The sequence below is a fragment of the Streptomyces griseoruber genome (assembly GCF_001514205.1).
GTDB classification, from domain to species: domain Bacteria; phylum Actinomycetota; class Actinomycetes; order Streptomycetales; family Streptomycetaceae; genus Streptomyces; species Streptomyces griseoruber.
Map to the genome: position 1 here is coordinate 57,873 of NZ_KQ948765.1, position 115,343 is coordinate 173,215.

The 115,343-nt window shown below is 72.7% G+C and carries 89 protein-coding genes and 2 pseudogenes (2 of these 91 cut by a window edge); 46 read left to right on the forward strand and 45 right to left on the reverse strand.

The window, feature by feature from the left end:
- Positions 1–704: the final stretch of an RICIN domain-containing protein gene (locus AQJ64_RS08620; protein WP_055635508.1), read on the forward strand. The gene continues 1,318 nt to the left of window position 1, outside the view; 704 of the gene's 2,022 nt are visible here — the last part of the coding sequence; its start codon lies off the left edge, out of view; the stop codon is at positions 702–704.
- 78 nt (positions 705–782) lie between these two features.
- Here the strand turns inward: AQJ64_RS08620 and AQJ64_RS08625 are convergent, their stop codons facing one another.
- Genes AQJ64_RS08625 through AQJ64_RS08650 form a run of 6 tightly spaced genes read right to left on the reverse strand, consistent with a single transcriptional unit; the run spans position 783 to position 6,852 of the window.
- A complete protein-coding gene (locus AQJ64_RS08625) occupies positions 783–1,670 on the reverse strand; it encodes a hypothetical protein (protein WP_157880998.1) in 888 nt (295 codons plus the stop codon).
- Positions 1,667–2,590 carry an STM4011 family radical SAM protein gene (locus AQJ64_RS08630; RefSeq protein WP_055635510.1) on the reverse strand — a complete coding sequence of 308 codons (924 nt, stop codon included), beginning with the start codon at positions 2,588–2,590 and terminating at the stop codon, positions 1,667–1,669. The genes AQJ64_RS08625 and AQJ64_RS08630 overlap by 4 nt, the downstream gene beginning before the upstream one ends.
- Positions 2,591–2,599: 9 nt before the next feature.
- Positions 2,600–3,931 carry an STM4012 family radical SAM protein gene (locus tag AQJ64_RS08635; RefSeq protein WP_055635511.1) on the reverse strand — a complete coding sequence of 444 codons (1,332 nt, stop codon included), beginning with the start codon at positions 3,929–3,931 and terminating at the stop codon, positions 2,600–2,602.
- Positions 3,928–4,743, reverse strand: coding sequence for an STM4013/SEN3800 family hydrolase (locus AQJ64_RS08640; protein ID WP_169809744.1), 816 nt, complete (start codon positions 4,741–4,743; stop codon positions 3,928–3,930). Before AQJ64_RS08640 ends, AQJ64_RS08635 begins: the two co-directional genes overlap by 4 nt.
- Positions 4,744–4,759: 16 nt before the next feature.
- Entirely contained in the window at positions 4,760–5,902 is a 1,143-nt protein-coding gene (locus AQJ64_RS08645) for an STM4014 family protein (protein WP_099054019.1), read from the reverse strand.
- Complete coding sequence (locus tag AQJ64_RS08650; protein WP_059202541.1) at positions 5,899–6,852, reverse strand: STM4015 family protein; 954 nt, start codon at positions 6,850–6,852, stop codon at positions 5,899–5,901. Before AQJ64_RS08650 ends, AQJ64_RS08645 begins: the two co-directional genes overlap by 4 nt.
- Before the next feature lie 183 nt (positions 6,853–7,035).
- On the opposite strand from AQJ64_RS08650, the gene AQJ64_RS08655 reads away from it, so the two are divergent.
- Together AQJ64_RS08655 and AQJ64_RS08660 are read left to right on the forward strand one after the other, a co-directional pair.
- Entirely contained in the window at positions 7,036–7,362 is a 327-nt protein-coding gene (locus AQJ64_RS08655; RefSeq protein ID WP_059202542.1) for a hypothetical protein, read from the forward strand.
- A 62-nt stretch (positions 7,363–7,424) separates the two neighbouring features.
- Positions 7,425–8,471 carry a DUF6745 domain-containing protein gene (locus AQJ64_RS08660; RefSeq protein ID WP_059202543.1) on the forward strand — a complete coding sequence of 349 codons (1,047 nt, stop codon included), beginning with the start codon at positions 7,425–7,427 and terminating at the stop codon, positions 8,469–8,471.
- 4 nt (positions 8,472–8,475) lie between these two features.
- Here the strand turns inward: AQJ64_RS08660 and AQJ64_RS08665 are convergent, their stop codons facing one another.
- Positions 8,476–9,210 carry an FAD binding domain-containing protein gene (locus tag AQJ64_RS08665; protein ID WP_055637447.1) on the reverse strand — a complete coding sequence of 245 codons (735 nt, stop codon included), beginning with the start codon at positions 9,208–9,210 and terminating at the stop codon, positions 8,476–8,478.
- A gap of 177 nt (positions 9,211–9,387) precedes the next feature.
- Between AQJ64_RS08665 and AQJ64_RS08670 the strand changes: the two genes are divergently transcribed.
- Both AQJ64_RS08670 and AQJ64_RS08675 read left to right on the forward strand, forming a co-directional pair.
- Complete coding sequence (locus AQJ64_RS08670) at positions 9,388–10,314, forward strand: GNAT family N-acetyltransferase (protein ID WP_055637446.1); 927 nt, start codon at positions 9,388–9,390, stop codon at positions 10,312–10,314.
- A gap of 129 nt (positions 10,315–10,443) precedes the next feature.
- A complete protein-coding gene (locus AQJ64_RS08675) occupies positions 10,444–12,321 on the forward strand; it encodes a peroxidase family protein (RefSeq protein WP_055637445.1) in 1,878 nt (625 codons plus the stop codon).
- On the opposite strand, the gene AQJ64_RS08680 is transcribed toward AQJ64_RS08675, so the two are convergent.
- On the reverse strand, positions 12,282–13,403 hold the full coding sequence (locus AQJ64_RS08680) for a M23 family metallopeptidase (protein ID WP_079061543.1): 1,122 nt from the start codon (positions 13,401–13,403) through the stop codon (positions 12,282–12,284). The genes AQJ64_RS08675 and AQJ64_RS08680 overlap by 40 nt on opposite strands.
- A gap of 206 nt (positions 13,404–13,609) precedes the next feature.
- Between AQJ64_RS08680 and AQJ64_RS08685 the strand changes: the two genes are divergently transcribed.
- A complete protein-coding gene (locus AQJ64_RS08685) occupies positions 13,610–14,581 on the forward strand; it encodes an STM4015 family protein (RefSeq protein ID WP_055637451.1) in 972 nt (323 codons plus the stop codon).
- Positions 14,582–14,601: 20 nt separating this feature from the next.
- On the opposite strand, the gene AQJ64_RS08690 is transcribed toward AQJ64_RS08685, so the two are convergent.
- The gene (locus AQJ64_RS08690) at positions 14,602–17,976 is read right to left on the reverse strand and encodes a pyruvate carboxylase (protein WP_055637443.1); all 3,375 of its coding nucleotides are present in this window, start codon (positions 17,974–17,976) and stop codon (positions 14,602–14,604) included.
- Positions 17,977–18,098: 122 nt separating this feature from the next.
- A pseudogene (locus AQJ64_RS08695) lies at positions 18,099–19,000 on the reverse strand (FAD-binding protein); the annotation flags it as partial.
- An 18-nt stretch (positions 19,001–19,018) separates the two neighbouring features.
- Between AQJ64_RS08695 and AQJ64_RS08700 the strand changes: the two are divergent.
- From AQJ64_RS08700 to AQJ64_RS08710, 3 genes are all read left to right on the forward strand, one after another.
- Entirely contained in the window at positions 19,019–19,534 is a 516-nt protein-coding gene (locus tag AQJ64_RS08700; RefSeq protein ID WP_240512883.1) for a helix-turn-helix domain-containing protein, read from the forward strand.
- A gap of 131 nt (positions 19,535–19,665) precedes the next feature.
- Positions 19,666–24,813 (forward strand): family 43 glycosylhydrolase, encoded by a 5,148-nt coding sequence (locus tag AQJ64_RS08705; RefSeq protein WP_055637442.1) that lies wholly within the window; start codon positions 19,666–19,668, stop codon positions 24,811–24,813.
- 72 nt (positions 24,814–24,885) lie between these two features.
- Complete coding sequence (locus AQJ64_RS08710; RefSeq protein WP_055637441.1) at positions 24,886–26,376, forward strand: hypothetical protein; 1,491 nt, start codon at positions 24,886–24,888, stop codon at positions 26,374–26,376.
- On the opposite strand, the gene AQJ64_RS08715 is transcribed toward AQJ64_RS08710, so the two are convergent.
- The 5 genes and pseudogenes from AQJ64_RS08715 to AQJ64_RS50635 form a co-directional block, all read right to left on the reverse strand.
- Positions 26,369–29,182: a DUF5682 family protein gene (locus tag AQJ64_RS08715; protein ID WP_055637440.1), complete on the reverse strand. Its 2,814-nt coding sequence runs from the start codon at positions 29,180–29,182 to the stop codon at positions 26,369–26,371. The genes AQJ64_RS08710 and AQJ64_RS08715 overlap by 8 nt on opposite strands.
- A complete protein-coding gene (locus AQJ64_RS08720; protein ID WP_055637439.1) occupies positions 29,179–30,300 on the reverse strand; it encodes an ATP-binding protein in 1,122 nt (373 codons plus the stop codon). The genes AQJ64_RS08715 and AQJ64_RS08720 overlap by 4 nt, the downstream gene beginning before the upstream one ends.
- A 28-nt stretch (positions 30,301–30,328) precedes the next feature.
- Positions 30,329–31,816, reverse strand: coding sequence for a VWA domain-containing protein (locus AQJ64_RS08725; protein WP_079061545.1), 1,488 nt, complete (start codon positions 31,814–31,816; stop codon positions 30,329–30,331).
- Positions 31,813–33,300, reverse strand: a complete 1,488-nt coding sequence (locus AQJ64_RS08730; RefSeq protein WP_420876574.1) for a hypothetical protein — start codon at positions 33,298–33,300, stop codon at positions 31,813–31,815. Before AQJ64_RS08730 ends, AQJ64_RS08725 begins: the two co-directional genes overlap by 4 nt.
- Positions 33,274–33,804 (reverse strand): annotated as a pseudogene (locus AQJ64_RS50635) (hypothetical protein); the annotation flags it as partial. The gene AQJ64_RS08730 and the pseudogene AQJ64_RS50635, both read right to left, overlap by 27 nt.
- 265 nt (positions 33,805–34,069) lie before the next feature.
- On the opposite strand from AQJ64_RS50635, the gene AQJ64_RS08735 reads away from it, so the two are divergent.
- The gene (locus tag AQJ64_RS08735; protein WP_055637438.1) at positions 34,070–36,325 is read left to right on the forward strand and encodes an ATP-binding protein; all 2,256 of its coding nucleotides are present in this window, start codon (positions 34,070–34,072) and stop codon (positions 36,323–36,325) included.
- 271 nt (positions 36,326–36,596) lie between these two features.
- A complete protein-coding gene (locus AQJ64_RS08740; RefSeq protein WP_055637437.1) occupies positions 36,597–37,553 on the forward strand; it encodes an AraC-like ligand-binding domain-containing protein in 957 nt (318 codons plus the stop codon).
- A gap of 44 nt (positions 37,554–37,597) precedes the next feature.
- Here the strand turns inward: AQJ64_RS08740 and AQJ64_RS08745 are convergent, their stop codons facing one another.
- From AQJ64_RS08745 to AQJ64_RS08760, 4 genes are read right to left on the reverse strand one after another with little or no spacing between them, the layout of a single operon-like run.
- Positions 37,598–37,972: a hypothetical protein gene (locus tag AQJ64_RS08745; RefSeq protein WP_059202544.1), complete on the reverse strand. Its 375-nt coding sequence runs from the start codon at positions 37,970–37,972 to the stop codon at positions 37,598–37,600.
- Between the two features lie 24 nt (positions 37,973–37,996).
- Entirely contained in the window at positions 37,997–38,605 is a 609-nt protein-coding gene (locus AQJ64_RS08750) for a flavin reductase family protein (RefSeq protein ID WP_055639129.1), read from the reverse strand.
- Between the two features lie 34 nt (positions 38,606–38,639).
- Positions 38,640–39,080 (reverse strand): Lrp/AsnC family transcriptional regulator, encoded by a 441-nt coding sequence (locus AQJ64_RS08755; protein ID WP_055639130.1) that lies wholly within the window; start codon positions 39,078–39,080, stop codon positions 38,640–38,642.
- 16 nt (positions 39,081–39,096) lie between these two features.
- Positions 39,097–40,446: a transaminase gene (locus tag AQJ64_RS08760; RefSeq protein ID WP_079061546.1), complete on the reverse strand. Its 1,350-nt coding sequence runs from the start codon at positions 40,444–40,446 to the stop codon at positions 39,097–39,099.
- Positions 40,447–40,882: 436 nt separating this feature from the next.
- Between AQJ64_RS08760 and AQJ64_RS50640 the strand changes: the two genes are divergently transcribed.
- Positions 40,883–43,267: a C40 family peptidase gene (locus AQJ64_RS50640; protein WP_059202545.1), complete on the forward strand. Its 2,385-nt coding sequence runs from the start codon at positions 40,883–40,885 to the stop codon at positions 43,265–43,267.
- 136 nt (positions 43,268–43,403) lie between these two features.
- Complete coding sequence (locus tag AQJ64_RS08770) at positions 43,404–44,582, forward strand: cytochrome P450 (protein ID WP_055635835.1); 1,179 nt, start codon at positions 43,404–43,406, stop codon at positions 44,580–44,582.
- A gap of 16 nt (positions 44,583–44,598) precedes the next feature.
- On the opposite strand, the gene AQJ64_RS49590 is transcribed toward AQJ64_RS08770, so the two are convergent.
- Positions 44,599–44,772 carry a hypothetical protein gene (locus AQJ64_RS49590; protein ID WP_167738991.1) on the reverse strand — a complete coding sequence of 58 codons (174 nt, stop codon included), beginning with the start codon at positions 44,770–44,772 and terminating at the stop codon, positions 44,599–44,601.
- A gap of 244 nt (positions 44,773–45,016) precedes the next feature.
- On the opposite strand from AQJ64_RS49590, the gene AQJ64_RS08775 reads away from it, so the two are divergent.
- Entirely contained in the window at positions 45,017–45,652 is a 636-nt protein-coding gene (locus AQJ64_RS08775; RefSeq protein WP_055635836.1) for a class I SAM-dependent methyltransferase, read from the forward strand.
- Positions 45,653–45,680: 28 nt separating this feature from the next.
- Here AQJ64_RS08775 and AQJ64_RS08780 read toward each other — a convergent pair whose 3' ends face one another.
- The 6 genes from AQJ64_RS08780 to AQJ64_RS08805 all read right to left on the reverse strand — a co-directional run bounded on the left by AQJ64_RS08780 (position 45,681) and on the right by AQJ64_RS08805 (position 54,258).
- Positions 45,681–46,253, reverse strand: coding sequence for a phosphatase PAP2 family protein (locus tag AQJ64_RS08780; RefSeq protein ID WP_055635837.1), 573 nt, complete (start codon positions 46,251–46,253; stop codon positions 45,681–45,683).
- Positions 46,246–47,592 carry a diacylglycerol/lipid kinase family protein gene (locus AQJ64_RS08785; protein WP_055635838.1) on the reverse strand — a complete coding sequence of 449 codons (1,347 nt, stop codon included), beginning with the start codon at positions 47,590–47,592 and terminating at the stop codon, positions 46,246–46,248. Before AQJ64_RS08785 ends, AQJ64_RS08780 begins: the two co-directional genes overlap by 8 nt.
- 84 nt (positions 47,593–47,676) lie before the next feature.
- Entirely contained in the window at positions 47,677–49,377 is a 1,701-nt protein-coding gene (locus AQJ64_RS08790) for a hypothetical protein (RefSeq protein WP_055635839.1), read from the reverse strand.
- A gap of 143 nt (positions 49,378–49,520) precedes the next feature.
- Complete coding sequence (locus AQJ64_RS08795; protein WP_059202610.1) at positions 49,521–51,608, reverse strand: DUF1996 domain-containing protein; 2,088 nt, start codon at positions 51,606–51,608, stop codon at positions 49,521–49,523.
- 198 nt (positions 51,609–51,806) lie between these two features.
- Entirely contained in the window at positions 51,807–52,556 is a 750-nt protein-coding gene (locus tag AQJ64_RS08800) for a hypothetical protein (protein ID WP_240513020.1), read from the reverse strand.
- 274 nt (positions 52,557–52,830) lie between these two features.
- On the reverse strand, positions 52,831–54,258 hold the full coding sequence (locus AQJ64_RS08805; protein ID WP_059202546.1) for an alkaline phosphatase family protein: 1,428 nt from the start codon (positions 54,256–54,258) through the stop codon (positions 52,831–52,833).
- A gap of 210 nt (positions 54,259–54,468) precedes the next feature.
- Between AQJ64_RS08805 and AQJ64_RS08810 the strand changes: the two genes are divergently transcribed.
- The 5 genes from AQJ64_RS08810 (at position 54,469) to AQJ64_RS08830 (ending at position 63,140) form a co-directional block, all read left to right on the forward strand.
- Positions 54,469–55,125: a lipoprotein gene (locus AQJ64_RS08810; protein WP_059202547.1), complete on the forward strand. Its 657-nt coding sequence runs from the start codon at positions 54,469–54,471 to the stop codon at positions 55,123–55,125.
- Between the two features lie 213 nt (positions 55,126–55,338).
- Positions 55,339–57,861, forward strand: coding sequence for a SpoIIE family protein phosphatase (locus AQJ64_RS08815; protein ID WP_059202548.1), 2,523 nt, complete (start codon positions 55,339–55,341; stop codon positions 57,859–57,861).
- A 51-nt stretch (positions 57,862–57,912) separates the two neighbouring features.
- Entirely contained in the window at positions 57,913–60,609 is a 2,697-nt protein-coding gene (locus AQJ64_RS08820; protein WP_240512901.1) for a SpoIIE family protein phosphatase, read from the forward strand.
- Positions 60,610–60,742: 133 nt separating this feature from the next.
- A complete protein-coding gene (locus AQJ64_RS08825; protein WP_055637748.1) occupies positions 60,743–62,107 on the forward strand; it encodes an FAD-dependent oxidoreductase in 1,365 nt (454 codons plus the stop codon).
- Positions 62,108–62,174: 67 nt separating this feature from the next.
- A complete protein-coding gene (locus AQJ64_RS08830; protein WP_055637747.1) occupies positions 62,175–63,140 on the forward strand; it encodes a DUF1152 domain-containing protein in 966 nt (321 codons plus the stop codon).
- A 4-nt stretch (positions 63,141–63,144) separates the two neighbouring features.
- Here AQJ64_RS08830 and AQJ64_RS08835 read toward each other — a convergent pair whose 3' ends face one another.
- The gene (locus AQJ64_RS08835; protein ID WP_055637746.1) at positions 63,145–64,884 is read right to left on the reverse strand and encodes a serine/threonine-protein kinase; all 1,740 of its coding nucleotides are present in this window, start codon (positions 64,882–64,884) and stop codon (positions 63,145–63,147) included.
- Between the two features lie 179 nt (positions 64,885–65,063).
- Between AQJ64_RS08835 and AQJ64_RS08840 the strand changes: the two genes are divergently transcribed.
- Complete coding sequence (locus AQJ64_RS08840; RefSeq protein WP_063808076.1) at positions 65,064–65,666, forward strand: hypothetical protein; 603 nt, start codon at positions 65,064–65,066, stop codon at positions 65,664–65,666.
- A 76-nt stretch (positions 65,667–65,742) separates the two neighbouring features.
- Here the strand turns inward: AQJ64_RS08840 and AQJ64_RS08845 are convergent, their stop codons facing one another.
- Together AQJ64_RS08845 and AQJ64_RS08850 are read right to left on the reverse strand one after the other, a co-directional pair.
- The gene (locus AQJ64_RS08845; RefSeq protein WP_059202549.1) at positions 65,743–66,225 is read right to left on the reverse strand and encodes a roadblock/LC7 domain-containing protein; all 483 of its coding nucleotides are present in this window, start codon (positions 66,223–66,225) and stop codon (positions 65,743–65,745) included.
- Positions 66,226–66,435: 210 nt separating this feature from the next.
- Positions 66,436–66,861, reverse strand: a complete 426-nt coding sequence (locus AQJ64_RS08850; protein ID WP_055632668.1) for an ATP-binding protein — start codon at positions 66,859–66,861, stop codon at positions 66,436–66,438.
- A 196-nt stretch (positions 66,862–67,057) separates the two neighbouring features.
- Here AQJ64_RS08850 and AQJ64_RS08855 point away from each other — a divergent pair, with 196 nt between their 5' ends.
- From AQJ64_RS08855 to AQJ64_RS08875, 5 genes are all read left to right on the forward strand, one after another.
- Positions 67,058–67,825 carry an IclR family transcriptional regulator gene (locus AQJ64_RS08855; RefSeq protein ID WP_055632667.1) on the forward strand — a complete coding sequence of 256 codons (768 nt, stop codon included), beginning with the start codon at positions 67,058–67,060 and terminating at the stop codon, positions 67,823–67,825.
- Between the two features lie 64 nt (positions 67,826–67,889).
- Positions 67,890–69,404, forward strand: a complete 1,515-nt coding sequence (glpK, locus tag AQJ64_RS08860; RefSeq protein WP_055632666.1) for a glycerol kinase GlpK — start codon at positions 67,890–67,892, stop codon at positions 69,402–69,404.
- 155 nt (positions 69,405–69,559) lie between these two features.
- Positions 69,560–70,789, forward strand: a complete 1,230-nt coding sequence (locus tag AQJ64_RS08865; RefSeq protein ID WP_055632670.1) for a PP2C family protein-serine/threonine phosphatase — start codon at positions 69,560–69,562, stop codon at positions 70,787–70,789.
- Between the two features lie 97 nt (positions 70,790–70,886).
- A complete protein-coding gene (locus tag AQJ64_RS08870; RefSeq protein ID WP_055632665.1) occupies positions 70,887–71,537 on the forward strand; it encodes a DUF4389 domain-containing protein in 651 nt (216 codons plus the stop codon).
- 124 nt (positions 71,538–71,661) lie between these two features.
- Complete coding sequence (locus AQJ64_RS08875; protein ID WP_055632664.1) at positions 71,662–73,242, forward strand: alpha/beta hydrolase; 1,581 nt, start codon at positions 71,662–71,664, stop codon at positions 73,240–73,242.
- A 43-nt stretch (positions 73,243–73,285) separates the two neighbouring features.
- Here the strand turns inward: AQJ64_RS08875 and AQJ64_RS08880 are convergent, their stop codons facing one another.
- The 3 genes from AQJ64_RS08880 to AQJ64_RS08890 are packed head-to-tail and all read right to left on the reverse strand — an operon-like array spanning position 73,286 to position 76,450.
- Positions 73,286–74,119 carry a carbohydrate ABC transporter permease gene (locus AQJ64_RS08880; RefSeq protein WP_055632663.1) on the reverse strand — a complete coding sequence of 278 codons (834 nt, stop codon included), beginning with the start codon at positions 74,117–74,119 and terminating at the stop codon, positions 73,286–73,288.
- A complete protein-coding gene (locus AQJ64_RS08885) occupies positions 74,116–75,171 on the reverse strand; it encodes a carbohydrate ABC transporter permease (RefSeq protein ID WP_079061549.1) in 1,056 nt (351 codons plus the stop codon). Before AQJ64_RS08885 ends, AQJ64_RS08880 begins: the two co-directional genes overlap by 4 nt.
- Before the next feature lies 1 nt (position 75,172).
- Positions 75,173–76,450: an extracellular solute-binding protein gene (locus AQJ64_RS08890; RefSeq protein ID WP_055632661.1), complete on the reverse strand. Its 1,278-nt coding sequence runs from the start codon at positions 76,448–76,450 to the stop codon at positions 75,173–75,175.
- A gap of 320 nt (positions 76,451–76,770) precedes the next feature.
- Here AQJ64_RS08890 and AQJ64_RS08895 point away from each other — a divergent pair, with 320 nt between their 5' ends.
- The 6 genes from AQJ64_RS08895 to tgmB all read left to right on the forward strand — a co-directional run bounded on the left by AQJ64_RS08895 (position 76,771) and on the right by tgmB (position 82,264).
- Positions 76,771–77,562, forward strand: coding sequence for a DeoR/GlpR family DNA-binding transcription regulator (locus AQJ64_RS08895; RefSeq protein WP_450283190.1), 792 nt, complete (start codon positions 76,771–76,773; stop codon positions 77,560–77,562).
- 36 nt (positions 77,563–77,598) lie between these two features.
- Positions 77,599–78,957: a 6-phospho-beta-glucosidase gene (locus AQJ64_RS08900; RefSeq protein WP_055632660.1), complete on the forward strand. Its 1,359-nt coding sequence runs from the start codon at positions 77,599–77,601 to the stop codon at positions 78,955–78,957.
- A gap of 310 nt (positions 78,958–79,267) precedes the next feature.
- A complete protein-coding gene (locus AQJ64_RS08905) occupies positions 79,268–80,452 on the forward strand; it encodes a hypothetical protein (protein ID WP_055632659.1) in 1,185 nt (394 codons plus the stop codon).
- Between the two features lie 122 nt (positions 80,453–80,574).
- The gene (locus AQJ64_RS08910) at positions 80,575–80,865 is read left to right on the forward strand and encodes a DUF1232 domain-containing protein (protein ID WP_055632658.1); all 291 of its coding nucleotides are present in this window, start codon (positions 80,575–80,577) and stop codon (positions 80,863–80,865) included.
- A 204-nt stretch (positions 80,866–81,069) separates the two neighbouring features.
- A complete protein-coding gene (tgmA, locus tag AQJ64_RS08915; RefSeq protein WP_055632657.1) occupies positions 81,070–81,261 on the forward strand; it encodes a putative ATP-grasp-modified RiPP in 192 nt (63 codons plus the stop codon).
- Between the two features lie 16 nt (positions 81,262–81,277).
- The gene (gene tgmB, locus AQJ64_RS08920; RefSeq protein ID WP_055632656.1) at positions 81,278–82,264 is read left to right on the forward strand and encodes an ATP-grasp ribosomal peptide maturase; all 987 of its coding nucleotides are present in this window, start codon (positions 81,278–81,280) and stop codon (positions 82,262–82,264) included.
- 49 nt (positions 82,265–82,313) lie between these two features.
- On the opposite strand, the gene AQJ64_RS08925 is transcribed toward tgmB, so the two are convergent.
- Positions 82,314–82,544, reverse strand: coding sequence for a DUF5133 domain-containing protein (locus tag AQJ64_RS08925; protein ID WP_055632655.1), 231 nt, complete (start codon positions 82,542–82,544; stop codon positions 82,314–82,316).
- A gap of 295 nt (positions 82,545–82,839) precedes the next feature.
- On the opposite strand from AQJ64_RS08925, the gene AQJ64_RS08930 reads away from it, so the two are divergent.
- Together AQJ64_RS08930 and AQJ64_RS08935 are read left to right on the forward strand one after the other, a co-directional pair.
- A complete protein-coding gene (locus tag AQJ64_RS08930; RefSeq protein WP_240512523.1) occupies positions 82,840–84,198 on the forward strand; it encodes a type III PLP-dependent enzyme domain-containing protein in 1,359 nt (452 codons plus the stop codon).
- An 84-nt stretch (positions 84,199–84,282) separates the two neighbouring features.
- Complete coding sequence (locus AQJ64_RS08935; protein ID WP_055632653.1) at positions 84,283–85,182, forward strand: Gfo/Idh/MocA family protein; 900 nt, start codon at positions 84,283–84,285, stop codon at positions 85,180–85,182.
- On the opposite strand, the gene AQJ64_RS08940 is transcribed toward AQJ64_RS08935, so the two are convergent.
- Positions 85,183–86,070 (reverse strand): GNAT family N-acetyltransferase, encoded by an 888-nt coding sequence (locus AQJ64_RS08940; protein ID WP_055632652.1) that lies wholly within the window; start codon positions 86,068–86,070, stop codon positions 85,183–85,185.
- Between the two features lie 231 nt (positions 86,071–86,301).
- Here AQJ64_RS08940 and AQJ64_RS08945 point away from each other — a divergent pair, with 231 nt between their 5' ends.
- Positions 86,302–87,390 carry a PP2C family protein-serine/threonine phosphatase gene (locus tag AQJ64_RS08945; protein WP_079061550.1) on the forward strand — a complete coding sequence of 363 codons (1,089 nt, stop codon included), beginning with the start codon at positions 86,302–86,304 and terminating at the stop codon, positions 87,388–87,390.
- Here the strand turns inward: AQJ64_RS08945 and AQJ64_RS08950 are convergent.
- Positions 87,350–89,590 carry an MMPL family transporter gene (locus AQJ64_RS08950; protein WP_055632650.1) on the reverse strand — a complete coding sequence of 747 codons (2,241 nt, stop codon included), beginning with the start codon at positions 89,588–89,590 and terminating at the stop codon, positions 87,350–87,352. The two genes, AQJ64_RS08945 and AQJ64_RS08950, sit on opposite strands and share 41 nt — an antisense overlap.
- A gap of 131 nt (positions 89,591–89,721) precedes the next feature.
- On the opposite strand from AQJ64_RS08950, the gene AQJ64_RS08955 reads away from it, so the two are divergent.
- From AQJ64_RS08955 to AQJ64_RS08970, 4 genes are all read left to right on the forward strand, one after another.
- Entirely contained in the window at positions 89,722–89,928 is a 207-nt protein-coding gene (locus AQJ64_RS08955) for a hypothetical protein (protein ID WP_055632649.1), read from the forward strand.
- Between the two features lie 68 nt (positions 89,929–89,996).
- Entirely contained in the window at positions 89,997–91,400 is a 1,404-nt protein-coding gene (sthA, locus tag AQJ64_RS08960) for a Si-specific NAD(P)(+) transhydrogenase (protein WP_055632648.1), read from the forward strand.
- A gap of 228 nt (positions 91,401–91,628) precedes the next feature.
- Complete coding sequence (locus AQJ64_RS08965) at positions 91,629–93,104, forward strand: APC family permease (RefSeq protein ID WP_055632647.1); 1,476 nt, start codon at positions 91,629–91,631, stop codon at positions 93,102–93,104.
- Between the two features lie 14 nt (positions 93,105–93,118).
- Positions 93,119–94,078, forward strand: coding sequence for a hypothetical protein (locus AQJ64_RS08970; protein ID WP_055632646.1), 960 nt, complete (start codon positions 93,119–93,121; stop codon positions 94,076–94,078).
- A 73-nt stretch (positions 94,079–94,151) separates the two neighbouring features.
- Here AQJ64_RS08970 and prcB read toward each other — a convergent pair whose 3' ends face one another.
- The 4 genes from prcB to AQJ64_RS08990 form a co-directional block, all read right to left on the reverse strand.
- The gene (prcB, locus tag AQJ64_RS08975; RefSeq protein WP_059202550.1) at positions 94,152–95,009 is read right to left on the reverse strand and encodes a proteasome subunit beta; all 858 of its coding nucleotides are present in this window, start codon (positions 95,007–95,009) and stop codon (positions 94,152–94,154) included.
- A gap of 79 nt (positions 95,010–95,088) precedes the next feature.
- Positions 95,089–97,431 carry a glycoside hydrolase family 65 protein gene (locus tag AQJ64_RS08980; RefSeq protein ID WP_055638241.1) on the reverse strand — a complete coding sequence of 781 codons (2,343 nt, stop codon included), beginning with the start codon at positions 97,429–97,431 and terminating at the stop codon, positions 95,089–95,091.
- A complete protein-coding gene (locus AQJ64_RS08985) occupies positions 97,428–98,189 on the reverse strand; it encodes an HAD family hydrolase (protein ID WP_055638242.1) in 762 nt (253 codons plus the stop codon). Before AQJ64_RS08985 ends, AQJ64_RS08980 begins: the two co-directional genes overlap by 4 nt.
- Positions 98,190–98,227: 38 nt before the next feature.
- Positions 98,228–98,623 carry a YybH family protein gene (locus AQJ64_RS08990; RefSeq protein ID WP_055638243.1) on the reverse strand — a complete coding sequence of 132 codons (396 nt, stop codon included), beginning with the start codon at positions 98,621–98,623 and terminating at the stop codon, positions 98,228–98,230.
- Positions 98,624–98,723: 100 nt separating this feature from the next.
- Here AQJ64_RS08990 and AQJ64_RS08995 point away from each other — a divergent pair, with 100 nt between their 5' ends.
- Both AQJ64_RS08995 and AQJ64_RS09000 read left to right on the forward strand, forming a co-directional pair.
- Positions 98,724–99,380, forward strand: a complete 657-nt coding sequence (locus AQJ64_RS08995; RefSeq protein WP_055638244.1) for a nucleoside/nucleotide kinase family protein — start codon at positions 98,724–98,726, stop codon at positions 99,378–99,380.
- A 10-nt stretch (positions 99,381–99,390) separates the two neighbouring features.
- The gene (locus AQJ64_RS09000; protein ID WP_159060279.1) at positions 99,391–99,657 is read left to right on the forward strand and encodes a hypothetical protein; all 267 of its coding nucleotides are present in this window, start codon (positions 99,391–99,393) and stop codon (positions 99,655–99,657) included.
- 61 nt (positions 99,658–99,718) lie between these two features.
- On the opposite strand, the gene AQJ64_RS09005 is transcribed toward AQJ64_RS09000, so the two are convergent.
- The 6 genes from AQJ64_RS09005 to AQJ64_RS09030 form a co-directional block, all read right to left on the reverse strand.
- A complete protein-coding gene (locus AQJ64_RS09005) occupies positions 99,719–101,569 on the reverse strand; it encodes a hypothetical protein (protein WP_059202552.1) in 1,851 nt (616 codons plus the stop codon).
- Positions 101,570–101,617: 48 nt separating this feature from the next.
- Positions 101,618–103,333 carry a hypothetical protein gene (locus AQJ64_RS09010; RefSeq protein WP_055632093.1) on the reverse strand — a complete coding sequence of 572 codons (1,716 nt, stop codon included), beginning with the start codon at positions 103,331–103,333 and terminating at the stop codon, positions 101,618–101,620.
- A gap of 2 nt (positions 103,334–103,335) precedes the next feature.
- Positions 103,336–104,238: a carbohydrate ABC transporter permease gene (locus tag AQJ64_RS09015; protein ID WP_055632092.1), complete on the reverse strand. Its 903-nt coding sequence runs from the start codon at positions 104,236–104,238 to the stop codon at positions 103,336–103,338.
- A complete protein-coding gene (locus AQJ64_RS09020) occupies positions 104,235–105,146 on the reverse strand; it encodes a carbohydrate ABC transporter permease (protein ID WP_055632091.1) in 912 nt (303 codons plus the stop codon). Before AQJ64_RS09020 ends, AQJ64_RS09015 begins: the two co-directional genes overlap by 4 nt.
- Before the next feature lie 117 nt (positions 105,147–105,263).
- A complete protein-coding gene (locus tag AQJ64_RS09025; protein WP_055632090.1) occupies positions 105,264–106,592 on the reverse strand; it encodes an extracellular solute-binding protein in 1,329 nt (442 codons plus the stop codon).
- 277 nt (positions 106,593–106,869) lie between these two features.
- Complete coding sequence (locus tag AQJ64_RS09030; protein ID WP_240512488.1) at positions 106,870–108,003, reverse strand: ROK family protein; 1,134 nt, start codon at positions 108,001–108,003, stop codon at positions 106,870–106,872.
- A 396-nt stretch (positions 108,004–108,399) separates the two neighbouring features.
- Between AQJ64_RS09030 and AQJ64_RS09035 the strand changes: the two genes are divergently transcribed.
- From AQJ64_RS09035 to AQJ64_RS09060, 6 genes are all read left to right on the forward strand, one after another.
- Positions 108,400–109,233 (forward strand): BadF/BadG/BcrA/BcrD ATPase family protein, encoded by an 834-nt coding sequence (locus AQJ64_RS09035; protein ID WP_397799631.1) that lies wholly within the window; start codon positions 108,400–108,402, stop codon positions 109,231–109,233.
- A 228-nt stretch (positions 109,234–109,461) separates the two neighbouring features.
- On the forward strand, positions 109,462–111,378 hold the full coding sequence (locus tag AQJ64_RS09040; protein WP_055632087.1) for a phosphatase PAP2 family protein: 1,917 nt from the start codon (positions 109,462–109,464) through the stop codon (positions 111,376–111,378).
- Positions 111,379–111,468: 90 nt separating this feature from the next.
- On the forward strand, positions 111,469–113,145 hold the full coding sequence (locus AQJ64_RS09045; RefSeq protein WP_055632096.1) for a phospholipid carrier-dependent glycosyltransferase: 1,677 nt from the start codon (positions 111,469–111,471) through the stop codon (positions 113,143–113,145).
- 98 nt (positions 113,146–113,243) lie between these two features.
- Complete coding sequence (locus AQJ64_RS09050; protein ID WP_055632086.1) at positions 113,244–114,167, forward strand: MurR/RpiR family transcriptional regulator; 924 nt, start codon at positions 113,244–113,246, stop codon at positions 114,165–114,167.
- A gap of 293 nt (positions 114,168–114,460) precedes the next feature.
- Positions 114,461–114,844 carry a hypothetical protein gene (locus tag AQJ64_RS09055; protein WP_206189621.1) on the forward strand — a complete coding sequence of 128 codons (384 nt, stop codon included), beginning with the start codon at positions 114,461–114,463 and terminating at the stop codon, positions 114,842–114,844.
- A 127-nt stretch (positions 114,845–114,971) separates the two neighbouring features.
- Positions 114,972–115,343, forward strand: the 5' end (the start) of a protein-coding gene (locus AQJ64_RS09060) for a SpoIIE family protein phosphatase (protein ID WP_055632085.1). The gene runs 1,992 nt beyond the window's last position; 372 of the gene's 2,364 nt are visible here — the first part of the coding sequence; the start codon lies at positions 114,972–114,974; its stop codon lies beyond the right edge, outside the window.

Consider the following 115,343-nt stretch of genomic DNA (forward strand, 5'->3'; position numbering starts at 1 on the left):
GCGCCGCGGCCGTGACGAAGGACGGCAAGGGCGCCTCGCTCGTGCACGTCAACAGCACCACCGCGGCCCGTACGGTCACCATCGACCTGTCGAAGTTCCGCACCATCAAGGGCAACGCGACCGTCACCCCGGTCGTGACCAGCGCCGACGGCAAGCTCCAGGAGCAGGCGCCGGTGAAGGTCGTGGACGGCAGGGCCACCTACACCGTGCCCGCCCAGTCCGTGACCTCCTTCTCGGTCAAGGGCGTCTCGGGTGTCGCGAAGAACGCGGGGCTCTTCAGCAAGGGCCACTCCTACACGCTGACCGGTGTGCAGAGCGGCAAGGCGGTCACCGTCGGGGCCAACGGCACCAACCTGGTCATCGGTTCGGCCAACGGCACGGTCGCGCAGGAATGGCAGCTCGACGCGCGCCACGGCAAGAAGGGCAACCGCCAGCGGTACGTGTTCGCCAACCCGGCCGAGGGCAAGCGGCTCGCCGTGCGCAACAACGTGCCGGTCGTCGAGCCGGACACCGGCGAGCGGGACCCGGCCACGGAGTGGATCATGTCGACCACGGGTGACGGCACATGGACCCTGGTCAATGTCGCCACCGGGCGACTCCTCGAGGTCGGCGGCCAGGCCACCAACGAGGGGGCGGCGGTCACCACGTGGACTGCCAACTCGGGCTCCAACCAGAGGTGGAGGGTCACGGACGTGACGCCGTAACCCGCCCCGCCCGGGCCACCGCCCGCCGCGCGCCCCTTCGCGTCGGCGGGCGGCACGCTTCCGCGGTCGCCCGGGCTCTCACGGGCGTCCTCCGTACCTGATCAGCTCCAGCCGCCTCTGGGCGTGCCGTGCGACGAGGTACTCGTCGAAGCCCGCCCACCTCCACAGCCGACGCAGTGGCCACGGCCGGTCCTCGAGCCTCAGGTCGGGATGGTCGTAGGCGTGCCGGACCGCCGCCTTGAGCAGCCGGTGTTTCGCTCCGCCCAGGAACCGGCTCCAGTCGGCTCTGTCGAAGTGCCGGTCCCACGCCGCGCTGGGCCGGAAACGGTCGTAGTACATCTCATGGCTCCAGCTCAGCAGGACGTCGGCCCGCGGTGCCCAGTCCAGTGGCGTCGGCGGCGTGCGCAGCGAGCGCCACCACTCGGCGAGCAGGCCGTCCCGGAGCAGTTCGTGGAGCAACATGTCGCCCGGACGGGGAGAGGTCGTTGCCGCCCCGTCACTGTGGGGGCCGGTCGGGGAGTCCTGCAGCAGCCGCGTCAGCCATGTGGCGTAGCGGTCGTCCGGGGCGTCCGGAACCTGCGGCGCGGCAGGATCACGGGCCGCCAGGATGAGCCGCGCCTGCTCGGTGAGCGCCTCGTTCACACAGTTCGCGAACCAGCGGAAGAGGCGCAGGGCACGCCCCGTCTTCCCCAGCGTGATGTGCACGGTGCGCAGCCAACCCGCGTCGTCCCGGTGCAGCACGAGGGTGTGCACCTCGGGCGGCATGTTGTCCCGGTCCTTGGGTCGTCGCGGGATGTCGAGGATCAGCAGCTCCTCCAGCGGCATCCGCGTGGTGCGCCCCCAGGGGATGGGCCAGGCACGCAGCGTATGGGTGACGGCGTGTCCGTCGAACTCCAGTCGCGACCACCGGGTGCTCGCGCTCAGCGGCCGGGCGGCCGGTGTCCCTGGATCTCGCGGAGTCGTCATGCCGGAAGTATGACCGGCGGCAAGGGCCCCGCGGAATGTGCCCGGCCGACCCGGCCGACCCGCCCGGACGTCCCCGGGGCGGCCGCCGGAATGCGTTCCAGGACGCCGCCCGCGAACACGTCGTACAGCGGCAGGGTCTCCAGGTGGACGTAGCCGATGTGGCAGTCGCAGACGGCGAGGGGGCAGGCGCGGGGGCGCAGGGCGGTGCGGTAGGTGCCGTCGTAGAGGTTGCCGAGTTCGGCGGGGACGAAGTGGCAGCGGCGGACCGTGCCCTCGCCGTCGACCGAGATCACCGACTCACCGGTGCGGCAGGGCAGTCCGGCGCTGGTGTGCGGATGGCGGCTGTACGGGAACAGCGGGTCGAGGGCGGTCCAGTCCTCGGCCTCGGGGTCGGTGTAGGTGTGGCCCTCGGCCGCGTTGATCCACAGATAGACGTGCTCGGGCAGGTCGGCGCGCAGCCGGCGGGCCGCTTCGAGGTGGCCGGGCAGGCCGACGACACCGACGCTGAAGCGGATGCCCCGGTCGGCGAGGTCGTGGCACTTGGTGAGGAAGCGGTCGTAGGGGGTCTGGCCCGGGTGGTACGTGCACCACAGGGCCAGCGTCCGGGGGTCGGCGTCGGCGAGCCAGTCGGTCCGGCAGCTGAGGTTGGTCTGGATGGCGACCCGGCGGATGTGCGGCAGATGGGACAGCTCGGTCAGGGTGCGCCGGTACCAGGAGCGGACCAGGCCCTCTCCCCACGGGGTGAACAGGAGGGAGAGCCGGTCGTCGGTCCGGGCGGTGGCCCAGGCCGCGAACCGTTCCAGCGCGGCGCGGTCGGCGCGCAGTTGGGCGGTGGAGTCGCGGCGCTTGGCGAACGGGCAGTAGGGGCAGTCGTAGTCGCAGGAGGCGAGCGGGCCCCGGTACAGGAGGGTCAGGTCCATGGCGGCCCGTCACTTCCTCTCGTAGGCGGCCATGGCGGCGCGCACGGCCGGGGAGAACAGCTCGGGGCCGATGGCGTCGGAGTGGGCGAGGCCCTCGGCGGTGAGCCGCACGAGCCGGGCGTCCTCCGTCAGCCAGCCCCGGTCGGCGAACCCGGCGAGTTCCGGGCCGAAGTCCTCGGCGGGGGTGCCGCCGAAGCGGGCGCGGTAGTCCGCGACCCCGAGTCCCTCGGCCTGGAGGAGGGACTGCAGCAGGTGCCGGCGGCGGGACTCGTCGGGGGTCATGGGGTGGCCGACCTCGGCGTGTGTGAAGTCGGTGGCGGTGACGTAGTCGTCGATGATGCCGCGGATCTCGTGCATACCGACCGCGTAGTCGAAGGAGTAGTGCAGTCCGGCGGTGTAGGAGCGGGCTCCGCAGCCCAGGCCGATCATGCCGTCGGTCTGGCAGGCGTAGTCGTCGGCGCCCTGGGGCGGGGCGTCGGCGCGGCGGAACATCCGCATGGACTGCTGGGTGTAGCCGTGCGCGAGGAGGTGGTCGCGGCCGGTCCGGTACAGGGTCAGACGCTGCTCGTCCCAGGCCGGGTCGGGGCCGGTCGCGGCGCGCCGGTCGAGGCCGGTGAGGGGGCGGACGTAGAGCGGGTAGAGGTAGAGCTCCTCGGGCTGCCAGGCGAGGGCGGCGTCCAGGGAGTGCAGCCAGCTCCGCTCGGTCTGGCCGTCGATGCCGTAGATGAGGTCGATGTTGAGGACCGGGATGCGCGCGTCGCGGATGCGGGCGAGGGCGCTCTCGACGTCGGCGCGGCGCTGCGGGCGCACGGCGGCCCGGGCCTCGGTCTCGACGAAGCTCTGGACGCCCAGGCTGAGCCGGGTGGCGCCGCGCTCGGCCAGGACGGCGAGCCGGTCGGCGGTGGCGGTGGCCGGCGATGCCTCGACGGACAGCGGGACCGCGCGCAGGTCGGCGCCCATCCGGTGCTCGGCGATGTCGCAGAGCCGCTCCAGCTCGGCGGCGGTGAGGAAGGTGGGGGTGCCGCCGCCGAAGGCGGCCGTGGCGAAGCGGACGACGTCGGTGTCACCGAGGGCCTCGCGCACGGCCGTGGCCTGGCGGTCCAGGGCGTCGAGATAGGCGCCGGTGAGGCCGTCGGGGGCGCCGATGCGGGTGAAGAGGTTGCAGAAGCCGCAGCGGACCTCGCAGAACGGTATGTGCAGGTAGAGGGAGAGGGCGTCCTTGGGCTCGGCCGCCCAGAGGCTCCTCAGCGTCGGCCGGTCCGTGAGCTTCCGGTAGGCCGTCTTGTGGGGGTAGGCGTAGACGTAGTGCTGGTAGGGGGTTGCCGCGGTCGCGGTGGTCATCGGGCGGCCTCCGCCGGGTCCAGGAAGAAGTGGGCGTACGGCACGGTCCACACGGACGCGTGGCCGAGGCGGTGGCCGGTGTAGCCGTCGTCGCCGTAGGCGGTGCCGTGGTCGGAGCAGACGATCGCGAAGCAGGGGCGTCGGCTGCTCGCGGCGGTGAGGAGCCGGCCGATGTGCCGGTCGACGTACTCCAGGGCGGCGGCGTGGGTCTCGCGGGTGTCGCCGGCCTCGCGGGTCGCACCGGGCAGATGGAACCAGTTCGGCTGGTGCAGGGCGGAGACGTTGACGAAGAGGAACAGCCTCTGGTCGGACGGGAGTTCGCCGATGACCCGTTCCACGCAGGCGATCTGGTTCTCGAAGGAGTGCGGTGAGGTGACGCCGAACTCCGGTGCCCAGTGGGACTCGTGGAAGAGTCCGGGCAGCACCGAGCCGAGCGGGCCCTGTTTGTTGAAGAAGCCCACGCCTCCGACGCACACGGTGTGGTAGCCGGCCTTCGCCAGGCCGGAGACCAGGTCCGGGGTGTCGTAGACGAAGGTGCCGTCGGCGGTGGTCTCGCTGCCCGCGAAGCCCGCCGCGAACAGACGCGGGTGCGGGCCGGGGGCGGCCGGGGTCGGCAGGAAGCCCGCGAAGATCGCCTGGTGGGAGGCGTAGGTGAAGCTGCCCGGGGCGTGCCGCTCCTCCCAGCGTCCGCCGGGGAGATGCCGGGCGAGGTGCGGGATGCGGCCCGCCGCCGCCAGCTCCACGGCCACGTCGTACCGCAGGGTGTCGAGGGTGACCAGGAGGATGTCGTGACGGCCGACGACGTCCTTCATGTCGGGCATGTCGGTTTCAGGCATGGGGTGTTCCTCTGTCGTGCCGGTCGTGCCGGTCGTGCCGGTCGTGCAGTACGGCGGCCACCTGGGCGCCGTAGGTGTCCAGTCCCTCGGCGCCGCTGCCGGGCAGGCCGGTCAGCCGGGGCAGCAGGTCACCGAAGGCGTTGACCTCGCCGACGGCGGCCCTGCGCCAGCCGACGGCCGGGAGCAGGTCGACGCCGACGCACAGGGTGCGCGGGAAGCAGGCCGCGGCCCGCTCGCACACCCCGAGGACGTCGGCCCAGCGGGTGCCCGCCGCCTCGAAGGACCGGCGGACGGCCTCGAGGTCGCCGCGGCTGCCGCCGAGGTGGAGGTTGGTCATGGGTGAGCGGCTGGTGCGGACCACCGCGTGGGTGGCCCGGCCGGCCACGACGACGACCCGCAGATCGGCGGCGCGGCCCTCCTGGGAGGCCTTGGGCAGCCAGCGTTCGAGGTGCAGGCCGTCCGGGGCGAGGGCGTCGACGACGGCCGCGATGTCACGCTCGCTCTCGTAGCGGCGCACCTTGAGGGAGTTGTGCAGACGGCCGTCCACGGCCAGCTCCACCGAGGTGGTGGCCCTGATCCGGCCTCCGCCGCCCGCCTCGACGGCGAGGACGCCGGACGCGGACGACCCGTGCGCGGGTTTCACGAACAGCCGGTGCATCCGGTGCTCGCGCATCAGCGCCCGTACGTCGTCCCAGCCGCGCACCTCGGCCGCGCCCGGGCCGGAGGTCGGCGAGGGGGGTACGGGGACCCCGGCGGCGTCGAGGACGGCGTGGCAGCGGCGTTTGTCGAACAGCACGGCGAGGTCGTCCGGGTCGTCGAGGCGGTGGCCGCCGCGCAGAGTGCGCACCGCGGCGGTGAAGCGGGCGTACCAGCGGGCCGAGCCCTCGACCCGGGTGGGGTCCCCGGCGCCCCGCAGGAGCCGGTCGACCTCGGTGTTCTCCCCGGGTGAGTCGACGCGGACGGTCTCGTCGGCGGCGAAGTCGGCTCCACCGTCGCGCAGGACGTCCGTCCAGGGGACGATCCGCGGGGCGGGCAGGCCGGCCGCCAGCACCGCGTCGCCGAAGAGGGCGACGCGGCGGTTCTCGGGGTTGCCGACCACCGCGAGGCGCGGCCGCGGCGGGAGGGGTGTGCTCACTCGCCCACGGCGACATAGCGCCAGACGGTGCCGTCGTCCTCGGTGTCCTCGTCGGCGTCGTCGCGGTCGAGGTCCAGCTCGACCCCCGTCAGGGTCTGGCGCAGGCGGTCCTGGAGCGGCTCGGTGAGGTAGTGGTGGTGCAGGTCGAGCTTCTTGAGGTGGGTGAGCGGCTGGCCGCCGAGCAGTGCGGCGGCGCCCTCGTCGGTCAGGATGCCCATGGAGAGGTCCAGCACCTCCAGACGGGCGACGACCGGCGCGGAGGCGACGGCCGCGGCGACGGCGTCCTGCATCTCGCTGTTGCGCAGGGCCAGATGACGCAGGTGCGGCAGCCGGGCGCCGGACAGGATGGGCTCCAGGTCGGTGATCTCGCTGTCGCCGCCGTAGTCGGGGGTGCCGAGCCACAGGTCGAGGTGGTCCAGGGCGGGCAGGTCGCTGCCGCCGACCCCGCGCACCACCTCGGCGCCCAGGCCGCCCGTCTCGATGACGAGCTTGCGCAGCGCGCCGTGGCTCACCGCGGGGAACTCCAGTCCGGAGCCGCCGCGCACACCCAGTTCCTCCAGCGCGGGGTAGGCCGTGAGCAGCGGGGTGACGTCGGTCTGGTTGATCCAGGAGATCTCGCACTCCTCGGACTCCATGTCGCCCACGAACAGGGCGCGCAGCGCGGGGAAGCGGTCCCGGGCGCCGACCAGGGCGTCGACGACGACGGTGGGGTCGGTGTCGTACGCCTCCTGCCAGGGTCCGACGATCAGGGCCCGTACGCGGGTGGTGTCGACGGCGGCGCAGAAGCGGGCGAAGGCGGCCGTCCACGCCTCGTCGGAGTCGTGGACGTCGCTGGTGATCCGCCAGGCGAAGCCGTCGGCGTCGGGCAGGTCGTCGGTGCGGGCGTCGGGGCCCGGGAAGGAGTAGACGGGCAGCCCGTACAGCGAGACGAGGTGGGTGGCGTAGGACATACGACTGCTCCTGTGCGGAAAACGTGTGCGATCCCTGATGCCCGCAGTTGTACCAACAGGCACTGACAACGGCCGTCGGTGGGGGCGGGGTTGCGGGGCGGGTTCGGGGCGTTGTCAGTGGCGGCCCGTACGGTCGTGGTCATGAGGCCGGTGCGAGGTGCACCAGGCGGTGAGGGGAGAGCCATGTACCGGCAGGGAGACGTGCTGATCGTGCCCGTGGACACGGAGGCGGTGCCGCCGCATGTCGCACAGGCGCCGCGCGAGACGCGGGACGGGCGGGGTCGGCTGGTGCTGGCGCTGGGCGAGGTCACCGGGCATGCCCACGCCGTGGTGGGGCCGGGTGACCTGGTGCGCGAGCCGGGGCCGTTCGGGCCGCTGCTGCTGCATCTGCCGCAGGGCGGCCGGGTGGTGCACGAGGAGCACGCGGTGATCGCCCTGCCGAAGGGCTGGTACCGGGTGATCCGGCAGCGGGAGTACGTGCCGGGGTCCGTGCGGATCGTCGCGGACTGAACAGGGCTGGACAGGGCGGGACAGGGCTGAGCCGGGCTGGACAGGGAGTGGGGGAAAGACCGATGACGACGACGGGTGTGCAGGTGACGGCAGTGGCCTCCGACGAGAATCTCGCCGCCTGGCGGGCGTGCGCCACGGCGACCGGTCCCGCCGACCGGGCGGCGGCCGAGGCCGGTGTGCGCCGGGCCTACCGGCAGGCCGGGCTGGCCGAGCCGGAGCGGGTGGTGTGGGCGGGCTCGCCGCGCGAGGCGGTGACGCTGATCCGGGCGATGACGGACACGGGCCCGAGCGTGCGCGAGACCGTGCGCAGTGCCCCCTGGGCGCAGGAGCGGCAGCTGCTGCACGCGGAGTTGGGCACGGCGGGCTGGCCTGCGCACTGGGCGGCCACCGGTGGCCGGCTGTGGGACTCCACCCAGGCCCTGGTGGACCGGATCCGGACCGGGCTCCTGGAGGAACTGGCGGGCGGGGACACGGGCAAGGAGGCCGCGCGGATACGGCTGGTCCTGCTGGACGCGGTGCTGGGGCAGCACGACGCGCCGTGGCTCGCCGCGTTCGCCACCGACGGCGGTCCGCTCGACGGGCTGGCCACGGTGTCCCGCAACGCGGGCTGGTGGTGGCCGTTCGCGCGGGTGGCGGTGGTGTCGGAGCGGCCGGTGGCCCTGCACCGCGACGAGGCGGGCCGGCTCGACCACGGCGACGGCCCGGCGCTCGCCTACCCCGACGGCTTCGCCCTGTACGCCTGGCGGGGCATGCCGGTGCCGGCCGATTTCCTGGCGGAGCTGCCCTCGCTCACCCCGGAGCGGATCCGCGCCGAGGAGAACGCCGAACTGCGCCGGGTGATGCTGGAGTACTACGGCTACGACCGTTATCTGGCGGACTCCGGTGCCCGCCCCGTCCACCGGGACGGGACGGGCATCCTGTGGCGGATCGACCTCGCGGACGACGAGCCCGTGGTGATGGTGGAGGTCGTCAACTCCACGCCGGAGCCGGACGGCACCCGGCGCACCTACTGGCTGCGGGTCCCGCCGTCGACCCGGACGGCACGGGAGGGGGTCGCCTGGACGTTCGGACTGGCGGCGGACGGGTATCGGCCGCTGCTGGAGACGTGAGGCCTCAGACCTCGCCCGTGCGGACCAGCACGTCCGTGACCTGTGCGCGGAGGTGTTCCCTGGCCGCGGCGGGCAGCGCGGCGAGGTCGGTCCGCTCCAGGGCGTGCAGCACCTGGTCGGCGTCCCTGTCGAAGGGGGTGCTCTCGCTGAGCACCTCGTAGCCCTCGCGTACGGCCACCCGCAGCTGTCGCGGACCGTTGCCGTCGCTGTCGCCGTCCGCGTGCACCGCGGCGGCCACGACGAGCGGGGGCGGGCCGCCCGCGTCGCCCTCCACCTTGCGGTAGCCGCTGACCAGCGGGGTGCGCCAGCGCAGGCCGAGCAGCAGCGGACGCTTGGCCACCAGCTCGCCGAGATCGGTGTCGTACACGTTGCCGGGTTCCAGGACCGTGGCGCGGGCGTCCAGGACCAGGGCCGCGGGGAGCAGACAGCGCAGGGTGCTGCCGACGATGTTGCCGCCGACGGTGGCGGTCCGGCGCACCGCGCCGGTGCCGATGCCGGAGGCCGCCCGGTGCAGCACCTCGGGCACGGTGGCGTCGACGCGGTGCAGCAGCACGGCCCCGCCGAGTTCCTCGGAACCGACGACGTTCGCCTCCGGCACATGACGCAGGGACACCGCCTTTTCCGGGAAGCCGTCCCGTTGCCAGGCGGCCCACACCAGTGTGGCCCCGCCGATCGGTATCGCCCCCTCGGCCAGACAGCGCTGGGCGTCGGATATGGAGGAGGGAAGACGCAACTGCACGACAACCGACCTGCCTTCCCGGGTAGTTCGAGGGGAGACACGTGTCACTCCCCCGTGTGATCAACGGCAGAACGGATTCTGCCCAGGCACACGGGGGCGCATACAGGGCTCATGGCGGCACTCGGTGCCAGGGCAAAATGCGTTGCGGCCGGTCCCGCCGCTGCCGACCCTTGCCCCATGTCCTATGTCCTGCGCCCCGCCACTCTCGCCGACGCGCCCGCCGTGACCGAACTGCTCAACGCCGTCGACCTGATCGAGATCGGCCGGCCCGAGACGGATCTGCACACCGTCGAGGCCGATCTGAAGCATCCCGAGACCGATCTGGAGCGGGACTCCTGGCTCGCCTTCGCCGGCGACCGGCTGGTGGCCTACGGGCTGCTGTGGGACGAGTCGGGCGGCGAGCGCGTCGACATCGACCACTACGTCCTGCCCGACCGGCAGGACGCGGGACGGCTCGTCCTCGAGGCGATGGAGGCGCGGGCGCTGGAGCGGGCCCGGGAGAACGGCGCCGGGCGCGCCGTGGTGCATCTGCACCTCAACATCGCGCCCACGCTGGACACCTCGCTGCTGACGGAACGCGGCTGGTCCGTCGTACGGCGCTATCACGTGCTGCGCCGGGCGGTGGACCCGGCCGGGGACCGGGCGCCGGCGCTGCCCGCCGGGGTGCGGCTGCGCCCGTGCGCCACCGAGGCGGACCGCGGGCGGGTGCACGAGCTGTACCAGGCCACGTTCGCGGAGCACTTCGACTTCCAGCCGCGCGGCTACGAGCAGTGGCTGCACGACGTGGACGCCGAGGGGCTCGACTGGTCGCTGGTGTGGATCGTCGGCACGGACGAGCTCGGGGACGCCGGGTTCCTGCTGGCCCGCGACGACCGTGAGGCGATGGGCTGGATCCGCAGCCTCGGTGTGCTGCGCGAGGCCCGGGGACGCGGGCTCGCCGGGCTGCTGCTGCGGCACGCCTTCGCGGCCTTCGCCGCCCGGGGCCGGGACACCGTGGGGCTCGGCGTGGACACCTCCAACGCCACGGGCGCCCCGGAGCTGTACGCCCGCAACGGGATGGGCGTGCACTACGCGGTCGACACCTGGGAGGCCGTCCTGCGCTGAACCGGCAGCAGGCCGTGGAGGATTCAACTTGCCTGCGGGCGCGCTCCCGAGGTGCAGGCGGCCGACGGCCTTCATAGCATGGAAGGCGGGTGTTCACAGGGGGGTCCTCCTTCCCCGTGGGGTACCGCGATGAGCAGGCAACGACGCGCCGCACGGCGTTCCCCGGCCGGATACCGCAGCTCGCTGCCCTGGCGGATCGTCACCGGCGGCGCCCAGTTCCTCGACCGGCGGATCGGCTGGGACAGGCTGCCCGTGCCGCCGGGCCTGGCGACGCTGCTCGGACTGCGCGTCGGGCTGCGGCGCAGGAACCTCCACGACACCGGCCGGCTCCCCTCGGTCGGTCCGCCCGATCCGGCGCCCCCGTCCGAGCGGCACCGCGTCGACCGGACCGCGGACGGCAGCCACAACGACCTCGGCGACCCGCGGATGGGCATGGCGGGCACCCGCTTCGGCCGGAACATCCCGCTGGACCGGATCGCCCCGGCCACGCCCGAGGACGTCCTGTCGCGGCCGAGTCCGCGCGAGGTCAGCCGCATGCTGCTCACCCGCGAGGCGATGACCCCGGCGGAGTCGGTCAACTCCCTGGTCGCCGCCTGGCTCCAGTTCATGATCCGGGACTGGTTCAGCCACGGTACGAGCCCCACCGACCGGCCCTGGGAGGTGCCGCTCCTGGACGACGACCCGTGGCCGGAGCGCCCGATGCGGATCATGCGGACGCCGGACGACCCGACCCGCGACCCCGCGGCACCCGCCGGGACGCCCGACACCCGGATCAACGTCTCCTCCCACTGGTGGGACGCCTCGCAGATCTACGGCTCGAACGAGACGGAGCAGCGTCTGATGCGCACCGGCGAGCGGGGCCGGGTGCGTCTGTGGGACGACGAGCGGTCCCCGTTCCCCTCGGACCCCTCGCGCGATCCCTCCCGGGTGCCGGGCTTCTGGCTGGGGCTCGCGATGATGCAGAACCTGTTCGCCCGGGAGCACAACGCGATCTGCGACCACCTCCACGGCGCGTACCCCTCGTGGGGCGACGAGGAGCTGTTCCAGCGGGCCCGGCTGGTCAACGCGGCACTGCTGGCCAAGATCCACACCGTGGAGTGGACACCGGCCGTGATCAGCCACCCGACCACCGTGACGGCCATGCACGCCAACTGGTGGGGTCTCGCGGGCGAGCGGGTCCACCGGCTGTTCGGCCGGATCAGCGGCAGCGAGGTCGTGAGCGGCATCCCCGGCGGCCGGACCGACCACTACGGCGTGCCGTACTCCCTCACCGAGGAGTTCGTCGCGGTCTACCGGATGCATCCGCTGATCCGGGACGAGTGGCCGCTGCGCTCCGCCGCCGACGACGGGACGCTGCGCCACTGCACCCTGCGGGACATCTCGGGACCGGGGGCCCTGAAGGTCCTGGAGACCACGGACATGGCGGATCTGCTCTACAGCTTCGGCACCCTGCACCCCGGGCTGGTCACCCTGCACAACTTCCCGCGGTTCCTCCAGGAGTTCGAGCGCCCCGACGGCCGTCTTCAGGACCTCGCCGCCACCGACATCCTGCGCTCCCGCGAGCTGGGCGTCCCACGCTACAACGAGTTCCGGCGGCTGCTGCGCCTGAAGCCGCCCGGGAGCTTCGCCGAACTGACGGACGACCCGGAGTGGGCGCGGCAGATCGAGCTGCTCTACGACGGCGACCTCGAGAAGGTCGACCTGATGGTCGGGCTGTACGCGGAGCGCCGCCCGGCCGGATTCGCCTTCAGCGACACGGCGTTCCGCATCTTCGTCCTGATGGCCTCGCGCCGGCTGAACAGCGACCGCTTCTTCACCGAGTACTACACGCCCGAGGTGTACTCCCGGGCCGGTCTGGCCTGGATCGACGACAACAGCATGATCACGGTGCTGCTGCGCCACCACCCGGAGCTGCGCACCGCGCTGGCGGGCCTGACGAACGCCTTCGTGCCGTGGCGCACCGCCGGTCAGCCGCTGGACGACAGCCAGGGCTGCGGGTCGGTGTAGTAGCCGTCGTAGATCACCTCGAAGTGCAGATGGGGGCCGGTGGAGAGGCCGGTGGAGCCGACCCGTCCGACCGGCGTGCCGGTCTGCACTCCCTGGCCCACGGTGACGTCGATCCGGGAGAGATGGCTGTACGTCGTCTGCAGCCGCTTGCCCTCGATGGTGCCGTGGTCGACGACGACCCGGTTGCCGTAGGCCTTGGTCAGGGCCGCGAAGACGACCGTGCCCGCGCGGGCCGCGGAGACCTGGGCGCCCTGGGGTGCGCCGAAGTCCACGCCGGTGTGGAGCTTGGTGACGCCGGTGAGGGGGTGTTTGCGGGAGCCGTAGGGGGAGGTGATGGTGAGGGTGGTGACGGGCGGGGCGAGGATGGCGTCGGCCTGGGCGCCCGCCGCGCCGCCGCTCGGGTCCTCCCGGTCGAACTCGGCGTACTTCGCGAACAGGGCCTTGACCTCGGTGAGGTAGGTCGTCGCGTCGGCGGGGACGCGTCCCGCCTTCTCCACGGCGTCCGTGCCGACGGCGTAGGCGGCGAGGGTGAGGTCGACCAGGTCCCCGTTGACGGTTCCGTCGGTTCTCAGGTCGGTGACCTTTCGGGCGAGGGAGCAGTCCTGGCGGCCGAGCGCCATGATCGCGTCGGCCGGATCGCCGGGCGAGGACGTGCCGTTGCCGTCGTCGTCCTTGCCCCAGGTCCGCCACTGGGCGTCGGTGAAGGCCGCGATGCCCTGCCCGCCGGAGGCACCGGCCGTGGCGTTGTCCCAGCCGGTGAGCTGGTCGATCTGGGCGGCGAGGACGGACGGTGTGACGACGGAGCAGGCGTCGGCGGCCTTGCGCAGCCAGGGGCCGTAGGTGTCGTTGACGCCGGCCACCGCGTCCTGCTGGGTGCCGCCTCCCGGTGTCCAGTCGTCGGGGAGTCCGCCGGTCAGGGCCAGGACTCCGGCGACGGCGGAGAGGGTGAGCAGGCCCGGCAGGACGAGGAAGACGACGGGGCCGGGACCGCGCCGGCGGGGTGAGGGGGGCGGCGGGGTCTGCGTCGGTGCTCCGGACCCGGTGTCCCGTACGGGGGTGTCGACGGCGTGCTCTTCGCTCACGCGGAGGGCTCCGCGGGGAGTGTGCAGTTGTTCACGGGCGGACGGTAGCCCGCGGCCGGGCCGGTGTCAGCGGACGCGAGGGCAGAACCGCTGCCCGCAGGGGCAGAACCGGTCGGCGGTGTCCTGCCGGGGGCCTTGGTAGAAAGAGCCGCCACAGGCCCGGACCTCGGATGCCGGCCGTCGTCCGCGTGCGGAAGGATCCCGTCGTGTCCCTCGCCCACATCTCCCGTCTGCACGGCCTGCCCGTGCACGTCTTCCCGCAGCCCGGCGCCGGGGACCGGCCGTTGCCGGAGGCCGGGGCGGTCGCCTGGAAGCTGGTGAGCGGTCTGCGGACCGACGAGGAGGACTTCGACGAGTACTGGCAGCGTTTCCTGGACACCGTGGACCCGGCGGGGGTGCGCGCGCTGGTCCTCGGCGGGGGCGCCTACGGCGGTGACCTGGACGGCTGCGAACCCGGGGAGACGGCGGAGCTGCTCGCCCAGGCCGCCGACCGGCTGACCGGTCTTCAGGCCCTCTATCTCGCCGACCTCATGTTCGAGGAGGCGGAGCTGTCCTGGATCGTCCAGGGGGACGTCAGCCCGGTCCTTCAGGCCTATCCCGGGCTGCGGGAGCTGGCGGTGCGCGGTTCGACCGACGGCTACGGCGGCGGTCCGGGCCTGGAGTTCAAGCCGATCAGCCATGACGGGCTGCGCGTCCTGCGCTTCGAGAACGGCGGGCTGCCCGCGCAGGTGCTGCACGGGCTCTCCGCCTCGGAGCTGCCGGCCCTGGAGCACCTGGACATCTGGCTGGGCGCCGAGTGGTACGGCCGTACCGCGACCGTCGAGGACCTGGCGCCGGTCCTCGACGGCTCCGGGCTGCCCGCGCTGCGCCGGCTGGGCCTGCAGAACGCCGACATCCAGGACGAGGTGGCCGCCGCCGTCGCCTCGGCGCCGGTGGTGGCCCGGCTGACCGCCCTGCACCTGGGCCGCGGCACCCTCACGGACGCCGGGGCCGAGGCGCTGCTGACCGGTCAGCCGTTGACCCATCTGGAGGAGCTGGACCTGCACCACCACTACCTGTCGGACGAGATGGCCGAGCGGGTGCGGCAGGCCCTGGAGCCGCACGGGGTGACGGTCGACGTGTCCGGCAGGCCTGAGCTGGAGGAGGGGGAGGAGCGGTACGTGGCCGCCGCCGAGTGACCCCACCGGCGGCCGTCCGCTCAGTCGACCACGACCAGCAGGTCGCCGCCCTCCACCTGCTGGATGCGGTTGATGGCGAGCCTGCTCACGCGGCCGCCCTTGGGCGCGGTGATCGTCGCCTCCATCTTCATCGCCTCGATGGTGGCGACGGTGGCACCGGCCGCGACCTCGTCGCCCTCGGTGACGGCGAGGGTCACCACACCGGCGAAGGGGGCGGCGACATGGCCGGGGTTGGCGCGGTCGGCCTTCTCGGTCACCGGGATGTCGGAGGCCGCCGCCCGGTCGCGGACCTGGATGGGCCGCAGCTGGCCGTTGAGGCTGGACATCACCGTGCGCAGTCCGCGTTCGTCGGCCTCTCCGACGGCCTGGAGCTCGATCAGCAGCCGCACGCCGGGCTCCAGGTCGACGGAGTACTCCTTGCCCGGGCGCAGACCGTAGAAGAAGTCCTTGCTGTCGAGGACGCTGGTGTCGCCGAACGCCTGGCGGTGGGCCTCGAACTCGCGGGTCGGGGCGGGGAACAGCAGCCGGTTGAGGGTGGCGCGGCGGGACTTCTCCAGGCCGTCGCGGTCCTCCGCGGTGAGGTCGTTGACCGGCTTGGCGTCGGCGCGTCCCTCAAGGGCCTTGCTGCGGAACGGCTCGGGCCAGCCGCCGGGCGGGGTGCCCAGCTCACCGCGCAGGAAGCCGATGACGGAGTCGGGGATGTCGTAGCGGTTGGGGGCCGCCTCGAAGTCCTGCGGGGACACCCCGGCGCCGACCAGGTGCAGGGCGAGATCGCCGACCACCTTGGAGGAGGGGGTCACCTTGACCAGGTGGCCGAGGATGCGGTCGGCGGCGGCGTACATCGCCTCGATGTCCTCGAAGCGGTCGCCGAGGCCGAGCGCGACGGCCTGGGTGCGCAGGTTGGAGAGCTGGCCGCCGGGGATCTCGTGGTGGTAGACGCGCCCGGTCGGGGAGGCGAGGCCCGCCTCGAACGGGGCGTAGATGCGGCGGACGCTCTCCCAGTACGGCTCCAGGTCGCCGACCGCCTGGAGGTCGAGGCCGGTGGGGCGCTCGGAGTGGTCGGTCGCGGCGACGATCGCCGACAGCGAGGGCTGGGAGGTCGTACCGGCCATGGAGGCCACCGCGCCGTCCACCGCGTCCGCGCCCGCCTGGATCGCGGCGAGGTAGGTGGCGAGCTGGCCGCCGGCGGTGTCGTGGGTGTGCAGGTGGACCGGCAGGTCGAACTCGCGGCGCAGGGCGGAGACCAGCTTGGCGGCGGCGGGGGCGCGCAGCAGGCCCGCCATGTCCTTGACGGCCAGGACGTGGGCGCCGGCCTGGACGATCTGCTCGGCGAGCCGCAGGTAGTAGTCCAGCGTGTACAGGCGCTCGTTCGGGTCGGACAGGTCGGAGGTGTAGCAGAGGGCGACCTCGGCGACCGCCGTGCCCGTCTCGCGTACGGCGTCGATGGCGGGGCGCATCTGGCCGACGTCGTTGAGGGCGTCGAAGATGCGGAAGATGTCGATGCCGGTGGCGGCGGCCTCCTGCACGAAGGCGTCCGTGACCTCGGTGGGGTACGGCGTGTAGCCGACCGTGTTGCGGCCGCGCAGCAGCATCTGGAGGCAGATGTTGGGGACGGCCTCGCGCAGGGCGGCCAGCCGCTCCCAGGGGTCCTCGGCGAGGAAGCGCAGGGCGACGTCGTAGGTGGCGCCGCCCCAGCACTCCAGGGAGAGCAGGTCGGGCAGGGTGCGGGCGACCAGCGGGGCGGAGGCGAGGAGGTCCTTGGTGCGCACCCGGGTGGCGAGCAGGGACTGGTGGGCGTCGCGGAAGGTGGTGTCGGTGACGCCGATGGTCGGGGACTCGCGCAGCCAGCGGGCGAAGCCCTCGGGGCCGAGGTGGACCAGCCGCTGCCGGGAACCGGCCGGCGGCTCGCCGGCGGGCAGCGGGGGCAGCTTGGTGGTCGGCTCGATCAGCTCGGGGCGCTCGCCGTGCGGCTTGTTGACGGTGATGTCGGCGAGGTAGGTGAGCAGCTTGGTGCCGCGGTCGGCGGAGGAGCGGGCGGTCAGCAGGTGCGGGCGCTGCTCGATGAAGGAGGTGGTGACCCGGCCGGCCTGGAAGTCGGCATCGTCGAGGACGGCCTGGAGGAACGGGATGTTGGTGGCCACGCCGCGGATGCGGAACTCGGCGACGGCGCGCCGGGCGCGCCGGATGGCGGCCTCGAGGTCCCGGCCCCGGCAGGTGAGCTTGACCAGCATCGAGTCGAAGTGGGCGCTGATCTCCGTACCGGCGTGGGTGGTTCCGCCGTCGAGGCGGATGCCGGAGCCGCCCGGGGAGCGGTAGGCGCTGATCCGGCCGGTGTCGGGGCGGAAGCCGTTGGCGGGGTCCTCGGTGGTGATACGGCACTGGAGGGCCGCGCCGCGCAGGGTGACCGTCTCCTGGGAGAGGCCGAGGTCGGCGAGGGTCTCGCCGGAGGCGATGCGCAGCTGCGCCTGGACGAGGTCGACGTCGGTGACCTCCTCGGTGACCGTGTGCTCGACCTGGATGCGCGGGTTCATCTCGATGAAGACGTGGTTGCCGTCGCGGTCGAGGAGGAACTCGACCGTGCCCGCGTTGCGGTAGCCGATCTGGCGGGCGAAGCGGACGGCGTCGGCGCAGATCCGCTCGCGCAGCTCGGGGTCGAGGTTGGGCGCGGGGGCCAGCTCGATGACCTTCTGGTGGCGGCGCTGGACGGAGCAGTCGCGCTCGAAGAGGTGCATGACGTTGCCCTCGCCGTCGGCGAGGATCTGTACCTCGATGTGGCGGGGGTCGACGACGGCCTTCTCCAGGAAGACGGTCGGGTCGCCGAAGGCGGACGCGGCCTCGCGGGAGGCGGCCTCGATGGACTCGCGCAGCACGGCCGGGTTCTCGACCCGGCGCATGCCGCGGCCGCCGCCGCCCGCGACGGCCTTCACGAACACGGGGAAGCCGATCTCCTCGGCGGCGCGGACGAGTTCGTCGATGTCGTTGGAGGGGGCGGAGGAGCCGAGGACGGGGACGCCCGCTTCCCGGGCCGCCGCGACCGCGCTCGCCTTGTTGCCGGTCAGTTCGAGCGTGCGGGCGTCGGGGCCCACGAAGGTGATGCCGGCCTCTTCGCACGCACGCGCGAGTTCGGGGTTCTCGGAGAGGAACCCGTAGCCCGGGTAGACGGCGTCGGCGCCCGCCCGGCGGGCGGCGGCGACGATCTCCTCCACGGAGAGGTAGGCGCGCACCGGGTGCCCGGGTTCGCCGATCTCGTAGGCTTCGTCGGCCTTCAGCCGGTGCAGTGAGTTGCGGTCCTCGTGCGGGAAGACGGCGACCGTGCGTGCGCCCAGCTCAAAGCCGGCGCGGAACGCACGGATCGCGATCTCACCACGGTTGGCGACCAGCACCTTGCGGAACATCCTGGACCCCTTCAGCCTGACGGTGACGGGACCCATGGTGGCGGTGAGTGACTTTTTTGACCATGTGAGCCGGGCCACTCACCGGCAGGTCTCGCCCAATGAGACGTGTTCCGCAGGGCGAATCAGGTCGCGGTGGCCGCCGCGGCCGCCCGGCCCGCCTGACGTCCGGAGAAGAGACAGCCACCGAGGAAGGTGCCCTCCAGGGAGCGGTAGCCGTGCACCCCGCCGCCGTCGAAGCCGGCGACCTCGCCGGCCGCGTACAGCCCGGGCACGGGGTTGCCGGCGGCGTCCAGGACCCGGCCGGAGAGGTCGGTCTGGAGGCCGCCGAGGGTCTTGCGGGTGAGGACGTTGAGGCGGACGGCGATCAGCGGTCCGGCGCTGGAGTCGAGGATCCGGTGGATGGACGCCGTAGGGCTGAGGCTGTCGCCGGTGTGGTTCAGGGCGTTGCGGATGCCCATGACCTGGACGTCCTTGGTGTACGCGTTGTCGATCGCATGCCGGCGACGAGGTCGGTGAGGGTGGTGGCGACGACGAAGTCCTCGCCCTTGTTCTTGAACTTCTCGATCGGCTCCGGGGTCTGCCAGATGCGGGTGAGGAGCTGCCAGATGTTCTTGTTGGTGAGGTCCGGGTCCTGTTCGGAGCCGGAGAGCGTGGTCCGCAGGGTGTGCAGGGTGTCGTAGCCCGGGATGTCGGGCGTGTCGAAGCGCCTGCCGGTCGCGTCGAACCACATCGAGGAGGGTCCGGGCAGGATGCGGATGCCGTGGCCGGGCCAGATCGGGACGTAGTTCCTGAGGCCCTCGGTGTAGTGCCGCATACGGTCGGGGTCGACGATCCGGCCGCCCGCCTTCTCGGTGATGGCGAGCATCCGGCCGTCGACGTGCGCGGGGACGCCGGTGACCATGGACGTCGGCGGGGTGCCCATCCGGGCGGGCCAGCTCTGGCGGACCAGGTCGTGGTCGGCGCCGATGCCTCCGGAGGTGACGACGACCTGGGCGCGCAGTTCGAAGTCGCCGACGACCGCACGCTGCGGTCGGCGCATGTGGTGACCGTGCCGCTCGACGGCCGCCCGGCGGGCCTCGGCCCGCTTCCGCCGGAGGACGGGGAGCTCGCGCCGGAGGCGCTCGTGGTGGTCGCGCCCGCCGCCGCCCTGCCGGAACTACCCCGCCTGTACCCGCTGTTGGTGCGCGCCCTGGACCTCGGCCGGCACCAGGGACTGCACGGCCTCTACGACGTCACGGGCTTCGCCGGCCGGATCGCGCTGACCGAACAGCCTCACCTGGGTGCGCTGTTGAGCCGCAGGCTGCTCGCAGACCTGGATCCCGCGGACGCCTTCCACCGCCGACTCGCGCTCACCGCACTGGCGTTCCTGGACAACGGCCGTCGGCTCGACCAGACGGCGGCGGCCTTGTTCACCCATCCCCACACCGTCCGCTACCGCCTCGGCCGGCTCCGCCAGATCACTTCCGCCTCCCTCACCGACGGCGACGGCGGCCCGCTCGCCGCCCTGCACTGGTGGTGGGCGCTCACCGCGTGGCTGGAGTCGCCAACACAGCACTGAACAGGGGAGCTTGAAATGCGCGGCCTTTCTGTTCGACCTGCCGGACATTGTTCGAGAAGTCTTGACGCGGCCATGTACACCGTTTGACACTCTCGCAACATCACGTCACACGGCTGAAACGGCGGTCTCCTATGACGCAGAGAAAACGCTTCCGCTTCCGTGCGAGACGCGGGGCGGGCCAACTGGGCGCTGTGACCGCCGTTTCGCTGCTCATGGGACTCACCGCGGCGGCCTCACCCGCCCAGGCCGCGGGCGACGTCACCGACGGACTCGCCCTCTGGTACAAGCTCGACGGGGCCTCCGGCACGACCGTGCCCGACGCCTCCGGCCACGGCCTCGACGGCACCCTCAACGGCACCGCCGACTGGACCGGCCAGGGTCTCGGCTTCAACGGCTCGGACACCTACGTCAAGGTGCCGAACGACGTACTGAAGGGGCTGACGTCGATCAGCGTCGCCTTCGACGTGAAGCTCGACGCCGCGCAGACCACGCCGTACTTCCTCTACGGCTTCGGCAACTCCAGCGGCAGCAACGGCAACGGCTATCTCTTCGCCACCGGCAACTCCCTGCGCACCTCGATCGCCACCGGCAACTGGTCGACGGAACAGACCACCAAGCCCTCCGACTCCCGCAACCTGACCCGCTCGGTGTGGAAGAACGTCACCTACACCCAGACGGGCACCACCGGTGTCCTGTACGAGGACGGCGTCGAGGTCGCCCGCAACACCTCGGTGACCATCACCCCCGGCGCGATCGGCTCCGGCACGACCACCGCCAACTACCTCGGCAAGTCGGTCTACTCGGGCGACAAGCTGTTCAAGGGCAGCATGCGCGACTTCCGGGTGTACGACCGCGCCCTGGCCGCGTCCGAGGTCGAACAGCTCGCGCTGCCCGTCGCCACCCAGGGCGTCGAGGACGACAAGGCGGCCCTCGACCTGGGCGACACCGGCGCGGTGACCGCCGACCTGACGCTGCCGAAGACCGGTGCGGCCGGCGGCTCCACCATCACCTGGGCCAGCGACAACACCGACCTCGTCACGGACGCGGGCAAGGTGACCCGGCCCACCGCGGGTCGGCCCGACGGGCACGCCACCCTCACCGCGACCCTGAAGAAGGGCACGGTCACCGCGACAAGGACGTTCGACATCACGGTCCTCTCGGCGTTCGACGACCAGACCGCGACCGAGCAGGCCGCCGAGGCCCTGACCGTCCGCAACCTCGACGACGCACGCGGCAACCTCACCCTGCCGGCCTCCGGCACCTACGGCACGGACGTCACCTGGTCCTCCGCCGACCCGGACGTCGTCTCGGCCGACGGCGTGGTCCACCGCCCCGCGCACGGCGCCGGCGCCACCACGGTCGACCTCACCGCCACCGTCACCAAGGGCGACGCGAAGTCGACCCGGGTGTTCACCGCGAAGGTCCCCGAACTCCCCGCGAAGGAAGCCCTCAAGGGCTACATGTTCAGCTACTTCACCGGCGAGGGCACGGCGAACGGCGAACAGCTCTACGCCGCGCTCAGCAAGGGCAACGACCCGCTGCACTGGCGGGAGCTGAACGACGGCGAGCCCGTGCTGACCTCGACGCTCGGCGAGCGGGGCCTGCGCGACCCGTTCATCATCCGCTCCCCCGAGGGCGACAAGTTCTACCAGATCGCCACCGACCTCAGGATCTACGGCAACGGCGACTGGGACGCCGCCCAGCGCACCGGCAGCAAGTCCATCATGGTCTGGGAGTCCACCGACCTGGTGCACTGGACGAACCAGCGCCTGGTGCAGGTCTCCCCCGACAGCGCCGGCAACACCTGGGCGCCCGAGGCGTACTACGACAGCGACCTCGGCGAGTACGTGGTGTTCTGGGCGTCGAAGCTGTACGACAACGAGGCGCACTCCGGCGACACCTACAACCGGATGATGTACGCCACCACCCGCGACTTCTACACCTTCAGCGCGCCCAAGGTCTGGATCGACCGCGGCTACTCCGTCATCGACTCCACGGTCATCCAGCACGACGGCACCTACTTCCGGCTGTCGAAGGACGAGCGGAACAACACCTCCTCCACGCCCAACAGCAAGTTCATCTTCGAGGAGAAGAGCGACTCCCTGCTGAACCTCTCCTGGGACGCGGTCGCCGAGGGCATCGGCAAGGGCGCGATGAGCGCGGCCGAGGGCCCGCTGGTGTTCAAGTCGAACACCGAGGACAAGTGGTACGCCTTCCTCGACGAGTTCGGCGGGCGCGGCTACATCCCCTTCGAGACCACCGACCTCGCCGCCGGCAAGTGGACGCCGGTCGCCGACTACGACCTGCCCTCGCGGCCCCGCCACGGCACGGTCCTGCCGGTCACCCAGGCCGAGTACGACCGGCTGCTGACCGCCTACCAGCCGGACCAGCTCGTCACCGGTGTCGAGGACATCTCGGTGAAGACGCGGACCGGCGAGGCGCCGGTGCTGCCCGCGACGGTGATCGCCACCTACTCCGACGGGGTCGACAGGCCGGTGGCCGTCAGCTGGGACGACGTCCCGGAGTCGGCGTACGCGCAGCCCGGTGAGTTCACGGTGACGGGCAGCCTGCCCGACGGCGCCGCGATCCCCGTACAGGCGAAGGTGACGGTCTCGGCGGAAGGCGCCGACGTGCCCGCCGACCTGCTGCTGCACTACGGCTTCGACGAGACGTCCGGCAACATCGCCGTCGACTCCAGCGGCCACGGCTACCACGGCACCTACGTCCGTACGCCCGCCTTCGGCACCGGCGTGAGCGGTGGCTCGTTCAGCATGTCCGGCGCGAGCGACTCGCCGTATGTGAAGATCCCGAACGGTGTGCTGAAGAACGCCGACAGCGTGACCGTCTCCACGTACGCGAAGTGGAAGGGCGGCAGCAGCTGGCAGTGGCTGTTCGGGCTGGGTCCGGACAGCAACAAGTACCTCTTCGCAAGCCCCTCCAACGGCTCCTCCAAGCTGTACTCGGCCATCACCAAGGCGAGTTGGTCGGCGGAGTCGAAGCTGACGGCGGGCTCGCAGCTCACCGCGGGCGAGTGGCGGCACGTGACCGTCACCCTGGACGGCTCGACCGGCACGATGGTCCTCTACGTGGACGGCATCGAGGCGGCCCGGGCGACCGGCGTCACCATCAGGCCGTCCGAGCTGTACGACGCCGACAAGGACTACAGCGGCTACATCGGACGCTCCCTGTACGCGGCCGACCCGTACTTCGGCGGTGAGGTCGACGACTTCCGCATCTACGACCGTGCGCTGTCGGCGGCCGAGGTGATGGAGCTGAGCGGCAACACCACGGGCATCGCGCGTGCCACCCACCCGGCACTCAAGGTCGACGCCCTGATCGACAACGGCGACAGCCGCATCACGCTGCCCTTCAAGGAGGGCACCGACCTCACCGCGCTGGCACCGGAGTTCGGCCTCGCCCACGGCGCGGCCATCAGCCCCGCCTCCGGCAGCGTGCAGGACTTCACGAAGCCGGTGAAGTACGAGGTCACGGGCTCCGACGGCAAGAAGCGCACCTGGACGGTCTCGGCGCTGGAGATGAAGAGCCCGGTGCTGCCGGGGCTCAACGCCGACCCGAACATCGTCCGCTTCGGCGACACCTTCTACCTGTATCCGACGACCGACGGCTTCGACGGCTGGAGCGGTACCCAGTTCAAGGCGTACTCCTCGACCGACCTGGTGCACTGGACGGACCACGGCGTCATCCTCGACCTCGGTCCTGACGTGAGCTGGGCGGACAGCAGGGCCTGGGCGCCGACGATCGCCGAGAAGGACGGGAAGTACTACTTCTACTTCTGCGCCGACGCGAACATCGGCGTGGCGGTCTCCGACTCGCCCACGGGTCCCTTCAAGGACGCGCTCGGCGCACCGCTGCTGAAGGCGGGCCAGCTGAGCGGCCAGATGATCGACCCGGCCGTCTTCACCGACGACGACGGCCAGTCGTACCTCTACTGGGGCAACGGCCACGCGTACGTGGCGCCGCTGAACGCCGACATGACCTCGATCGACACCGCGCAGATCAAGGACATCACGCCGAGCGGCTACAACGAGGGCTCGTTCGTGGTGAAGCGCAAGGGCACCTACTACTTCATGTGGTCGGAGAACGACACCCGCGACGAGAACTACCGTGTCGCCTACGCCACCGGTCCCTCCCCCACCGGCCCCTGGACCAAGCGGGGCGTGATCCTGGAGAAGGACGCCTCGCAGGGCATCCTGGGCACCGGCCACCACTCGGTCGTCCAGGTCCCGGGCACGGACGACTGGTACATCGCCTACCACCGCTTCGCGATCCCCGGCGGTGACGGCACCCACCGTGAGACCACCATCGACAGGATGGAGTTCGACGCGGACGGTCTGATCGAGAAGGTCGTGCCCACGCTGACCGGCATCGACCCGGTCGCCGTCGTGCACGCCGGTCCGGACGTCACGGGCACGGAGGGCGACGCGATCGCCCTGAACGGCACGCACTCCGGCGCGGGGAGCCCGAAGTGGACGGCCGACCAGGGCGCGCCCTGCAAGATCGCGGATGCGGGGGCGGCCCGGACCACGGTGACCTGCGCCGACAACGGCACGTTCACCCTCACCCTGACCGGTGGGCGCAGCACCGACACGGCCGTCGTCACGGTGAAGAACGCGGCCCCGGCCGTCACCTCCGCCACCGGCCCGACGGGCCCGGTCCCGGCCGGCCGTCGCACCGCCGTCACGGCGACCTTCACCGACCCGGGCACCGCCGACAAGCACACCTGCGTCATCGACTGGAAGGACGGCACCAGGCCGTCCGCCGGTACCGTCACCGCGACCGGCTGCCGCGCCGAGCACACCTACACCTCGGCGGGCATCCGCCGACCGGTGGTCACGGTCACCGACGACGACGGCGCGTCGGCCGGCCGTACGCTCCCCGAGATCGTCGTGTACGACCGCTCGGCCGGTCCGGTGGTGGGCGCGGGCGCCGTCGGCACCCGGGGCTTCTTCACCGTCGCCGCCCGCTACCTCCCGCAGGCCGCCACCCCGCTCGGCCAGGTCACCTACGTCTCCGGCCCGGCCCGGGTGAAGTTCCGCTCCACCGGCCTGGACTGGCTCGTCGTCAGCGGCTCCAAGGCCGTCGTCGAGGGCTCCGGCACGGTGGGCGGCAAGAAGGGCTACGGCTTCCGGGTCACGGCCACCGACAACCCCGACACCTTCGCGATCAGGATCTGGAAGAAGTCCGACGGCACGGTCGTCCTCGACACGGGGGCGGGGGTGAAGCCCGGCACCGTGACGATCGGCACGCACCGCCACTAGCACCGGGTCAAGGTCATGGGCCCTCTGCGCACGCAGGGGGCCCATTCGTCGTCCTGGGGGAGGACCTCGTCCATGCCGACACCCGACGAGCTCTGGAAGAGCGCCGATCTCACGACCCGGCGGCTCGCCGGACTGGCCCTCAATCCGGCCACACCACCGGACATCCTGCTGCGCCTGCTCCTGGACGGCCCGCTCGCCGTCCGGACGGTGCTGTGCGGGGACCGCGCGCTGCCCGAGGTCGTCGCCGACGCCGTGATCACCCATCCGGACCACCTCACCCGCCGGTTCTTCGCCGGCAGCGTCCATGCCGACCCCGCTCAGCGGGCGCGGCTGGTGGACGATCCCGACTGGACCGTGCGCGCCTGGCTGGCCAACGGGCCCCTGCCGACCGGGCCGCACCGGCCGAGGCCGCTGCCCGACACGACCGTCGTCCGGATGATCAGCACCTACGACAACGAACAGCTGGGCGGCGGCATCTACCGGCAGTTCTCGAACGAACTGCGCCGGGCCATGCCCACACACCCCGACCCCAAGGTCCGCGCCTGGGGCGTCGGCATGTGGACCTGGCTGTCCGCCGAGCGCCGCGCCGCACTGCTGGCGGACCCGGACGACGAGGTGCGCGGGAGGGCGGAACGTCATCGGCAGGACGAGGATCCGGCCTGGGTGGAGAGCAATCTGCCGGACCGCCCGTGCCACGCGCGGACCTATGTCCTGGTGAACCTGCCGCTGACCAGGTCCGTCGTGGACAGCGTGCTCACCGCTCCGGCGGGTCCCCAGGAGCGCTCGATGATCGCGGGCAACGCCTCACTGCCTTCCGATGTGGTGGTCCTGCTGGCGTCCGATCCGGACCCGGAGGTGCGGGAGGAGATCGCCCGCCGGGACGACCTCGGGCCTGACGAGTTGCGGGCTCTCGCCGTCGATCCCGAGCCGAAGGTGCGGCTCGCCGTGTCCGTCCACCCGGCGTGGAGCGAGGAGGAGCGGGCCGGGATCAACTACGCGGTTCCCCTGGACCGCACGTTCGGCCCCCACTTCGAGCGCCTGTACCCCCGCGATCCCGAGGCCGTCCGGCGGGACGCCCTGTCCGGGCATCCGCTGCTGCGCCGACGCGCGGCGACGGAGCGAGGGCTGCCGCCGGACCTGGTGGCCCTGCTGGGCGCCGACGACGACCTGGGCGTACGCGTCCTGCTGGCCCAGAACCATCCCGACGCTCCGCCGGACCTGCTGCTGCGCAGCTTCCTTGAGTACACCGGCCTGGAACGTGAGCACCTCCTCACCCGGCCGGCCTTCCCGACCGACGGGCTGGCCGAGTACGCCGACCACGCGGACCCGGCGGTCCGGGCCCTGGCCGCCCGGGATCCTGAGACCCCGTCGGAGGTCGTGGACCGGCTGACCCGGGACCCCGATGCCGGGGTGCGGGCCGCGTTCGCCCGGCATCCTCGGCTTCCGCCGGCCCGGCTGGCCGAGCTGCTCGACGACGAGGAGCTGGTGCGGGACGCCGCCGCCAACCCGGCGCTGGGAGTGGACGCCGTCCGCCGGCTGGTGGCGGCAATGCCGGTCAGCTGACCGCCAGCAGGGCCTCCAGTGCCCGTACGGTTCCCGGGTGCCGCGTGAGCAGTTCCGCGCCGCCCGGTTCCGCCGTCTCCCAGGTGCCCTCGCAGCCCAGCAGTGCGGCCAGCGCGTCGCAGGTCACGGGGTGGGCCGCCAGGAGTGCCACGCCGTCGCCGGTGTGCGCGGACGGCAGGCCCAGGGGCGGTGCCTCCGGGAGCCGCCACGGCGGAACCCAGCTGTCCAGCTCCGCGAGGCGCGCCGGGAAGATCCGGCCGGCCTCGCGGACGATCAGCGGGGCGAGTTCGGTGCCGCCCGCGCGCAGGGTGGTGATGAGGGTCGGCAGCCAGGGCAGCAGGACCCGGTCGGGCAGCCGGGCGAAGGCGTTCGACACCGCCTCGACGACGAAGTCGGCCAGGGCCGGCACCGGTTCGAGAGCGTGCACGAAGCCGCTGAGGTAGCGCGGGTAGGCGGGGACCACCAGCGGGTTGGCGAGCAGGCCGTCGCAGCGCTCCCGCAGCGCCGCCCTGGGCAGGGTGCCCAGGTGGGTCTGGGCCGCCCACAGCAGGGCGGTGCGCGCGGGCTCGGCCGGGTGGGACTGGGCCAGGGCCAGTTCGAGCTGGGTGCGGTCGCAGCCGAGGGAGAGGGCGAGGCTCTCCATGCCGAACAGGAAGCCCAGCATGGCGGCGACCTGACGGACGGTCGCGTCCTCGTCGGTGAACGCGCTCGGCAGCAGGGTGCAGTAGTGCGCGTACCCGGTCTTGACGAAGGACTCGATCCAGGACGGCAGGACCGGTTCGGCGGTGCGGTAGTACGCCAGCAGCCGGCGCACACGGCCCAGTACCTCCGGGGCGCCGTCGACGCTGCGCTCGCCCGCGAGGACCTCCAGCGCGCGGGTGCCCAGCTCGTCGGCGAGCCGTCGGCTGCGCAGGTACACGATCGCGTCCTCGACCGTCGCGAGGACGGTCGCCGCCGTGGCCTGCGGTGCGTACGCGGTGCGGCGCAGCCGCTGCTCCAGGACCTGCTCGATGCTGACGCCCTCGTACCCGAGTTCGATGAGCGACCGCTGATGGGTGCCGAGGGCGAGGTCCCAGGACTCCTGGATGGGGCGCTCGCCGAGGCTGCGGTCGCCCATGATGGGGCGGGCGGCGCCCTCGGGCAGCAGTCGGCGCAGCATCCACAGCACGTCGGAGCAGTGCCCCAGTTCCGGCCGGGCGGCGATGTCCAGCAGGGCCCGCTGGACTCCGCGCTGCTGGAGCCTCAGGTTCAGCGGCGCGAGCCGGTCGTGGACGTCCCGGGCCAGCGGCGGCAGCGCGTCGTAGCCGACCTGGCCGACGCGGTCGCCGCCCATCATGATCTCGACGAGCCGGCCCACGTCCCGCCGCCCCGGCACCCGGTCCTTCTCGATGCAGGTGACGGCCGCGTCCTGGAAGTCGTACGGCGTCGGCTTGGCGCGGTCGCGCATTCCGGCCAGCAGGATCGACGTCTCGAAGACGGCGATGGCGTCGGCGGTGGAGGCGAGGTAGCCGTTGCGGCGGGCGGCGCGCACGATCTCCACCGACCAGCCGAGCAGTTCGGCCTCGTCGAGGGCGTCGAGGACGGGCGGCCGCCGCAGGAACCCGGTGAGCTTGTCGACGGGTGCGACCGGGGCGGCGGCGGGTGTCGGCGCGGGGAGGCTCTTCTTCGGCTTCGTGCCCGCCTGGCCCGCCAGCCGGTAGGGCTTCACCCGGGTGCGCCTGAGGTTCTTGGCCCATTCCGTCGCGGCGATGGAGACCGAGCCGGCGGCCAGCCCGAACTGGGCCTCGATCGCGGCGTGGCTGGACGGGATCAGCCCGTGCCGCCACGTGGTGCCGCTGGGCGCGCTGACGGTGAAGGTGTCGCTGCCGTGCACGCCGAACTCGTCGACACGGCTCGCGGCGTGGAAGGCTCCGCAGACGTAGAGGCAGTCGGCGGGGTCGGTGCCGGTGGCGGCGAGGTGTTCCCGCATCCGCGTCCACATGTACCGCTCGCGGTCCTCGTCGACGCGGACCCTGTGCGCCTCCCCCGGGGCGAGACGGCGGAAGAGGCTGCCGATGAGCAGCATCACCTGGCGGTAGGTGTCGTGATCGCTGTCGCCGAGGGGCAGTTCGACGTACTGGTGCCACCACTCGGACCAGTGGCGGACCCGGCCGTGGCGCAGGAGGTGTTCCTCCAGTTCGGCGAAGCGCGGGCGCAGATCACCGATCTCCACGCCGACCGCGTCGCCGTGCAGGGCGCTCTCCTCGCCGGCCGCCGGGGCGTCGGGGTCCGGGGCGGCCGCCGCCGTGTCCGCCGGGCTCGCCTCCACCGTCTCCGCGTCCTTCTCCCACTGGAACACATGGTCCGAGGAGCGGTCGACCAGGACCAGTTCGACGCCGGGCGTGTCCAGGGCGTAGGCGATGGCCTGGTACTCGGCGGAGGCCTCCGTGATCGGGGCGACGACCGACAGCGGGGACCAGTCGGCGGGGAAGCCCTCGACCTCCGACGCGAACGCCTGGACGGCCACCGGGAGGCGGCAGTTGCGCAGCTCGGTGAGGAGGGGGGCCATGTCCTCGCACAGCTCCAGGTAGACCACCTTCGGCTGCTTCTCGCGCAGTCGGCGGGCCATGGCGATCGCCGAGGCCGGTGAGTGGTGGCAGACCGGGAAGATCTCCAGCGGCTCACGCACCGCGCGCTCGACGTCGTCCACGATGCCCCGCAGGATGCCCTCCAGGGCACCGGGTCCGTCGGCGAAGGCCGTGGCGGCCTCGTGGAGCTGGCCGCGGAGCGCCTCGAAGGTGGCGCCGCTCCCGTCCGCGCCGCTCATGACAGGGTCGCGATCGCGTCGCGGCCGCCCTCGAGGAACTCCGGCCAGGAGCCGCCCTCTTCCTTGCTGCGCGGCTCGACGACACCGTGCAGGTACTTGTTGAGGATGGCGAGGTCCTCGGGCTCGCGGCGGGCGAGGGAGCCGACGAGCGAGGAGGCGAGGGTGCGGGCGGTCAGGGCGCGGTCGCCGAAGAAGTTGCTGTGCAGGATGGCGTCCTCCAGGACGCCGATCTGCTCGGCGGTGGACAGCGCGGACTCCAGCTTCTCGTCGTCGCTGCCGGCGGCGGCCGCGGAGGCGCGCAGGTCGGCGAAGCTCTGGAGCAGCACGTCCAGCAGGGTGGGCGGGACGTCGAGTTCGATCCGGTGGCGGCGCAGGAGTTCCTCGGTGCGGAAGCGGACGATCTCCGCCTCGCTCTTCTTGTTCGTCACGACCGGGATGCGGACGAAGTTGAAGCGGCGCTTGAGCGCGGAGGACAGGTCGTTCACGCCCCGGTCGCGGCTGTTGGCGGTGGCGATGATCGAGAAGCCGGGCTTGGCGAAGACGATGTTCTCCCCGCCGGCGCCGTCCAGTTCGGGGACGGAGATGTACTTCTCGGAGAGGATCGAGATCAGCGCGTCCTGGACGTCGCTGGTGGATCGGGTGAGTTCCTCGACGCGGCCGATGGTGCCGGTCTCCATCGCGGTCATGATCGGCGAGGGGATCATCGACTCGCGCGACTGGCCCTTGGCGATCACCATGGACACGTTCCACGAGTACTTGATGTGGTCCTCGGTGGTGCCGGCCGTGCCCTGGACGACCTGGGTGGAGTTGCGGCAGATGGCCGCCGACAGCAGTTCGGCGAGCCAGCTCTTGCCGGTGCCGGGGTCGCCGATGAGCAGCAGTCCTCGGTCGGAGGCGAGGGTCACGATGGAACGCTCGACGAAACTGCGGTCGCCGAACCACTTCTGGTCGATCTCCCGGTCGAGGCCGTCGGCGCGCTCGGAGCCCAGGATGAACACCCGGATCATCTTCGGCGACAGCCGCCAGGAGAACGGCTTGGGGTTGTCGTCGATCGACTCCAGCCAGTCCAGTTCCTCGGCGAACTTGATCTCGGCGGGGGCGCGCAACAGGTCGGTCATCACAGGGCCTTTCTCAGAGTGTGGGCTGTCAGGCGAGGAACGTCTTGAGTTCATCGACGAGCTTGCGGATGTGGCCGGAGATCACCGGTGTGCCCTGGTCCTTGAAGCGCTCCCGGAACCAGGGGTTGACGCTGCCGCGCCCGGAGCTGGTCACGGAGCCGACGGGGATGAACTTGACCCCGGAGCGGTGCAGGGCGGCCATGCTGTCGAACAGCGGCTGGTGGTGCCATTCGTAGAAGTCGGAGATCCACACCACGACGGTGTTGCGCGGCTCGGCGATCTTCGGCTGGGCCAGGGCCATCGCGACCGTGCCGTCGGTGCCGCCGCCGAGCTGGGTGCGCAGCAGGGTCTCGAAGGGGTCGTGCACCCAGGGGGTGAGGTCGACCGCCCGGGTGTCGTACGCGACGAGGTGGACGTCCACCCTCGGCAGTCCGGCGAAGATCGACGCCAGGATGGTGCAGTTGACCATCGAGTCGACCATCGAGCCCGACTGGTCGACGACCACGATGAGCCGCTGGGGTGTCGTCTTGCGGGCGGTGTGCCGGTAGTAGAGGCGGTCGACGTAGAGCCGCTCCTCCTCGGGGCTGTAGTTGGTGAGGTTCTTCCAGATGGTGCGGTCGAGGTCGAGGTTGCGGAAGACGCGCTTCGGCGGGATCGAGCGGTCGATCGCGCCGACGGTGGCCTTCTCGACCTGGGTGCGCAGGACGTCCGCGACCTCGTCGACGAAGCGGCGGATCAGCGACTTCGCGTTGGCGAGGGCCACACCCGAGAGGTTGTTCTTGTCGCGCAGCAGCTGCTCGATGAGGGACATGCTCGGGGTGAGACGGGCGGCGAGCGCGGGGTCGGCGAGCACCTCGCGCAGCCGCATACGGCGGACGAGGTCGCCCTCCAGGGCGCCCAGTTCGGGTCCGATCGCCGGGATGAGGTTGCCCAGGTCGGGGGTGGCGCGGTGGCCGCCGGTCCCGGTGGGGCTCACGCCCCGGCCCGCGCCGCGCCCGCCGCGCAGGTCGCCGGGTGAGCAGCCCAGGGCGCGCTCCAGCCAGCCGGCGTCGGACTGCCACCGGGAGAGCTGCCCGGCGCTGACGGCTCCGCTGCCGGTGGCGAACACGTTGAGCAGCACCTTGGACACCAGGGCCGCGCGGCGCACCTCCGCGGCACCGTCCCGCAGGTCGTCGTCGGTGTCGGCGTCGTCGGTCACCATCAGCCCGTCGAACGCGTCCGCCAGGTGGGGATGGCGCTGCACGATCGAGTCGACGGAGGCCTGCGGGTCCAGCAGGGCGGGCGGGAGGCCGATGTCCTCGACGACGGCGAGGCTCGCCGACTCCAGGGCGGCCTGCTCCTCGGGGTCGAAGAGCCGGGCGAGGAGCCGCCAGTACAGCACCTGCCGACGGTTGTCGTGCGGGGCGGGCTCGGGCACCGGGGCGGCCGTCGTGGTGGCCGCGGCCGGGGTGGCGCCCGGTTCGGATGCCGGGGTGGTCGTCGGGGCGGTCGTCGCCCCGGATGTCCGCTCGGTCATGTGCGCAGCAGCCTTCCCGCTCGCTCCCGCAGGACGGTCACGGCATCGGTGGCGGCCTTCTCCGCCTTGACGCCCGTCCTGTCGGTGGTGCCGCCGGCCCAGGCGCCCGCCTGGAGGGCGGCGGTCTTCCTGCGCACGGTGGTCTCGACGGCCAGCGGCTGGAGCCGGAAGGCGCCGTCGTCCCAGCGGAGCAGACCGATGCAGGCGCCGGAGGCCGCGACGGCCTCGGGGGTCAGCGGGCCCGCGACCGGGATGCGGTCGGAGTCGACCAGGAGGTCGTCGCCCGCGTGGGTGAGGACGAGGGTGTCGCCGTCCTGCCGGGTGGCGTAGCCCTCCAGGAACACCGGTTCGGCGAGGCGCGCGGGGTGGCGGTCGAGCGGCGCGGTGACCGCCGCGGTTGCTGTGGGCAGGGCGACGCGGGCGGTGGCGAAGGGGTCCGCCGGTTCGCCCGGGCGGGCCCGGGTGTCGTCCCACAGGAGGTCGCCCTCCGCGGTGAGGGGCATGGCGTCCAGGTGCATCGCCCGGCCTTCGCCGAGGGCCCCGAGCAGCGACAGATGCGGCCGCAGGAGCTGCCAGACGCCGGCCGCGACCACACTGTCCGGCTTGGGCACCGAGACACTCGCGCGGACCAGCCGGGACGGGGTGCCGTCGTCGGGTTCGAACACGGCGTGGACCTGCGCCTGGGCGGCGGTCGCGTGTTCGTGCAGGTCGATACCGAGCGGCAGCAGCCGGCCGGTGGCGGTGCCGGTCGTGGGCCGGTCGGCGGCGCCGGGCCGGGTGAGCAGCAGGGCGCGCGCCCAGAGGTCCCCCCAGCGGCGGGCCGGGATCCGCTCCAGGGCGGATCCGGGGCAGGAGGCGGCGAGTTCGGCGGCGAACCCGTCGAGCAGGGCGGCGAGCCGGCGCAGTTCGGGCCGGGGCAGCATCGCGGAGACGATCGGGGCGGCGCCGCCGACGAGTTCGTGGTCGATGCCCTGCCAGCCGGCGCGGGCGAGGTCCGCGAGCCAGGTCCGGGCGGCGGCCAGCAGGTTGGCCTGCTGCGGGTCGTCGGCCGCGGCGGGAGTGTCGTCGGTGCGGGTGCGGCCGGTGGAGGCGTCGGCGCGGGTGGTGAGCGCGTCGTGGACGGCGCCGAGGAGGGCCGAGCGGGCGGCGGCCAGGGCGAGGAGGTGGTCCTCGCCCGCGGTTCCCGCGGCGGCCTTCTCGGCGGCCTCGGCGACCCGGGCGGCCAGCGGGCTGCCGGCGACGGCGCGGGCGAGTTCCGCCAGACCGGCGCCCTGGTCGGACCGGGGCCGCAGCAGTCCGGCGACGAGACACCGGTCGAAGGCGTCGGCCGCGGCCAGGGCCTCCTCCAGCCCGTCCACCGGGGCACCGAGCACGCCGGTGGACTCCCCCGCATCCGCGCGCTCCCCCGCGCCGCCCGGGTCCGCGGCCCCCTCGGAGGCGGACGCGCCCGTGTTCTCCGCCCGTGTCGGGGCGAACCAGTGCATCTCCGGCAACGGGTCCGTGACCGGAGCCTGTTCGAGATAGGCGAGGTGGCGCAGGAACCGGCTGAAGACGGGGGCGGCGGCCGCCTTGCCGTCCGCCTGCTGCGGGTGGGTGCCGGTCATCGCGGCGGTCAGGGCGGCGGCGTCGGACTCGCCGCCCGTCGGATCGACGCGCAGATAGCGGGCGACGCGCGGGCCGCCGTACTGGAGGACCGCCTCGGCGACCAGGGCGCGGATGTGGTTGCAGAACGAGCCGCGCGCACCGCCGCAGGGCCGGTTGTTGTTGGTGCTGCACGCGAAGGCATAGGTCCCGGCCGCGATCGACGAGACGTAGACGCGCTCGATGTCCGAGCCGCTGGAGACGACCCCTTGCAGGCGTCCGTCGGCCAGTTCGACGAAGGGGACCTTCGCGAGCTTGCGCGGACGGGCGGGCGGCACCACCCGGGCCGTACTCGCCCTTTCCCAGTTCTCCCGGTCCGACAACGCACCATCTCCTTTGCGGCACACGGCTGCACACGCCGAAGCGGCGCAGCACGGGGGATTCGCCGCACCCGAGCGGCGCGACACCAATGACGTTATCGGCGACCACTGACAATGCGTCCGACCTGCGCAGACGATGCCCGGTGACGCGTGGGGAGGGCCTCGTCCGGAGCGCGGAGCGGACGCTGTCCGGATCCCGGTCGGGATCGCACCGCAAACGTCCCGCTCTCCTAGAATCCGGTGGATCACGGTCGGTGTCGCGGGCGGCCCGGCAGGGGCGGAAGGGGCGGGATTGAGCGGGGAGGGAGCGGCGTTCGGGCCGCTGCTGCGGGAGTTGAGGCTGGCCGCGTCGCAGACGATCGAGGGGCTGGCGGAGGCGTCGGGCGTCAGTGTGCGGGGCATCGGCGACCTGGAGCGGGGGCGCCGGGCGGCTCCGCAGCGGCGGACGGTCGCGGCGCTCGCGGACGGTCTGGGGCTGGACGAGGCGCTGCGGGAGCGGCTGCTCGCGGCCGCCCGGGCGGGGCGCGCGCCGGGATACAGCCCGGTGGGCGTACAGGCGTTCCCCCGCGGCATCGACGACTTCGTGGGCCGGGAGCCGCAGTTGACGCGGCTCGCCGAGCTGGCCGGGCGGCAGGACGTCGCACAGCCGGTGGTGGTGGCGGTGTCCGGGCCGCCGGGCGCGGGCAAGACGACGCTCGCCCTGCACGCCGCCCGCGCGCTCGCCGACCGGTTCCCCGACGGGCAGTTGGTGGTCGACCTGTGCGGCACCGACGACGAGCCGCCCGGCCCCGCGGAGCTGGTGCTCCGGGTGCTCAAGGCGCTCCAGGTGGCCGACCGGGAGCTCGCCCAGGCCGGTCCGCAGGGCCATCCGGCGCTGTACCGGCGGGTGCTGGCGGAGCGGCGCTGTCTGCTGGTGCTGGACGACGCGCGGGACGAGGCCCAGGTACGGCCGCTGCTGCCGGCCGCCGGCGCGGCCATGGTGGTCGTGACGAGCCGGCGCATGCTGACCGGGCTGGACAGTGTGCACCGGCTGCCGCTCGGGGAGCTGAGCCCGGCGGAGGCCGCCGCGTTCCTCACCGCCCTGGTCGGCGCCGAGCGGGCGGCGGCCGATCCGGACGCCGTCGCCGATGTCGCCGGCCGCTGCGGACATCTGCCGCTGGCCCTGCGGGTGGCGGGCAACTGGCTGGCCACCCGCACCGGCTGGACGGTACGCCGGCTCGCCGACCGGCTGGCCGCCGAGGACCGGCGCCTGGACGCCCTGTCCGCCGGGGACCTGCGCGTCGCCGCCGCCTTCGACCTGTCGTACCGTCAGCTCACCCCCGCGGCCGCCCGGTTGTTCCGGCGGCTCGCGCTGCTCCCTGGCCCGGACACGGGAGCGGCCGGGGCCGCCCGGCTGACGGGGCAGGCGCTGTTCGACGCCGAGGACACTCTGGAGGAGCTGGTCGAGACCGGGCTGCTCGGGGCGTACGGCGAGCGGTACCGGCTGCACGACCTGCTGCGGCTGTACGCGCGTACCCGGCTGGCGGCGGAGGAGAGCGCACCGGACGCCGTACGCGCGCGTGAGGCGCTGTACGACTGGCTGCTGGGGACCACGGTCGTGGCCGGGCGCTGGTTCGAGCCGGACCACGGTGCGCCGCCCGCCGACTTCGACGGGGCGGTCGATCTGTCGAGCGCGGAGCGGGCGCGGGCCTGGTTGCAGGCCGAGGGCGCGAACTGGCTGGCGGCCCTGCGCGCGGCGGCGGCCGGCGGGGCGCACCTGACCGTGGTGGAGGTGGCGGAGGCACTGCACTGGTTCTCCGACCAGTGGATCTTCTGGGGGCACTGGCCGGAGGTCTTCGGCACGGCCGCCCGCAGTGCGCGCGAGCTGGGCGATCCGGTGCTGGAGGCGACGCATCTCAACTACCACGCGTGGGCGCTGCTCACCTGCGAGGGACGTCCGCACGACAGCCTGGAGCGCTCCGTGGAGGCGCTCGGGGCCGCGCGGCGGGCCGGTGACGTACCGCAGGAGGCGTGGGCGCACGTCTATCAGGGGCTGGCGTTCCGGCGGCTGGAGGACCATGCCCCGGCCGCCGGGCACATGCACCGCGCGGTCACGCTGTTCGAGGCCGCGGGCGATCTGCACGGCAGCCTCCAGGCCCGGCACGGGCGCGCCCTGATCCTGATGGGCTCGGGACGGCCCGAGGAGGCCCTGGTGGTGTACGAGGAGACGCTGGCGTTCCTGGAGCGGGTCCAGGACCGGCTGGCGCCGCACATCGCCGAGTTCGGCCGGGGCGGCATGCACTCGGGCATGGGATCCAGCCTCGCCCTGCTGGAGCGCTGGACGGAGGCGGTCGAGCACCATCGTGCCGCCATGGCGATCTGGCGGGGCAACGGCAACACGGCCATGGAGAGCCGCCAGCTCGTCCACCTGGGCCACGCCCTGTCGTCCGCAGGGCGGCGGGACGAGGCCCGGGAGGCCTTCGCCCGCTGTGTCTCCCTCGGCCCGGACGCCGACCCGCAGCGCGTCACGGCGGCCCGCGACGCCCTCGCCCGCCTCGGCACACCCTAGGGCGGCACCGGCGGGCGAGGTCCCCGCGCCGTGGCACCATCCTCGCCGCCCCCGCTCCCCCGTGTCTTGTCCCGCAGCGCACCGGACTGTTCCGTGCGCGCACAGCCGCGGCGGGACGTTTCTGCCTGCTTCGTGCCTGGAGGCGGTCCCGGCCGGCTGCTTGGCTGGAGGCGGCGGGGGGACCGGGCCGCCGCCGCTGCGCGTTCTCCGGTGCCCCTTAGGCACAAACCCCGTACGGCACAAGCCTCGTACGGCAGAGAGGGAGAACCGGGTGAGCCTGGTGTGGACGACGGACGCGGTTCCCGAGGGGGAGCGGCTCACGTACTGGCGCGACGCGCTGAGCAGGGCGCTGGTGCCGATGACCGTCACCGCCCGCGGGGACGGGCCGTTCTCGGGCCGGATCTCCAGCGGACGGCTCGGCTGCCTGTGGATCTCCACCGTCGAGGCGGACCCGCAGCGCGCCAGCCGTACGCCCGCCCAGATCGCCCGCGCGGCCTCGGACTGCGTGGCCGTCGGGGTCCAGACGGCGGGCACGGCCACGCTCCTCCAGGACGGTCGGCACGCGCGCGTGGGCGAGGGCGACCTCGTCGTGTACGACACATCGCGCCCGTACGCCCTGGACTATCCGGGGCGGTTCTCGACGCGGGTGCTGCACATGCCCCGGCGGGCGGTCGGTCTGCCGGAGGAGGATCTGCGGCGGGTCACCGGCACCGCGCTCGCGGGCACGGAAGGGGCCGGTGCGCTGCTGGTGTCCTTCCTGACCGGACTCGCGGCGTCCCTTCCGACCTGCTCCCCGGCGGTCGCGACCAGGCTGGCGGCCAGTGTGGTGGACCTGTTCGGCACGCTGGTGGACGAGCGGACGACCGCCGACGCGCCCGCCCCCGCCGACCCGCACCACCCTCTCGTCCCCCGCATCCGGGACCACATCGACCGGCATCTCGCGGATCCCGGGCTGTCCCCGGCGAGCGTCGCGGCGGCGCACCACATCTCCGTGCGCTATCTGCACCGGCTGTTCGAGGAGGAGGGCGTCACCGTGGCCCGCCTGATCCGGCGGCTGCGGCTGGAGCGGTGCGCCCGGGATCTGACCCGGCGGGACCCGGCGGCGCCCACGGTGTCGGCGGTCGCCCAGCGCTGGGGTTTCGCCAACCCGGCCCACTTCAGCAGGGTGTTCCGGGCGGCCTACGGACGCTCCCCGCGCGACTGGGTGCGCCACGGCACGGTCGGCTGAGGTCGCGGGGCGGGGGTCGGCCGCCCGGGGGGGCCGCCGGGCGGTCATGTCGCCGGACGGTTCGCCCGCCAGGCGCAGAGCACCGCCACTCCGGCGAGTGTGACCGCGGCCGCGCCGAGCGCGCGGCCGCCGCCCGCACGGGTGCGCCAGGCGAGCACCGCGCCGGTCGACTGGGCGGACAGGACCGAGCCGGCGCTGAGCCAGGAGCCCACGGAGGCGAGGGACGCGGCGGAGCCGACGGACCCGACGGACAGGAAGCCGCCGACGGAGGCGACGGACAGGGAACTGCCCACGGAGCCGATGGAGAGGAACGAGTCGACCGAGCCGATCGACAGCGCCGAGTCCTTCGACCACAGCGAACGCCAGGAGCCGTCCGCGCCGGCCCGATTCGTCACCGCTCTCGTCACCGTTCTCGCCATGATCCGATCATAGGGCCGGAGGGGTCAGGAGGGCGGCCAGTCGCGGTAGGCGATGCGGGCGAGGTCGTGGACCTCGCCGAGGGTGCCCCATTCGTCGCGGCCCAGCCGGGACAGGGGCCTCAGCCGCCGTACGTCGGGGTGACCGTCCACGACGACGTCCTCGCGTACGGCGGCGTGCACGACCCGGCCGAGGACCAGGGTGGAGTTGCCGATGCCGAGGGTGGAGTGCAGCCGGCACTCCAGCGCCACGGGAGAGGCGGCCACCCGGGGCGGCTTCACCCGCAGCGAGGGCTCCCGTTCGATGCCGACGGCGTCGAACTCGCCCTCGTCGGCGGGGAAGTCGGTGCCGGTGGCGTTGATCTGCCCGAGGAGCGGCTCGGGCGCGAAGTTGACGACGAACTCGCCGGTGGCCTCGACGTTGCGCAGGGAGTCCTTGCGGCCGACGGAGGTGAACTGCACGATCGGCGGGTCGGTGCAGGCGACGGTGAAGAAGGAGTGCGGGGCGAGGTTCGCGGTCGTGCCGTCGGCGGCGAGGGTGGACACCCAGGCGATCGGACGGGGTACGACGACGGCCGTGAGCAGCCGGTAGAAGGCTCCCGCGCCCAGGGACTCGGGATCGAAGTCAACGCGCATACCGGCCACCCTACGGCGCCGTCGTCGTCCCAGGTCATCCCACGTCCCACAGGAACCGGTGGGTGTGGATGGCGAAGTAGGGGAAGGACTGGACGCCGCTGACGCCCTCGATGGGCCGCACGGTGTCGTTGACGAAGTCGAGCAGGTCCTTCGCGGTGGGGCTGACCACCTCGGCGAACAGGTCGAAGCCGCCCGAGGTGAGCACCGAGTACACCACCTCGGGGTGGGCGGCCAGCGCGTCGGCGACCGGGCGCGGATCGCCGTCGACGGTGATGCCGAGGAGCGCCATGGCCTGGCCGCCCATGGCCATCGGGTCGGTGACGCCGACGACCTGCACGGCACGGGAGTCCAGCAGCCGTTGCAGCCGCTGGCGGGCGGCGGAGGCGGACAGGCCGACCCGGGGGCCGAGGTCGGCGTACGCGATGCGTCCGTCGGTCTGGAGTTCGCGCAGGATGGCCCGGTCGATGTCGTCCATGTCCCTCTTCGTGGTCTCAGCCGGCCAGTTCGGCCAGGGCGGCGGCGAACAGCTCGGTGTGGGTGTCGACGTCCTGCTCGGTGGTGTCGGGGCACATCAGGGCCATGCTGTGGAACGGGGTGAGGAGGATGCCCCGGTTGGCGAGGTAGAGGTGCAGGTAGTCCTCCAGCTCGCTGTCGCCGGCCGCCGCGGCCTCGGTGCCGGTGCGGGGCGCGGGGTCGGTGAAGCGGTACTCGGTACGGGCGCCGAGACGGCTGACCGACCAGGGCAGGGCATGGGCGTCGATGCCGGCGCGGACGCCCGCCTCGAAGCGCTCGGACAGGGTGTGCATGCGGGTGAACGCCGCGTCGGTGAGGACGTGTTCGAGGGTGGCGCGGGTCGCGGCGACGGAGAGCGCGTTGCCCGCGAGGGTGCCTCCGACCCCGCCCATGTCGACGAGGTCCAGGTCGGCGCGGCCCAGCAGCCGGTCGGCGAGGTCCGCGGAGAGGCCGTAGGCGCCGGCGGGGATGCCGCCGGCGATGGCCTTGCCGATGGTCAGCACATCCGGTTCCAGGCCCCAGGCGGCGGTGCAGCCGCCCGGTCCGGCGGAGAAGGTGTGCGTCTCGTCGTTGATCAGCAGCGTGCCGTGCCGACGGGTCAGTTCGCGCACGCCCTCCAGATAGCCGGGCTCGGGCAGGACGATGCCGATGTTGGTGAGCGCGGGTTCCATCAGTACGGCGGCCACGTCGCCGTGGGCGAGTTCGCGCTCCAGGTGGTCCAGGTCGTTGAACTCGGCGACCCGGCTGGTGAGGGTGACGTCGCAGGGAGCGCCCACGTTTCCGGGGCGGGGGACGCCGTGGCCGTCGGGGCCGGTCACGATCAGGGACTCGTCGACGCTGCCGTGGTAGCAGTAGCTGTTGACCAGGATCTTCGGACGGCCGGTGACGGCCCGGGCGAGGCGGATCGCCCAGCGGTTGGCGTCGGTGGCGGTGAGCGCGAAGCTCCAGCGGGTGGGACCGAAGCGGCGGGTCAGCTCGGCGCCGACCCATTCGGCGTCCTCGGTGGGCAGCATCGCGGTCGCACCGCCGAGGGTGGCGAAGCGGCGCTGCACGGCGTCGGCGACGGCGGCCGGCGAGTGGCCCGCCATGGCGCCGGTGTCGCCGAGACAGAAGTCGATGTACTCGTGCCCGTCGACGTCCCGGACCCGGGCGCCCCGCGCGGACTCCAGGTACCGGGGGAAGGCGCCGGCCGTCTTGTTCATCCAGGTCATCGGCACCCGGCCGAAGAGATGATCGGCACGGGCGTAGGCCTCCCGGGAGCGGGGGTTGCGCCGCTCGGCGTCCGCGCTCTCGCGGGCCAGGAGATGACGGAGTCGGGCACGGTCCATGGCACATCCCTGGTCGAAACGGGCGACTGAATGTGATGAATCTACGGTCGTCAGCGCCACGACGGCAAGCACTGACGCTCGATTCGTTCGTGACGACAATCGAATCGAGCGTCGATCGGCGGATCCCGGGGGTGGCCATCGCGACGATCGTGCGCGATCATGAACGGTGCCGAACCGGTCATTGCGGGTCGGCGCGAAGAGGCGAGAGACGAAGGTCACGAATACGTATCGGACATTTAACACTTCAATCTTCACACCAGTCACACATGTTGGTTAGGTTTGCGCCCGGACCGCACGATCGACTCCGGCGAACGAACGCCGGGTCAGGCGGCCCAACAGCCCGACAGGGCATTGAGCTTGGGGCACCCCCTCCGTGGGGTCGCCCGGATCCGCGGGCCGGTAGGGCCCGGCGGAGCACGGAAGGAGTACGTCTTCCATGGCGACGGACGTCGGCGAGCCGAGCCGGGCGGAGATCCAGCAGGCGGTCAACGCGCTGTACGACCGGGCCGAGAGCGACACCGGGAAGTACAACGTGACGCGCGCCCAGGCCGGCGGCCGCCGGTCCGGTGTCTCCCTGGCGCGCGGCGGACGCGGGTCCGACCCGTCGACCGACGCCATGACCCGGAAGTGGTTCGACGTCGCGCGCGGCGGCATCGGTCCCACCGTGGCCGCCGTTCTCCCGGCCGACCGGATGCCGGCCCGTCCCATCGGCGGACCCGCCGGTCCCCGGGTGCCGAAGGAGCTGGAGGAGGCGTTCGAGAAGCGGGAGCCGCGAGCCCTGGAGTCGGGCCGACGGCTCGAACTCGAGGCACCCGCGCGGCAGGTCCCGGAGCTCCCGGCACGGGCCCTCGCCGCGCTGCCGCCCGCGCCCCAGCCGATGCCCGCGGCGCCCCGGCCCGCCCCCGCGGCCCTGGAACCCGCACCGCCGCAGCCGTCCCAGCAGTCGCCCGCAGCGACGATGGCGATGCCGATGGTGCCGCAGCAGATGGCACCTCAGTCGATGGCACCCCCGTCGATGACACCCCAGCAGATGGTGCCGCAGACGATGGCGATGCCGATGGTGCCGCAGACGATGGCCGGGCAGCAGCCGATGGCGCCACAGCCGATGGCGCCACAGCCCATGGCCCCGCAGCCCATGGCGACTCAGGCCACGCCCCCTCAGGCCATGGCGGCCCAGCCCATGGCGACTCAGCAGATGAGACCCCCGGCCACCCCCGTGGCGCGGCCCGGGGACACCGCGGCGCAACAGGCGTACCGCGCCGAGGCCACGGCCGCGTGGGCGGGCCAGAGCACGTCCTCGCAGCCCCTCCTGAGCTCCGACACAGGCCCGCAGCCGGTGGTGGGCGGCACGGACCAGATGCCCGAGGCCAAGATCATGACTCCGGGGGCCGGCAAGGCGGCGGCCAGGGGCGCGAGACCCGCGCCCGCCTTCCAGACGTCCGAATTCGGCGCGTCGAAGCCCGCGTTCAGCTTCCCGATGCCCGAAGTCGATCCCACGACCGGCACGTTCATCCTCCCGGACTTCGACGCTCCGGCCCCCGCGCCGGCGGCAGCACCCGCCCCGAGCGCCCCCGCGCCGCAGGCCGGGCCGGGTACCGGTTCGTTCGCCTTCCCGATGCCGGACGCGGGCAACGCCACACCGGCCCCGGGCACCCCGATGCCCCAACCGGGCCCTGGAACCGGCTCGTTCACCTTCCCCATGCCGGACGCCGCCCCGGCACCCGCACCGGCACAGAACGGCCCCGCGAGCGGTTCGTTCAGCTTCCCCATGCCCGGCGCCGCCACCGCCACACCTGCCCCCGGCACCCCGATGCCCACCGGCGGCATGCCGACCCCCGGGGCCGGTGCGGTCTTCCCGCCGTCCGAATTCGGTGTCGCGCAGCCGCCGTTCAGCTTCCCGTACCCCGAGGCCGCGCCCTCCGCCGGTGTCCCGATGGCCCCGGCCGGCCCCATGACCGGCTCGTTCGCCTTCCCCATGCCCGACGCGGGCATGGGCACTCCCCCGGCCGGTACCCCGATGCCGCAGGCAGGTCCCGGGACACCGCCGAACGGCACGCTCATGCCCGAAGCGGTCCCGGCCGCCCCCGTGCCCGCCCCGGGCTTCCCCGCTCCCGAACTCGTGGGTGCCGCCGCCATGACCGGTTTCCCGGCTCCTGCGGCCACCATGGCGGGCCCGATGCCGGGTATGACCGGAGCGATGCCCGGCATGACCGGAGCGATGCCCGGCATGGCCGCCGCGATGCCCGGCATGGCGGCCCCGGCTCCGGCCATGGCAGCCGCCCCCATGGCCGCGCCCATGCCCACTCCCATGGCACCGCCGGTGGGCGCGCTCGCCGAGCCCGCCTTCGCGGCCGCCGCACCCGCCCCGGCCGCGGCACCCATGGCCGCAGCCCCCATGCCCACCCCGGCGCCCGTGTCCGCCCCCGCCGGCCCCACCTTCGCCGGCACCGGCACCGCCTACCTCGGCAAGGCCGACAAGGCGCTCGCCTTCGCGCGGGCGCAGATCGGGCGGCCCTGCCTCCCGGGTGCGACGGGGCCGGAGTCGTACGACTGCTCCAGCCTCACCCAGGCCGCCTGGCGGGCTGCCGGAGTGACGCTGCCGCGGGTCGCGATCGACCAGGCGAAGGCCTTCACCCGGGTCGGTCTCGACGAACTGCGCCCCGGTGACCTCGTGTTCTTCCACGACGACCTCAGCCATGTCGGTCTGTGCACGGACGGCGGCATGATGATCCACGCCCCGGGCCCCGGCGCGGCCATCCGCGAGGAGCCGATCATGGCCGTCGGCGAGGGCACGGTCCGGGGCGCCGTACGGCCCGCGTGAGGTGACCGACCCCGCGTCCTCGCCGTCCCCCCGTCCGACTCCCCCGCCGGCAGAGCGCGCATGGCCGGAAGAAGGCCATCGCGCGGTCGGTCGCCGCCGTCACACTGGCATGGCCGTGTGAGGGGAGGGGGTCCCGGTGGGGGACGTACCGGAGAGCGTGCGGAAGGTGGACCGGGGGGCGGGGCCGCCCGGCTGTCCGGTGAGCCGTGCGGCGGACGGAAGCTGGGTCGTGCACGGGTACCCGGCCGCCCGTGAGGTGCTGCGCAGCACGGACACGGTCCAGGCCGGCCTTGGGATCGAGACGGTGGAGAAACTGCCCCGGCGCATCCGGCGGCCCGTGCTGTACCGGGACGGGCCGGAGCACCGGGAGCAGCGGCGGCAGACAGCGCGGTTCTTCACGCCCCGTCGGGTGGACGAGCACTACCGCGCGCTCATGACGAGGGTCGCCGTGGAGCAGGTGGCGGCGCTGCGGGCGGCCGGTACCGCGCAGTTGTCCGACCTGGGTTTCACCATGGCGATCGAGGTGGTGCGGGAGATCATCGGGCTCACGCACAGCCGCCCAGGGCTGAAGCGGCGGCTGGAGCGGTTCTTCCCCGAGGAGTTCGGGCGGCCGGGGCTGACCAGTGTGCGCGGTCTGTACTGGACCCTGCGGGGCAACGCGAACTGGCTGGCGATCCATCTCGCCGACGTCCGCCCGGCGATCCGCGCGCACCGGCGCCGGGAGCGGGACGACCTGATCTCGCATCTGCTGGCCGAGGGCTGCTCGGAGGCCGAGATCCTCGGCGAGTGCCTGACGTACGCGGCGGCCGGCATGGTCACCACACGGGAGTTCATCTCCGTGGCCGCCTGGCATCTGTTCGGCGACCCGGGGCTGCTGGAGCGCTACCGGGCGGCGGACGAGGCGGAGCGGCTGGCGCTGTTGCAGGAGATCCTGCGGCTGGAGCCCGTCGTCGGGCGGCTGGCCCGCCGGGCCACCGCGCCGCTGACGGTCGGCGGGACGCGGATGGCGGCCGGTGAGCTGATCACGGTGCACGTGGACGAGGCCAACGCCGATCCCGAGGTGGCGGGCGACGGCCCCTGTCTGCTGCGCCCCGGCCGGGCGATGGAGCAGGGCGCGGGCGCGGCCGGGCTCGCCTTCGGGGACGGCGCCCACCGCTGTCCGGGCGCCTCCGTCGCCGTACTGGAGGCGGACGTCCTGCTCAGCCGGCTGTTCGCGCTCGACGGGCTGCGGATGACCGGCGTACCGCGGGTGTCGTTCAAGGACGAGATCGGCGGCTACGAGATCAGGAATCTGGCGGTGACCGTCCCGGCGTGACCTGCGGGCGGCCGCGTCAGCGCATCACGGAGCCGGTGCGTCCCTGTGCCCTGCGGGCGTTGTTGTAGGCGCGCAGGAGGAGTTTGGAGACCGCGCAGGGCGACATGTCGACATGGCACTGCCGGCAGGTGCGGGTGTGCTCCTCGTAGGCGGCTCGGGCCTGGTGCAGGGCGTCCTCGGGAGAGGTCATGGGGGTCCTCCGAACGGGATGACGGGTGGTCGGGGGCGGGCCTACTGGTGAGTAGGTCCTCGTCGAAGGAGAGTGGATCATGTTACTGACGGTAGCTGAAAATGGGATTCCGGCCGTTTCGGGAGCGGTCCGCGCTCACCTGGCGTGAACTGGTCACCGCGATACGGCGCATTCGTCCGTCGGCCCCCGTCCGAAGTGCGAGGATGCCCGGGATCCGCTCACCACGAGGCAAAGGGGCCGGGACTTGGCAGGCGAGGACGACGAGCGGCACGCGGCGGCGGTGTTCGACGCGCTGGGGTCCGCATACGAGAAGGCGTTCGCACACTCGGAGGCGCACCGCAGGTCCCTGGAGTGGCTGCTCGGGCGGCTCGCGCCCGGCAGCACGGTCCTGGACGTCGGCAGCGGCACGGGCCGGCCCACGGCCGCGACCCTCGTGGCGGCGGGCCACGACGTCCTCGGCGTCGACGTCTCCCCGGTCATGGTCGGGCTCGCCGGACAGCGGGTGCCCGGGGCGAGCTTCCGGTGCGCCGACGTACGGGACCTCCCGCTGGAGGAGGGCTCGTTCCACGCGGTCTGCGTCTACTTCTCGCTGCTCCAGATGGACCGCGCGGAACAGTCCGGGCTGATCGGCCGTCTCGCGCGGGCGCTGCGGCCGGGAGGCAGTCTGGTGCTGGCCACCGTGCCGCTGGACGTGGAGGGCGTGGACACGGTGTTCATGGGCCGGCCGGTCCGGGTCACCAGCTTCGCCGGGGAGGCTCTCGTCGAGGTGGTCCGGGCGGCCGGACTGACCGTGCTGGCCGAGGAGGACACACTGTTCACCCCCGACCATCCGGACGCCGTGCCCGAACCCCACCTCTTCCTGTACTGCGGCCGGGACTAGTGTCGGGCCCCGTCGCCCCGGGGCCCGCTCAGCGTTCCGTGCGGGCGGCGAGGGACAGCACCAGGGCCGCCGAGCCCGTGCCGAGGAGCGCGCCGGCGATGACGTCCCCCGGGTAGTGCACGCCGGTGTGCACCCGGGAGTAGCCGACCGCGCAGGCGAGCACGCCCAGCGGGACGGCGGCGGCCGGGAGCGCCGGGCCGACGGCGGCGGCGAACGCGACGGCCGAGGCGGTGTGCCCGGACGGGAAGGACGCCGACGCCGGCATGGGCACATGACGGCCCGGGAACGGCGAGTCCTCGGCCCGGTGCGGCCGCCGCCGCCGTACGAGCCGCTTGCCGACCAGGTTCGCGGTCGCCGAGGCCACCCCGACGGCGGCCACGCCCAGGACGGCGGCGCGGCGCGAGCGGCCGCCGCACAGAGCCAGTCCGGCGGCGACCGCGAAGGACAGCTTGGAGTGGTCGGCGGCCGCGGACAGCCGGCGCAGCGCGGTGTCCAGGGTGGGGGTCCGGGTGATGGTGACCGTCTCGTAGAGCGCCTGGTCCAGGGTGGCGAGGTCGTGAACCAGGTCCGGGGTGGTGAGCTTCGGCAGGCGGTCAGACATCGTAGGCATCCTTGATCGTCCGGGGGTCGTGATGGCCGAGGGCGAGACGCACGATGCGCCGCCAGTCGACCGTCGGTGGCGCGTAGGCGGCGCCGGGGCGGTGCCGGGGCACCCGGACCCGGAGCAGACTCGGCCGTACGGTGCACACCACCGGGGTGGGCAGTTCGAGCGCCTCGCCGTCGACGGCCACCGAGATGCGGTCCCGGTCGGCGTCGACGACCACGCGGTGGGAGGTGAGCGTGGTCAGGCCGCTGGCCCGTTCGCCGAGCAGGGCGAGTTCGGCGGCGTGGGCGGCCCCCTCCACGCGGATCCCGATCACCCCGAGCAGGCCGCCGTCCAGCCGGGGTCTGCGGCCGCCGCCGAAAGGGTCGGCGCGGGCGTAGGGGTTGTTGCTGACCAGGAGGGCCTGCGGGGCGTGCAGCAGGGTGTCGTCCGCGCGGACGTCGAGGGTCGGTCCGGCGGCGCCCTGCAACAGGTCGGGCAGGTGCTCCAGGGCGGTGGCGGCCTTGGCGTCGCGGTACTCGGGGTTCTGCACGATCTCCGCGTACGCCCCGAAGGAGACGGTGTTGACGAAGGGCCGCCCGTCGACGTCCCCGAGGTCCACGCGGAGCTCGACACCGTGGGTGAGGGCGTCGAGGCTGAGCGCGGGGTCGGTGCGGTCCAGGCCAAGATCCATCGCGAAGTGGTTGCGGGTGCCGGCCGCGATGACCATGAAGGGCACGTCGTGTTCGGCGGCGACGGCCGCGACGAGCGCCTGGGTGCCGTCGCCGCCCGCGACACCGAGCAGGTCCGCGCCCTCGGCGACCGCCTTGCGGGCCTCCACGACCGGATCGGTCCAGCCCTCTCCGGTGCCGAGCAGCACCACCTCGGCGCCCAGCGCCTCGGCGCGCGCCACGAGGTCGTACTTCTCGACCTTCCCGCCGCCCGACCGCACGTTCATGATCAGGACGGGCCGGCGGGGCGGCGCGACACGACGGCCGTGGGTGCCCTTGGGGCGGCGCAGACTGCGCAGCGACTGACGGGCCGAGGCCAGGGCGGCTCCCCACAGGGCGAGGGCGCCGACCGCGACCACCCACAGTCCCGAGGTGGCGTACAGGACCAGCACGCCCACGGGCGCGATCACGGCGAGCACCCCGCCCAGGAACCGGGCACCGCCCCGGCGGGCCAGCACCCACCACACACCGGCCCCGGCGAGGGCGAGACCCGCGAGACCGGTGAGCAGGACGACCCAGCCCCCGGACCCCGCGCCGCCCGCCACGACCGCCGCGCAGCCGAGCACGAGGACCAGGGCGAGCCGGGCCCATCTGCGTGCGCGGGCGACGGCGTCCTTGCCCGTCATCCCCGCGGTCCACTTCGAAAGCGTCTCGTTCACCGTGCGCCCGCCATGCTCCGGGGTCCCCTCGGGTATCTGGACAGCAGTCGGTCAATTGTCCATGGCACAGCAACCCGGTGGGACCGCCGGGGCGTCGGAAGGCTCCAGGCGGCAGAAGCAGGACGCCCGGACGGGCACGTCGGCCAGCGCGGCCGCGAGCTTCAGCTGCTGGGCGACGATCCGGGCCTCGGCGTCCTTGCCCCGGCGGACCAGGCATTCGTGGAAACCGTGCAGGGACCAGACGTTGCCCGGGTGCTGGGAGGGCCGCGGCAGGGTGTCGTCGAGCCCGAGATCGGCGCGGTAGACGGCCTCCGCCTCCGCGACCCGGCCCTGTTCCAGGAGCAGGGCGCCGTAGGCGTGCCGGGTGGGCTGCATCCAGCCCCACGGCTCGTCGTACGGCAGGTCGTCGTCGAGGGCGATCGACCGTTCGAGGGCGGCGAAGGCGAGGTCGTGGCGGCCCTTGCGGTACTCCAGCTCGCCGTCCAGCATCGCGGCGGCGATCGCGAGGATGTCCGCGCAGGTGTTGTTGAACAGCATCCGGGTCTCCTGGACCCGCCCGGCGGCCGCCCGGAACAGGTCGCGTTCCGTCTCGGCCTCCGGCACCCGGCCGGTGGCGGCGAGGGCGACCCCGCGGGCGTAGTGCAGCAGCGCCGTGGTGAAGCTGTAGAGCGCGCCGTCGGCGGGGAACGGCAGGGCGAGGATGTCGTCCCAGCGGCCGAAGCGGATCAGGACGTGGAACCGCATGCCGAGGAAGGCCTCCAGCCAGTCGGCCATGGGCGGGCTCTCCACCCGCAGCAGTTCCTCCGGGATGGTGGCCTCCAGACGGTCCACGGTCTCCAGGGCCGTCCCGCACTGGCCGAGGAACATCGCGCCGTAGATCTTGAAGTGGAGGTTGTGGCACCGGTACAGCGTGTAGAAGTTCATCGGTCCGGAACGGGCGAGGACCTTCGCGTCGGCGGCGATCGCGGCGGTGTTGTCGGTGACGACCCGCCGGTAGTCGCCGCAGAGCACGTCCAGGTGCGAGGGCATGTGCTGGAGGTGCCCGGCGTCGGGCACCAGCCCGCGCAGCCGGTCGGCGACCCGGAGGGCGGCCTCGGGGGTGGGCGACATCTCCATGAGGTGGACGTAGAAGTGCAGCACGCCGGGGTGCACGGCCGCCGCCGGGTCGGCGAGCGCCCGGTCGAGCACCTCCTGGGCCTCCCGGGTGCGGGCGCCCTCGGCGGGGCGGCCGGTGCGCACGTCCCACAGCTGCCAGGGGGTCAGGTTCATCAGCGCGTCGGCGTAGAGGGCGGCGACGTCGAGATCACCGGGGGCCAGGTCGTGGACGGCGCGCATGGCGTCGGCGTACGGCTCGTTCCACACCGCGCAGTCCGGCGCGGGCCGGGTCTGCGGACAGCGGGCGCGCAGGGCTCCGATCAGCGCCCGCTCCACGGGGGTCGCCGCGGCGGCCTTCTCGTGGGCCAGCTCCACGGCGGCGTGGGTGCGGGCCACGGTCCGCTCGAGGTCCTGGTCGTCGAAGAACTCCCAGGGCTTGTTGTAGTTGGGGCCGAGGGCGTAGGCGATGCCCCAGTACGCCATCGCGCAGTCGGGGTCGGCACGGGCCGCCGTCTCGAAGCAGACCACGGCCTCCTCGTGGTGGAAGGCGTACGACCACACCAGCCCGCGGTCGAACCACAGCTGGGCCTCCGGGGAGGAGGTCGTCACGGGCCGGCCGTGGCTGCCGAGGTCGTAGCAGTACTCCACGGATTCCATGGTGCTCCCATCGTCGCGCGGCGGCTCGAGCGACGTATACCGCGCGGACCGGTGCCGGGGCGGTGGCTCGGGGGTGGGAGCACCCGTACGGGGTGAGGGGCCCGTCGGCGCTGCGACGGGCCCCTCTGCCGTGATCCGGTGTCTCAGGCGGTGCGGCGGACGTTCCGGTAGAGCACGACGAACCCGGCGATCACCAGGAGGCCGCCGGCGGCCGCGGGCCACAGGTTGCCGCCGGTCTCGGCGAGGCTGCCCGAGACGGCCTGGGGCTCGGTCACGTTGCCGGTGCCGGCCGGGGGCTGGGCACCGCTGTCGACGGGCGCCTGGGTGGCGCTGTCGGCCGGGGCCGGCGTACCGGTGTCGTCACCCGTGTCCGCCGGGGCCTGGGACCGGGGCGGGGCGGTCGCGGCGGTGCCGACCTCGCCGGCCGGCTTGCCGGCGGGGGCGGAGGTGGCCGCCTTGGGCGCGTCGGCGTCGGGCCTGGTGTCGTCACGGGTGTCCGTGCCGGCCGGGACGTCGCCGTTGCCGGAGTTCCCCTTCTGGGGCTCCGTGCCGGCGGGCTCGGTCGCCGGGGACTCGGAGGCCGGGGGCTCGGGGGCCTGGGACTGGGCCGGGGGCTGCTGCCCGTCGCCACCCGAGGTGTCGTCCGAGCCGCCGCCGTAGCCGCCGTTCGCCCCGCCGTCGGAACCGTCGCCGGAGCCGTCGCCCCCGCCGTTGCCGGAACCGTTGTCCGAGCCGTTGCCGGACCCGTTGTCCGCTCCGCCGTCCGAGCCGTTGCCACCGGACCCGTTACCGCCGGACCCGTCCTCGCCCGTCCCGGCGCCGCACCTGCGGCTCTCGTTGATGCAGTCGACCATCTGCTTCATCAGGCCCTCGTCGAAGACGTTGATGAAGTCGCCGTGGTCCGTCACCGGCTTGTGGAGCTGCTCGGGGAAGGAGTCCACGGCGAACAGCGGCGTCGTACGGCCGCCGTCGGCGAGGCTCGGCGCGTCCACGTCGTAGACGATGCGCTGCACGAGCTGCGGGATGGCCTTGAAGCCCGTCGGGCAGGTGCCGTCGGGGGCGGCGAAGGCCACGTGGGTGCGGTGGTTGGCGCTGTCGATGTTGCTGCCGTCCCAGCAGCTCTGGAAGCGGAAGGTGCGCACCACGTCGCTGCCGGACGGGCACAGCGGGTACTTGTCCTTCAGCTGGCGGTCCTCGAAGCCGGTGCAGCTCCAGGAGGCGTTGGCGTTGCCCGGGCCGTTGACGAAGGCCTTGGCGTCGCCGGTGATGATGCGCAGCAGCCGGGGCATCCCGGTGACCTTGGAGACCGGGTTGCCGACGAAGGTCAGTGTCACGTCCTTCGGGGTGACGATCTCGCCCGCGTTGCCCTCGATACCGCCGCCGGGGCTCTTGGCGTCCTGCTCCTCGGTGCCGTTCTGGAGTCGCAGGACCGGCCAGTAGTACGTGGACTTGTCGCCCTGGTCCACACAGCTCGTCTCGGCGTTCGCCAGGTCCTCGTCGGAGGCGAAGGCGGTGTTCGACTGGTTGCCGATGTAGTCGTGGAAGTGGTGGGCGCCGTTGCTGACGCCCGGGGCGACGATGACGTTGTCGGAGTTGAACAGGCCGTTCTCGTTCACTCCGCAGCTGGTGACGAAGGTGCCGCGGGAGGGGCCGGAGCGGGGGTCGGGGAGCTGCTGGGTGGCCGCGACGCGGGTGATGTCGGCGTAGTCCCCGGCGACGGGACCGTTGCCGGCCTGGCCGCCGTTGCCCTGCTGGCCGTTCTGACCGGGCTCCTGAGCCGAGCCCTGTCCCTGGCCTGCGTTCTGCCCCTGTGCCTGACCCTGCTGCTGTCCCTGCTCCTGCTGCCCCTGCTGCTTCTGCTCCTCGGTGATGCGCAGCGAGCAGGCGGCGAGCGAGTCCAGGCCGTCCGGGCGGTCGCCGTCGCGGTCGACGGCCTCCGCGATCCGGCCGATCGTCGCGCCGCGCTTCTCCTTCAGCGGGTTCATCACCGCGTTGTCGGCGAAGCCGGGGTCCTGCCGTACCGCCTGCGCCTGGTCCTGGAGTTGCTGGTAGGCGGCGGCTATCTGCTGGTCCAGGGCGGCGAGTTCGCGGTCGACCTCGGCCCGGGCGCCGTCGGGGACGGTGGTGAGGTCGTTGCCGACGTCGGGACAGTCGATGGTGACCGAGCCTCCGCCGGTCAGTTCCACCGTGTCGCCGTTGGAGGTGGCCGAGGCGTAGACGTTCACCGCCATCAGCCCGCCGCCGCCGAGGATCAGGGCGACCGCGGCGAAGGTCGCCCGGCGTCCGCCCGTCGGGCGTCTGCGTCTGTTCTGTACCAAGGAGTGCTCCTACGCGAATTCGTCGTCGGCGGCCTGGGCATGGCAATCCCCGGTCCCATACGCAGCCGAGCGCCGGATTGTTCAACCGGCGTGCGAATTCATAGCAAGATCTCAGGCGGAACGCCTCGGCGGGCCCTCCGGGACCGTGGCGGACAGCAGCGCCGGAGCCTTGAACAACCGCCTCAGGTGGGCTCGTTCGTGGTAGAGACCGAGTACGACTGCGGCGGCGACGGCTATCAGATGTTCGCGGCCGGCCAGGTTGGGCTTGGCGATCGACTCGATGACCATCGAGCCGCCGGTGAGGAAGAACACCACGGGGGCGCGGCGCACCACCGAGAGATAGGTGAACAGGCCGACGACGGCGGCGGAGGGGCCGGTGTCGAGCACCTGGCCCGCCTCGGGCGGCAGTCCGAGGCCCCACCAGCCGGGCCCCATGGCGATCATCAGCCGCACGGTGAGGGTGCCGGCCAGGGTGGCCGTGTAGGCGACGGCGAGGGTCCTGAGCCGGCCGAGGGCGAGTTCCGCCAGGGCGAAGGCGAGGAAGAGCTGGGTGATGCCGGCCCACACCGGCAGGTCGAGGGCGGGGACGTACAGGGAGACCGGGGTGCGCAGCAGGGCCAGCCACAGCGGGAGGTCGCCCTGGACGCCGCCGAGGATCCGCACGGCGGTGGCACCGGCCGGGTTCTGGGCGATGGCGTGGAAGAAGATCACGCCGCCGCAGGCCACGAAGGCGAGCAGCAGCGCTCCGGGGCCGCGCCGGCGGAGCTGGCGGAGGGGGTCGACGACGATGCCGTACAACTCGTCGCGCAGCGTGCGTCCGACGAACACGGCCGCCCGCAGCGGGAGGCTGCGGCGCGGCATCCTCCCGCCGTCCCCGGCACGGCCGGTGCGGCGTCCCTCCACCTCTGGACGCAGGATCACCAAGGGGTCCCCCAAGAAACTCGTCGCACGGACGTCCGTGTCCGGGCCGGTCGGAACAGCTCCCCCTGCGGTGCGCGGCGGGTCGGCGCACGTCACCGAAGGGGGACGCCACCGGCTGGTCGGCCGGTGTCGCTCCTGTGAAGACGCGATGAGGGCCTGCCAGGATCACTCGGACGCCGGTCGCGACTGCGCGCATCCGGACGATGACGGAACGTCACACGTGCGGTCGGCTCCCCGGCTCCTGCTGCGGGAGCGTCTGCGGCCCGCCCGGCGGGGTGGGCGCGGGCAGGGTGGCCACCGCCTCCTCCGCCCGTGCCAGTCGCTCCGCGGTGTCGTCGGGCAGGCGGGGTGCGAGGGGGCGGGCGGAGGAGAACCGGAAGGCGGAGGTGAGGTCGCCGAAGGCGGTCCGCCGCCAGGCGCTGATCTGGGGCTCCTCGACCCCCGTGACCCGCTCCAGGAACCGCAGCGAGGAGGTGTGGTCGAAGGGCTCCGAGGCCACCCAACCGCCCACGGTCCAGGGCGAGACGACGATCGCGGGGACCCGGAAGCCACCGCCGACCGGCAGGCCCCGGACGAACTCGCCGGGGGTGCCGGGGGGCGGGGTCGGCGGGGGGACGTGGTCGAACAGGCCGTCGTTCTCGTCGTAGGTGAGGAGGAAGGCCGTCTTGCGCCACACCTCGGGACGGGCGGCGATGGCCTCGATCTTCGAGGCGATGAAGTCGGCTCCTGCGGCCGGCAGATAGTCCGGGTGTTCCGACTGGTGGCTCGTCGGCATGATCCAGGACACGGTCGGCAGCCGGTCCGCCCGGGCGTCGTCCTCGAAGGTCCCCTCCGGCTGCGGCCGCACACCGCGCTCGTACAGCTCGGAGCCCGGGAGGGCGTCGCGGAACGCGGCGAACTGCTCCAGCATGTTGCAGGCGTAGTCGTCCTCCTGCTGGTACACCCTCCAGCTGATCCCGGCCGCCTGGAGGCGCTCGGCGTACGTCGTCCAGCGGTACGGCACCGGCGCGGTGTTGTCGGTCACCGGACCGCCGAGCGTGCCCCCGGGGTCGAGGGTGCCGGTCATCCACAGCAGGCGGTTGGGCCAGGTCGGGCCGAGGACCGAGCAGAAGTAGTGGTCGCAGAGGGTGAAGGTCTCGGCGAGCGCGAAGTGGAAGGGGATGTCCTCGCGGGTGTGGTAGCCCATGACGTAGGGGGCGTTGACGCCGTCGGCCCTGCGGTGGGCCGGCAGCCAGCGGTCCATCCGGCCGCCGTTCCAGGCGTCGTGCTGCACCGACCAGGCGTGGCTGGTGGAGGGGATGGACTGGGCGCTGGTGGTGCGGGTGTCGAGGTGGAAGGGCAGCAGATGGCCCTCGGGGTTCTCGGGGTCCGGCTGGTGGAAGACCGAGCGGCCGGTGTCGAGGACCAGGGCGTCCGGGTCGGCGAAGCCGCGCACCCCGGACAGGGTGCCGAAGTAGTGGTCGAACGAACGGTTCTCCTGCATCAGCAGGACCACGTGTTCGACGTCGGCGAGCGAACCGCGCCGGGGCGGTTCGGCCGCGACGGCCCTGCGCACGCTCGGCGGGAGCAGGGAGAGGGCCGCGGCGCCGCCCAGCGCGCCGGCGGCCGAGCCCAGGACTCTGCGGCGCGTCAGCTCGGTCATGGGTTCCCCTTCTCCTCCTCGTCGCGCGGTGTTCCCGATACGGCCATGGGTGCCCGGGCACGCCCTGGAGGTGACGGGATGTCACCCGCCCTCACCCGAAGGCCTGAACGGGCGTCGGATTCCGTCCGGACGGTCACGGCCGTATTCCGGTACGGGACGGCTGACCTCGCGCGTTACAGTGCACCGCCGACATCGGGAGGAGACCGCGCGGTGCGCCATGGGGTGGGGAACGGACGGCGGGGGCTGGCCCTGGCGGTCCTGCTGACGGGACTGGTCGGCGGTTGTTCGACGGGGGACGGGGAATCGGCGCGGGCCGGGGACGCGACGGCGGCTCGGGTCGAGGTCGCGCGGCGCGGGGCGAGCGTGGGTGCGGCCGGATCGGCCTGCGAGCTGCCGGTCACCTTCGACATCGCCGAGTCCTGGAAGCCGAAGGCGGTCGACGCCGAGGCCGGGCTGGCGGGCGTGAGCGAGGACCTGGCGGATCTGGCCGACGCGTTCCTGCGCCAGGGGCCCGTCACCATGGCCTGCGAGATCGACGCCAAGCCCGCCGGGAACATCGGCTTCCTGCGGGTGTGGACCGGCGAGCCGGGGGACGCCAGCGCCCGCGCCGTGCTGGAGGACTTCGTCGCCGCCGAGGAGGGGGCGTCCCGGGAGAAGTACCGCGGCTTCGAGGCCGACGACGTCACCGGCACCGAGGTCGAGTACGTCACGCCCGGCAGCGGGGAGCTCCGGACCTCCCACGCCCTCGCCGTCATCACCCCCGACGGCCCGGTCGTACTGCACCTCGGCGGCCTGGACGACGAGGAGCACGAGGAGATGCTCCCGGCGTACGAACTCGCGAAGACAACCCTGCGCACGACCCCCTGACCCCACCCACCGGGCCCACCTCGCCCGACCTCGCCCCACCTCGCCCGACACCCTGACGCCCTCCGGCCGACCGGCCCCGCACCATGCCCCGACACCGCCCGGCAGGCCCGCCTCACCGCCCGCCACGTGCCCGGGTCCGGATGCACATCAAGGGAGGTGTGGCGCATTCTTGCTGTGTGGCCCACGCGGCGGCGCACGGACGAGGTAGGGCCGATGACTGGGAGCGCCGGGGACGAGCGGAGGCCGTCCGGGCCGCCGCCCGCGCTGCTGACCGCGGCCGCGGTTGACGCGCTGCGGGCGGCGGACGGGCGTGCCGGGGGCGTGTACCTGCGCTCACGCACCCCCGGGATGATGCGGCTCGCGGTGCTCGCGGGGCTGCCCGGCCCGCTGTTCCGACCGTGGTGGCGGGTGCATGTGGACCGGCCGTTTCCGGTGGTGGACGTACAGCGGACGGGCGTACCGGTGGTGCTGGCGAACGCCACGGAGACGATGCGGCGCTATCCGCAGCTGGCGGCGGGGCTGCCGTTCCAGTTCGGGTCGCTGTACCTCCCGGTCGCGGCGCGGGGCCGGTCCTTCGGGGTGCTGATCGTGCTGCGGGCGGCGGCCGCCGACGCGGCGGAGGTGCTGGCCGAGCAGGAGCGGCTGGCGCGGGTGGCGGACGGTCTCGCGGCGGAGCTGGTGCGGCTGGAGGCCGAGGGCGCGCCGGTCACCTGGGACGAGGCACCGGTGTGCGTACGGCCGCCGGCGGCGGGGCCCGCGCCGGGGCGGGTCGGACGGTTCTCGTGGGACCCGGCGTCCGACACCGTCGACGCCGACGACCGGGCACGGGCGCTGTTCGGGCTGCCGCCGGGGGACGTCCCCGGCACGCTGGAGGAGCTGGCCCGGGCCGTCGACCCGGCCGATGCCCACCGCCTCCCCGACCTGCTGAAGGAGACGGCGCGGGGCAGCCCGCCGCCGCTGCCGCTGGAGGTGCGCACCACCGAGGGCGGCTTGCGGCTGCTGGAGCTGTGGGCGGCGGCCGGGGCGCCGGCCGGGTCCGTCACCGGAGTCCTCCTCGACCCGGGTGCCGGCGCCCTCGCCGACGGCGCGGCGGACCTCCTTCCGGAGGGCGTGTTCTGCGTCGACCGGCTGGGGCTGGTCGTGTACGCCAACGCCCGGGCCGCGCACTTCCTGGGGGTGGCCCGCGAAGAGCTGGCCGGCCGGCCGCTGTGGGAGGCCGTGCCCTGGCTGAACCAGCCGGCCGGCGAGGAGCATCTGCGGGGCGCCCTGCTGTCGCCGGAGCCGGTGCACTTCCATGTACGGCGACCCGCCGACGGCCCGCGCGTGTTCGAGGGCGACTGGCTGAGCATCTCCGCCTACCCCGGCCCCGACCTGCTGACCTGCACCGCCGTCCCGGCGAACCGTGTCCCGCCCGACGCGGCCGTCGAACCGGTGGACACCGCGGTCTCCGCGCCGGACCCGGCCGCGCAGACCGCCCCGTTCTACCGGCCGATCGTGCTGGCGATCGCGCTCACCGAGGCGGTGACCGCCCGCCAGGTGTCGGAGGTGGTCATGCAGGAGCTGCTCCCCGCGTTCGGCGGCCGCCGGCTCGCGATCTACCTGCTCCAGGAGCGGCATCTGTACCTGGCGTGGGAGAGCGGCTTCCCCGACGGCTTCCTCACGTCGTTCGAGGGGGTGGGCCTGGACGCCCGGCTGCCCGGTGTGGAGACGCTCACCACCGGCCGTCCACTGTTCTTCGACTCGATGCAGCAGATCTCGGCCGCCTACCCGGGCATCGAGCTGGACGCGACGTCGGGCGCCCGCGCCTTCCTCCCGCTGATCGCCTCGGGCCGCCCGGTCGGCTCCTGCATCCTCGGTTTCGACGGCCCGCGCAGCTTCAGCCAGGAGGAGCGCACCGTGCTGACCGCGCTCGCCGGGCTGATCGCCCACGCGATGGAGAAGGCCCAGCGCTACGACACGGAGGCGGCCCTCGCGCGCGGGCTCCAGCAGGCGCTGCTCCCCCGGCGGCTGTCGCAGCACGCGCGCGTGGAGACCGCGGGGCGCTATCTGCCGGGCACCGAGGGCATGGACGTGGGCGGCGACTGGTACGACGTGGTGGAGGCGGGCGAAGGGCTCGCACTGGTCATCGGGGACGTCCAGGGGCACGGGGTGCAGGCGGCGGCCACCATGGGGCAGCTGCGCAGCGCGGTGCGGGCGTTCGCGCTCGGCGACCATCCGCCGCAGGAGGTCATGTCCGGCACCAACCATCTCCTCATCGACCTCGACCCCGGCCAGTTCGCCAGCTGCTGCTACGTCCGGCTGGACCCGGCGACGGGCCGGGCGCGGGCGGCCCGGGCCGGCCATCTGCCGCCGCTGCTGCGCGGGCCCGACGGCCGTACGACGGTGGTGGACCTGCCGGGCGGGGTGGTGCTGGGGGTCGACCCGCGCGCCCGGTACCCGGTGGCGGAGCTGCGGCTGGAGCCGGGCGCGATCCTGGCGCTGTACACGGACGGGCTGGTGGAACGGCCCGGGCAGGACATCGACGAGGGCATCGCGGCCCTGCGCACGGCGCTCGCCGAGGCGGGCGACGGGACGGGCGACGGGGCCGCGGGTTCCCTGGGGGAGGTCGCCGACCGGCTGACCGCCTCGGCCCGGCGGGCGGTGGACCGGGCGGACGACATCGCGCTGCTGCTCGCCACCCTCCCGACCCGCCTCGGAGCTCGCGCGGAGGGGGAGCGTGACCGACCCGTTCCGTGACCCTGTGTGACGCCTCTCGCCTCATGGGGCCGGGCAGTGTAGGAATGGCACATGGCACGTGTCCTGGGGCGCCCGAGTGCCCGGCCCGCCCGTCGTCCCCGGGGCCCGGGAGTTCGGCGTGCGCCGGAGTCCGCGCTGGGCGGGCGCAGTCTCGCGGCGCAGGTGTTCGTGTTGCAGGTGGCGATCGTGCTGCTGCTGGTCGTGGCGGCCGTCGTGGCGCTGCTGCTGCAGGTCCGCCACGACACCACCCAGGAGGCCCGCAACCGCTCCCTCGCCGTCGCGCAGACCTTCGCCAACTCCCCGGGCATCGTCGAGGCCCTGCGCGGCCCGGATCCGACGGCGGTGCTCCAGCCGTCGGCCGAGGCCGCCCGCAAGGCCGCCGACATGGACTTCATCGTCGTGATGAACACCGACGGCATCCGCTACACCCATCCCAAACCGGACCGCATCGGCAAGAAGTTCGTCGGGAACATCCAGCCCGCGCTGGCGGGCGGCACCGTCGTCGAGGAGGTCGACGGCACCATCGGCCGGCTGGTCCAGGCCGTCGTCCCGGTGAAGGCTCCCGACGGGACGGTGGTGGGTCTGGTGTCGTCGGGCATCACCACCCGGCACGTCGGCGGCAACGCCGACCGTCAACTGCCCCTCGTCCTCGGCAGCGCCGCCGTGGCGCTCGCCCTGGCCACCGCGAGCACCGCGCTGGTCAGCCGCCGGCTGCTGCGGCAGACCCATGGTCTCGGGCCGCGCGAGATGACCCGGATGTACGAGCACCACGACGCGGTGCTGCACGCCGTACGCGAAGGGGTGATCATCGTCGGCGGGGACGGCGAGCTGCTGCTCGCCAACGACGAGGCGCACCGGCTGCTCGACCTGCCGCCGGACGCCGAGCGCCGCCAGGTCCTGGACCTGGGCCTGGACCCCGGTACCGCCGAGCTGCTGGCGTCGGGGCGGATGGTCACGGACGAGGTGCATCTGGTCGGCGGCAGGCTGCTGGCGATCAACCAGCGGCCCACCGACCTGGCGGGCGGCCCGGAGGGCAGCGTGGCCACGCTGCGTGACTCCACGGAGCTGCGCGCCCTGTCCGGCCGGGCGGAGGCGGCCCGGGAGCGCCTGGACCTGCTGTACGCGGCCGGGGTGGGCATCGGCACGAGCCTGGACGTCACCAGGACGGCGGAGGAGCTGACCGAGCTGGCGGTGCCCCGGTTCGCGGACTTCGTCACCGTCGACCTGTTCGACGCGGTGCTGGCCGGGGAGGAGCCGGAGGCGCGGGGCGCGCTGCGGCGCACGGCGATGAGCGGGGTCCGCAAGGGTTCGCCGCTGTACGCCGTGGGCGAGCGGATCCGGTTCGTGGACTCGGCGCCGCAGGCCCGTGCGCTGGAGACGGAACGGGCCGTGCTGGAGGCGCGGCTGGCGGAGGCGCCGGGCTGGCGGGCGCAGGATCTGGAGCGGACCGAGCAGATCATGGAGTTCGGCATCCACTCGCTGATCACGGTGCCGGTGCGGGCGGGCGCGCTGGTACTGGGCGTGGTGAGTTTCCTGCGGTCGGAGCGGCCCGAGCCGTTCGACCCGGAGGAGGTGGCGCTGGCGGAGGAGCTGGTGGCACGGGCGGCGGTCTCCATCGACAACGCGCGCCGCTTCACCCGTGAGCACGGCCTGGCGGTCACCCTCCAGCGCAGTCTGCTGCCCCGCACCCTGCCCGAGCAGAACGCGCTGGACATCGCCTACCGCTATCTGCCGGCGCAGGCCGGGGTGGGCGGCGACTGGTTCGACGTCCTGCCGCTGTCGGGGGCGCGGGTGGCACTGGTCGTCGGGGACGTGGTCGGGCACGGGCTGCACGCGGCGGCCACGATGGGGCGGCTGCGCACGGCCGTGCACAACTTCTCCGCGCTGGACCTGCCGCCCGAGGAACTGCTCGGGCTGCTGGACGAGCTGGTGACCCGGATCGACCAGGACGAGGCGGCGGACGGCGCCCACGGGCCGGTGTCCGGGGCGACCTGTCTGTACGCGATCTACGACCCGGTGTCCCGGCGGTGCATCATGGCGCGGGCCGGGCATCCGCCGCCGGCGCTGGTCCACCCCGACGGCCGGGTGGAGTACCCCGACGTACCGGCCGGGCTGCCGCTGGGCCTGGGCGGGCTGCCGTTCGAGACGGTCGAGCTGGAGCTGGCGGAGGGCAGCCGGCTGGTGCTGTACACGGACGGACTGGTGGAGGACCGGCAGCGGGACATCGACACCGGTCTGGAGCTGCTGCGCACGGCGCTGGAGCGGAGCGCCGACGGCACGCCGGAGGAGGCCTGCCGCAGTGTCCTGGACGAGCTGCTGCCGGCCCGCCCGAACGACGACATCGCGCTGATCGTGGCGCACACCCGGGCGCTCGGCGCCGACCGGGTGGCCGAGTGGGACGTACCGGTGGATCCGGCCGCGGTGGGCGAGGTGCGGTCGGCGGTCGTGCGGCAGCTGGCCGTGTGGGAGCTGGAGGAGCTGTCGTTCACGACGGAGCTGATCCTGAGCGAGCTGGTCACCAACGCGATCCGCTACGGCATCGCGCCGGTCCGGGTCCGGCTGCTGCGCGACCGCACACTGATCTGCGAGGTGTCCGACGCCAGCAGCACCTCGCCGCATCTGCGGTACGCGGCGATGACGGACGAGGGCGGCCGCGGACTGTTCCTGGTCGCCCAGCTCACCGACCGCTGGGGCACCCGGTACACCCCCACCGGCAAGGTCATCTGGGCGGAACAGCCGCTGCCGTGAGCGGGGTTGATGCGTCCACTGGCTCATAAATGACGTTTATGAGTCCATAGACCGGACCCGCGTACCGACTTAGGTATGCCTCAGTTTAGGCTTCCCCCGAGTCGATCTGTCACCGCTCGAAGGGAACCTGATCATGCCCCGCCCCCTGCGGGTAGCCATCGTCGGAGCCGGCCCCGCCGGGATCTACGCCGCCGACGCGCTGCTCAAGTCCGATGCGGCCGCCGACCCCGGTGTCTCCATCGACCTCTTCGAGCGGATGCCGGCCCCGTTCGGACTGATCCGCTACGGCGTGGCCCCGGACCACCCCCGGATCAAGGGCATCATCACCGCCCTGCACCAGGTCCTCGACAAGCCGCAGATCCGCCTGTTCGGCAACGTCGACTACCCGACCGACATCAGCATCGACGACCTGCGCGCCTTCTACGACGCGGTGATCTTCTCGACCGGCGCGACGGCCGACCGCGAGATGTCCATACCGGGCATCGAGCTCGACGGGTCCTACGGCGCCGCCGACTTCGTCTCCTGGTACGACGGTCACCCCGACGTGCCGCGCACCTGGCCCCTGGAGGCGGAGAAGGTCGCCGTGCTGGGCGTCGGCAATGTCGCCCTCGACGTCGCCCGCGTCCTCGCGAAGACGGCCGACGAGCTGCTGCCGACGGAGATCCCGCCGAACGTCCACGACGGCCTGAAGGCCAACAAGGCGCGGGAGATCCACGTCTTCGGCCGCCGCGGCCCGGCGCAGGCGAAGTTCTCCCCGATGGAGCTGCGGGAGCTGGACCACTCCCCGAACATCGAGGTCATCGTCGACCCCGAGGACATCGACTACGACGAGGGCTCGATCGCCACCCGGCGCGGCAACAAGCAGGCCGACATGGTCGCCAAGACGCTGGAGAACTGGGCGATCCGCGACACCGGCGACCGCCCGCACAAGCTGTTCCTGCACTTCTTCGAGTCGCCCTCGGAGATCCTCGGCGAGGACGGCAGGGTCGTCGGCCTGCGCACCGAGCGCACCGCCCTCGACGGCACCGGGAACGTCAGGGGCACCGGCGAGTTCAAGGACTGGGACGTCACCGCGATCTACCGTGCGGTCGGCTACCTCTCCGAGAAGCTGCCCAAGCTGCCCTGGGACATCGGCTCGGGCACGGTCCCCGACGAGGGCGGCCGGGTCATCGAGGAGAGCGGCGCGCACCTTCAGTCGGTGTACGTCACCGGCTGGATCCGGCGCGGCCCGGTCGGTCTGATCGGCCACACCAAGGGCGACGCCAACGAGACGGTGTCGAACCTGCTGGACGACCACGCGAACGGCCGTCTGCACGCCCCGTCCGCACCGGAGCCGGAGGCGGTGGACGCGTTCCTCGCCGAGCGCGCGGTCCGCTTCACCACCTGGGAGGGCTGGTACAAGCTGGACGCCGCCGAGAAGGCGCTGGGCGAGCCGCAGGGCCGTGAGCGCGTGAAGCTCGTCGAGCGCGAGGACATGCTGCGGGAGAGCGGCGCGTAGTCACCACCGTGGCAGGAACCCCGGGTATTCGGTGGGCCGCATGATCGCCGCCTGCTAACTTCCCGGGGTGTTCTCCCTCCACGAGCCTCCCCTGTTCACCCGTCTGCGTGATGCGCGGCGGGTGCTCGTCGCCGGTGCGGGCGGCGGTTTCGACGTGTACGCGGGCCTTCCGCTGGCGCTCGCGCTGCGGTCGGCCGGCAAGGACGTCCACCTGGCCAATCTGTCCTTCACCGAGCTGTACGGCCTGCCCGACGAGGTCTGGCTGGAGCCGGACGTGGCGGCGGTGCGTCCGGACACCCCGGCCCGCGGCGACTACTTCCCCGAACACGCCCTGGCCCGCTGGCTCGAGGGCCAGGGACTGCCCGCCACCGTGTACGCCTTCCCCCGCACCGGCGTCGCCCCGCTGCGGGACGCCTACCGGGCGCTCGTGGACCATCTGGGCGGGGTCGACGCCGTCGTCCTGGTGGACGGCGGCACGGACATCCTGATGCGCGGCGACGAGCACGGACTGGGTACGCCCGAGGAGGACATGGCCAGCCTGGCCGCCGTGCACGCCCTGGCCGAGGTCGAGCACCGGCTGGTGGCCTGCCTGGGCTTCGGCGTGGACGCCTATCACGGCGTCAACCACGCGCTCGTCCTGGAGAACCTGGCCGCACTGGACCGCGAGGGCGCCTACCTCGGCGCGTTCTCCCTGCCCCGGGACAGCCGTGAGGGGTCCCTGTACCTGGACGCGGTGGCGCACGCCCAGGCCTCGACGCCGGGGCACCCGAGCATCGTCAACGGCTCCGTCGCCGCCGCCGTACGCGGTGAGTTCGGCGACGTGCGCTTCACCGAGCGCACCCGGGGCAGCGAACTCTTCGTCAATCCGCTCATGTCCGTGTACTTCTGCGTCGACGCCGTGGGCCTCGCCCGCCGCAACCTCTATCTCGACCGTCTCCTGGACACCGTCCTGATGCGCCAGATCAGTACCCGCATAGCGGAGTTCCGCGAGGAACTCCCCGTCCTGCGGCAGCCCCGGGCGTTCCCCCACTGAGGCGTCAGCCGTCGTCGCGGGCGTGGGCCTCGATCACCTTGCCGTTCCGGTCGGCCTCCAGGTAGGCGCCGCCGTAGTCGTCGGCGAGGTAGACATTCATCGTCGGCGGGTCGTCGAAGATCGTGGACGCCGGGTTGATCACCAGATAGCGGCTGGTGGGGTCGCTGATGTTGAGGCTGCGCCCGGCCGTGGTGAGCAGGGTGGGCACCGCGTCCCAGTTGAAGGAATCCAGATCGACGGGGGTGTCGCCGCTGCGCACGGTGCCGCCGGGACCGTCCTTCACGGCCACGTCCCCGCCCCGGTACTCGTAGCGGTCGTAGAGCTTCGCGCTGCCCTCGACGGGCACCTCGGCGATGGCGTACTCCGGGTACACCACGAGGCTGGTGACCTTCGAACTGCCGGCGGCGGCCTTCAGCTTCTTCACCACCGTACGGACCCCGTCCTCCGTGAGCAGGTCGAGCTTGCCGCCGGACTGCGCGCCGGACGAGGAGCTCGACGTGCCGCCCTGCGAGGCGGAGGTGCTGGGCCCGGCCGCGGCCCCGGTGTCACCGCCGTCGTCCTGCAGTTGCGGGACCGCCCACACGAGGACACCGGTCAGAGCGGTGCCGATGACGGCCCTGGCGACGGTCGACGCGAAGATCCGGCCGGGCCCGCGGGGGGTGGGAGCGGCCGGGACCGTCACATCGCCGGCGGCGGGAGCCTGGGTGGGAAGGGAGGCCGGCGGCGCGATCGGATAGGAGGTCGGCGCGCCGGTGAAGGCGATGGCCGGGCCGCCGTGGGGCGCACCGGTGACAGCCGAGGGCGCCGGCCCGAAACCCGTGGCCGGGGCCTGCGCGGCGACGCCCATGGCCGGAGCCACCGGAGCGCCGAAGACACCCGGCGGCGCCACCGGCGTGTGCACCGCCTCCCCCGTCACCGCGGCGAGCAGCCGGTCGACCTCCTCGGCGTCCGGGCGGGCCTGCGGGTCGCGGACGAGGAGCGTGGTGAGGAGGCCGGTCAGCGGGCCCGCCTGCCGGGGTGGCGGCACATCCTCGGCGAGTACGGCGGCCAGGGTGGCGAGGGTGCTGGAGCGGCGCAGCGGATGGTGCCCCTCCACGGCGACGTAGAGCAGCATTCCCAGCGACCAGAGGTCGGCGGCCGGGCCGCCGTCCTTGCCGCTGACGCGCTCCGGCGCCATGAAGTCGGGCGAGCCTATGACGGAGCCGGTCGCGGTGAGGCTGGTGGCCTCGCGCAGGGCGGCGATGCCGAAGTCGGTGAGGACGGGCCGCCCGTCGGGGCGCAGCAGCACGTTGGCCGGTTTCACATCGCGGTGCTCGATGCCGACGGCGTGCGCGGCGCGCAGCGCGGACAGCACCTCGCGCCCCAGGCGCGCGGCCTCCACCGGGGTCAACACGCCCTGCTGGAGCCGGTCCTGGAGCGAGCCGCCGGTGACCAGCTCCATCACGATCCAGGGATACGTGTTCTCGCCGCCGTCGACGATGTGGTGGATGGTGACGACATTGGGGTGGTGGACACGGGCCAGGGCGCGGGCTTCCCGCAGGACGCGCTCGCGCAGGGTGCGGGCGCCCTCGGGGTCGTATTCGGCCAGCGCCGGATCCGGCGGCCGTACCTCTTTCACGGCCACGTCACGGTGCAGTGCCAGGTCGCGGGCGCGCCACACCCACCCCATGCCTCCGCCTCCGAGCCGGTGCAGCAGCTCGAATCGGCCATCGATGACGCGTCTGTCGGGTTCCCCGGTGTTCATGGGGGGAGCTTAGGGGTAGACGCGGACAGTGGTGTGTCCGCCAAGGGGGGCACAGCGCGAATGGTCCGCCCCGGCACGGGCATGCTGTGAACGAGGTCACTTCTTCCGGCGGGCCGCCGTGCCGGAACCACTCCGGACTCGTCGCCCTCCCCCCACGATCACCACGAAGGACATGTGCTTTGGCTCTTACGTACCCTGACGCCCCCTCGGCCCGCCGTCCCGGCCGCTGCTGGACGATCCGCGTGGTCGGGCACCGGGACCGCTCCGCGTCGGTCACCTGCTCGTCGGCGTGCGCGATGCCGCCGCGCTCCCGGGATCTCGCGGCGCTGCGCCGCTTCGCCGAGGCCCACGCGGCCGCGCACGCCAGAGCGGCGGCGGTGCATCACGACGCCGCCTGCTGGTGCCGGCGCCAGCGGTGCGCGCTGCACGAGGGCACCCGGGTCAACTGCGCGGGGACGGTCGTCCTCGTGCTGCGGCACGACCCGGCGGTCGGCCAGGTGTGGACGCTCACCGAAGTGTGCGCCGCCTGCGCCCCGTTGATGCCGCACGCGCGGGTGATCAGCCGCGCCGTTCCGCCGCCGCCCCCGCCCAGGGACGGGGAGCGCGAGGGCCACGCCCGTCCCCCCTCGCCCGCGCCCCCGACGGTGGCCCCGCCCCGCCTGGTCCCCGGCGGTTTCAGCGCCCCCGCGGGCCCCGGCCCCGGCCCCGGCCCCGAACGGGTGGGAACCCGCCGCCGCACCGCCACCCGACGCCGCGGCCGCGCGGAGGGTTCCACCGGCTGAACCGCCGCGGCGGCCGGAACATCCGCTGCGCCCGGTGCCCCCGCACGCCCCGGTACCGGTCTGACGCCCCCCGTGCTCAGGAGCCGTAGCGGGACTGTGGGGGGATGCGGAGGGGCAGGGAGCCCAGGGTGCGGGGCGGGAGGGCGGGGGGCGGCGGCCCGTCGGGGAGGCGGGGGCGTTCGGGGGTGGCGTCCGTCGCCATCAGTTCGGCGATACGGGTCCCGCTGCGCCGCCCTTCGAGATGGAGCCGGCCGACGTTGACCCGGTCGTCCGCGAGCAGCGTGAGCACGGCGGACGGGCCGGCCGCGTAGGTCGCGACGTACCCCCCGGCGCCCCGGACGAGCAGTTCGCGGAACTCCCCGCGCGTCGCGAGGTCGGCCATCCGGCGGCCGACGCCCAGCGCCGCCGCGGTGAGCGCCGCCAGCGCCTCCGCCTCGACGTCGGGCATGTCCCGGGCGAGGACGAGTCCGTCGGCGCTGGCCGCCAGCGCTCCTCTCAGCTGCGGCACGCACGTGCGCAGCCGGTGCAGTTCGTGCAGAACCTCGGCCTCGACGGCCATGACCGTGTCCTTTCGGCGCGTGGGCGGCAGGAGCGGTTCAAGTGCGGGGCGGGGAAGGGCCGTTGAGGCGACCCGGAGCGTGCGGGTGAGATCGAGGTTACGGAAAGTACCGGCCACTGGGGACCGCTTTGGCATTTTCCGCTGGAACATGCTGCCGTCGATCACGCGCGCCGAAGCGCGATCAGCCGAAGCGCGATCAAGAGCCCGCGTTCACGCGGCGACGAGATCCGCCCACCGGGTGACCCCACCGGAGTGGACCCGCTTGCCGTGTGCCGCCGCGAGGGCGTGCACGATCTGCTCGCCGCGGCCGTGCTCGTCGGGGTCGATGTCCGCACGGGTCTGGCCGGGCACGAGGGCGGGACCCGCGTCGGTGACCTCGACCCGCAGCGTGCCGGGTCCCTCGCCCCGGATCCAGGAGAGCCGCAGCTCCGCCGGGGGCAGGGCGTGCACGATCGCGTTGGTGAGCAGCTCCGACACCACGAGGAGCGAGTCGTCGACGATCTCCTCGGACACCTTCCAGTCGGCGAGGACCTCCCCCACGCGCCGGCGTACGGCTGCGACGGCCCCGGGGACGGGCGGCAGCGGGCACACGTGTTCCACGGTCTCCCGGGACAGTATGCCGAGCTGTACCGCCATCTTCTCTCCTCCGGTGAATGCTGTCGGCCGATACCGGGCACCGGCGCTCTTGCCGGACCTCAGTGCACGTTAGGGACCAAAGGGGAGGAGGGTCAACGAATCCCGGTCGGCATTGCCGAACGCCACGGACCGGCAGGGGATCGGCGGTCCCCACGCAGCGGGGGCGAAGCCCTCACCACGGTAATAGGCTCGGCTCATGACCGGCCCGGTCCAGTCGATCGAACGGGCGGCGGCGATCCTGCGTCTCCTCGCCGGCGGACCCCGTCGTCTCGGGCTCGGCGAGGTGGCGGCCTCGCTCGGGCTGGCGAAGGGCACCGCCCACGGCATCCTGCGCACCCTCCAGCACGTGGACTTCGTGGAGCAGGACCCCGCCACCGGAAAGTACCAGCTCGGGGCGGCCCTGCTGCACCTCGGCACCAGCTACCTCGACGTCAACGAACTGCGCTCGCGGTCCATCAACTGGGCCGACGCCCTCGCCGCCCGCAGCGGGGAGTCGGTCCGTCTGGGCACCCCCCTGGAGGGCAAGGTCCTGGTCGTCCACCATGTGTTCCGGCCGGACGACACCTTCCAGACCCTGGACGTGGGATCGCTGCTGCCGCTGCACGCCTCCTCCCTCGGCAAGGTCCTGCTCGCCTACGGCACCGCGCCCCTGGAGCCGGCCCTGGAACCGGGGCTGGAGGCCTACACCCGGCACACCCTGGTCGAGCGGAGCCGGCTGAGCCGGGCGCTCGCCGAGATCCGGGAGCGCGGCTGGGCCGACGAGGTCCAGGAGATGAGCATGGGAGAGGCCGGGATCGCCGCGCCGATCCGCGGGCACGGCGGCCTGGTGGTGGGCGCGATCGGGCTGTCCGGCCAGCTCGAGCGGGTCTGCGACAGCCAGGGTCACCCCCGGTCGAGCCTGATCAACCTGCTGCGCGAGGCCGCACGGGCGATCTCCAGGGATCTGGGCGCGAGCCGCTGGTGACCGCGGCCCGCGTCGAAGAGTCGGATCGAGAAGTCGGTCGAAGAGTCGGAAGGGAGACCCGATCATGGTCGCGCGCTATGTGATGTCCATCGACCAGGGCACCAACTCCACCCGATGCATCCTCTTCGACCACCACGGACGGCTCGCCTCGGTCGCCCAGCGTGAGCACCAGCAGCACTTTCCCCGGCCCGGCTGGGTCGAGCACGACGCCGTCGAGATCTGGCGCAACCTCCAGCGGATCGTTCCGGAGACGCTGTCCGGCGCCGGCGTCGGGGCCGAGGACATCGCCGCGATCGGCCTCGCCAACCAGCGGGAGACCACGGTGCTCTGGGACCGCGCCACGGGCGCCCCCCTGGGCCGGGCGATCGTCTGGCAGGACACCCGCACCGAACCTCTCGTCACGGCTCTCAGAAGCGATCCCGGGGACGAGTTCTTCCTGGCGCGGTGCGGTCTGCCTCCGTCCACCTACTTCTCCGCGCTACGGCTCGGCTGGCTGTTCGACCAGGTCGACGGGCTCCGGCGGCGCGCCGAGAACGGCGAGGTGCTGTGCGGCACGATGGAGAGCTGGCTGATCTGGAACATGACCGGCGGCCCGGACGGCGGACTGCACATCACCGACGCCACCAACGCCAGCCGCACCATGCTGATGAACATCCGCACACTGACCTGGGACGAGGAACTGCTGGCGTTCTTCGGGGTGCCGCGCCCCATGCTGCCCGAGATCCGGTCCTCCGCCGAGCACTACGGCACCGCCCGTTCGCTGCTGCCCGGCGTGCGGATCACGGCCGCCCTCGGCGACCAGCAGGCCGCCCTGTTCGGCCAGACCTGCTTCTCCCCGGGCGAGGCGAAATGCACGTACGGGACGGGCAGCTTCCTGCTGCTCAACACCGGCAGCGACCTCGTGCGGTCCCGGCACGGACTGCTCTCCACGGTCGCCTACAAGATCGGGGAACAGCCGCCGGTGTACGCCCTGGAGGGCTCCATCGCCGTCACCGGCTCGCTGGTGCAGTGGTTCCGCGACCGGCTGGGGCTGATCAGCAGCGCGCCGGAGATCGAGACGCTCGCCCGCACGGTCGAGGACAACGGCGGCTGCTACATCGTCCCCGCCTTCTCCGGACTGTTCGCGCCGCACTGGCGCAGTGACGCACGGGGGGTCATGGTCGGTCTGACCTCGTACATCACCAAGGGGCATCTGGCCCGGGCGGTGCTGGAGGCGACCGGCTGGCAGACCCGGGAGGTCGTGGACGCCATGAACGCCGACTCCTCGGTGCCCCTGAAGCAGCTCAAGGTGGACGGCGGCATGACGGCCGACAACCTGCTGATGCAGTTCGTCGCCGACGTCCTCGACGTGCCCGTGGTGCGGCCCATGGTCGCCGAGACGGTCTCCCTCGGCGCGGCCTACGCCGCCGGGCTCGCCGCCGGCTACTGGCCCGATCTGGAGGTCCTGCGCCGCAACTGGCACCGGGCGGCCCAGTGGATCCCGGACATGGACCCGGCGCGGCGCGAGGCGGAGTACGAGAACTGGAAGCGGGCCGTCGAACGGTCACTCGGATGGGTGAAGCCGCCGAGGCCCCCGTGACCGGAGCGTCCACCGTCCCCGTCACCGCAGCCCGTACGGACGGCTCCGCATCCCGGGACTCGACGTCGGGCTGACCGAGCCGTGTCCGCACTCCTCTCGTGACTCCTATCGTGGAACGGCACACCGACGCCCGGCGCGAACCAGACAGGCAGGACATGAGGAAACCGCAGATCGACTACACGGCGGTGTTCCGGGCCCTGCCCGGCATGGTGGCCCTGCTCACCCCCGATCTCGTCTACGCCGACGCCAACGACGACTTCGTACGGCTGGCCGGGCGCACCCGCGAGCAGTTGGTGGGCCGCTACATCTTCGACGTCTTCCCCGAGAACCCCAACGATCCGGCGGCGGCGGGCCGGCACGAGACCGAGACGTCGATGCTGCGCACGGTGGCCACCGGCGAGCGCGACACGATGGCGCTGCTGCGCTACGACATCGAGGACCCCGACCGGCCCGGCCACTGGCAGGAGCACTTCTGGAGCCCGGTCAACGCGCCCGTCCTCGGCCCCGACGGGCAGGTGGAGCTGATCGTGCACCGGGTGGAGGAGGTCACCGAGCTGATCCGGGCCTTCGGCGGGCCGGGCGACGACAGCCGGGCCCGGGTGCTGGAGGCCGAGCTGTACACCCGTGCGCGGGAGCTCCAGGAGGTCAACGAACGGCTGCGCCGGGCGCACGCCCATGAGCGCGAGGTCGCCCTGGCCCTCCAGGCGGCGATGCTGCCCGCGCCGGGGCCGACCGGGGAGCACGCGGCGGCGGTGCGCTACCGGCCGGCGATCGGCGCGCTGAACGTGTGCGGCGACTGGTACGACCTCGCCGATCTGCCGGGCGGGAACCTCGCGGTCGCGGTCGGTGACGTCGTCGGGCACGGCCTGGCGGCGGCCTGTGTCATGGGGCAGCTGCGCAGCGCGCTGAGCGCGGCCTGCCGGGTGGCGGACGGCCCGGCCCAAGCCCTGGAGGCCCTCGGTCTGTACGCCCGTTCGGTCGAGGGCGCCGAGTCCACCACCGTCGTGTCGACGTTCATCGACTGGGCCGAGCGGACCGTCACCTACAGCAGTGCGGGGCATCCTCCCCCGGCGCTGCTGCACCCCGACGGCACCGTCCGCTTCCTCGACGAGGCCACGGACCCGCCGCTCGCGGCCCGCCCCGAGCACCTGGCGCGCCCGCAGGCCCGTACGTCCTTCACGGAGGGCGCCACGCTCGTGCTGTACACCGACGGGCTGGTCGAGCGCCGTACGGAGGACATCTACACCGGTCTGGACCGGCTCGCCGACTCCCTGGTCCGGCACCGCAAGGACGACCCCGAGCAGCTCGCCGACGCCCTCCTGGCCGATCTGCTCCCCGCGACCGGCAACACCGACGACACCGCCCTGATCGTCATCCGCCTCTGACCGGGCCGCGGCCCTGCGGCGCGGGGCCATCGGGGGCACAGTGGAAGGAGGAACACGTGAAACAGATGGCACGCATGTGAATCAGGAGGCGGGAGAAATGTCGCATCCCCTGCCCGCGCCGGTCCGGGTGACGGCACGGCTCGACGCGCCCCTGTCGCGCTGGCTGTGGCTGGTGAAGTGGATCCTGGTCATCCCGCACGTCGTGGTGCTGTTCTTCCTCTGGATCGCCTTCACGGTGGTCGGGGTGATCGCCTTCTTCGCGATCCTGTTCACCGAGCGCTACCCGCGTGCGCTGTTCGACTTCAATCTGGGCGTGCTGCGCTGGAGCTGGCGGGTCACCTACTACGCGTACGGCGCCCTGGCCACCGACCGCTACCCGCCGTTCAGTCTGGGTGAGGAGCCCGACTACCCGGCCCGGCTGGACATCGTCTACCCCGAGCGGCTCTCCCGGGGTCTGGTCCTGGTGAAGTGGTGGCTGCTGGCCATCCCGCACTACATCGTCGTGGGCTTCTTCGTCGGCAGCTGGGGGTACGGCTGGTGGAACGGCGGCCTGGTGACCGTACTGGCGATCATCGCCGCCGTGATCCTGCTCTTCACGGAGAAGTACCCGCGGGACCTGTTCGACCTGATCACCGGCCTCAACCGCTGGGTCCTGCGGGTCGCCGCGTACGTGACCCTGATGACGGACGTCTATCCGCCGTTCCGCCTCGACATGGGCGGCCCGGACCCCGACCCCGAGCTGCCCTGACCGCTCGACGGCTTCGCCCTCGCGTCCGCCGGCCGTGCCCGGGGGATTCTGACGGCTGATCATGTTCCTTGCGATGCTGTGATCCGTTGGTGAACTTCTCCTTCACGTTCACGGAGGATCATTCGTGTCGTCGTCGTACCCGCCTTCCCCCGAGCGTCCGAAGCGGCGCGGAAGACTCGCCGTCGGGGCGCTGGCCACCGCGCTGTTCGCCCAGTTACTGGGAGGCACGTCCGTCGCCGCACCGGCGCCGGAGCCCCTGACCTGGCAGCCCTGCGAGTCGCCGTACGGCGTGGGCACCTTCGAGTGCGCCACCCTCACGGTCCCCGTCGACCGGGAGCGTCCGCAGGGCGCGACGGTCGATCTGGCCCTGGCCCGTCATCGCGCCACCGACCCCGAGCACCGGATCGGCCCGCTGCTGGTCAACCCCGGCGGCCCGGGCGGCTCCGGCCGGGAGTTCGCCTTCGCCGCACCCTTGTCCTTCTCACCCGACCTGCTGGAGCGCTTCGACATCGTGGGCTTCGACCCGCGTGGCATCGGCCTCAGTGACCCGGTGACCTGCGACGAGGAGCTGATCGCCGCCCAGGAGTCGCTGCTGTACCCGGACAGCGGCTCGTCCTTCGCCGCCCTGCGCCGGACGAACAGGGTGCTCGGCGACGACTGCCGCGCCCGCACCGGGTCCCTCGTCGACCACATGGACTCCACCAGCGTCGCCCGCGACATGGACGCGATCCGCGCGGGCCTCGGCGAGGAGCGGATCAGCTACTACGGCGTCTCCTACGGCACCGCCCTCGGCGAGCGGTACGCCGAGCTCTTCCCCGACCGGGTCCGCGCGATGACCCTCGACTCCGTCATCGACCACAGCCTGGACAGCTGGACCCTCCAGAAGACCAGGGCGACCGCGATGGAGGAGTCGTTCGGGCAGTTCGCCGACTGGTGCGCCCGCACCGCGTCCTGTGTGCTCCACGGCCGTGACGTCCGCGCCCTGTTCGACTCGCTGTACCGGCGGGCCGCGGCCGGTGAGCTGAGCTGGGGAGGCGATGTCCTCTTCACCGACGAGCACCTCCAGCGCCTGGCCCTCAACTTCCTGTACGGCACCGCCGACTGGTTCCGGTTCGCCGAGTTCCTCGCCGACCTGGACACCCCGGACCCCGCCGGGGCGCGCTCCTCCCTCCGGGTGCAGGGCGCACCGGCCGCGTACGGGTACTTCCCGGTGCTCTGCCAGGACTTCGACCTCGCCGTGCCCTCGTACGCCACGCTCGCCGGCTATCGGCGGCGGCTCGCCCGTGTCGCGCCGGTCACCCGGTTCAGCACGCTCGCCTGGACGGATCTGACCGGCTGCCAGGGCTGGCCGGCGAAGGTCGCCGACCCGCAGCACGAACTGCACATCGACGGCACCCCGCCGATCCTGGTCACCAACAGCCGTTACGACATCGCCACCCCGCACGTCTGGGGCGCCGGCGTCGCCCGCCAGATCGGCCGCGAGGCCGTGTTCCTCACCTACGACGGTGCCGGGCACGGCGACTACTGGAGCAGCCCCTGCGCGCGCGACGCCATCGACACCTACCTGACCACCCTGGTGCCCCCCGCCGACGGCACCCACTGCCCCGCCGTCTGGCCGACCGGCCCCTCGGCCCCGCGGCGGTCCCAGGGCGACGGCCCCGTCGACCCGCTGCCCGCCCTGCTGGGCACCGGGACACGCGGCTGAGCCGGGCGGCGTGCAGGCGACCTCAGGCCGGGGGCCGGCGCCGTCAGCGCAGGGCCCCCTTGGTGGCGTCGGCGATGAAGCCGCGGGCGAAGAAGGTGAACACCAGCACCAGCGGGATGACCGACAGCAGCACCCCGGACATCACCATGCTGTAGTCGGTGGAGTGACCGGCGTACAGCTGGGCGAGCGCCACCTGGAGGGTGAGCTTGTCCGGGTTGACCAGCATCACCAACGGCAGGATGTAGTCGTTCCAGGCGCCGATGAAGGTGTAGATGCCGAGGAACGCCAGCGCCGGGCGGACGCACGGCAGCACCACGTGCCAGTACTGGCGGAAGAACCCGGCGCCCTCGATCCGGGCGGCGTCGAGGAGTTCGTCGGGGACGCTGGTGGAGGTGTACTGCCGCATCCAGAAGATGCCGAAGGCGTTGGCGGCGGCGGGCACGACCAGCGCCTTCAGGGTGCCCAGCCAGCCCAGCTGCACCATGATCTCGTACTGCGGGATGATCGCCAGCTGGGTCGGCAGGATGTACATCGACAGCAGTACGCCGAAGAAGAACTTCTTGCCGGGGAACTCGTACTTGGCGAAGGCGAAGGCGGCCAGCGAGTCGAAGAACAGCACCAGCACGGTCGTGCAGACCGCGACGATCATGGTGTTGGCCAGTGACCCGAAGAAGTCCATCCTGGCGAACAGGTGCCGCAGATTGGTGAGCAGGTTGTCGCCGAACCACAGCTTCGGCGGGTAGCGGTAGATGTCCTGCGAGGTGTTCGTCGCCATGACGACGATCCAGTAGAACGGGAACACCGAGATGACGACGCCGGCCATCAGGATCACATGGACGCCGAGCCCCCGCAGGCGTGTGCGGTTCATGCCGTTCATGGCCGTCGCTCCTTACGCTGCACCAGGCGCCAGTTGACGAGCACGATGAGCAGGATCAGCAGGAAGAAGGCCCACACGATCGCGGCGCCGTAGCCGAAGTCGTTGTTGTCGAAGGCCTGGTGGTAGAAGTACAGAAGGGTGGTCAGGCCCGCCTGGCCCGGTCCGCCGGAGTTGGGGTTGGTGGCCGCGTCGCTGCCGAACAGCACCTGGGGTTCGGTGAAGCTCTGCAGACCCGTGACCGTGGAGATCACCACGGTGAACAGGATGATGGGCCGCAGCAGCGGGATGGTGATCGAGAAGAAGATCCGCACCGGGCCCGCACCGTCCATCCGGGCCGCCTCGTAGAGCTCCGAGGGGATGGCCTGGAGCCCGGCCAGATAGATGATCGCGTTGTAGCCGGTCCACTGCCAGGTCATCAGCGTCGCGATGACCAGCTTGATCGTCCATTCGTTGCTCATCCAGGGCACGGCCGACAGGTGCAGGCCCCTGAGGATGGCGTTGATCAGGCCGAAGTTGTTGCTGAAGACCGCGCCGAAGAAGATCGCGATGGCCACCAGCGAGGTGATGCTGGGGATGAACAGACAGACCCGGTAGAACGCGGTGAACCGCTTGGTGGAGTTCACCAGGACCGCGAGGACCAGTGCCATGAAGAGCATCGGCACGGTCGACAGCACCCAGATGACCAGGGTGTTGCGGATGGACATCCAGAACACCGGGTCGTCCCACAGGAAGCGGAACTGCTGGAAGCCGACGAACTGCATCTCCCCGATGCCGTCCCACTTCTGGAACGCCAGATACACGGTGTAGAGCACCGGGAAGAGCATGAAGACCGAGAACAGCAGGTAGTACGGCGAGATCGCGAGGTACTGCGGCCAGTGCCTGAGGACCCGCCGGCGCGGCCCGGGCCGGGGCCCGGCCGACACCGGCCGGATCCGGGGGGCGCGCCGCCCCGGACCGCGCGAGGGGTCCGGAGCGGCCTGCCCGAGGGGCCCGGTGCCGGGTCCGGAGGTCGGTCCGGTGGGTGCCGGACCGGCTACCGGGCTTGACGACATGTCACTTCACTCCCTGCCGCTGGGCGATCTGCTTGGCCTGGCTGACCGCGTCCTTCCAGGCCTGGTCCGGGTCCTTGCCCTTGGCCTCGATGCTGGTCAGTTCGGCGTAGTACGGCGCGGAGACCGCCGCGTCGGCCGGGGCCTCGTAGGCCGCGGGGATCTTCTCGGCCGCCGGGCCGAAGATCTCGATGGTCTTCTGGCCGCCGAAGAAGGCGTCCCCGCCGGTGAGCGCGGGCAGCTTGTAGGCGGCCGGCGCGGTCGGGAAGAGGGCGGCGTCGGTGAAGCCGCGGGCCTGGTTCTCGGGGCTGAGGATCCAGCTGATGATCTTGAAGGCCTCCTCGGGGTTGCCGCTGGTCGCCGGGATGGCGAGGAAGGACCCGCCGAGGTTGGAGGCTCCGCCGGGCAGGCTCGCCACCCGCCACTGGCCCTTGGTGCCGGGGGCGGCGTTGCTGATGTCGAGGGCGTGCCAGGCGGCGCCGAGCTCGGTGCCCAGGGTGCCGTTGCCGATGGCGGCGTTCCAGGTGTTGTCGTTGATCTTGGCGTCGATGCCGAGCGTGTAGGGCTTGACGGCGGTGGTCCAGGCGGTGCGGATGTGGTCCTGGTCGCCGATGAACGTGTTGTCCTCGTCGATGAAGCGCCGGGTGCCCTGGCCGACGATCATCGAGAACACCGAGCCGATGTTGTTGACGAGGTAGGTCTTGGGCACGGCCTTGTGCAGTTCGACGCCGACCTTGAAGTAGTCGTCCCAGGTGGACAGTTCGGCGGAGACCTTGACGGGGTCGGTGGGCAGGCCCGCCTTGGCGAAGAGGTCCTCGCGGTAGAACGTGGCGCAGGGGCCGATGTCGATGGGGAAGCCGATGAGCTTGCCGTCCTGGGTGGTGGCCTGCTTCAGCTTCCACGCCAGGTAGTCCGGGGTCAGCTTCTTCGCGCCGACCGTGTTCAGGTCGACGAACCGGTTGGCGTTGGGCAGGAAGGAGGCGATGTCCTCGCCCTTGATGCCGGTGATGTCGGGGGCGGTCTGCGCGGCCCGCAGACCGGTGAGCAGCTTGGTCTTGAAGTCGCCGCCGACCACCGAGGTCTTCAGGGTGATGTCGGAGAAGTGGGTCTTGGCGTCCGCCACGACCTTGTCGCTCAGTCCGCCGGCCCAGTACCAGAAGGTCAGGTTCTTGCTGTCCTTGCTGCCGCTCGACGCCGAGCCGCCGCCGCACGCGGCGGTGGCGCCGGCCGCGGCGGCCGTCAGTACGGCGGCCTGAAGGAATCGTCTGCGGGAAAGGTCCACGATCTTCTCCTAGATCTCGGCGGGTTCGGCGTGTCCGGCATGTCCGGCAGAACCTGTGTGTCGGGGGCCGCGGTGGGGCGCGGGGGGGGAGGCCGGGTGGCTGAAGGGCATCGGCGTGGGTGGAACCCTTCAGCCACCCGGGGTGTGCGACCTGGTCCTCTCAGACGGTGCCGACGCGTCCGGGACGGCGGAATGCACCGTTCATCCGCTTCGGCCGACCGGAGTGGGGTCCGGGCCTGGCTCCGAATTACGCAAGAGAGTGCACCCGGTGCGCGGGTTTGACAAGGGTCAAGCGAGTATCGAGACATTCATGCGCGACTTTGCTTGAGTTTGGCGAGTTCGCGAGTATGGTCTGCCGCATGCTCCCTGACCGAAGACATCAGCTGATCCTTCGTTCCCTGCGTGCGGACGGGCCGACCTCGGTGTCCGTCCTGGCCGAGAGGGTCGGGGCGAGCCAGGCCACGATCCGCCGCGACCTCGCACAACTGGAGGACGAGGGCCTGCTCAAACGGGTCTACGGCGGTGCCGCGCCCGTCGTGGGCGAGGACGACCCGTTCGCCGACGTCGCCGGTGTCCGGGTCGAGGCCAAGGACGCCCTGGCGGCCTGGTGCGCAAACCTCGTCAAGGACGGTGAGACCGTGCTGCTCGACATCGGCACCACGGCCCACCGGGTGGCCCGGCATCTGCACGGCCGGTCCCTCACCGTGATCACCAGCAACCTGGCCGTGTACGAGGAACTCCAGGACGACAAGGACGTCCAGCTGATCCTGCTCGGCGGGGTGGTCCGGCGCGACTACCGCTCCCTGGTCGGCTTCCTCACCGAGGACAACCTGCGGCAGGTCCACGCCGACCGGCTGTTCCTCGGGACCAGCGGGGTCCGCCCCGACGGCCAGGTGCTGGACACCACCGCGGTCGAGGTGCCGGTCAAGCGGGCGATGATCGCCGCCAGCGCCCAGGTGGTCCTGGTGGCCGACGCCGGCAAGTTCCCCGGCACCGGGATGGCCCGGGTGTGCGGGCCCGAGGACCTCGACGTGGTGGTGACCAACGCGCCGGGCGAGGAGAAGACCTGCGCACGGCTGCGCGAGGCGGGGGTCGAGGTGGTCGCGGTATGAGCAAGGTGACTCACGGATGAACGAGGTGGTCGGCGTATGAGACTCACGATCCTGGGCGGCGGGGGCTTCCGCGTCCCGCTGGTCTACCGGGCGCTGCTGGGCGACCGCGGCGCCGGACGCGTCACCGACGTGACCCTGTACGACCTGGACGCCTCCCGGCTGGCGATCATCCGCAAGGTCCTCGCCGACCAGGCGGCCGGGCACCCCGACCCGCCCACCGTGACCGTCACCACCGACCTCGACGAGGCGGTCACCGGGGCCGACTTCGTCTTCTCCGCCATCCGCGTCGGCGGGCTGGCCGGCCGGGCCGCGGACGAGCGCATCGCCCTGGAGGAGGGCGTCCTCGGCCAGGAGACCGTCGGCGCCGGCGGCATCTCCTTCGGGCTGCGCACGGTCCCCGTGGCCGTCGCGATCGCCCGCCGGGTCGCCGCGCTGGCGCCCGACGCCTGGGTCATCAACTTCACCAACCCCGCCGGGCTGGTCACCGAGGCGATGACCGCGCACCTCGGCGACCGGGTGATCGGGATCTGCGACTCCCCGGTGGGCCTCGGCCGCCGGGTCGCCGGGGCGCTCGGCGTCGAACCGGCCCGCGTGCGCCTCGACTACGTCGGGCTCAACCATCTGGGCTGGCTGCGCGGACTGTACGCCGAGGGCCGCGACCTGCTGCCGTCCCTGCTCGCCGACGACGGCGCCCTGACCTCGTTCGAGGAGGGCCGGCTCTTCGGCGCCGACCTGCTGCGCACCCTGGGCGCGCTGCCCAACGAGTACCTGCACTACTACTACTTCAGCCGCGAGTCGGTGCGCTCGGCGCGGGCCGCCGGGCAGACCCGGGGCGCCTTCCTCCACTCCCAGCAGCAGCGCTTCTACGACGCCCTGGCCCCGTCCCCGGAGCAGTCCGTGCCCCGCGCCGCCTGGAACGCCTGGGACGCCACCCGGCTGGAGCGCGAGACGACCTACATGGCCGAGAACCGCGAGGCCGTCGGCATGGGCGAACGCGACTCCTGCGACCTGGAGTCCGGCGGCTACGAACAGGTCGCCCTGGCCCTGATGCGCGCCATCGCGCTGGACGAGCGGGCGACCCTCATCCTCAACGTGCGCAACCGCGGGCGGATCCCCGTCCTCGACGACGACGCCGTCATCGAGGTCCCCTGCCACGTCGACGCCAACGGCGCCCACCCCATCGCCGGGGCCGCACTGCCCGACCACGGCACGGGACTGGTGTGCTCGGTCAAGGCCGTCGAACGCGCGGTGATCCACGCCGCGACGGCCGGCGAGCGCGACCACGCGGTGCGGGCGCTGACCATCCACCCGCTGATCGACTCCTACGCGGTCGCCAGGCGCCTGCTGGACGCCTACCAGCGGCACTTCCCGGAACTGGCCTATCTGGGCGGCTGAGCGAACGCGGCGGCCAGGGCTCGCCCCGACGCGGATGACGGGCGAGTCCTGGCCGCCGCGATCGATTCTCGGGGGCGTGGCACGGTGTGCCCACGGGTGTGCGGACGGCGACCATGGTGAACGGCGGCCACCCCGTGCGCCCGGCGCACACCCCGTACGCATGTGCGGGAACGAGGCGTGGCGGCGCGCCCGGTGGGGAAGGCGTATCCCGAAGCAGGCCGGGCCCCGGCCCCGCGTGATCAAGCACACCCCGCGGCGCGCGATACTGGGCTCGGCTCATCGCCCTCGTCCACCGCTCACGAACGGACTCATGCACATCTCCGCGACCGCCCCGCCCACCACCCCCTCCACGGTCTGGCTCGGCCGTGGCCGCCACACCGGTCCCACCGCACCGGAGGTACTGCGCACCCACCTCCAGGCACTCAAGGACGGCGAGAGGCTCCAGGACTTCCGGGAGCTGCCCGACAGCGAGACCGCCGAGGGCGAGTCGGCCTTCGAGGCCCGCTGGCAGGTACCCGACAACATCACCGTGCGGGCCCGGCTGAAACTGTCGGAGTGGTCGGGCCGGGGCCAGGAGTGGACGCTGGTCGCGGAGGCCGAACGGCCATGGGACCTGCGGTGGCCGTCGCCCGCGGAGCTGTTCTGGCCGTGGGAGACGGACACCGCGTGGGGTCAGGAGACCGTGACCGGCCAGCGGTTCCTCGACGTCAACCCACTGCCCGCCGACGACAAGGAGCTGCGCCGCATCCTGCGGGCCGCCCTGCGCGACACCTGGACCGTCGACGTCGTCGTCCACGAGGCGATGACGCCGGACGAGCGGGGCCGGCGTTCGCTGGTCTCCCTGCTGCCCCCGGGGCTGCACCACCGGGTGGTGGAGCACCGGGCGGCCCCGCACCAGCTGCGGACCGTGAACTGGGCCCTGAAGGACTTCGGGGTCGAGGTGCCGCGCGGCGGTGCGCTGGTGCTGCCCGGCAGCCCGGCTCCGGAGGGCTACGACGTCGGGTCCTTCTCGGTGCGCAGCGTGTTCCTGGACGGCTCGCATCCGACGGAGGTGCTGGACGCCGTACGCCGTTACGTCGCGCTGCCCGCGCCGCTGCCGGAGGGCGGCGACGCCGCGCTCACCCTGCTCAGGGAGAAGTGGCAGTTGCTCACCCTGGAGGAGGAACTCGCCCGGGAACGCGAGCTGGTGGCCATGTACAAGGAGGCCCTGGAGGCGATGACCGAGTCCCGGGACCTGTACCGGGAGGCGGCCGAGCAGGCCCACGAGGCGCTGGCCGCCTACCGTGAGGCGGCGGCCGAGGCGGGCGTCGAGCCACCGCGTCCGGCCCCGGCGAAGAAGGGCGGCTCGCCCTTCCAGCAGTGGGGCCGGACCCTGGAACGGCTCAAGGAGAGCACCATGGGCCTGCGCCCGGCGTCGGCGACGGTGCCGTCGCGGGACGACGCGGACAGGGAAGCCGGCGATTCCGACGGGACCGGGGAAGCCTCCGAGCGGTAGCCGGGCCCACCCGGCCGGTGTGCTGTGAGGTAATCCCGCCGGAAAAGGGGAATCCGGGAACCGAAATCGGGGAAATCGAAACAAGGGCGGCACACCGCGCGACGCACCCGGAGGGAGGTCCCGTGGACACGACCACCACGCTCCTCATCGTCGCCGCGGTACTCGCCGCGACCCTGCTCGCGTGCGCCGCCGCGGTGCTGGTGCGGCTGGTCCGCACCCGCCGGGACCTCAGACGCGCCGGCCTGCCCACCGGCCCGCGCTGGGTGTTCTGGGGCGCGGTCCTGTACTTCGTGCTACCGGCCGACCTGCTGCCCGACCCGGTCTACCTCGATGACATCGGTGTCCTGCTGCTCGCCCTGCGCTCCCTGCGCCGTTTCCCCGACTCGGCGGGCACCCCAACTGACCGTGTTTGAAGACGTTTTCACCCCCCGTTCGGCACATCTCCCCTGCTCCGCGCCCTGTTGGAACCCCGACTCGCCGATGATCACGGAGAGTAAGGAAACCAACCACCCGTTCGATTCGTATAAGTGACTGAAGGTCGCACCTAACGCAGCGGGCCCGAGTGACGTCGCACAGCGGCACCGCTTGATCGAGGCAGTACCGACGAGGGAGAGAACATGCAACCGTTCGCGCTCAACTACGCACGCCCTGCGGCGGAGTTGGAGTTCGCAACTCCGTACGCCTATGACCCCGGACTGCAGTTGAACGTACTCCTCGACGGCCGAGTCGCCGCTCGTGACCACGCCCTGCTCAGAGAACTGGGGACCACCACCTCCACCGCGGGTTCCAAGACCCACTTCGACGACTGAGCACGGGCCGCGCAAGATGACCGTGCTCATCCTGACCTGCGAAGAGGACGTCACGGCGGACATGGTGGTCGTGCACCTGAACGCCGCGGGCGTCCCGGTCGTCCGGCTCGACCCGGCCGATCTGACCAGCACCGTCGCCCTGTCGGGCGAGTTCGTCCACGGTGCGTTCCGGGGCCATCTGTCCTCGGCCGGCCGGCTGGTGAGCCTGGACGGACTGCGGTCCGTGTGGGTGCGCCGGCCGGGCGCCGCGGCGGCGCGGGCGGCCCAGCCGTCCGCGTGGCTCACGGAGGAGGCCTCGCAGGCCCTCTACGGCATGCTCCGGGGCACCGGTGTGCGCTGGATGAACCACCCGGACGCGTCCGTGCGCGCCCGGCACAAGCCGTGGCAGCTGCGGCTGGCGCAGCGCAGCGGGCTGCCCGTGCCCGCGACCCTCATCACGACCTTCCCGCAGGCCGCGCGGGATTTCGCGGAGCGCTACCCGGACCTGGTGGTCAAGCCGGTGTCCGGGGCGCATCCACAGGACCCGCCGCGTGCGGTGCCCACCACCCGGGTACCGCCCGGCGCCGACTTCGCGGCCGTGGCCTACGGCCCGACCCTGCTGCAACGCCGGATAGCCAAACGGGCGGACATACGGCTGACCGCGGTGGGCGAGCGGATCCTCGCCGCCCGCAAGGACACGGCCCCGGGCGCCGATCCGGACGTGGTGGACGTACGGTACGCGCCCTCCACCACTCCATGGCGCCCGGCCGACGTGCCGCCCCGGCTCGCGGACGCCGTACGGGCGTATCTGCGCGATGCGGAACTGGCCTACGGTGCCTTCGACTTCGCGGAGGACGCCGACGGCACCTGGTGGTTCCTGGAGTGCAACCAGTCGGGGCAGTTCGGCTTCGTGGAGGTGGACACCGGTCAGCCGATCGCGCGCACCATCGCGGAGTGGCTGGCCGGCCCGGCCCCGCGGCCGGGCCCCCGGTCCGCCGACCGCTGCGGTTCGGCGGCCTCCTGAACAGGCACCGCGCGGCGGCCCCACCAGGGCCCCGCCGCGCGGTCACGGCTCAGACGGCGAGCGACAACCCCTTGCCGGTCGCGGCCCGGGACTCCAGCAGGGCGTCCGCCGCGGCCACCGCCTCCCGGACGTCGGACGCGCCCATCAGCACACAGAGCGTGTAGGTCACGTCACGCAGTTCACGGGCCGTCTCCGGCCGCTCCTGTTCCGCCTGAGCGATCCTCAGCGTCGCGTACCGGGTCAGCAACGTCCTGGCGACCTTGGGGTCCGGAACGATCACGAGCGCCCCTCTCTACGGTTGTTGCGCTGCGTGTGCCCGGACCTGGGCGAATCATGCACACGAGGCACACATGTCACCCTCCGGGGGCACGATCGCGCCACGCGGTTCGTGCCGTACGTAACGCGGGTGTCCACGCTGAGTCACGCCGGTCCCGCGGCCCCACACGGAATCGGCGAGGACGACACCCGGATGGACGCCCCTCCCCGGCAGGCCGTTCCGCCCCGCCTCTGCCCACGGGCCCGCCGCGGGGGTGAACCTGGAGGTGTCCCGCCCCTGATGCGAAGGAGTCCTGGACGTGTCGTTCTCCACCGACAAGGTCGCGCGCGCCGTACGGCAGGCGGTCACCGACGGGCTGCTGGCGGAGGACCGGCCCGTGGCCGGCCTCCTCGACGTCGGGGGCGTACGCGAGAGCGTCGCCGCGCTGCACCAGGCGTTCGCGGGGGTGCCGGAGGTGCTGCACGCCTTCGCCGCCAAGGCCTGCCCGCTGGTGCCGGTGCTGCGGCTGCTCGCCGACGCCGGGATGGGCTGCGAGGTGGCGAGCCCCGGCGAACTGCGGCTGGCGCTGGACGCGGGCTTCGCCCCGGCGCGGATCGTGCTGGACTCCCCCGCCAAGACCCGCGGCGAGATCCGCGAGGCGCTGGACCTCGGTGTCGCGCTGAACGCCGACAACCTCGGCGAACTCGACCGGATCGACGCACTGCGCCCCGCGGACTGCTCCTCCGTGCTCGGACTGCGGGTCAATCCGCAGGTCGGCAGCGGTTCGATCGGTGCGATGAGCACCGCGACCGCCCATTCCAAGTTCGGAGTGGCCCTGCGCGACCCGGGGGCCCGTGAGCGGGTCGTCGAGGCGTTCGTACGACGCCCGTGGCTGACCCGGCTGCACGCGCACGTCGGCTCCCAGGGCTGCCCGCTGCCGCTGATCGCGCAGGGGCTCGCGGCGCTGCACGGGCTCGCCGAGGAGATCGACGCGCGCGCCGGCCGCCGTCAGATCACCAGCCTCGACCTGGGCGGCGGGCTGCCGGTGAACTTCGCCGACGACTCCGTGACACCGACCTACGCCGGGTACGTGGCCGCGCTCACCGCCGTGGAGCCCGCCCTGCTGGACGGCCGCTACCAGGTGGTGACCGAGTTCGGCCGCTCCCTGGTCGCCAAGCACGGCGTCACGGCCGCGCGCGTCGAGTACGTCAAGGAGGCGGGCGGCCGCCGGATCGCGCTCACCCACGCCGGCGCCCAGGTGGCGACCCGGACGGTGTTCATGCCGCAGTCCTGGCCGCTGCGGGTCACCGCGTACGGTCCCGACGGCACGCCCAAGCGGGGTCCGCTGGTGCCGTACGACATCGCCGGGCCGCTCTGCTTCGCCGGAGACGTCGTCGCGCACGCGCACCCGCTGCCCGAACTCGCCGAAGGCGATCTGGTCGCGCTGCACGACACCGGGGCGTACTACTTCTCGGCGCCCTGGGCGTACAACAGCCTGCCCCGGCCCGCCGTGTACGGCTGTCTCTTCGAGGACGACGGCCAGGACGGCGGACAGGACACCGGCGTCCTCTTCGCCACCGTCCGCCCCGCCCAGACGGCCCGGGAGATCTCCCTGGAGAACGGTTCGGACCGGGCCGACGCCCTGCTGACGGGGTTCGCCGCACCTTCGCGGCGCTGAACCGGGGGTGTCCCGGGCCGGACCGGTGTGCGAAGCTCGCCCGTGTTCGGCGTGGTTCCGCGACTGCGAGGGAGACTCAGCGGCATGCGCATCGGTCTGCTCGGTACCGGCCCGTGGGCCGGGATGGTGTACGGCCCCGTCCTCGCCTCCCACGAGGGCCTCGACTTCACCGGGGTGTGGGGCCGCCGCCCCGAGGCCGCCAAGGAACTGGCGGACCGTCACGGCACCCACGCCTACGACGACGTCGACGCGCTCCTCGCGGACGTGGACGCGGTCGCCGTGGCGCTCCCGCCGGACGTCCAGGCGGAGCTGGCGGTCCGGGCCGCCCGGGCGGGCCGGCACCTCCTGCTGGACAAGCCGGTCGCCACCACCGCGGCCGGGGCGCGGGCCGTGGCGGCGGCGGCCGAGGAGGCGGGGGTCGCCTCGGTGGTCTTCTTCACCACCCGGTACCTGACCGAGACCGCCGACTGGATATCCGCGCGGAAGGAGACCGGGGGCTGGTTCACCGGGCACGCCCGCTGGCTGGGGTCGGTGTTCGCCGAGGACGGCGACAGCCCGTTCGCCACGCCCTGGCGGCGGCAGAAGGGCGCCCTGTGGGACGTGGGCCCGCACGCCCTGTCGGTGCTGCTGCCGGTCCTCGGCGACGTCCGCCGGGTGAGCGCCGCAGTACCCGGCCCCCGGGACACCGTCCACCTGGTCCTGGAGCACACCGGCGGCGCCTCCAGCACCGTGACGCTCAGTCTGACCGCCCCGCCCGCGGCGTCGGGGTCGGCCCTCGAGCTGTACGGCGACGACGGGGTCGTACGCCTGCCCGAGCCCACCGGCAGCGCGGCCGACGCGCTGTCCCGGGCCGCCGGGGAACTCCTCGCCGCGGCCCGGGACGGGCGTGCGCACCCGTGTGACGCCGCCTTCGGGCTGCGGGTCACCGAGATCCTCGCCGACGCCGAGGCCCTGCTGGCCCGGAGCGCCGGCGAGCCGCGCTGATCAGCTCGGTGCGAAGTTCGCCCGCTCCCTCACGACGGGGTAGCCCGCCTTGGTGAAGTGGGCCGCCATGGGGAAGTTGCCCTGGTCGGTGGCCGCGGCGATGAACTCCGCCCCCCGCTCGACGAGGTAGTGGGTGCACTCGGCGAGCAGGTCGTAGGCGTAGCCGTGCCCCCGGTGCTCCGGCAGGACGCCGATGAAGCCGACGCAGGGCCCGGAGGGGTTGTGGGCCGGGATGTGGATCCCGGCCGGGTCGCCCTCGGGGGTGCGGGCGACCTGCCACCACTCGCGCGGGGACGGACACCAGCGGAAGAAGTCCAGCTCCTCCTGGGCGGCCTGGTCCACTCCGCCCTCGGCGATGGCCTTGCGGGCGTGGGCGTCGAGAGTGACGGAGTGGATGCGGCACAGCGCGTCGAAGAACACCGCGTCGTCGGGTTCGGGGGCGAAGGTGAGCCGGCCGGGGCGCTCGGGCAGCCCGCACCGCGGGGTCCAGCGGTAGACGAAGCGCTCCACGAGCAGGGTCTGGCCGGCCGCGCGGGCGGCGGCGTGGCGGGCCTCGGCGGCGGCCCGCAGGGCCGGGTCCTCGCGCCAGCCGGCGGGCAGGACCAGTTCCAGGCCGACCCGCCAGGGCGCGGTGCGCAGGAGTTCGGCGCCCGCCTCCTCCTCGCCGTCGGCGAAGTCGAACCACTCGACGGTGAGGGGCTCGGTGTCGTCGGGCCCGCCCCACCAGGCGGCGCGGGCGACGACCCGCCCGTCGCGCAGGGCGACCCGCTTCCAGTGCGGCCGGTAGGCGGCGTTGCGGAACGCCTCGGCGTTGCCCAGCGGGTCGGGCAGGGTGTCGAACAGATGGATGTCGCGCTCGTCGAGCGCGCGGATGACCAGATCGGTCAAGGGATTCCTCCGGGAGGCGAATGACGTGAGGCGCTCCCGGGCGTCGGACGAGGGTCAGACGCGGCACGCCGGGGTCACGGAACGGGAGCGCGGGATGCGTGAGGGCTTCATCGGCGCTCGCCTCCTTCCGTGGTGTCCGGGCGTGCGGTCACACCGTAGGAGATCGTCCGAGGGGGCGGCCACCCGTTTTTCCGGCGTGCGCCCGGCGGTACCGGGGTGGAGCGTGGTGGTGTGGCACGAGTGGACGGGGAGCGGCGGGGCTGGCTGCGGGGCGCGCCGCCGCCGCGCTGGGTGCGGGCGCTGCCGATCGCGCTGATCGCGGGGGTGTGCGTGGCCACCCTGGTGAGCCCGGACCCGCTGGACATCGGCTTCCTGCTGGGCGCGATCCCGCCGCTGGCGGTCCTGTCGTACGGCCCGGTGGCGACCGGCGTGCTGGGGGCGGTGGTGGTCGTGATGCTGAACGTGCCGGCGTTCCGGCTGGACGATCCGGGCCAGACGGACCTGCTGACGATCTGTTTCGTCGCCCTGCTGAGCGTGTTCGTGGCGTTCGTGCGCAGCCGCCGGGATGTGCAGTTGGACGTCGAGCGCACGATCGCCGAGGCGGCCCAGCAGGCGGTGGTGCCGCCGGTGCCGGAGCGGGTGGGCGGGGTGTCCTGCGCGGGCCTGTACCGGGCGGCCGAGCGCGGCACGCTGGTCGGCGGCGACTTCTTCGACGTACGGGACAGCGCGCACGGGGTGCGGGCGGTGCTGGGGGATGTGCAGGGGCACGGGCTGGCGGCGATCGCGACGGTGGCGTCCCTGATGGGGGCGTTCCGAGAGGCGGTGCTGGACCAGCCGTCCCTGGAGGCGGTGGCGGCCCGGCTGGACCGGCGGCTGGCGGTGGACTCGGCCCGGGTGCCGCACGCGGAGCTGTTCGCGACGGCGGTGCTGCTGGAGTTCACCCCGGGAGCGGACGCCGTACGGGTGGTGGTGTGCGGGCATCCGCCGCCGGTGCTGCTGCGCGACGGCGCGGCGACGGAGGTGGCCGTCACCCCGGGGGCGCCGCTGGGCCTGGACCTGCCGGACGCGCCCCGGCCGGGCGGGCTGCTGCTGCCGCTGTGCGCGGGTGACCGGATCTTCCTCGCCTCGGACGGGGTGTGGGAGGCGCGGGACACCGCCGACGTCTTCTATCCGCTGACGGAGCGGCTCCCCGCCCTCACCGCGGGGGCCGATCCGGCGACCACGGCCGTCCGGGTCTGGGCCGATGTCGTGCGGCACTCCCCCGAGGTCCGTGACGACGTCACGATGCTCGTCCTCGCGCCCTGGCGTCCGGACCGGTGAGGGTCTCCGCGTCGCCCTCGGCGTCGATGTGCGGCAGGATCCGGTCCAGCCGGCGCGGGGTCCACCAGGCCTTCTCGCCCAGCAGCGTCATCACGGCCGGCACCATGAGCAGCCGGACGACGGTGGCGTCGATCAGCACGCTGACGGCGAGGCCCAGGCCGAGCATCTTGACGACGATGTTGTCGCTGATGATGAACGCCGCGAACACGCTCACCATGATCAGGGCGGCGCAGGTGATGACCCGGGCGGTGATCTCCAGGGCGTGGGCGACGGAGTCCTTGGCGTCGCCGGTGCGCAGCCAGTTCTCGTGGACGCGGGAGAGCAGGAAGATCTCGTAGTCCATGCTGAGGCCGAAGATGATCGCGAACATCATCATCGGCACATAGCTCTCGATGGGCACGTCGCCGTTGACGCCCAGCGCGGGCCCGCCCCAGCCCCACTGGAAGACGGCGACGACCACGCCGTACGAGGCGGTGATGGACAGGACGTTGAGGACGGCGGCCTTGACCGCGACGAGGAGGCCGCGGAAGACGGCGAGGATGATCAGGAAGGCGAGGCCGACGACCACGCAGATGATCAGGGGGAGCCGGCTGGCGACGATGTCGCGGAAGTCGACCTGGGCGGCCGTGGTGCCGGTGACATAGCCCTTGGCGTCGTAGCCGGAGACCGCGTCGGGCAGGGTGGTGTCCTTGAGCCGGTTCACCAGGTCGGTGGTGGTGGCGTCCTGCGGGGCCTGTGTGGAGTAGACGGTCCCGATCAGCACGTCGCCGTCCTGGGTGGCCGTCAGCGGGGTGACGGTCGCCGCGTCGGGCACGGCGTTGAGGGTCTTCTGCGCCTGGGACTGGAGGTCGGAGCGTTTGTCGGAGGGGACGGACGTCTGGTCGATGACGACGGTGAGGGGCCCGTTGGAGCCGGGGCCGAAGGCGTCGGTCATCAGGTCGTAGGCCCGCCGGTCGGTGAAGGAGGTCGGGTCGGCCCCGTCGCCGATGTGGCCGAGCTGGATGGAGAAGACGGGGATGGCGAGGATCGCGATGACGGCGAGGCCGGAGCCGAGGTACCGCCAGGGTCGGCGTTCGACGCGCTTGGCGTAGCGGTGCCAGGTGCCGTGCGGGGTGGCGCCCGGTGCGGCGTCGGTCTCGGCGACGGGTGTGCGGACGTGCCAGCGGTCGATGGTGCGGCCGATGAGCCCGAGCAGGGCGGGGACGAAGGTGAGGGCACCCGCGACGGCGGAGATCACGGTGATGGCCGCGGCGAGGCCGAGTTTGCCGATGAAGGACACCCCGGACGCGTACAGGCCCATCAGCGCGATGATCACGGTGGTGCCGGAGACCAGGACGGCGCGGCCGCTGGTGGCGGTGGCGTGTCCGGCGGCCTCGGCGGGATCGGCGCCGTTCATCAGGTTCTGCCGGTGCCGGGTGATCAGGAACAGGGCGTAGTCGATGCCGACGCCGAGGCCGATCATGGTGGCGAGGGTCGGTGAGACGGTCGCGAAGGTGAAGGCGGCGGCCAGCAGGCCGAGGACGGCGAGTCCGCCGACCACGCCGATCAGTGCGGTGACGAGGGGCAGTCCGGCCGCGATGACACTGCCGAAGCCGATCAGCAGGACGACGACGGCGACCGCGAAGCCGATCGCCTCGCTGAGGTAGTCGTTGGCCTTGGGCCGGGCCAGTTCGCCGAGCGAGCCGCCGTACTCGACGTCGGCGCCGGCCGCCCGCAGCGGCTGGACGGCCTGGTCGACGCCGTCGAGGTAGGCGTCGCCGAGGGTGTTGGGCTGTTTGTCGAAGCGGACGGTGATGTAGCCGGTCTTGCCGTCGCTCGACACCGGGCCGACCTTGGTCGGGGTCTGCGAGAGGGGGTTCTGCGCCGAGAGGACATGGGGCAGCTTCTGCAGGTCGCCGACCGTGGTGGACATCTGCGAGCTCAGTGCGCTCAGGGGCTGGTCGTCGTGCATGACGATCTGGGCGCTGTATCCGCCGGCCTGCGGGTCGTGCTCCTGGAGGACGTCGAGGCCCTTCTGGGACTGGGTGTCCGAGAGCTGGAAGTTGTCCTCGTAGGTACCGCCGACGGCGCGGTCGACCAGCTGGAGGGTGACCAGGGCGACCAGCCAGGCGATGATGACGATCAGGAAGTGACGGGCGCACCAGGCGCCGAGCCTGCGCAGTACCCCGCGTCGCGGTGTCCCGGCGGTGGTGGGTGCCATGGGCCCATTACACGTCCGCTCGATCTTCTCGGCATCTCGGACGTCATGGGCATGAGGTGATCGGGATTGCAGGGTGCGCCGGGAGGATGAATGGTGTTAGTACATTCCTTCGGACGCGAGGAGCAGACACCATGCCGACCTCACAGCCGGGCGGCGCCCGGCCCGCCGCGGACCGCGTCACCCCGGACGAGCTGCTCCACACGCGCACGGGCAGCGAGGTGTCCCCGGAGGACATGGTCCTGGCCACGGGCCGGGACCTCACCCCGCGCACTCTCGAATGGGCCCGGCGCAAGCTCGCCGAGGAGGGCCCGGCCGCGATCGAGAAGCTGCTGCCCTAGGACGGACAAAACCCTAGATCCTTCTCCGCTCCTTCCCCGCGGCACCCCTCGCTGTCACACTGCGGAGGGTGCCCGACTTCGACATGCTCGTCCTCGGATCAGGTCCCGGCGGCCAGAAGGCCGCCATCGCCGCGGCCAAACTCGGCCGCCGCGTCGCCGTCGTCGACCGCCCCGACATGGTCGGCGGGGTCTCCCTCCACACCGGAACCATCCCCTCCAAGACCCTGCGCGAGGCGGTGCTGTACCTCACCGGTCTCACCCAGCGCGATCTGTACGGGCAGAGCTACCGGCTGAAGGAGGACATCACCGTCGCCGATCTCACCGCGCGCACCCAGCATGTGGTGGGCCGTGAGACCGACGTCATCCGCAGCCAGTTGTCCCGCAACCACGTCTCCCTGTTCTCCGGCACCGGTCGGTTCGTCGACGACCACACCGTCGCCCTGCGCGAGGCGGGCGGCCAGGAGCGGACGATCAGCGCCGAGCACATCGTCATCGCCACCGGGACCCGGCCGGCGCGGCCGGCGAGCGTGGAGTTCGACGGGCGTACCATCCTCGACTCCGACAACGTCCTGACGGTCGAGCGGGTGCCGCGGTCCATGGTGATCGTGGGCGCCGGTGTGATCGGCATGGAGTACGCCTCCATGTTCGCCGCGCTCGGCAGCAAGGTCACGGTGGTGGAGAAGCGGGCCGGGATGCTCGACATGTGCGACGTCGAGGTCATCGAGTCGCTCAAGTACCATCTGCGCGATCTCGCGGTCACCTTCCGGTTCGGGGAGACCGTCGCCGCCGTGGAGCGGCATCCTCGGGGCACGCTGACCGTGCTGGCGAGCGGCAAGAAGATACCGGCGGACGCGGTGATGTACTCGGCGGGCCGACAGGGCCTGACCGACGGACTCGACCTGGACAAGGCCGGACTGGCGGCCGACCCGCGCGGCCGGATCGAGGTCGACGAGCACTACCGCACGCGCGTGCCGCACATCTATGCCGTCGGGGACGTGATCGGCTTCCCGGCGCTGGCGGCGACCTCGATGGAGCAGGGCCGGGCGGCCGCGTACCACGCCTGCGGGGAGCCGGTGGCTCGGATGCACCACCTCCAGCCGATCGGGATCTACACCATCCCGGAGATCAGCTTCGTGGGGCGGACGGAGGACCAGCTCACCGAGGACAGCGTGCCGTTCGAGGTGGGGGTGGCCCGGTACCGGGAGCTGGCCCGCGGGCAGATCATCGGCGACGCGCACGGCATGCTGAAGCTGCTGGTCTCGCCCGAGGACCGCAAGCTCCTCGGGGTGCACTGCTTCGGGACCGGCGCCACGGAGCTGATCCACATCGGGCAGTCGGTGATGGGCTGCGGCGGCACGGTCGACTACCTCGTCGACGCCGTGTTCAACTACCCGACGCTGGCGGAGTCGTACAAGGTCGCCGCCCTGGACGCCACCAACCGGCTGCGCCAACTGGACCGGATCGGGGAGTGAACCGGCGCGGGGGGCGCGCGAGGGGGCGCACGTTACCCCCCAGTCAATCTTGAAAGCTCAAGAGGTGGGGCTATCATCACACGCACACTCGGTGTGACCGTCCCGCGACGCTTAGCGGAACGGTAACCGCCGTGGCTTTCCCCGTCGATGTTTCCCGTGGTCAACCCCTCGGTGCCCGGCGGCGCTCCACCCACACCCCCCATGTGCACGACGGAAAGCAGCACGAGCATGAGCAACAGCACCGGTAGAGGGCTGCAGGCGAACGTCCTCGGCACCTTCGACACGGTGGTGATGGCGGTCGCGGGCAGTGCCCCGGCGTACTCCATCGCCGCCACGACGGCGGTCCTCGTCGGCGCGGTGGGCCTGGCGAGCCCGGCGGCGCTGCTGTACTGCGCGATACCGATGCTGGGCATCGCGCTCGCGTTCAGCCGGCTCAGCCGCATCGACGTGAACGCGGGAGCCAGTTACTCCTGGGTGGGCCGGACCCTCCACCCGTTCCTGGGCTTCCTCAGCGGCTGGGCGCTGGTCGTCTCGGCGACGATCTTCATGGTGGCCGGCTCACTGCCGGCCGGCTCGATGACGCTGGCCCTCTTCGACAAGGGGCTCGCCGACAACACCGCGCTGTCGACGGTGGTGGGCGCGGCCTGGTTCGTGGTGATGCTGGCGGTGGTGCTGGGCGGGGCCCGGCTCACCGTGCGCGCCCAGCTGATCATGTCGGGTGTGGAACTGGCGATCCTCGCCCTGTTCGCGCTGCTCGCCTGCTTCCACACCCAGGACAACGCGCTGCCGTTCGACTGGTCCTGGCTCGGGTTCAGCCACTTCGACGGGGTCTCCGGCTTCGCCTCGGGCGCGCTGGTCGCGGCGTTCTACTACTGGGGCTGGGACGTCACCAGCAACCTCAGCGAGGAGACCCGCAACAGCCGCCGTACGACCGGACTCGCGGGCCTGATCGGCGTCGGCATCGTGTTCCTGCTCTTCGAGGTGTTCACCATCGCGGTGAACGTCGTCCTCAGCGCCCAGCAGATCGACGACAACGGCGCCAACGTGCTGGCCGCGCTCGGCGAGGAACTGATCCCCGGCTGGGGCGGCAAGCTGCTGATCGTCGCGGTGATGCTGTCGACGATCGCCACCCTGGAGACCACGCTCATCCAGGTCACGCGCTCGCTGTTCGCGATGGGCCGCGACCGTACGATGCCCTCCGCGCTGGGCCGGGTGCACCGCACCTGGAACACGCCGTGGATCGCGATCGCGGTGGTCGGCGGGGTGGCGCTGGTCATGTTCGTGGCCTCCAACGCGCTGGGCTCGGTCGGTGACATCCTCGCCGACGCGATCTCGGCGATCGGTCTGCAGATCGCGATCTACTACGGCCTCGCCGGGCTCGCGGCGGTCGTGGCCTACCGCAAGACCCTGCTGCGGTCCCCGTCGGACTTCCTGCTCGGCGGGCTGTGGCCGCTGTTCGGCGCGGTGTTCATGTTCTGGATCTTCGCGGAGTCGCTCGGCGAACTGGAGCCCGCGGCGATCACCATCGGCATCGGCGGGCTCGCCGTGGGCGTGGTGCCGATGCTCTGGTACTGGCGCAAGGGCAGCGACTACTACCGCCCGGCCCGTCTGGACGCCTCACGGACCGTCGAGGCCGACTACGCGCCCGACGGCCACGCGGCGGCGCACTCCACCGCCTACGAGGGCCTCCCCACCGACTTCTGAGGGGAACCCGAGCGATGGCGCGTGACCGCTTCACTCCCGAGTTCGACCCCGACTGCGGGGACGTGTCCCTCTCCTCCGCACGCCACGACATCGTCATCGGCCGCTGGCAGGGCCTGCGGGAACTCCTGCGCACGACCGGCCCGGACTGGCTCTCCCGGGGGCACCGGGTGCGGCTGCTGGCGCAGGCCTGCGCGGGCAGTTCGACCGTGGAGACCTGGCTGGCCGCCGAACCGCAGAGCGCGGACGCGCTCGTGCTGCGGGCGGCCACCGAGACCGCCAGGACGTTCAACCTGGCCATCTCCGCGGGCCGGGGCGTGGCGATCGACCAGCAGCGGATCGACGCGGCGGTGCTGGCGTGCCTGTCGGCGGCCGAGGCGTACCCGGCCGACCCCACGCCCTGGGTCTCGCTGATCTCGGTGGCGCGGCTCTACCCCTCCGGGGTGCGCCGGCAGGAACTCGCCCGCTGGTGGGACGAGTTGCACCGGCGTGACCCGTACAGCATGGAGGGCCACCTCCAGGTGCTGCACTACTACTCCGCCCGCTGGCACGGCTCGCACGGCCTGATGTACGACTTCGCGCGCGACGCGGCGGGGGTGGCCCCGCCGGGGTGCCCGCTGCCGGTCCTGGTGCAGTACGCCCGGGTCGAGGAGTACCGGTACGCCGTCGACACCGCCCAGGGCCGGCCCGCCCGGGTGGGGCTCGCCCAGCACTGGAACAACGACGGGGCGGTGAGCGACGTACGGCGCACCTGGGAGCGGTGGATCACCGGGCGGCCGGACTCGGTCGTGGCGCCCGGCGAGCTGCGGGACTTCCATTACCTGGCGCATGCGGCCTGTTGGGCGGACGCGGCCGAGGTCGCGGTCCCGTTGCTCCGGTTGCTCGGTCGGCGCGCGACGCGTACGCCGTGGTCCTACACCGGGGATCCCGCTCAGCAGCTGGTGCGGTGGCGGAAGGAGTGGGTGGTGCGGGCTTGACGGACGCGTCGTCGGGTGCGGGTTGGGTGCGGCCGGTCGCGCGGTTCCCCGCGCCCTGAAGGGGCACTCCCCGTCACGGTGTTGCATTCGGGCCGTCGGGCCTCACGCTGCGGTGGTCCACCATTTCTCGGGTCAGGTCCTCCGTCTCCTCCTCGGGGAGGCGTTCGAAGCCTTCCTCCGTGATGACGGAGACGATCGGAAAGATGCGGCGGCTGATGTCGGGGCCGCCGGTGGCGGAGTCGTCGTCGGCCGCGTCGTAGAGGGCCTGGAGTGCGGTGAGGGCCGCCTCCCGGCGGGGCATGTCCGGGCGGAACAGCTTCTTCAGGGCGCCCCGGGCGTACGGGGAGCCGGAGCCCTCGGCGTGGAAGGGGGCCTTCTCGTAGAGGCCGCCGGCCACGTCGAAGCTGAAGATACGGCCCCTGGCGCCCTCGGGCGCCGAGAAGTCGTAGCCCGCGAGGAGCGGGACGACGGCCAGGCCCTGCATGGCCTGGTCCAGGTTCTGCCGGATCATGGTGGCGAGCCGGCGCGCCTTGGCACCCAGGGTCATCGGGATGCCCTCGACCTTCTCGAAGTGGGTCAGCTCGACCTGGTACAGCTTCACCAGGTCCAGGGCGAGACCGACCGTGCCCGCGAACGCGACGGCGGTGTGGTCGTCCGCCGGGTGCACCTTCTCCAGGTCGCGCTGGGCGATGAGGTTGCCCATCGTGGCGCGGCGGTCACCCGCGATCAGGACTCCGTCGCGGTAGGACAGGGCGAGGACCGTGGTGCCGTGCGGGAAGGCGTCGGGGGCGGCGCGGACGCCGTCGGGGAACGGCGGGCGGGTGGGGAGCAGTCCGGGGCGGTGCGCCGCGAGGAACTCGGTGAAGGACGAGCCCCCCGGTGTGAAGAACTCCCCGGCCAGTCGTCCCTCGTGCCCACGCTCTGCCGCCATGCCACTCCCCCTCGCCCGCCCCGGTCGCCGACACCCCACTACCTACCTGCCTCCGGCGGCCGGGAAACACGTGTACGGCTCAACGGCCCTTCGGTGACCGGTGCGGCGGCTGGGCCGGTGCCGGGCGGACCGGCGGGGGCGGCAGCGGGCGCACCACGGGGCCGTCGCCGTTCACGGTGAGGGGTGTGCCGTGGTGGCGGATCGCCAGGGGGCCGCCGGAGAGCAGGGTGTACGTCGCCTTGTCGGGGCCGATCTCCACCCGCAGCCGGCTGCCGCGGAGCTGGACGCTGAACGCGAGCCGGCTGAACCGCTCCGGCAGCCGGGGCGCGAAGCGCAGGCCGGTGCCGTCGCGGCGCAGTCCGCCGAAACCGGCCACCAGGGCCGTCCAGGTGCCGGCGAGGGAGGCGATGTAGAGCCCGTCGCGGGTGTTCTGCTCCAGGTCGGCCAGGTCCATCAGCGCGGCCTCGGCCGTGTAGGCGTAGGCGAGGCGCAGATGGCCGGCCTGGGCGGCTATCACGGCCTGGCAGCACGCGGACAGCGAGGAGTCACGGACGGTCAGCGGCTCGTAGTAGGCGAAGTTGCGGGCGAGCTGCTCGTCGTCGAAGTGGCTGTCGCAGGTGTACATCGCGAGGACCAGGTCGGCCTGTTTGACGACCTGTTTGCGGTAGAGGTCGAAGTATGGGAAGTGCAGCAGGAGCGGGTACTGGTCGGGGCGGGTGCCGGCGAAGTCCCAGTGCTGGTAGCGGGTGAAGCCGGCGTGCTGTTCGTGGACGCCGAGTTCGTCGTTGAAGGGGAGGTGCACCGCCTCGGCCGCGTCCCGCCAGGCGGCGCTCTCCTCCTCGTCCACGCCGAGCCGGGCCGCCGCCTCGGGGTGGCGTTCGACGGCGTCGGCGGCCGAGAGGAGGTTCGCGCGGGCCATCAGGTTGGTGTAGGTGTTGTCGTCGGCGACCGCGCTGTACTCGTCGGGCCCGGTGACGCCGTCGATGTGGAAGGTGCCGTGGGTGTCGTGGTGGCCGAGCGAGCGCCACAGCCGGGCGGTCTCCACCAGCAGTTCGACGCCCGTTCCCGCTTCGAAGCCGAGGTCGCCGGTGGCCGCCACGTACCGCACGACGGCGTCGGCGATGTCGGCGTTGACATGGAAGGCGGCGGTGCCGGCCGGCCAGTAGGCGGAGCCTTCGGAGCCCTCGATGGTCCGCCAGGGGAACGCGGCGCCGCTCAGGCCCAGTTGGGCGGCGCGTTCCCGGGCGGCGGGCAGGGTGTTCTGCCGCCAGCGCAGGGCCTCGGCGACGGCGTCGGGCGCGGTGTAGGTGAGCAGCGGCAGCACGAAGGTCTCGGTGTCCCAGAAGGCGTGTCCGTCGTAGCCGGAGCCGGTCAGCCCCTTGGCGGGGATGGCGCGCTGCTCGGCGCGGGCGCCCGCCTGGAAGACGTGGAAGAGGGCGAAGCGGACGGCCTGCTGGATCTCCTCGTCGCCGTCGACCTCGACGTCGGCGCGGGCCCAGAAGTCGTCGAGGCAGGCCCGCTGTTCGTCGAGGAGGCCCTGCCAGCCGCTGTGTCCGGCGGCGGCGAGGGCGGCCTCGACCTGGTCGCTCATCGCGGGCCGGGAGCGGGCGCCGGACCAGCCGTGCGCGACGAGCTTCTCCACCCGCAGTGTCTCGCCCGGCTCCAGCACGGAGGTGACGGTCAGCCGGGCCACGTCCACATTGCTCTCGCTGCTCGTCGTGGTCCGACCGGGGCCGGTGACGGTGTGGTCGGCGGCCACGGCCACCCGCAGCCCGCTGCGTTTCGTACGGTGCACCAGGCGCAACCGGTTGCCGACGGCGACGTCCTCCTCCGGCTCCAGCGGCGACTTCAGGGCGCGGGCGGTGCGCGGGTCGTCGCCGGGCTCGGGCAGGCTCTCGTTGGCGACCAGTTCGGACTGGATCACCACCCGGGAGCGGCCGCCGACGGCCTGCACCTCGTAGGCGACGGCGGCGACGGCCCGCTGGGTGAGGGAGACCAGCCGGGTCGAGCGCACCCGGACCGTGGTGCCGGCCGGGGAGGTCCACTCGCAGCTGCGCTCCAGGACACCGCGCCGCAGGTCCAGCACCCGCTCATGGGCGACGAGGCGGCCGTAGCGCAGGTCGAACGGCTCGTCGTCGACGAGGAGCCGCAGGACCTTGCCGTTGGTGACGTTGATGACGGTCTGCCCGGACTCCGGGTAGCCGTAGCCCGCCTCGGCGTAGGGCAGGGGGTGCAGTTCGTGGACGCCGTTCAGGTAGGAGCCGGGCAGGCCGTGCGGTTCGCCCTCGTCGAGGTTGCCGCGCCAGCCGACGTGCCCGTTGGACAGGGCGAAGACCGACTCGCTCTGCGCGAGGACGTCGAGGCCCAGGGCCGTCTCGCGCACGCACCACGGTTCCACGGTGTACGAACGGTGGGTGATCACGCCTGCCCTCCCCGCTCCTGAAGGTCCGTGAGGTCCTTGAGGTCCTTGACGACGACGTCGGCGCCGTGCGCGTACAGCGCATCGGTCTGTCCGACGCGGTCAACGCCCACGACGTACCCGAAGTTCCCGGCCCGCCCGGCGTCCATCCCGGCCAGCGCGTCCTCGAAGACGGCCGCCCGGGCCGGTGGGACGCCGAGATCGCGGGCGGCGGCGAGGAAGGTGTCGGGGCGCGGCTTGCCCGGCAGTCCGCGTTCGGCCGCCACGACCCCGTCGATCCGTACGTCGAAGAGGTGTTCGGCACCGATCGAGCGCAGCACGTCCCGGGTGTTGGCGCTGGAGGAGACGATCGCCGTGCGCAGTCCGCGCGCGCGGGCCGCCTCGATGTAGTGGAGGGTGCCGTCGTAGGGCTGGACGCCGTCGGTGCGGATCCTCGCCAGGAGGATCTCGTTCTTGCGGTTGCCGAGCCCGTGGACGGTCGGGGCGTCGGGCGGGTCGTCGGGTCGGCCCTCGGGCAGCCGGATGTCCCGGGAGGCGAGGAAGGTGCGCACGCCGTCGGCGCGCGGGCGGCCGTCGACGTACTCGTCGTAGTCGTCGACCGGGTCGAACGGGCAGAACGCCTCGCCCTCGCGCGCGTGCAGGAACGCGTCGAAGGTCTCCTTCCAGGCGGCCGCGTGCACCACGGCCGTCCGGGTGACGACCCCGTCGAGGTCGAAGAGGCAGGCCTGGATGGCTTCGGGTAGGCCGAGCGTCGTCGTCATACAGGGTCCGGTTCCCCGGGATCCGCGCCGGTATGACGTCAGTCGTGGGGGAAGGAGTGGTGCTCGTGCGCGATCAGCCAGCGGCCGTGCTCCTTGCGCAGGCCGAAGGTGAGGCGCAGCCGCAGGGTGGGGCTCTCGGCGAGTTCCCGGGGTGTTCCGCAGCGCAGCAGGGCGTGGGCGTAGGCGACGTCGTGTCCCGCGGTGACGTCGAGGGTGTCGATGTCGAAGCGGGCGCCCTGGGCCTGCCAGGCGAAGAACGGCGGCCAGCAGGCCCGGTAGGCGGCCAGGCCCCGGATGCCCTCGTGCGGTGCCGGCACGTCGTACATGACGAGGTCCTCGGTGTGGCCCGCGAGGACGGTGTCGAGGTCCCCGCGGTGGACGGCGTCGGCCCAGCGGGTGATCAGGGTGCGGATCTGCGTCTCGTCGTCGGACACGGGTCGTCCTCCTTTCCGTTCCGTTCCGTGCTGCTTGCCGTGCTGACTTCCGTGCGGATCTCTCTGGGTCTCCTTCCAGGAGACTGCGACACTCTGCTGTGTGCTCACCTTCGACGATCTGCTGCGCCGGGCCCGTTCCCTCGCCGGGTCCGGCCGGCCGCGCGCGCTCCTCGGGATCGCCGGCAGCCCCGGTGCCGGCAAGACGACCCTCGCCGAGCGCCTGGTAAGGGAACTGAACGCCGACGGCGGGCCCTGGGCGGCGCACGTCCCGATGGACGGGTTCCACCTCGCCGACGCCGAGTTGGAGCGGCTCGGCCGACGGGACCGCAAGGGCGCGCCGGACACCTTCGACGCGGCCGGGTACGCGGCACTGCTGCGGCGGCTGCGGGAGGAGCCCGCCGACAGCACGGACGTGGTCTACGCGCCGGGTTTCGAGCGGGTTCTGGAGCAGCCGATCGCGGGTGCGGTGCCGGTGGAGCCGGCCGTCCGTCTGGTCGTCACGGAGGGGAACTACCTCCTCCTCGGCACGGGCGCGTGGGCCCGTGTGCGGGCCGAGCTGGACGAGGTGTGGTTCGTCGAGTCGGACGAGGAGGAGCGCGTACGCCGGCTGATCGCGCGGCACGAGGAGTTCGGCAAGGGGCACGAGGAGGCGGTGGCGTGGGTGATGCGCAGCGACCGGCGCAACGCCGAGCTGGTGGCGGCCACGCGGGACCGGGCGGATCTGCTGGTCGGGTCGGCTGTCAGTGGGCCGCGTTAGCTTCGGGAGTATGACCGAAGGCATCGTGTGGCCGGCGGGCCTGGACACCGAGGCGTCCGACATCGTGTTCGCGCGCGGAGTCCCGCCCGGTGAGCCGGCCGTGCGGATGGGGGCGGTCTGGTGCGGGTGGGGGGAGAGCGCCGGGTGGTCGTTCGCCCTGGAGCACGGGGGCTTCCGGGGCGCGGCCCGGCTCGGGGAGATATCCGCGGGCGCCGCCGAAGCCGTGCGGTACACGCCCTCGGACGGTCATCGTCCCTGGAGCACCGGTTCGGGCTGAACGGTCTTCCCCGGCTGTTTCCAGGACGCCCGGCTGCCCGCCCACCCGCTGCGGACTCCGGTCAGCGGCTGACGGCGGCGCGCAGCGTCAGCTGCGGCTCGGCGTGCGCGTCGTCCGGTCCGAGTACGGCGGTGAAGGCGTCCGTGGCCACGGCCAGCCCGTCCGGCGTCCACGCCACGGACACACCGGACGGTTCCTCCGTGCCGTAGCGCACCGCGAAGACGTGCAGGTCGTCGGGGGCGTCGGCGACCGGCCCGGCCTCCAGGGCGCTGGAGCGCACCAGGTGGGCCCAGCCCTGGTCCGGGTTGCCGTAGCCGCGCGGGTCCTCCGCGAGGGCGAAGGCGGCCTGCTCCTGGGTCAGCTCGGCGCGGGCGTCGAAGTGCTCGGCGCCCGTGGCCTCGGGGTGGGTCAGGCGCAGGGTGCCCGCCGAGGAGACGGGCGCGTGCGCCGTACGCCGGACCCGGTCGCCGTCGTCCTCGGCGTACGGCAGGCCGGCCAGCAGGTAGGGGCTGCCGTCGAGGCGTTCCACGGCGACCGTCGTCCACAGGGTGCTGCCGTCGGTGACGTACAGGGAGCGCACATGGCGCAGGACGTGGTCGCGGCCGACGACCGGCTTGGTGACCAGCTTGGCGGTCAGCCCGTCGGCACGGACGTCGCGGACGCGGACCTCGCCCATGGGGCGGCACAGCAGGAAGCCGTCGACGACGGGTCCGAAGCCGTGCTGGCGGTCGACCGCGGCGGGCAGCAGATAGGTGCCGGCCGCCTCGATCACGGCCGGGGTCATCCGGTCGTCGAAGGCGACGGAGACCGTGCCGGCCCGCAGCTGGTGCCGTGCGGCCCCGGCGGACGGCTCCCGGTGCCAGGGGGTGGTGTCCTGGATCTGCCAGACCAGCATCCACGCGAAGTGGCCGTCGACTCCGCCGTCCGGCTTGACGGCGTGCCGGGCCCAGCGGCTGTCGCCCCGGTAGCGGCCCAGGTCCGAGCCGATACGGGCGCCGAAGTAGCGCAGGCCGAGCACGGACTCGAAGGCGGAGTGCTGCTCGCTGTAGCGGGGGCCGCCGTTGTCGAAGCCGCCGTTGGTCAGCCGGGCGTCGAGGTAGCGGGCGAGGGTGTCGCCGTCCTCGGCGAAGACGTCCTCGCCGCTGATCCGGTGGGCCTGGGCGAGGAAGGAGAGGGAGATCGGGCCGTAGTTGTTGTCGTAGGCGCCGCCGTGCTCGGGGGGCAGCAGGGCACCCCGGTCGGCGACCCGGTGGGCGCGGATCTTCCCGTCGTACAGCTCGAGCGCGCGGGAGCGGACCCGCTCCCCCTCGGCGCCCGGCAGATGGCGGGCGAGCATGAGGCCGCCGACCACACAGCCGATGGCTTGGTTGCCGGCCTCCTGCGGGTTGAAGAAGGTGGCCTCGGTGAGCCAGCTCCAGTAGCCGCGCGCCACCTCCAGCAGCTCCGCGCGCTGCCCGTCGCCGGCCAGGGCCCCGCCGTCGGCCGTGTCGAGGGCGTCGAGGAGGTTCACGGCCTGGAGCAGTGCCCACACCGTGCTCGGCCAGTCGCCGATGGGGTGCGCGCCCGCCTCGAGGACGTACCGGGCGTACGGCAGCCCCGAGTCGCGGACCCTGAGGTTGGGGTAGCCGGGGTTGTCGTCCCGGTAGACCCGCTCGCGCAGATGGAAGGCGAGGCTGCGGCGGACCGCCTCCGGCAGACGCGGGTCCTTGCCGCGCTGCCAGGCCAGGGCCAGCAGGGAGGTGATGCCGAGGGAGGTGTCGCCGATGTCGTCGGCGCAGTCGGGGTGTTCGAGGCTGCCCTCGGGCGTGAGGCGCGCGAGGGCCTGCTCGGTGACGTCGGCGAGCACGGCGTCGTACGCCTGCGGGGTGTCCGGCAGGTCGTGCAGCGGACCGAGCTGGCGTGGGAGGTGCACGGGGATCAATCCTTCATGCCTGGGGGGCCGTGGCGTGGTGGGTCGGGGTCACACGGCGGGCGCGGGCCGGTGGGCGCGCAGTGCGACGGTCAGTGTGTGCGGGCCCTGTCCACCGAGGTAGACGCGGTTCCCGGTCGTCGCGTCGGTGCCGCCGACCACGGTGTGGTCCTGACCCGGGTCGTACCGCAGTATGTCGCTCCGGTCCGGCCCGGCGAGCGGTTCGCCTGCCTCGACGTCGGCCTCGATCCGGATCTCGTCGTCGCCGACCCGGTAGGTCATCGGCCCGGTGGTCAGGCACCAGCGTCCCTCGCCGATCGGTACGGCTCCCTCGGGCACGCCACCCGGCCGGAAGGTCAGTTCGAGGGCCCAGGGCACCCGTGGTCCGCTGAGGTCGATCCGCAGGTCGGCACCGTCCTCCCTCAGGTCCACCTCGACGCGGGTCGTGTGGGAGACCTCGTCCCGGGGCCGGTCCGGGAAGGCCATCGCGGCCGAGAAGCGTCCCTCGTCCGCCATCCGGTAGGCGCCGTCGTCCCGTCGCCGGTCCGGCGGCAGCGGCTGGTAGTAGGCGGCGGTGAGGGTTTCGGTGAGCCGGTACCGGTGGTCGGCGGGCTGCTGCATGCCGGCGGCGCGGAACGGGCCCAGGTCGAAGAACCCCCGGGAGAGGCGGACCGCGTCGAGGACGGCGTCACCGGCGAACAGGCGCAGGAAGGTGGGATTGCAGGCGAGGCCCGAGCGGATGCGCCGGTGCTCGGGCACGTCGGAGCCGCCGTACACCACCGTGTGCGCGGTGGCCGAGGCCCGTGCGGCGAGGCGCGCGGTGGTGAGGTACCGGTCACGCGGAAGTGTCTCGGCGGCCGGTGCCGGCAGGACGCGGCACAGGTCCGGGGTGAGGAGGGTCTCGGCGAGCAGGTTGGGGTCGTCGATGCCGTCGGCGGCCGCCAGCCGCGCCGCCCGGCCGAAGTCGCCCCGGCCGGTGCGGACCGCGAGCAGCCGGTAGTGCGGCAGATAGGGCGCCAGCGGGAACGGGTGGTTCTGGTCCTGCCGTCGCGAGTGGACGGTCTCCACCGTGCCGTCCGGCCTGATGAGGTCCAGGGTCGTGGCGAGGTTGCGTTCCACGGCGTCCCGCAGGTCGGCGCGGCCGAGCACGTCGGCCAGCAGCAGCAGCGACGGGTTGGACACATGGGCCGCGTAGTTGGCGCTCCGTTCCGAGTACAGGCCCTCCGCGTCGATGTCGACGCCCTCGGCGAGCCAGTCCTCGACGCGGTCGAGCAGCCGGTCGTCGGGGAACGACCGGTGCAGCCGGGCCAGCGCCGCGCACAGCTCCCAGCGGTGGTTCGGGGTGTGCACCCCACCGGTCAGGAGACTGCCGGAGGCGGCGCCGGCGATCTCGGCGAGCGCGGCCGTGACCTCGCGCAGTGCGGGCCCCGCGCCGGCGGCGAGGACGTGCGCGTCGCACACGTCGTTGACGGTGAACGCGGAGTCCGGTGGGGACTGCACGTTGTCGCCGCCGGCGAAGAGCCCGGTGGTGGTCTGCGCGGCCCGCAGGGCGCGCAGGTGGGTCATCGCGGCGGCGACGGCCCGGCTGCTGCCGTGCAGTGCCGAGTCCGGGGATCGGTATGCCGCGACCAGAGTCTTCACCCGGCGGGCCAGAGCGCGGTGGGGCACACCGGCGGGTTCCTCGTCGGGGCCGGCCGCCAGCGGGGCGGCCGGCCGGTCGGCGGCGCGGGCCACCGCGCGGACGAACTCGTGGTCGAGCGGGGGCAAGGTCAGTCCTTCAGTCCGGCATTGATGTCGGCGCCCATGACGTAGCGCTGGAAGACCAGGAAGATCACGATCAGCGGGATCATGGAGATGACCGATGCGCCGAGCAGTACCGACCAGTTGATGTTCTGCGCGCCGACGATGCTCTGGATGCCGATCTGCACCGTGAACTTGTTGGGGTCGTTGAGCATCAGCAGCGGCCAGATGTAGTCGTTCCACCGCCACTGGAAGGACAGGATGGCGAGGGTCAGCATGATGGGCCGGGAGAGCGGCACCATGATCCGCAGGAAGATCGACAGTTCGCGGGCGCCGTCGATGCGTGCGGCTTCGACGAGTTCGTCGGGAACCGTCAGGAAGAACTGGCGGAACATGAAGCATCCGGTCGCGGTGAGCACGGCCGGGAGGATGATGCCGGCGAACGAGTTGTAGAGGCCGAGGTTGCGGACCACCAGGAACTCCGGGGCGAGCATGACCTCGGACGGCAGCATCGTGGTGGCCAGGATGCAGATGAAGAAGACCTTGAGCCACTTGTTGTCGTACTTGGCCAGCGCGTACCCGGTGCAGCAGCTGACTCCCACCGTGAGGATCGTCGTGATCACGCACACGATGGCCGTGTTGACGAAGTACTGGGAGAAGTTGGCACTGCGCCACGCGGTCAGGTAACCCGACAGGGTGGGGTTGTGCGGAACCAGCGTCAGCGGATAGGAGAACAGGTCGCTGGCCGGCTTGAGGGAGCTGAGGATGAACCACAGCACCGGCAGCCCGTACAGGCACGCCAGGATCCACAGCAGTGTCGTCGCGGGCACCGCCCGACGGAGCCCGCCGCTGCCCGCGGCGCGGGGCCGCTTCTTGGAGACGCCCCGTCCGGAACCGGCGTCGACCGGGCGTGGCATGTCTGTGGTTGTCATCGGTTCTCCACCCGCCGGTTGACGATCAGCTGGATGATCGCGACGGCCATCAGGATGAGCATGAGCACGAATGACGCGGCGCTCGCGTAGCCGATCTGGCCCCGTTTGAAGCCGGTCTCGTAGATGTACTGGACAAGCAGGTTGTTCGACGTGCCGGGTCCGCCGTTGTTGAGGGCGACGAACACCGGGTATTCCTTCATCGCGTTGATCGTGTTGAGCAGGATGACGATGAACGAGGTGGGCGCGATGCTCGGCAGCGTGATGCTGATGAACTGGCGCCACGGGCCGGCGCCGTCGAGCGAGGCCGCCTCGTAGTACGACACCGGTACGTTCTTGATCGCCGCGATGAACAGCAGCATCGAGAAACCCGTCCAGGCCCAGGATGCCGCCATCACCACCACCATCAACGACAGGTCCGCGTTCGACTGCCACGGAACGGCACTTCCGCCGAGCTTCTCGATGACGTAGTTGACCAGTCCGAAGTTCTCGCCGAACAGCCACCGCCACAGGACACCCACGACGATGGGCGACAGAAGCCATGGGATGAAGAAGACGACCCGGGCGACCGACGCGCCCTTCGCGTGCTTGCTCACCACCAGGTTGGCGGCGAGCAGCGAGAGCGCGAAGTTCAGCGGCACGAAGAGCACGGCGTACAGCAGCGTCCGGGTCAGCGCGTCGTAGAACGTGGAGTCCCCGAACAGGTTGTGGTAGTTGTCCAGTCCGATGAACTGGAACGCCCCCACCCCCGTGTAGTTCGTGAAGGAGTAGACGAGCCCGATCACCGCCGGCCAGACGAAGAACAGCGAGAAGAGCACGACATTGGCCGCGATCAGGACGAGCGGCGCAAGGGTGTACTTACTGCGTCTCCTGGGCGGGCTCGCGGACACGTCCGAGGCGCGTTTTGTCATCTTCCTGACTCCGTGCTGGTGGAATGGATTGCGGTGGGCTCACGGCATGAGCCGGGCGTCACGTGGACGACCAGGGCCGGGCGGCGGTGTCTCCACCCCGCCGCCCGGCCCTGTGGCCTACGATGCGCCGCCGACCTGCTGGTTGTAGCCGGCCACGATGTTCTCCAGGGCCTTGTCCGCCGACTGCTGGCCGTTGATCGCCTTGCCGAGCTCCGTCTTGGTCGGGTCCTCGGTGAGGCTCTTGCCCTTCAGCACCCAGTTCGTCTGCGCGCCGTTGAAGTAACCGGAGATCGGGGCGTAGAGCGGGATCTCCTCGTTGTACAGCTTGAACGCCGCCTGCGCCGCCTCGGAGGTGAACGGGTACTGCGGGTTCAGACCGCTCTCGACGGGCAGGAAGCCGGACGCCTCACACAGCTCGCGGTAGTGGTCCGGCTCGTAGACCCAGGACAGGAACTTCTGCGCGGCGGTGGCCGCGGCACCGTTGTTGTTGAAGCCCACCATCATGCCGCCGCTGTTGACGTCGCTGGCCTGCACCGGCTGGGCCGGGGTCGGGACGCTCGCCCAGTCGAACTTCTTGATGCTGTCCGCGAAGGCGGCGACCTGCCACACGCCGGACCAGTAGGCGACCACGTCACCGCTCTGGAACATGGCGGACGGGTCGGCGCCGCTGGTCCACACCGACTTCGGCATGGTCTTGTTGTCGTTCAGTCCGACGAAGTAGTTCACGGCCTTCTTGGTCGCCGCGTCCACCGAGAACTTGCCGGAGGAGTCCGCGTGGACGTACTGCCCGCCCATCTCGTACACCATGGCGCGGAGCCGGGACGGCGACTGGTCGAAGGTCAGGGAGTACTTGGCGCCGGTCTTCTCCCGGACCTTGTTCGCCGCCGCGATGAAGTCGGTCCAGGTCCAGGTCTTGTCGGGCGAGGTCGGGAAGGAGACGCCGGCCTTCTCGAAGAGCGACTTGTTGATGAACAGGCCGGACGCGGTGACGTCCGAGGGGATGGCCAGCACCTTGCCGGACGAGTCCTTGGCGAGGAAGTTGGCGTTGATGTTGTTGCTCTTCTTGTTGGCGATGGACTTGAGGTCGATCAGCTTGCTCGACCAGATCGGGTCCAGCGCCGGCACGGCCGCCACGTCGGGCAGCGAGTTCGCCTGGGCGGCGTTGTGCAGCTTCGTCGTGTAGCCGTCGTAGGGGATGTTGACGAGCTTGACGGAGACGCCGGCTTCCTTCTTGTACTGCGCCACCAGCTTCTTCCAGCCCGCGTCCTGGCCGGGAACCGTGGAGATCCAGAACGTCAGCGACTTGGAGGTACCGCCCGAGTCCGATCCCGACCCGCAGGCGGAGAGCAGCAGGGCACCCGCCGAGGCAACGGCAGCGAGGGGAACCAGGCGGCGCATACCGCCGCGGCCGAGTCGGCTGGAGCGCCGCACACCCACATTGGTCATCTTCGATCCCTTGTTTCGTCGTAGGGGACGGAGCACGGCGCCGACCGAAGCGGCACTGGTGCAGTTTGCTGGAGAATGTGCTTTCCGAGGGCGCGGCCTCGCCCGGCCGCGTCATCCTGACGGGCGAGGGTCCCCGGCCGCTGTGGCCGTCGCCGCACAAGCACGCCCTGGTGCGGTTGCCCTACGTCGAGTACGGGCGGGACGCTCGCTCCAAGCCGGCGTCCCGGCCGACTTAGAAAGCGCTTGTCCGGACATTGGCAGACCGAGTCCGAAACCGTCAATCCTTCATCCGCGCCGCCTCGGTCACGGTTTGGACTCCTCTGGCGACCGCGAGCCGTGCCGCGCCCACGACGGTGCCGAGATCACCGATCTGGCTGCTGACCACTTCGGTGGGCCAGCTCAGCCGCTCCAGCTCGGCCCGCACACCGGGCAGGAGCTGCGGAAACGCGCCGGTGCTGCCGCCCAGGACGAGCAGCCCGGGGTCCAGTACGGCGGTCACCGCGGCGGCCAGCCGGCCCACGTCGGCGGCATGGCGGTCGACGACGGCACGGGCCGCGGCCCGGCCCTCCCCGGCGAGGGCGAAGAGCCGGTCCGTGGTACGCGGGCACGGCCCGTCCCGGTCCGCCCAGGCCTCCTTGGCCCGGCGCAGCAGCGAGCGGGCCCCGATGTACTCCTCCAGGGCCTCCCGGCGCGGCTCACGGCCGTCGTCCCAGGGGTAGGGCAGCCGGGCCAGCTCACCGGCCGCGCCGTTCGAGCCGCGCAGCACCTGGCCGCCGACGACGATGCCGAGACCCACACCCACGCCGATCCGCAGATAGCCGAAGGTGTGCCGGCCGCGGGCGGCGCCCTCGTGCAGCTCGGCGAGCGCGGCGCAGTTGACGTTGTTCTCGAGGTGGACGGGGACGCCCGGGGGCAGGGCCACGGCCATCGCGTCGAAGACCGGGCCCGCCTTGGCGGTGGCCGGACGCATCCCGCTGCCCTGGAGGTCCCGCGCGGTGACGTCACCGACGGCGACCACGATGGAGCGCAGCGGGGCACCCTCGGGGAGCGCGGCGAGCGCCTCGCGCACGGCGTCGGCCGCGTCCTTGCGGGAGGCGGTGGCCTCGGCGAGCAGGGTGCCGTCCAGCGCGCAGCCCCTGACCCTGGTGTGCGCGGGGCCGAGGTCGACGGCCAGGACGGCCCCGGCGACGGGGCCGAGGCGGTATACGGCGGCGGAGCGGCCGGTGCCGCTGGAGGCGGTGCCGGAGTGCGCGGCGAGCCGGGCGCCCTCCAGTTCCGCCACGGCGGAGGAGACCGTCGGCTTGGAGAGCCCCGCCAGGCTGGCGAGCTGCGGCCGGGTGGCTCTGCTCGCCTGCGCCAGCACGGCGAAGACCGCGCTGGCGCTCTCGGTCAGGCGGGGGGCTTCCGCCACGTCGTGTTCCACAGTTTCCCCCACACGGGTACCGGGCCGCGCACCCGGCCGATCGGTTCGGCGGACTGCGGCGAAGGGATGCGACGACGGCGCGCGTTCCCGCCCCGCGACGGCCCGGGAGGGTGCCGCTGAGGTCGAGTGCGCGACTTCTCTTGACGCACTGTACTTCGTTAGTTAACTTCCTAACGAACTTCACGGTACTCGCCTGCCGTGCTCGTCAGAAGCCCGTCCCGGGGCTTCCCTAGTTCACCAGAAAAACGCAATTCCGCAGGTCACGGTTCGCCCACCGTCGCAGCTCGATGCAACGACGAAAGAGGATCCGTGCAGGACTCTCCCCCTTCGCGCCCCCTCGTGGTCGGCGTCGACGTGGGCGGCACCAAGACGCATCTCCGCGCGATGGCGGGTGACGGCGTCGTGGCCGACCAGGTCAGGCCCAGCAGCGGCTGGCGGCCGCACGACACCGCGGCCGCCGCCCGCTGGCTGGCCGCCCTCGTCCACGAGTCGCTGCCTTCGGGCGTGCGCCCCGCCGCGCTCGCCGTGGGGGCGCACGCCTGCGAGACCCCCCGGCAGTGCGCGCGGATCCGCGCCGCCGTTCAGGAACTTCTCGGCGTTCCCGCGCACATCGTGGGCGACGCCGAGCTTCTCGTTCCCGCCGCGGGACTGGACAAGGGCGCCGGCCTGGTGGCCGGCACCGGTTCGGTCGCGGTGGGTCTGCTGCCCGACGGCACCCCCGTACAGGTCGGCGGCTGGGGCGCGGTCCTCGGCGACGAGGGCGGCGCCGCCGGACTCGTCCGCGAGGCGGCCCGGGCCGTATGGGCCGCACACGACCGCGGCGAGGAACCTGACCTCCTCGCCCGCGGCCTGGTCGCCGCGTTCGAGGTGCCGGAGGTTCCGGCCCTCGGCGCGGCGCTGGAGCGCGCCACGGACGTCTCGGCCGAGTGGGGCCGGCACTCCCCCGTGGTCTTCGCGGCCGCCGACGGCGGCTCCGCGCTCGCCCGTGCCGTGATCGCCGAGGCGGGCGGGGCGCTCGCCGCGCTCGTCGCCCGGCTCGCCGCCCGCGGGGTGGCGGTCGACGACGTGGTGGTGGCGGGCGGCACGATCCTGCACCAGCCCGCGCTCTACGAGGCGTTCACCACCGCGCTCCGGGCCGCCGCACCGGGAGCGCGCCCACGGCCGCTGACCGGGCCGCCGGTCCTGGGTGCGGTGGCGCTCGCGCGGGCGCTCCTGTGAGCAACCGAGCTCCTGTAGGCAACCGCGCTCCTGTGAGAAACCGCTCTCACGTTCACCCACAGGACATGCGGCGGTCGCCGGGCCCTCGCGGAAGCGACACGGCCCCGCCGTAGATCTTCGCTCGTACGCGTCATCCGGCTCAGGAGTCGTCACCAGGCCCACGAGCCGTACGTGATCACATCTCTTCCCTCTGGCCCCACGGCCGAAGAACTCAAGAGAGGCACACCCATGCCGTCACCCGCCGGGCTCAACTCCCCCTCGGCCGTGAACAGAAGGCGCTTTCTGAAGGTCTCCTTCGGCGGCTCGGCCGCCCTGGTCGCCGCGCCGACGCTGGTCTCCTGGCTGGGCGCCGCCGACGCCAAGGCCGCCACGAGCCCGCTCCCGTTCGTCGACGACTACAAGACGAACGTCCTGACGAACCTCACGCCCGAGACCAACGCCGTGGTGCGGGTCCTCGGCGGCTTCGCCCAGGTGTGGAAGACCGGCTCGGCGTGGAACACCGGCACCCCGCTGCGGCCCGAGATCCTGCGCGCCAACATGCGCTACTGCGCCGCGCTCACCGGCGCCCGCACGGAGGCGCAGGGCAGGGAGGCGTTCGTCTACGACCGCCAGCACCAGAGCTACGCCATGATCGCGGGCCTCGGCACCCTGGCCGACCTGTACAAGGCCGGCGCCAAGGCGGTCACCTCGATCACCAGCGCCCCGGACACCACGCCCGCGACCACGATCAGCGACGCGGTGCCCGCCGACGCGCCCGCCGGTTCCGCGCTCGGCGCCGGTTCGTACACCTCCGACCTCGGCCAGGTCGCCAGGCTCGTCGACACCGTGCGCGGCCCGTACGCCTCGGGCAACCCGGGCAAGTACGCCTTCCAGTACCCGCGTCCGTGGCGCATGAACGAGGACAGCGAGGTCGTCGACACCGGGAAGACCGACGCGCTCGGCTACCCGGTCTACGACTCGAAGGTGGTCGTCGTCCCCCAGCTGCTCCGCCAGCGCGGCACCTCGGCGACCGACGACGGCGGTTTCCCGAGCGGCCACACCAACGCCTTCCACCTGGCGGCGCTGGCGTTCGCGTACGCCGTGCCCGAGCGGTTCCAGGAGCTGGTGACCCGCGCCCTGGAGCTGAGCCACACCCGGATCATGTCCGGCATGCACTCCACGGTCGACGTCATGGGCGGCCGCATCATGGCCACCGCGCTCGCCGCGGCCACCCTCGCCGACCCGGCCAACGCCGACCTGAAGGCCGCCGCCCGCGCCCAGGCCCTCGCCCACTTCACCGGGAAGACCGGGACGACGGCCGACACGCTGTTCGCCTACGCGCACGCGGACGCCTCCGACAAGTACGCCGACCGGGACGCCAACCGGCGGGCCGCCGAGCCGCGCCTGACGTACGTCCTGGAGCGCCAGGGCCGCAAGGAGCCCCTGACCGTGCCCAAGGGCGCCGAGGTGCTGCTGGAGACCCGCCAGCCCTACCTGACCGCCGAGCAGCGCCGCGAGGTGCTGCGCACCACCGCCCTGCCCTCGGGGTACGTGCTGCTGGACGGCTTCGAGCAGTGGGGCCGGCTGAACCTGTTCGCCGCCGCCGACGGCTACGGCTCGTTCGACTCCGACGTGACGGTCACCCTGGACGCGGCGAAGGGCGGCTTCCACGCGGCCGACGCCTGGCGCAACGACATCGAGGGCGACGGCTCTCTGACCAAGCGGGGATCCGGCACGCTCACCCTGACCGGCCACAACCGCCACCACGGCGGCACGGTCGTGGAGGAGGGCACCCTCGTCGCGGGCCACGCAGCCGCGCTGGGCCAGGGCGACGTCCGGCTCACCGGCGGCACGCTCCGCGCCGGGCAGCCGGTGCGGGTGCGGGGCACCTGGACGCAGTCGAAGGGCGCGACGCTGGAGCTGCCGCTGCGCCGCCACCACGGCGCCGCGCTCACCGTGTCGGGCCGGGTGACCCTCGGCCAGGGCTCGGTACTGTCGCTGCGCCTGGACGACAGGCAGCCCGCCCGCGCCGGGGACGTCGTCCCGGTGATCGACACCTGCGCGCTGCGCGGCCAGTTCGACACGGTGGAGCTGAACTCCGCCACGCTGCGCGCCGTACCCGTGTACACGGCGGACGGTCTGTCGGTACGACTCCTGAAGCGGTAACGCCCCTGAAGGCGGGAGCTGGTGCACAGTGGCCCTGTGGCCACCGCGGACCGCTCCCGCCGCCGCCCCGCGGGCGACGCCGCGGGGCACATGATGACGCGCACGACACACACGGACGTACAGCACGCAGACGTACGACATCCGGAGCCCGCGCCGTCCGGGCGGCGCCCGGCGCCGGCGGCCCGCGTCCGTCCATGGCTGGTGCGGCTGCTGGTGGCCCTGCTGCTCGCGCAGACGGCGCTCGCGGCGGTGACGGCGGCGGTGCAGCAGACACCGACCGTCGACGAGCCGGTGTACGTGGCCACGGCCGCCGACTATCTGCACGAGCACCGGATCCGGTACAACCCCGAGCACCCGCCCCTGGGCAAGCTGGTGGTCGCGGTCGGCGTGGCCCTCGCCGACCCGCACGTGGACCCGCGCTTCACCGGCGACCAGACCGCCGCGGGCCGGCATCTGCTCTACGAGTCGGGCAACGACCCCTGGCGGCTGATGCTGTGGGCGCGGCTGCCCGTGATCGTCCTGACGCTCCTGTTCGGGCTGGTGGTGTTCGCCTTCGCCCGTGATCTCGCCGGGCCCGTCCCCGCCCTGGCCGCGCTCGCCCTGTACGCCTTCTCCCCCGATGTGATCGCGCACGGTTCGCTGGCGACGCTGGACGTCCCGACGGCCGGTTTCCTGCTGACCTCGGCATGGCTGCTGTGGCGGGCCCGCCGCTCCCAACGAGCCCGGCTGTACCTGCCGCTCGCCGGGGCCGCGCTCGGTGCCGCCCTCGCCACGAAGATGAGCGCGCTGCCCGCCGTACCGGTGTACGTGGCGCTGGCGGCCTGGTCGGTGGGGCCGCGGAAGGCGCGCCGGGCCCTGGCCGCGGCGGCCGGGGTGGCGGTGACCGCCGTGGCCGTCGTCTGGGTGACGTACCTCGTGGTGGACCCCCGGCTGCGCTGGGATCCCCGGCAGACGCACGTCCCGGCGGTGCACGGGCTGCGCGGGCTGCTGGTGCGGCTGCTGCCCCTGCCGGAGGCGTACCGGGACGGCATGCGGATGCAGTTCGGGCTGGAGAACCAGTCCTGGTCGGGGTTCCTGTTCGGGCACGTGTACTCCGGGTCGCGCTGGTACTACCTGCCGGTCGCGCTGGTGGTGAAGACCCCGCTCGGCATGCTCGCGCTGTGGGCGGCGGGCGCGGTCGCCCTGGTGGCGGTGCGGCGGCTGCGGCCCGCGGCGCCGTACGTGCTGGTCCCCGCGGCGGTCCTGCTGGCCTCGGCGATGACCGGGTCGCGGAACTTCGGCACCCGGTACGCGGTGTTCCTGCCGATGTTCCTGGCCGTGGCCGGCGGCTGCGTCCTGGCGGTGCGCCGGCGGTGGCGGCGGGCGGTGACCTGGGCGCTGGTGGCGTTCGTCGCCGTCAGCTCGCTGCGGACGTTCCCCTTCTACCTGCCGTACTCCAACGAGGCGTTCGGCGGGCCGGCGAAGACCCATCTGCGGCTGCACGACTCCAACGTGGACTGGGGCCAGGACCTCGGCCGGCTCGCGGTCCGGCTGCACGGACGGTACGCGGGCGAACGGATCTGGCTCGTCTACAAGGGCAGCGGAGTGCCCTCGTGGTACGGCATCCACTCCTCCGATCCCCGGCGCGCCCCGCTGCGCACGGTGCACGGGGTGGTGGCCGTGTCGGACTCGGCCGCGGCCCGGGCCAGGGGGCGGCTCGCCCGGCTGATCCGGTCCAGCCACGAGGTGGACGAGGTCGGTCACTCGATCACGATTTACCAGCGGTGACGGCCGGCGGGGTGTGCGACCGGCGGGTGCTCGGGCACGCTGTCCCGCACGCTCCGTGAGCTATGTTGAGCTGCGTGGGAGACAAAGGAGGCGCACCGGTGCCATCGCCCCAACAGGCACGCGCACAGGCATCCGCGATCACCTCGGGCAAGACGGATCCGGAAGCGGAGGTGTCCCCGACCTCCCGGCTCCGGGCCCTCTTCGACGGGCCCCATCTGTCACCGGGACAACGGCGCATCGCCCAGTATCTGATCGAACACATCACCGAGGCGGCGTTCCTGTCGATCACCGACCTCGCCGACCGGGTGGGGGTCAGTCAGCCCTCGGTGACCCGGTTCGCCGCGGCGGTCGGCTTCAGCGGCTACCCCGCGCTGCGCGAGAAGCTCCAGTCGATCGCGCTCGGCACGCTGGCCGGCGGGCCCGCCCCGGACGAGGCGAACCGCAGCAACGAACTCCAGGCGGCGGTCGACGCGGAGATCGAGAACCTGGAGAACCTGCGACGGGACCTGTCCGACCCGGACCGGGTGATCGAGGTCGGGCGGGCGCTGTCGCAGTCGACGCCGCTGACCATCCTGGGCCTGAGGATCTCGGCCTCGCTCGCCGAGTACTTCGCCTACGCCGCGCGCCGGGTCCATCCGGACGTCCGGCTGGTGACCCGGGGCGGCAGCGTCGCCTACGACGCGCTGCTGCAGTCCCGGGAGGCGGGCGGGACCTGGGTGCTGGCGTTCTCGATGCCCCGGCACGCACAGGAGACGCTGACGGCGGTACGGGTCGCGCGCAGCGCCGGCCTGAAGGTCGCGCTGATCACCGACCTGGCCCTCGGCCCGGTGGCCGACGAGGCCGACGTCACCTTCGCCAGCGGCACCGGCTCCCGGCTGGTGTTCGACTCCTACGCCGCCCCCGGGGTGATGGCCGCCGCGCTGCTCCAGGCCATGACCGACGCGGGCCCGGAACGCACCCAGGCGCGGCTGGAGGAGTACGAGCAGATCGCCGAGCAGCATCAGTTCTTCCTGCGTGAGTGACCCACCCCCCTCCCTCGTAAAAGGGCACAGGGATCATTGCGGGCACATCGCACATGAATGTTTTCATACGTCTTGCAAACCCGTCGGTATATATAAATACTGCTCACGGCCGCACCCGCCCACGCAGGGCTCCTGTACGGGCACCCGAAGCCGTCGTCCCCTACCCACGTCGGCGCCCAGGGTGCTCGGGGCGCCGCTCACGCGAGCGCCCGTGGCGGCCTCGGTCATCCCCTGGACCGGGGCCGCCCCACACCCGTCGGACCACCCGTCCCGACACCGCACACCCGGAAGCGATGACCATGACTCTGACGACGACGCAGCGCATCAGCCCGGACTGGCCGTGCCAGGTCAAGACCCCCGGCAGCTACGACTGGGAGCGTTCGGCCGCGAAGTGGCTGCGGGAGCTGGTGCCCGCCCGGTACGCGAGCTACCCGCTCATGCTGCGTCAGCCGGTGCTGCTGGGCCGTCACGCCCAGATCCAGGTCCAGCAGGAGATCCGGGTGGCCCGCACCGCCCTGCAGACCGCGCGCGCCGACCTGCCCCGGCTGGGCATGCCCGAGTCGGTCATCGAGCACACCATCAAGCTGTACGCCGCCGAGCTCATGCAGCTCCAGCACATCGCCCGCAGCGTCCGCTGTGTGACCCAGGCCCTGGTCGAGTCCCACGCGGGCCGCTGAGCGTCGCGGACGCCGCGGCTGCCCCCGGCGTTGACGCAAGGCCCTGATCCCCTCCGCACACCTGTGCCATGCTCGATGCGTGACGAGCGAATCCGCGCTGCCCTCGGGGTCCGGCGAGGCGCCCGACATGGCCGCCCTGACCCGGGTCGTGGCACGTCAGCGCGCGGAGATGGACCGGCTCCAGGAACTGGCTGCCACCGCGGCCGTACGGGAGCGGGCCAAGGGCGCGGTCATGGCGTGGCTCGGCTGCTCCCCCGACGCGGCGCAGGAGGAACTCCAGCGGCGGGCGAAGGCCGCCCGGCGGACGCTGCTGGAGGAGTGCTGGCTCACCCTCGGCTCACTGGCCCCGCCGGCCGCCGGCGCACCCCGTCCCGCGGACGCCGACGCCGGCACCGCCGTCCGGGACGCACCGCTGCCGCCCCCGGACAAGGCCGGCTCCTCGGCGCTGGCCCGGCTCGCCCGGGCCCTCGTGCGGGTCGGCACCCCGCAGGACCTGGCC

Coding starts and splice junctions, on each gene's coding strand:
- AQJ64_RS08625 (WP_157880998.1), bottom strand. CDS start 1,670: ATGACGACTCCGCGAGATCCAGGGACACCGGCCGCCCGGCCGCTGAGC.
- AQJ64_RS08630 (WP_055635510.1), bottom strand. CDS start 2,590: ATGGACCTGACCCTCCTGTACCGGGGCCCGCTCGCCTCCTGCGACTAC.
- AQJ64_RS08635 (WP_055635511.1), bottom strand. CDS start 3,931: ATGACCACCGCGACCGCGGCAACCCCCTACCAGCACTACGTCTACGCC.
- AQJ64_RS08640 (WP_169809744.1), bottom strand. CDS start 4,743: ATGAAGGACGTCGTCGGCCGTCACGACATCCTCCTGGTCACCCTCGAC.
- AQJ64_RS08650 (WP_059202541.1), bottom strand. CDS start 6,852: ATGTCCTACGCCACCCACCTCGTCTCGCTGTACGGGCTGCCCGTCTAC.
- AQJ64_RS08655 (WP_059202542.1), top strand. CDS start 7,036: ATGTACCGGCAGGGAGACGTGCTGATCGTGCCCGTGGACACGGAGGCG.
- AQJ64_RS08660 (WP_059202543.1), top strand. CDS start 7,425: ATGACGACGACGGGTGTGCAGGTGACGGCAGTGGCCTCCGACGAGAAT.
- AQJ64_RS08670 (WP_055637446.1), top strand. CDS start 9,388: ATGTCCTATGTCCTGCGCCCCGCCACTCTCGCCGACGCGCCCGCCGTG.
- AQJ64_RS08675 (WP_055637445.1), top strand. CDS start 10,444: ATGAGCAGGCAACGACGCGCCGCACGGCGTTCCCCGGCCGGATACCGC.
- AQJ64_RS08690 (WP_055637443.1), bottom strand. CDS start 17,976: ATGTTCCGCAAGGTGCTGGTCGCCAACCGTGGTGAGATCGCGATCCGT.
- AQJ64_RS08705 (WP_055637442.1), top strand. CDS start 19,666: ATGACGCAGAGAAAACGCTTCCGCTTCCGTGCGAGACGCGGGGCGGGC.
- AQJ64_RS08710 (WP_055637441.1), top strand. CDS start 24,886: ATGCCGACACCCGACGAGCTCTGGAAGAGCGCCGATCTCACGACCCGG.
- AQJ64_RS08715 (WP_055637440.1), bottom strand. CDS start 29,182: ATGAGCGGCGCGGACGGGAGCGGCGCCACCTTCGAGGCGCTCCGCGGC.
- AQJ64_RS08720 (WP_055637439.1), bottom strand. CDS start 30,300: ATGACCGACCTGTTGCGCGCCCCCGCCGAGATCAAGTTCGCCGAGGAA.
- AQJ64_RS08725 (WP_079061545.1), bottom strand. CDS start 31,816: ATGACCGAGCGGACATCCGGGGCGACGACCGCCCCGACGACCACCCCG.
- AQJ64_RS08730 (WP_420876574.1), bottom strand. CDS start 33,300: ATGCACTGGTTCGCCCCGACACGGGCGGAGAACACGGGCGCGTCCGCC.
- AQJ64_RS08745 (WP_059202544.1), bottom strand. CDS start 37,972: ATGGCGAGAACGGTGACGAGAGCGGTGACGAATCGGGCCGGCGCGGAC.
- AQJ64_RS08750 (WP_055639129.1), bottom strand. CDS start 38,605: ATGCGCGTTGACTTCGATCCCGAGTCCCTGGGCGCGGGAGCCTTCTAC.
- AQJ64_RS08755 (WP_055639130.1), bottom strand. CDS start 39,080: ATGGACGACATCGACCGGGCCATCCTGCGCGAACTCCAGACCGACGGA.
- AQJ64_RS08760 (WP_079061546.1), bottom strand. CDS start 40,446: ATGGACCGTGCCCGACTCCGTCATCTCCTGGCCCGCGAGAGCGCGGAC.
- AQJ64_RS50640 (WP_059202545.1), top strand. CDS start 40,883: ATGGCGACGGACGTCGGCGAGCCGAGCCGGGCGGAGATCCAGCAGGCG.
- AQJ64_RS49590 (WP_167738991.1), bottom strand. CDS start 44,772: ATGACCTCTCCCGAGGACGCCCTGCACCAGGCCCGAGCCGCCTACGAG.
- AQJ64_RS08780 (WP_055635837.1), bottom strand. CDS start 46,253: ATGTCTGACCGCCTGCCGAAGCTCACCACCCCGGACCTGGTTCACGAC.
- AQJ64_RS08785 (WP_055635838.1), bottom strand. CDS start 47,592: ATGACGGGCAAGGACGCCGTCGCCCGCGCACGCAGATGGGCCCGGCTC.
- AQJ64_RS08790 (WP_055635839.1), bottom strand. CDS start 49,377: ATGGAATCCGTGGAGTACTGCTACGACCTCGGCAGCCACGGCCGGCCC.
- AQJ64_RS08795 (WP_059202610.1), bottom strand. CDS start 51,608: ATGGCGGTGAACGTCTACGCCTCGGCCACCTCCAACGGCGACACGGTG.
- AQJ64_RS08800 (WP_240513020.1), bottom strand. CDS start 52,556: ATGCCGCGCCGCAGCCTCCCGCTGCGGGCGGCCGTGTTCGTCGGACGC.
- AQJ64_RS08805 (WP_059202546.1), bottom strand. CDS start 54,258: ATGACCGAGCTGACGCGCCGCAGAGTCCTGGGCTCGGCCGCCGGCGCG.
- AQJ64_RS08815 (WP_059202548.1), top strand. CDS start 55,339: ATGACTGGGAGCGCCGGGGACGAGCGGAGGCCGTCCGGGCCGCCGCCC.
- AQJ64_RS08820 (WP_240512901.1), top strand. CDS start 57,913: ATGGCACGTGTCCTGGGGCGCCCGAGTGCCCGGCCCGCCCGTCGTCCC.
- AQJ64_RS08825 (WP_055637748.1), top strand. CDS start 60,743: ATGCCCCGCCCCCTGCGGGTAGCCATCGTCGGAGCCGGCCCCGCCGGG.
- AQJ64_RS08835 (WP_055637746.1), bottom strand. CDS start 64,884: ATGAACACCGGGGAACCCGACAGACGCGTCATCGATGGCCGATTCGAG.
- AQJ64_RS08845 (WP_059202549.1), bottom strand. CDS start 66,225: ATGGCCGTCGAGGCCGAGGTTCTGCACGAACTGCACCGGCTGCGCACG.
- AQJ64_RS08850 (WP_055632668.1), bottom strand. CDS start 66,861: ATGGCGGTACAGCTCGGCATACTGTCCCGGGAGACCGTGGAACACGTG.
- AQJ64_RS08855 (WP_055632667.1), top strand. CDS start 67,058: ATGACCGGCCCGGTCCAGTCGATCGAACGGGCGGCGGCGATCCTGCGT.
- glpK (WP_055632666.1), top strand. CDS start 67,890: ATGGTCGCGCGCTATGTGATGTCCATCGACCAGGGCACCAACTCCACC.
- AQJ64_RS08865 (WP_055632670.1), top strand. CDS start 69,560: ATGAGGAAACCGCAGATCGACTACACGGCGGTGTTCCGGGCCCTGCCC.
- AQJ64_RS08870 (WP_055632665.1), top strand. CDS start 70,887: ATGTCGCATCCCCTGCCCGCGCCGGTCCGGGTGACGGCACGGCTCGAC.
- AQJ64_RS08880 (WP_055632663.1), bottom strand. CDS start 74,119: ATGAACGGCATGAACCGCACACGCCTGCGGGGGCTCGGCGTCCATGTG.
- AQJ64_RS08885 (WP_079061549.1), bottom strand. CDS start 75,171: ATGTCGTCAAGCCCGGTAGCCGGTCCGGCACCCACCGGACCGACCTCC.
- AQJ64_RS08900 (WP_055632660.1), top strand. CDS start 77,599: ATGAGACTCACGATCCTGGGCGGCGGGGGCTTCCGCGTCCCGCTGGTC.
- AQJ64_RS08905 (WP_055632659.1), top strand. CDS start 79,268: ATGCACATCTCCGCGACCGCCCCGCCCACCACCCCCTCCACGGTCTGG.
- tgmA (WP_055632657.1), top strand. CDS start 81,070: ATGCAACCGTTCGCGCTCAACTACGCACGCCCTGCGGCGGAGTTGGAG.
- tgmB (WP_055632656.1), top strand. CDS start 81,278: ATGACCGTGCTCATCCTGACCTGCGAAGAGGACGTCACGGCGGACATG.
- AQJ64_RS08935 (WP_055632653.1), top strand. CDS start 84,283: ATGCGCATCGGTCTGCTCGGTACCGGCCCGTGGGCCGGGATGGTGTAC.
- AQJ64_RS08950 (WP_055632650.1), bottom strand. CDS start 89,590: ATGGCACCCACCACCGCCGGGACACCGCGACGCGGGGTACTGCGCAGG.
- AQJ64_RS08955 (WP_055632649.1), top strand. CDS start 89,722: ATGCCGACCTCACAGCCGGGCGGCGCCCGGCCCGCCGCGGACCGCGTC.
- AQJ64_RS08965 (WP_055632647.1), top strand. CDS start 91,629: ATGAGCAACAGCACCGGTAGAGGGCTGCAGGCGAACGTCCTCGGCACC.
- AQJ64_RS08970 (WP_055632646.1), top strand. CDS start 93,119: ATGGCGCGTGACCGCTTCACTCCCGAGTTCGACCCCGACTGCGGGGAC.
- prcB (WP_059202550.1), bottom strand. CDS start 95,009: ATGGCGGCAGAGCGTGGGCACGAGGGACGACTGGCCGGGGAGTTCTTC.
- AQJ64_RS08985 (WP_055638242.1), bottom strand. CDS start 98,189: ATGACGACGACGCTCGGCCTACCCGAAGCCATCCAGGCCTGCCTCTTC.
- AQJ64_RS09000 (WP_159060279.1), top strand. CDS start 99,391: ATGACCGAAGGCATCGTGTGGCCGGCGGGCCTGGACACCGAGGCGTCC.
- AQJ64_RS09015 (WP_055632092.1), bottom strand. CDS start 104,238: ATGACAACCACAGACATGCCACGCCCGGTCGACGCCGGTTCCGGACGG.
- AQJ64_RS09020 (WP_055632091.1), bottom strand. CDS start 105,146: ATGACAAAACGCGCCTCGGACGTGTCCGCGAGCCCGCCCAGGAGACGC.
- AQJ64_RS09025 (WP_055632090.1), bottom strand. CDS start 106,592: ATGACCAATGTGGGTGTGCGGCGCTCCAGCCGACTCGGCCGCGGCGGT.
- AQJ64_RS09035 (WP_397799631.1), top strand. CDS start 108,400: ATGGCGGGTGACGGCGTCGTGGCCGACCAGGTCAGGCCCAGCAGCGGC.
- AQJ64_RS09040 (WP_055632087.1), top strand. CDS start 109,462: ATGCCGTCACCCGCCGGGCTCAACTCCCCCTCGGCCGTGAACAGAAGG.
- AQJ64_RS09045 (WP_055632096.1), top strand. CDS start 111,469: ATGATGACGCGCACGACACACACGGACGTACAGCACGCAGACGTACGA.
- AQJ64_RS09055 (WP_206189621.1), top strand. CDS start 114,461: ATGACCATGACTCTGACGACGACGCAGCGCATCAGCCCGGACTGGCCG.